107 protein-coding genes, 2 tRNA genes, 1 pseudogene and 1 riboswitch (2 of these 111 only partly in view) are annotated in these 113095 nt (G+C 73.0%); of the genes and pseudogenes, 35 read left to right on the top strand and 75 right to left on the bottom strand.

The window, feature by feature from the left end; all coding sequences use genetic code 11:
• From ACWDRR_RS00755 to ACWDRR_RS00590, 34 genes are all read right to left on the bottom strand, one after another.
• Positions 1 to 136, bottom strand: the beginning of a protein-coding gene (locus ACWDRR_RS00755) for a DNA primase family protein (RefSeq protein WP_449769988.1). It extends 1292 nt beyond the left edge of the window; the window shows 136 of its 1428 coding nt (coding positions 1-136); it begins with the start codon at positions 134 to 136; the stop codon falls past the left edge of the window.
• Positions 133 to 1152, bottom strand: a complete 1020-nt coding sequence (locus ACWDRR_RS00750) for a toprim domain-containing protein (protein WP_449769987.1) — start codon at positions 1150 to 1152, stop codon at positions 133 to 135. Before ACWDRR_RS00750 ends, ACWDRR_RS00755 begins: the two co-directional genes overlap by 4 nt.
• Positions 1153 to 1172: 20 nt before the next feature.
• Entirely contained in the window at positions 1173 to 1508 is a 336-nt protein-coding gene (locus ACWDRR_RS00745; RefSeq protein ID WP_449769986.1) for a hypothetical protein, read from the bottom strand.
• A complete protein-coding gene (locus ACWDRR_RS00740; protein ID WP_449769985.1) occupies positions 1505 to 1672 on the bottom strand; it encodes a hypothetical protein in 168 nt (55 codons plus the stop codon). The genes ACWDRR_RS00745 and ACWDRR_RS00740 overlap by 4 nt, the downstream gene beginning before the upstream one ends.
• A gap of 11 nt (positions 1673 to 1683) precedes the next feature.
• Positions 1684 to 1980, bottom strand: a complete 297-nt coding sequence (locus tag ACWDRR_RS00735; protein ID WP_449769984.1) for a hypothetical protein — start codon at positions 1978 to 1980, stop codon at positions 1684 to 1686.
• Between the two features lie 61 nt (positions 1981 to 2041).
• The gene (locus ACWDRR_RS00730) at positions 2042 to 2323 is read right to left on the bottom strand and encodes a hypothetical protein (protein WP_449769983.1); all 282 of its coding nucleotides are present in this window, start codon (positions 2321 to 2323) and stop codon (positions 2042 to 2044) included.
• A gap of 86 nt (positions 2324 to 2409) precedes the next feature.
• Entirely contained in the window at positions 2410 to 3180 is a 771-nt protein-coding gene (locus ACWDRR_RS00725; protein ID WP_449769982.1) for a recombination directionality factor, read from the bottom strand.
• Between the two features lie 97 nt (positions 3181 to 3277).
• Positions 3278 to 3997 (bottom strand): hypothetical protein, encoded by a 720-nt coding sequence (locus ACWDRR_RS00720; protein WP_449769981.1) that lies wholly within the window; start codon positions 3995 to 3997, stop codon positions 3278 to 3280.
• 455 nt (positions 3998 to 4452) lie between these two features.
• Complete coding sequence (locus ACWDRR_RS00715) at positions 4453 to 6240, bottom strand: hypothetical protein (protein WP_449769980.1); 1788 nt, start codon at positions 6238 to 6240, stop codon at positions 4453 to 4455.
• Positions 6241 to 6377: 137 nt separating this feature from the next.
• Positions 6378 to 6635, bottom strand: coding sequence for a hypothetical protein (locus ACWDRR_RS00710; protein ID WP_449769979.1), 258 nt, complete (start codon positions 6633 to 6635; stop codon positions 6378 to 6380).
• A 7-nt stretch (positions 6636 to 6642) separates the two neighbouring features.
• Positions 6643 to 6885, bottom strand: coding sequence for a hypothetical protein (locus ACWDRR_RS00705; protein WP_449769978.1), 243 nt, complete (start codon positions 6883 to 6885; stop codon positions 6643 to 6645).
• Complete coding sequence (locus ACWDRR_RS00700) at positions 6885 to 8096, bottom strand: LysM peptidoglycan-binding domain-containing protein (RefSeq protein ID WP_449769977.1); 1212 nt, start codon at positions 8094 to 8096, stop codon at positions 6885 to 6887. The genes ACWDRR_RS00705 and ACWDRR_RS00700 overlap by 1 nt, the downstream gene beginning before the upstream one ends.
• 72 nt (positions 8097 to 8168) lie before the next feature.
• Positions 8169 to 8696 carry a hypothetical protein gene (locus ACWDRR_RS00695; protein WP_449769976.1) on the bottom strand — a complete coding sequence of 176 codons (528 nt, stop codon included), beginning with the start codon at positions 8694 to 8696 and terminating at the stop codon, positions 8169 to 8171.
• The gene (locus tag ACWDRR_RS00690; protein WP_449769975.1) at positions 8693 to 9895 is read right to left on the bottom strand and encodes a hypothetical protein; all 1203 of its coding nucleotides are present in this window, start codon (positions 9893 to 9895) and stop codon (positions 8693 to 8695) included. Before ACWDRR_RS00690 ends, ACWDRR_RS00695 begins: the two co-directional genes overlap by 4 nt.
• A 3-nt stretch (positions 9896 to 9898) precedes the next feature.
• Positions 9899 to 11104: a hypothetical protein gene (locus tag ACWDRR_RS00685; RefSeq protein WP_449769974.1), complete on the bottom strand. Its 1206-nt coding sequence runs from the start codon at positions 11102 to 11104 to the stop codon at positions 9899 to 9901.
• A 12-nt stretch (positions 11105 to 11116) separates the two neighbouring features.
• The gene (locus tag ACWDRR_RS00680) at positions 11117 to 12034 is read right to left on the bottom strand and encodes a phage distal tail protein (RefSeq protein ID WP_449769973.1); all 918 of its coding nucleotides are present in this window, start codon (positions 12032 to 12034) and stop codon (positions 11117 to 11119) included.
• A gap of 4 nt (positions 12035 to 12038) precedes the next feature.
• Positions 12039 to 15266 (bottom strand): phage tail tape measure protein, encoded by a 3228-nt coding sequence (locus ACWDRR_RS00675; protein ID WP_449769972.1) that lies wholly within the window; start codon positions 15264 to 15266, stop codon positions 12039 to 12041.
• A gap of 83 nt (positions 15267 to 15349) precedes the next feature.
• Positions 15350 to 15769: a hypothetical protein gene (locus ACWDRR_RS00670; protein ID WP_449769971.1), complete on the bottom strand. Its 420-nt coding sequence runs from the start codon at positions 15767 to 15769 to the stop codon at positions 15350 to 15352.
• Positions 15766 to 16065, bottom strand: a complete 300-nt coding sequence (locus ACWDRR_RS00665; RefSeq protein ID WP_449769970.1) for a hypothetical protein — start codon at positions 16063 to 16065, stop codon at positions 15766 to 15768. Before ACWDRR_RS00665 ends, ACWDRR_RS00670 begins: the two co-directional genes overlap by 4 nt.
• Positions 16066 to 16156: 91 nt before the next feature.
• On the bottom strand, positions 16157 to 16768 hold the full coding sequence (locus ACWDRR_RS00660; RefSeq protein ID WP_449769969.1) for a phage tail tube protein: 612 nt from the start codon (positions 16766 to 16768) through the stop codon (positions 16157 to 16159).
• Positions 16746 to 17147: a hypothetical protein gene (locus tag ACWDRR_RS00655; protein ID WP_449769968.1), complete on the bottom strand. Its 402-nt coding sequence runs from the start codon at positions 17145 to 17147 to the stop codon at positions 16746 to 16748. Before ACWDRR_RS00655 ends, ACWDRR_RS00660 begins: the two co-directional genes overlap by 23 nt.
• A 3-nt stretch (positions 17148 to 17150) precedes the next feature.
• Entirely contained in the window at positions 17151 to 17444 is a 294-nt protein-coding gene (locus tag ACWDRR_RS00650) for a hypothetical protein (protein ID WP_449769967.1), read from the bottom strand.
• A 3-nt stretch (positions 17445 to 17447) separates the two neighbouring features.
• Complete coding sequence (locus ACWDRR_RS00645) at positions 17448 to 17582, bottom strand: hypothetical protein (protein WP_449769966.1); 135 nt, start codon at positions 17580 to 17582, stop codon at positions 17448 to 17450.
• A gap of 206 nt (positions 17583 to 17788) precedes the next feature.
• Positions 17789 to 18196: a Gp19/Gp15/Gp42 family protein gene (locus ACWDRR_RS00640; protein ID WP_449769965.1), complete on the bottom strand. Its 408-nt coding sequence runs from the start codon at positions 18194 to 18196 to the stop codon at positions 17789 to 17791.
• A 14-nt stretch (positions 18197 to 18210) separates the two neighbouring features.
• Positions 18211 to 19224: a P22 phage major capsid protein family protein gene (locus tag ACWDRR_RS00635; protein ID WP_449769964.1), complete on the bottom strand. Its 1014-nt coding sequence runs from the start codon at positions 19222 to 19224 to the stop codon at positions 18211 to 18213.
• A gap of 29 nt (positions 19225 to 19253) precedes the next feature.
• Positions 19254 to 19775 carry a hypothetical protein gene (locus ACWDRR_RS00630; RefSeq protein WP_449769963.1) on the bottom strand — a complete coding sequence of 174 codons (522 nt, stop codon included), beginning with the start codon at positions 19773 to 19775 and terminating at the stop codon, positions 19254 to 19256.
• Positions 19772 to 20458, bottom strand: coding sequence for a VG15 protein (locus tag ACWDRR_RS00625; RefSeq protein WP_449769962.1), 687 nt, complete (start codon positions 20456 to 20458; stop codon positions 19772 to 19774). Before ACWDRR_RS00625 ends, ACWDRR_RS00630 begins: the two co-directional genes overlap by 4 nt.
• Positions 20445 to 21851: a phage portal protein gene (locus ACWDRR_RS00620; RefSeq protein WP_449769961.1), complete on the bottom strand. Its 1407-nt coding sequence runs from the start codon at positions 21849 to 21851 to the stop codon at positions 20445 to 20447. The genes ACWDRR_RS00625 and ACWDRR_RS00620 overlap by 14 nt, the downstream gene beginning before the upstream one ends.
• Before the next feature lie 7 nt (positions 21852 to 21858).
• Positions 21859 to 23415 (bottom strand): terminase, encoded by a 1557-nt coding sequence (locus tag ACWDRR_RS00615; protein ID WP_449769960.1) that lies wholly within the window; start codon positions 23413 to 23415, stop codon positions 21859 to 21861.
• A 79-nt stretch (positions 23416 to 23494) separates the two neighbouring features.
• A complete protein-coding gene (locus ACWDRR_RS00610; RefSeq protein ID WP_449769959.1) occupies positions 23495 to 23935 on the bottom strand; it encodes a phage terminase small subunit in 441 nt (146 codons plus the stop codon).
• 344 nt (positions 23936 to 24279) lie between these two features.
• A complete protein-coding gene (locus ACWDRR_RS00605) occupies positions 24280 to 24609 on the bottom strand; it encodes an HNH endonuclease (RefSeq protein ID WP_449769958.1) in 330 nt (109 codons plus the stop codon).
• Positions 24610 to 24746: 137 nt separating this feature from the next.
• Positions 24747 to 24837: transfer RNA gene (locus ACWDRR_RS00600), tRNA-Trp, on the bottom strand.
• Positions 24838 to 24915: 78 nt separating this feature from the next.
• Positions 24916 to 24988, bottom strand: a tRNA-Pro gene (locus ACWDRR_RS00595).
• A gap of 566 nt (positions 24989 to 25554) precedes the next feature.
• Entirely contained in the window at positions 25555 to 27177 is a 1623-nt protein-coding gene (locus tag ACWDRR_RS00590; protein ID WP_449769957.1) for a recombinase family protein, read from the bottom strand.
• A 47-nt stretch (positions 27178 to 27224) separates the two neighbouring features.
• Here ACWDRR_RS00590 and ACWDRR_RS00585 point away from each other — a divergent pair.
• Positions 27225 to 28211, top strand: a pseudogene (locus ACWDRR_RS00585) (aldehyde dehydrogenase family protein); the annotation flags it as partial.
• A gap of 56 nt (positions 28212 to 28267) precedes the next feature.
• On the opposite strand, the gene ACWDRR_RS00580 reads toward ACWDRR_RS00585, so the two are convergent.
• Together ACWDRR_RS00580 and ku are read right to left on the bottom strand one after the other, a co-directional pair.
• Complete coding sequence (locus ACWDRR_RS00580) at positions 28268 to 28549, bottom strand: hypothetical protein (RefSeq protein ID WP_449769956.1); 282 nt, start codon at positions 28547 to 28549, stop codon at positions 28268 to 28270.
• 41 nt (positions 28550 to 28590) lie between these two features.
• Entirely contained in the window at positions 28591 to 29667 is a 1077-nt protein-coding gene (gene ku / locus ACWDRR_RS00575) for a non-homologous end joining protein Ku (protein ID WP_449769955.1), read from the bottom strand.
• 166 nt (positions 29668 to 29833) lie between these two features.
• Here ku and ACWDRR_RS00570 point away from each other — a divergent pair, with 166 nt between their 5' ends.
• Both ACWDRR_RS00570 and ACWDRR_RS00565 read left to right on the top strand, forming a co-directional pair.
• The gene (locus ACWDRR_RS00570; protein ID WP_449769954.1) at positions 29834 to 30043 is read left to right on the top strand and encodes a hypothetical protein; all 210 of its coding nucleotides are present in this window, start codon (positions 29834 to 29836) and stop codon (positions 30041 to 30043) included.
• A gap of 180 nt (positions 30044 to 30223) precedes the next feature.
• Entirely contained in the window at positions 30224 to 32473 is a 2250-nt protein-coding gene (locus ACWDRR_RS00565) for an MMPL family transporter (protein WP_449769953.1), read from the top strand.
• Between the two features lie 76 nt (positions 32474 to 32549).
• Here the strand turns inward: ACWDRR_RS00565 and ACWDRR_RS00560 are convergent, their stop codons facing one another.
• The gene (locus ACWDRR_RS00560; protein ID WP_449770251.1) at positions 32550 to 33830 is read right to left on the bottom strand and encodes a metallophosphoesterase; all 1281 of its coding nucleotides are present in this window, start codon (positions 33828 to 33830) and stop codon (positions 32550 to 32552) included.
• A gap of 274 nt (positions 33831 to 34104) precedes the next feature.
• Between ACWDRR_RS00560 and ACWDRR_RS00555 the strand changes: the two genes are divergently transcribed.
• From ACWDRR_RS00555 to ACWDRR_RS00545, 3 genes are all read left to right on the top strand, one after another.
• Entirely contained in the window at positions 34105 to 35562 is a 1458-nt protein-coding gene (locus tag ACWDRR_RS00555; RefSeq protein WP_449769952.1) for an amino acid permease, read from the top strand.
• Positions 35563 to 35737: 175 nt separating this feature from the next.
• On the top strand, positions 35738 to 36736 hold the full coding sequence (locus tag ACWDRR_RS00550) for an EI24 domain-containing protein (protein WP_449769951.1): 999 nt from the start codon (positions 35738 to 35740) through the stop codon (positions 36734 to 36736).
• 570 nt (positions 36737 to 37306) lie between these two features.
• On the top strand, positions 37307 to 37975 hold the full coding sequence (locus ACWDRR_RS00545; protein WP_449769950.1) for an aggregation-promoting factor C-terminal-like domain-containing protein: 669 nt from the start codon (positions 37307 to 37309) through the stop codon (positions 37973 to 37975).
• A 70-nt stretch (positions 37976 to 38045) separates the two neighbouring features.
• On the opposite strand, the gene ACWDRR_RS00540 is transcribed toward ACWDRR_RS00545, so the two are convergent.
• Positions 38046 to 38681 carry a TetR/AcrR family transcriptional regulator gene (locus ACWDRR_RS00540; RefSeq protein WP_449770250.1) on the bottom strand — a complete coding sequence of 212 codons (636 nt, stop codon included), beginning with the start codon at positions 38679 to 38681 and terminating at the stop codon, positions 38046 to 38048.
• Between the two features lie 99 nt (positions 38682 to 38780).
• Between ACWDRR_RS00540 and ACWDRR_RS00535 the strand changes: the two genes are divergently transcribed.
• The 3 genes from ACWDRR_RS00535 (at position 38781) to ACWDRR_RS00525 (ending at position 44761) form a co-directional block, all read left to right on the top strand.
• Complete coding sequence (locus tag ACWDRR_RS00535; RefSeq protein WP_449769949.1) at positions 38781 to 40319, top strand: MFS transporter; 1539 nt, start codon at positions 38781 to 38783, stop codon at positions 40317 to 40319.
• A 320-nt stretch (positions 40320 to 40639) separates the two neighbouring features.
• Entirely contained in the window at positions 40640 to 41674 is a 1035-nt protein-coding gene (locus tag ACWDRR_RS00530; protein ID WP_449769948.1) for a glycosyltransferase family 2 protein, read from the top strand.
• 192 nt (positions 41675 to 41866) lie between these two features.
• Positions 41867 to 44761 carry an FAD-binding and (Fe-S)-binding domain-containing protein gene (locus ACWDRR_RS00525; RefSeq protein ID WP_449769947.1) on the top strand — a complete coding sequence of 965 codons (2895 nt, stop codon included), beginning with the start codon at positions 41867 to 41869 and terminating at the stop codon, positions 44759 to 44761.
• 150 nt (positions 44762 to 44911) lie between these two features.
• Here ACWDRR_RS00525 and ACWDRR_RS00520 read toward each other — a convergent pair whose 3' ends face one another.
• Both ACWDRR_RS00520 and ACWDRR_RS00515 read right to left on the bottom strand, forming a co-directional pair.
• On the bottom strand, positions 44912 to 45376 hold the full coding sequence (locus ACWDRR_RS00520) for a CBS domain-containing protein (protein WP_449769946.1): 465 nt from the start codon (positions 45374 to 45376) through the stop codon (positions 44912 to 44914).
• Positions 45373 to 46464 carry an SPFH domain-containing protein gene (locus tag ACWDRR_RS00515; RefSeq protein WP_449769945.1) on the bottom strand — a complete coding sequence of 364 codons (1092 nt, stop codon included), beginning with the start codon at positions 46462 to 46464 and terminating at the stop codon, positions 45373 to 45375. The genes ACWDRR_RS00520 and ACWDRR_RS00515 overlap by 4 nt, the downstream gene beginning before the upstream one ends.
• Positions 46465 to 46613: 149 nt before the next feature.
• Between ACWDRR_RS00515 and ACWDRR_RS00510 the strand changes: the two genes are divergently transcribed.
• Positions 46614 to 47423 carry a uracil-DNA glycosylase gene (locus ACWDRR_RS00510; protein WP_449769944.1) on the top strand — a complete coding sequence of 270 codons (810 nt, stop codon included), beginning with the start codon at positions 46614 to 46616 and terminating at the stop codon, positions 47421 to 47423.
• Between the two features lie 87 nt (positions 47424 to 47510).
• Here the strand turns inward: ACWDRR_RS00510 and ACWDRR_RS00505 are convergent, their stop codons facing one another.
• The 3 genes from ACWDRR_RS00505 to ACWDRR_RS00495 all read right to left on the bottom strand — a co-directional run bounded on the left by ACWDRR_RS00505 (position 47511) and on the right by ACWDRR_RS00495 (position 51546).
• Positions 47511 to 49520, bottom strand: coding sequence for an anthranilate synthase family protein (locus ACWDRR_RS00505; RefSeq protein WP_449769943.1), 2010 nt, complete (start codon positions 49518 to 49520; stop codon positions 47511 to 47513).
• Complete coding sequence (locus ACWDRR_RS00500) at positions 49517 to 50206, bottom strand: isochorismatase family protein (RefSeq protein ID WP_449769942.1); 690 nt, start codon at positions 50204 to 50206, stop codon at positions 49517 to 49519. The genes ACWDRR_RS00505 and ACWDRR_RS00500 overlap by 4 nt, the downstream gene beginning before the upstream one ends.
• A gap of 125 nt (positions 50207 to 50331) precedes the next feature.
• Positions 50332 to 51546: a 3-deoxy-7-phosphoheptulonate synthase gene (locus ACWDRR_RS00495; protein WP_449769941.1), complete on the bottom strand. Its 1215-nt coding sequence runs from the start codon at positions 51544 to 51546 to the stop codon at positions 50332 to 50334.
• A 537-nt stretch (positions 51547 to 52083) separates the two neighbouring features.
• Between ACWDRR_RS00495 and ACWDRR_RS00490 the strand changes: the two genes are divergently transcribed.
• Entirely contained in the window at positions 52084 to 52848 is a 765-nt protein-coding gene (locus tag ACWDRR_RS00490) for an SDR family NAD(P)-dependent oxidoreductase (RefSeq protein WP_449769940.1), read from the top strand.
• 72 nt (positions 52849 to 52920) lie between these two features.
• On the opposite strand, the gene ACWDRR_RS00485 is transcribed toward ACWDRR_RS00490, so the two are convergent.
• Positions 52921 to 53823: a ScbA/BarX family gamma-butyrolactone biosynthesis protein gene (locus ACWDRR_RS00485; protein ID WP_449769939.1), complete on the bottom strand. Its 903-nt coding sequence runs from the start codon at positions 53821 to 53823 to the stop codon at positions 52921 to 52923.
• Between the two features lie 136 nt (positions 53824 to 53959).
• On the opposite strand from ACWDRR_RS00485, the gene ACWDRR_RS00480 reads away from it, so the two are divergent.
• The 3 genes from ACWDRR_RS00480 (at position 53960) to ACWDRR_RS00470 (ending at position 58073) form a co-directional block, all read left to right on the top strand.
• Positions 53960 to 54613: a ScbR family autoregulator-binding transcription factor gene (locus ACWDRR_RS00480; protein ID WP_449769938.1), complete on the top strand. Its 654-nt coding sequence runs from the start codon at positions 53960 to 53962 to the stop codon at positions 54611 to 54613.
• Between the two features lie 253 nt (positions 54614 to 54866).
• Positions 54867 to 56021 (top strand): IS701 family transposase, encoded by a 1155-nt coding sequence (locus ACWDRR_RS00475; protein ID WP_449769937.1) that lies wholly within the window; start codon positions 54867 to 54869, stop codon positions 56019 to 56021.
• A gap of 861 nt (positions 56022 to 56882) precedes the next feature.
• Positions 56883 to 58073: an IS701 family transposase gene (locus tag ACWDRR_RS00470; RefSeq protein WP_449770249.1), complete on the top strand. Its 1191-nt coding sequence runs from the start codon at positions 56883 to 56885 to the stop codon at positions 58071 to 58073.
• A 160-nt stretch (positions 58074 to 58233) separates the two neighbouring features.
• On the opposite strand, the gene ACWDRR_RS00465 is transcribed toward ACWDRR_RS00470, so the two are convergent.
• The 3 genes from ACWDRR_RS00465 to car all read right to left on the bottom strand — a co-directional run bounded on the left by ACWDRR_RS00465 (position 58234) and on the right by car (position 63758).
• Positions 58234 to 58944, bottom strand: coding sequence for a ScbR family autoregulator-binding transcription factor (locus tag ACWDRR_RS00465; RefSeq protein WP_449769936.1), 711 nt, complete (start codon positions 58942 to 58944; stop codon positions 58234 to 58236).
• A 487-nt stretch (positions 58945 to 59431) separates the two neighbouring features.
• The gene (locus ACWDRR_RS00460; RefSeq protein ID WP_449769935.1) at positions 59432 to 60142 is read right to left on the bottom strand and encodes a methyltransferase domain-containing protein; all 711 of its coding nucleotides are present in this window, start codon (positions 60140 to 60142) and stop codon (positions 59432 to 59434) included.
• A gap of 127 nt (positions 60143 to 60269) precedes the next feature.
• Positions 60270 to 63758 carry a carboxylic acid reductase gene (gene car, locus ACWDRR_RS00455; protein ID WP_449769934.1) on the bottom strand — a complete coding sequence of 1163 codons (3489 nt, stop codon included), beginning with the start codon at positions 63756 to 63758 and terminating at the stop codon, positions 60270 to 60272.
• 491 nt (positions 63759 to 64249) lie between these two features.
• On the opposite strand from car, the gene ACWDRR_RS00450 reads away from it, so the two are divergent.
• Positions 64250 to 65653, top strand: coding sequence for an MFS transporter (locus ACWDRR_RS00450; protein ID WP_449769933.1), 1404 nt, complete (start codon positions 64250 to 64252; stop codon positions 65651 to 65653).
• Between the two features lie 129 nt (positions 65654 to 65782).
• Here ACWDRR_RS00450 and ACWDRR_RS00445 read toward each other — a convergent pair whose 3' ends face one another.
• From ACWDRR_RS00445 to ACWDRR_RS00435, 3 genes are all read right to left on the bottom strand, one after another.
• The gene (locus tag ACWDRR_RS00445; protein ID WP_449769932.1) at positions 65783 to 66658 is read right to left on the bottom strand and encodes a CHAD domain-containing protein; all 876 of its coding nucleotides are present in this window, start codon (positions 66656 to 66658) and stop codon (positions 65783 to 65785) included.
• A gap of 112 nt (positions 66659 to 66770) precedes the next feature.
• Positions 66771 to 67157, bottom strand: a complete 387-nt coding sequence (locus tag ACWDRR_RS00440; RefSeq protein WP_449769931.1) for a hypothetical protein — start codon at positions 67155 to 67157, stop codon at positions 66771 to 66773.
• The gene (locus tag ACWDRR_RS00435) at positions 67154 to 67636 is read right to left on the bottom strand and encodes a hypothetical protein (RefSeq protein WP_449769930.1); all 483 of its coding nucleotides are present in this window, start codon (positions 67634 to 67636) and stop codon (positions 67154 to 67156) included. The genes ACWDRR_RS00440 and ACWDRR_RS00435 overlap by 4 nt, the downstream gene beginning before the upstream one ends.
• Positions 67637 to 68063: 427 nt before the next feature.
• Here ACWDRR_RS00435 and ACWDRR_RS00430 point away from each other — a divergent pair, with 427 nt between their 5' ends.
• From ACWDRR_RS00430 to ACWDRR_RS00420, 3 genes are all read left to right on the top strand, one after another.
• On the top strand, positions 68064 to 68741 hold the full coding sequence (locus tag ACWDRR_RS00430) for a hypothetical protein (protein ID WP_449769929.1): 678 nt from the start codon (positions 68064 to 68066) through the stop codon (positions 68739 to 68741).
• Positions 68742 to 68967: 226 nt separating this feature from the next.
• A complete protein-coding gene (locus ACWDRR_RS00425) occupies positions 68968 to 69795 on the top strand; it encodes a DsbA family protein (RefSeq protein ID WP_449769928.1) in 828 nt (275 codons plus the stop codon).
• Positions 69796 to 69859: 64 nt separating this feature from the next.
• A complete protein-coding gene (locus ACWDRR_RS00420) occupies positions 69860 to 70519 on the top strand; it encodes a vitamin K epoxide reductase family protein (RefSeq protein WP_449769927.1) in 660 nt (219 codons plus the stop codon).
• A gap of 38 nt (positions 70520 to 70557) precedes the next feature.
• Here the strand turns inward: ACWDRR_RS00420 and ACWDRR_RS00415 are convergent, their stop codons facing one another.
• The 3 genes from ACWDRR_RS00415 to ACWDRR_RS00405 are packed head-to-tail and all read right to left on the bottom strand — an operon-like array spanning position 70558 to position 72679.
• The gene (locus ACWDRR_RS00415) at positions 70558 to 71640 is read right to left on the bottom strand and encodes a serine hydrolase domain-containing protein (RefSeq protein ID WP_449769926.1); all 1083 of its coding nucleotides are present in this window, start codon (positions 71638 to 71640) and stop codon (positions 70558 to 70560) included.
• Positions 71641 to 71698: 58 nt separating this feature from the next.
• Positions 71699 to 72238 (bottom strand): GNAT family N-acetyltransferase, encoded by a 540-nt coding sequence (locus tag ACWDRR_RS00410; protein ID WP_449769925.1) that lies wholly within the window; start codon positions 72236 to 72238, stop codon positions 71699 to 71701.
• Between the two features lie 24 nt (positions 72239 to 72262).
• Positions 72263 to 72679, bottom strand: a complete 417-nt coding sequence (locus tag ACWDRR_RS00405; protein WP_449769924.1) for an ankyrin repeat domain-containing protein — start codon at positions 72677 to 72679, stop codon at positions 72263 to 72265.
• Between the two features lie 429 nt (positions 72680 to 73108).
• Between ACWDRR_RS00405 and ACWDRR_RS00400 the strand changes: the two genes are divergently transcribed.
• The 3 genes from ACWDRR_RS00400 to ACWDRR_RS00390 all read left to right on the top strand — a co-directional run bounded on the left by ACWDRR_RS00400 (position 73109) and on the right by ACWDRR_RS00390 (position 75697).
• Positions 73109 to 73303 carry a hypothetical protein gene (locus ACWDRR_RS00400; RefSeq protein ID WP_359963678.1) on the top strand — a complete coding sequence of 65 codons (195 nt, stop codon included), beginning with the start codon at positions 73109 to 73111 and terminating at the stop codon, positions 73301 to 73303.
• A gap of 116 nt (positions 73304 to 73419) precedes the next feature.
• Positions 73420 to 75042, top strand: a complete 1623-nt coding sequence (locus ACWDRR_RS00395; protein WP_449769923.1) for a hypothetical protein — start codon at positions 73420 to 73422, stop codon at positions 75040 to 75042.
• Positions 75043 to 75322: 280 nt separating this feature from the next.
• Positions 75323 to 75697 carry an RNA polymerase-binding protein RbpA gene (locus tag ACWDRR_RS00390; protein ID WP_030396357.1) on the top strand — a complete coding sequence of 125 codons (375 nt, stop codon included), beginning with the start codon at positions 75323 to 75325 and terminating at the stop codon, positions 75695 to 75697.
• 157 nt (positions 75698 to 75854) lie between these two features.
• Here ACWDRR_RS00390 and fxsA read toward each other — a convergent pair whose 3' ends face one another.
• From fxsA to ACWDRR_RS00365, 5 genes are all read right to left on the bottom strand, one after another.
• Entirely contained in the window at positions 75855 to 76424 is a 570-nt protein-coding gene (fxsA, locus tag ACWDRR_RS00385) for an FxsA family membrane protein (RefSeq protein WP_449769922.1), read from the bottom strand.
• 202 nt (positions 76425 to 76626) lie between these two features.
• Complete coding sequence (gene lnt / locus ACWDRR_RS00380; protein ID WP_449769921.1) at positions 76627 to 78231, bottom strand: apolipoprotein N-acyltransferase; 1605 nt, start codon at positions 78229 to 78231, stop codon at positions 76627 to 76629.
• 170 nt (positions 78232 to 78401) lie between these two features.
• Positions 78402 to 78857 (bottom strand): N-acetyltransferase, encoded by a 456-nt coding sequence (locus ACWDRR_RS00375; RefSeq protein WP_449769920.1) that lies wholly within the window; start codon positions 78855 to 78857, stop codon positions 78402 to 78404.
• A 78-nt stretch (positions 78858 to 78935) separates the two neighbouring features.
• The gene (locus ACWDRR_RS00370) at positions 78936 to 80597 is read right to left on the bottom strand and encodes an amidohydrolase (protein ID WP_449769919.1); all 1662 of its coding nucleotides are present in this window, start codon (positions 80595 to 80597) and stop codon (positions 78936 to 78938) included.
• A 175-nt stretch (positions 80598 to 80772) separates the two neighbouring features.
• Positions 80773 to 81213 (bottom strand): Lrp/AsnC family transcriptional regulator, encoded by a 441-nt coding sequence (locus ACWDRR_RS00365; protein ID WP_350524989.1) that lies wholly within the window; start codon positions 81211 to 81213, stop codon positions 80773 to 80775.
• 229 nt (positions 81214 to 81442) lie between these two features.
• Between ACWDRR_RS00365 and ACWDRR_RS00360 the strand changes: the two genes are divergently transcribed.
• Positions 81443 to 81895: a hypothetical protein gene (locus ACWDRR_RS00360; protein ID WP_449769918.1), complete on the top strand. Its 453-nt coding sequence runs from the start codon at positions 81443 to 81445 to the stop codon at positions 81893 to 81895.
• A gap of 121 nt (positions 81896 to 82016) precedes the next feature.
• Here the strand turns inward: ACWDRR_RS00360 and ACWDRR_RS00355 are convergent, their stop codons facing one another.
• Entirely contained in the window at positions 82017 to 83180 is a 1164-nt protein-coding gene (locus ACWDRR_RS00355) for an acyl-CoA dehydrogenase family protein (protein ID WP_449769917.1), read from the bottom strand.
• Positions 83181 to 83518: 338 nt separating this feature from the next.
• Between ACWDRR_RS00355 and ACWDRR_RS00350 the strand changes: the two genes are divergently transcribed.
• Positions 83519 to 84118: a uridine kinase family protein gene (locus ACWDRR_RS00350; RefSeq protein WP_449770248.1), complete on the top strand. Its 600-nt coding sequence runs from the start codon at positions 83519 to 83521 to the stop codon at positions 84116 to 84118.
• Between the two features lie 355 nt (positions 84119 to 84473).
• Positions 84474 to 86636 carry an AAA family ATPase gene (locus tag ACWDRR_RS00345; RefSeq protein WP_449769916.1) on the top strand — a complete coding sequence of 721 codons (2163 nt, stop codon included), beginning with the start codon at positions 84474 to 84476 and terminating at the stop codon, positions 86634 to 86636.
• An 87-nt stretch (positions 86637 to 86723) separates the two neighbouring features.
• Here the strand turns inward: ACWDRR_RS00345 and ACWDRR_RS00340 are convergent, their stop codons facing one another.
• The 10 genes from ACWDRR_RS00340 to ACWDRR_RS00295 all read right to left on the bottom strand — a co-directional run bounded on the left by ACWDRR_RS00340 (position 86724) and on the right by ACWDRR_RS00295 (position 95467).
• Complete coding sequence (locus ACWDRR_RS00340) at positions 86724 to 87707, bottom strand: NAD-dependent epimerase/dehydratase family protein (RefSeq protein WP_449769915.1); 984 nt, start codon at positions 87705 to 87707, stop codon at positions 86724 to 86726.
• A 137-nt stretch (positions 87708 to 87844) separates the two neighbouring features.
• Positions 87845 to 88891, bottom strand: a complete 1047-nt coding sequence (locus tag ACWDRR_RS00335; RefSeq protein WP_449769914.1) for a hemolysin family protein — start codon at positions 88889 to 88891, stop codon at positions 87845 to 87847.
• Positions 88888 to 90228 (bottom strand): hemolysin family protein, encoded by a 1341-nt coding sequence (locus ACWDRR_RS00330; RefSeq protein WP_449769913.1) that lies wholly within the window; start codon positions 90226 to 90228, stop codon positions 88888 to 88890. The genes ACWDRR_RS00335 and ACWDRR_RS00330 overlap by 4 nt, the downstream gene beginning before the upstream one ends.
• A gap of 259 nt (positions 90229 to 90487) precedes the next feature.
• Positions 90488 to 90922 (bottom strand): PH domain-containing protein, encoded by a 435-nt coding sequence (locus tag ACWDRR_RS00325; RefSeq protein WP_449769912.1) that lies wholly within the window; start codon positions 90920 to 90922, stop codon positions 90488 to 90490.
• A 139-nt stretch (positions 90923 to 91061) separates the two neighbouring features.
• Positions 91062 to 91910, bottom strand: a complete 849-nt coding sequence (gene hisG / locus ACWDRR_RS00320; protein ID WP_449769911.1) for an ATP phosphoribosyltransferase — start codon at positions 91908 to 91910, stop codon at positions 91062 to 91064.
• Positions 91911 to 91961: 51 nt separating this feature from the next.
• On the bottom strand, positions 91962 to 92234 hold the full coding sequence (locus ACWDRR_RS00315) for a phosphoribosyl-ATP diphosphatase (RefSeq protein ID WP_030306151.1): 273 nt from the start codon (positions 92232 to 92234) through the stop codon (positions 91962 to 91964).
• Positions 92235 to 92393: 159 nt separating this feature from the next.
• Positions 92394 to 92867, bottom strand: a complete 474-nt coding sequence (gene ribH, locus ACWDRR_RS00310) for a 6,7-dimethyl-8-ribityllumazine synthase (protein WP_449769910.1) — start codon at positions 92865 to 92867, stop codon at positions 92394 to 92396.
• 37 nt (positions 92868 to 92904) lie between these two features.
• Positions 92905 to 94164, bottom strand: coding sequence for a bifunctional 3,4-dihydroxy-2-butanone-4-phosphate synthase/GTP cyclohydrolase II (locus ACWDRR_RS00305; protein ID WP_449769909.1), 1260 nt, complete (start codon positions 94162 to 94164; stop codon positions 92905 to 92907).
• The gene (locus ACWDRR_RS00300) at positions 94161 to 94808 is read right to left on the bottom strand and encodes a nicotinamide mononucleotide transporter family protein (protein ID WP_449769908.1); all 648 of its coding nucleotides are present in this window, start codon (positions 94806 to 94808) and stop codon (positions 94161 to 94163) included. Before ACWDRR_RS00300 ends, ACWDRR_RS00305 begins: the two co-directional genes overlap by 4 nt.
• The gene (locus ACWDRR_RS00295) at positions 94805 to 95467 is read right to left on the bottom strand and encodes a riboflavin synthase (RefSeq protein ID WP_449769907.1); all 663 of its coding nucleotides are present in this window, start codon (positions 95465 to 95467) and stop codon (positions 94805 to 94807) included. The genes ACWDRR_RS00300 and ACWDRR_RS00295 overlap by 4 nt, the downstream gene beginning before the upstream one ends.
• Positions 95468 to 95658: 191 nt before the next feature.
• A riboswitch (FMN riboswitch) is annotated at positions 95659 to 95786 on the bottom strand.
• A 247-nt stretch (positions 95787 to 96033) separates the two neighbouring features.
• Between ACWDRR_RS00295 and ACWDRR_RS00290 the strand changes: the two genes are divergently transcribed.
• The gene (locus tag ACWDRR_RS00290; RefSeq protein WP_449769906.1) at positions 96034 to 96282 is read left to right on the top strand and encodes an SCO4226 family nickel-binding protein; all 249 of its coding nucleotides are present in this window, start codon (positions 96034 to 96036) and stop codon (positions 96280 to 96282) included.
• A 58-nt stretch (positions 96283 to 96340) separates the two neighbouring features.
• On the opposite strand, the gene ACWDRR_RS00285 is transcribed toward ACWDRR_RS00290, so the two are convergent.
• Complete coding sequence (locus ACWDRR_RS00285; protein WP_449769905.1) at positions 96341 to 96646, bottom strand: antibiotic biosynthesis monooxygenase family protein; 306 nt, start codon at positions 96644 to 96646, stop codon at positions 96341 to 96343.
• A gap of 128 nt (positions 96647 to 96774) precedes the next feature.
• On the opposite strand from ACWDRR_RS00285, the gene ACWDRR_RS00280 reads away from it, so the two are divergent.
• Positions 96775 to 97470: an MSMEG_1061 family FMN-dependent PPOX-type flavoprotein gene (locus tag ACWDRR_RS00280; RefSeq protein ID WP_449769904.1), complete on the top strand. Its 696-nt coding sequence runs from the start codon at positions 96775 to 96777 to the stop codon at positions 97468 to 97470.
• A 128-nt stretch (positions 97471 to 97598) separates the two neighbouring features.
• On the opposite strand, the gene ACWDRR_RS00275 is transcribed toward ACWDRR_RS00280, so the two are convergent.
• A complete protein-coding gene (locus ACWDRR_RS00275) occupies positions 97599 to 97814 on the bottom strand; it encodes a YegP family protein (RefSeq protein WP_449769903.1) in 216 nt (71 codons plus the stop codon).
• A 130-nt stretch (positions 97815 to 97944) separates the two neighbouring features.
• Between ACWDRR_RS00275 and ACWDRR_RS00270 the strand changes: the two genes are divergently transcribed.
• Positions 97945 to 98361, top strand: coding sequence for an HIT family protein (locus ACWDRR_RS00270; protein ID WP_449769902.1), 417 nt, complete (start codon positions 97945 to 97947; stop codon positions 98359 to 98361).
• A gap of 157 nt (positions 98362 to 98518) precedes the next feature.
• Here the strand turns inward: ACWDRR_RS00270 and ACWDRR_RS00265 are convergent, their stop codons facing one another.
• Positions 98519 to 99292: a GntR family transcriptional regulator gene (locus tag ACWDRR_RS00265; protein WP_449769901.1), complete on the bottom strand. Its 774-nt coding sequence runs from the start codon at positions 99290 to 99292 to the stop codon at positions 98519 to 98521.
• Between the two features lie 299 nt (positions 99293 to 99591).
• Between ACWDRR_RS00265 and ACWDRR_RS00260 the strand changes: the two genes are divergently transcribed.
• The 5 genes from ACWDRR_RS00260 (at position 99592) to ACWDRR_RS00240 (ending at position 107803) form a co-directional block, all read left to right on the top strand.
• The gene (locus tag ACWDRR_RS00260; protein WP_449769900.1) at positions 99592 to 100671 is read left to right on the top strand and encodes a glycoside hydrolase family 19 protein; all 1080 of its coding nucleotides are present in this window, start codon (positions 99592 to 99594) and stop codon (positions 100669 to 100671) included.
• 156 nt (positions 100672 to 100827) lie between these two features.
• Positions 100828 to 101952, top strand: a complete 1125-nt coding sequence (locus ACWDRR_RS00255; protein ID WP_449769899.1) for a serine hydrolase domain-containing protein — start codon at positions 100828 to 100830, stop codon at positions 101950 to 101952.
• A 135-nt stretch (positions 101953 to 102087) separates the two neighbouring features.
• On the top strand, positions 102088 to 103272 hold the full coding sequence (locus tag ACWDRR_RS00250; RefSeq protein WP_449769898.1) for a thiolase family protein: 1185 nt from the start codon (positions 102088 to 102090) through the stop codon (positions 103270 to 103272).
• Between the two features lie 291 nt (positions 103273 to 103563).
• On the top strand, positions 103564 to 107190 hold the full coding sequence (locus tag ACWDRR_RS00245) for a SpoIIE family protein phosphatase (RefSeq protein WP_449769897.1): 3627 nt from the start codon (positions 103564 to 103566) through the stop codon (positions 107188 to 107190).
• A gap of 196 nt (positions 107191 to 107386) precedes the next feature.
• Positions 107387 to 107803 carry a nuclear transport factor 2 family protein gene (locus ACWDRR_RS00240; protein ID WP_449769896.1) on the top strand — a complete coding sequence of 139 codons (417 nt, stop codon included), beginning with the start codon at positions 107387 to 107389 and terminating at the stop codon, positions 107801 to 107803.
• 45 nt (positions 107804 to 107848) lie between these two features.
• Here the strand turns inward: ACWDRR_RS00240 and ACWDRR_RS00235 are convergent, their stop codons facing one another.
• The 3 genes from ACWDRR_RS00235 to ACWDRR_RS00225 all read right to left on the bottom strand — a co-directional run bounded on the left by ACWDRR_RS00235 (position 107849) and on the right by ACWDRR_RS00225 (position 110759).
• Complete coding sequence (locus ACWDRR_RS00235; RefSeq protein WP_449769895.1) at positions 107849 to 108916, bottom strand: S-adenosylmethionine:tRNA ribosyltransferase-isomerase; 1068 nt, start codon at positions 108914 to 108916, stop codon at positions 107849 to 107851.
• Positions 108913 to 109665 (bottom strand): SDR family NAD(P)-dependent oxidoreductase, encoded by a 753-nt coding sequence (locus ACWDRR_RS00230; protein WP_449769894.1) that lies wholly within the window; start codon positions 109663 to 109665, stop codon positions 108913 to 108915. Before ACWDRR_RS00230 ends, ACWDRR_RS00235 begins: the two co-directional genes overlap by 4 nt.
• 83 nt (positions 109666 to 109748) lie before the next feature.
• Complete coding sequence (locus ACWDRR_RS00225) at positions 109749 to 110759, bottom strand: pseudouridine synthase (RefSeq protein WP_449769893.1); 1011 nt, start codon at positions 110757 to 110759, stop codon at positions 109749 to 109751.
• Between the two features lie 126 nt (positions 110760 to 110885).
• On the opposite strand from ACWDRR_RS00225, the gene ACWDRR_RS00220 reads away from it, so the two are divergent.
• The 3 genes from ACWDRR_RS00220 to ACWDRR_RS00210 form a co-directional block, all read left to right on the top strand.
• The gene (locus ACWDRR_RS00220; protein WP_449769892.1) at positions 110886 to 111977 is read left to right on the top strand and encodes a PP2C family protein-serine/threonine phosphatase; all 1092 of its coding nucleotides are present in this window, start codon (positions 110886 to 110888) and stop codon (positions 111975 to 111977) included.
• A gap of 106 nt (positions 111978 to 112083) precedes the next feature.
• Positions 112084 to 112479, top strand: a complete 396-nt coding sequence (locus ACWDRR_RS00215) for a DUF3224 domain-containing protein (RefSeq protein WP_449769891.1) — start codon at positions 112084 to 112086, stop codon at positions 112477 to 112479.
• Between the two features lie 107 nt (positions 112480 to 112586).
• Positions 112587 to 113095, top strand: the 5' portion of a protein-coding gene (locus ACWDRR_RS00210; RefSeq protein WP_449769890.1) for a DUF5995 family protein. 373 nt of this gene lie beyond the right edge of the window; only the first 509 of its 882 coding nucleotides appear in the window; it begins with the start codon at positions 112587 to 112589; its stop codon lies beyond the right edge, outside the window.

The following is a 113095-nucleotide window of genomic DNA, read 5'->3' as shown; positions in this document are numbered from 1 at the left end:
TCCAGCGGTACCACCCGAGGCCACGCACGTGCCGCAGGTCGGCGCCCTGGTCCCACGCGACGAACTGAGCGAAGCTCACATGCCGGATGTCTTTGGTGCTCTCCAGCCGGGCACGCCATATGTTCCAGTCGGTCACAGGATCAGTCCTCCTACGCCAGCGCGGCGGAACCGCTCTAGCTCGATCTCTCTCCGCTCCGCGACCGTGAACGGCGCGGGCTTTGCTCTCTCCAACTCGCGGGCGAGGCGGGCCCGGAAGCGCTCCGGGTTCTCCGCCCGAAGGTCTGTCAGGTCCCGGCCCGCCACCCGCCGCAGCACGCGGCACTCGATACCCTCTCGGGCCAGCGCCACGGCAAGCGACTTGACGAACAGTCGGCCGGCTGCGTCTCCGTCTCCCGCGAGCACCACATCCCGGCCTCGGAGGCCGTCAATCAGTTCCCCCAGCAGTTCCAGCGAAGTGCCGAGGGAGGCGCCACGGACTGCCACGGCGTCAACTCCCGCACCGCACACCGACAGCGCATCTCCCGGCCCCTCGGTCACGACCACCAATCCCTCACGTGAGGGATTGGCCGGGAAGTGTCCGAGCTTGCTCCAGACCGCGCCGTCCGGGTTACTGAGGGACAGCCAGCGCCCCGGACACCTGCCGGACAGGTCTCGCCCCTGTGCACCCCGGGTGACTCCGTCGAACCCCGCGAGGGGGACGACCAGTCGGGGGAACCGGGCGAACCGGGTCCCAATCCAATCGGGGTGCTCCGGGATCGGGTCCCACCGGCGCAGGTCCAGCGCCTCGGCCTGCGCGTCGGACAGCCCGAACCGCTCGACGGCGTACGGGAGTCCTGCCGCCGAGGGAAGGCGGTCCAGCCACACCCGGAGTCCGGCCACGTACCGCACACCCACCCGTTCGGGCCGGGCTGCGGGGGCGACCGCCAGGCCGCCAGCGTCGACCCCTCGGAGGTCGGCGAAACGCAGGCCGACGCACGCCAACACGTCAGAAGTAGCGCACCCGGCGCGGCACTTGACGCCCAACATGCCGCCGCCGTGCAGGTTGAACCAGAGCGAGGGCGAGCGGTCCCCGTGCCCCGGGCACAGTGCCAGATACTCCCCCGGCCGCCCGGCGTCCTCGACGCCCGTGAATCGGGCCAGGATCTCAGTCATCCGCACGGGGACCGCCCCTCTCATCTCGACTTGTCTGCAAGGGCCTTCATGACCCGCGCCAGCGTCTCCAGCGTCATCACGGCGTACGCCTTACCGGCCCCGTGCTGACGGCGCTTCACGACCGCTACGCCGAACGGACAGTCGGCGTGCCGGGCCTCCCGCTCGGCCTGGTCCACGAAGCTCGAAAGCTCGATCTTGGCAACGTTCTTGGCCTCGATCACCCACGGCGGGGCGTGGATGTCGCCGACGTCCAGGCGGCCCGTCTGGGCAACGCGCTTGGCGTCCAGGCCGGAGCCGCGCAGGAACCGGACAATGTCCGACTCCCACGCGGTCCCCTTGCGCTTCTCGCGGCTCACTCAGCAGCCCGGAGGATGGTCGCACCCCGGGTGAACGCGACTCCGGCGGCGTCCCAAATCCGGGGCCAGTCCATGCGATCGGTGGCGCCGGGGTGGAGCACCAGGACGTCACCGGAGCGCATGAGACGAATGTCCCCGAGGGCCGGGGTCTGATCCTCAGTCACGATGCGAAGGTTCATCGACCCGCCCGGCGCAGAACCTCGGCGAGCGGGTCACTGCGGAACGGGTCCTCCCACGACGACCGTTCGCCGCCCGGCAGGGTGACGGAACCGACCGCCCCCGCGCCCCAACCCGGACGCTCGATGCCCGCATGCCGGAGGGCGCCAGCGAGGGCCCGCACGTGTCGACGGGGTCCGCCGGTCATGCCGCCCACGTGGTGGAGCACGACGGCCAGGGCCTCGGCTTCCTCGGCGGACAGGGTGAGGGTCACGCCGGTGATGACAGTCTCGGTCTTCTTGACGGCGATAGCCATGTGAATTTCCTTGCTTCGAGGGCGAGTTCGGGGGTGGGGACGGGCGCCGGCCGAGGGGCCGTCAGCTCTCGTCTTCGTAGGCCGGAACCACGACACGGGCGTGTTCGGCGCTGATGGTCACGACGCGCGGGGAACGGCGCTTGACGAACCCTGACTCCACGCCTGTTGGGCGGACCTTGAGCAGCGGGACGACGCGCCCACCGACCACGGCGGACGTCAGCTTGACCACCACGGCGTCAGACATGCGGACCCGGTTGCCAGTTCGGACGGCGTAGGCCACCAGGTCGCCGGGGAGGATTTCCTCGCCCGCATAGTCACAGATACGGCCTCGGGCCTTGCTCATGCTCTCTCCAGGGGGAATCCCTCACGTGAGGGATTGGGGATGGGGGCCGGATCATCGATGTCCGGCCCCGCGGAAGTGAGGGCCCGTCAGAACGGAACGTCAGCGTCGTAGGTCGTCGCGCCCACCGCCGGGGTGTCGAGCTTCGGAGGCTCCGTGATGGCGGTCTCCCACGCCTTGTGCACGGTCACCTTCGGCGCGGTGTAACTGACCTGCTTGCCCGCCATGGGGCCGCGCTTCGGAACGAACTCGATCAGCTCCAGTTCCAGGGTCGCCAGCGCCGGACCGCCCACCTTGTCCAGAGAGTTGGCGAGGGCGAACAGCTCGCCGAGCAGCGCCCACGACGAACTGACGTACCGGAAGACCCCGAGGTCGGGATCGTCGGCCAGCCTGAACTTGATCGAGATGTTCGGCTTGGGCCCCCGGTTGCGCTTGGCCTGATCCTTGCGCTCGGCCAGCAGGGCCGGACAGCCGCACGGCTCGCCCTTGCGGTCGTCGTCAAGGAACGTCGTGCCGGTGCAGTGGTGGAACAGACCGCCAGGGCCGTACAGGCGCATGTCGGCGTACAGGGCGTCAGGGCCGTCGATGACGACGGACACGCGCTTGGCGGCCGTCAGAACCTCGATGCCGTCCTCGCCCTTGGTCTCCCACTCGGCCGGGGCCTCGCCGCCGAACAGCTCGTGAACTGCCTTGCCCACGCTGGGATCCCCGGTCGTGATGCGCCACTCGGCCAGCGACACGGGGGTGTCCTCGATCTGCTTACCCGCCCGGAACCGGCCCACGTAGTCGTCCGCGAACGTCTTCCGCTCCTTCGGGCGGGCATCCGGGTCGGTGTCGAACACGTTCATGTTGCCGAGCAATGTGTCTCCTGCGTGAGTGCATGCTGAGGGCCGGGGCGGCGGTGTGCCGCCCCGGTCACTGGGGTTGAAGTGCGGCGGTTAACGCCCGCCGGGGCGCCTAGTTGGCGCGGCGCTGAGTGCCCGTCACCAGGGCCTCGGGGCCGCCGCTCAGCACCGGCTTGCCAAGGACTCCCTTGGACACGTCACGGTCCCAGCGGTGCATGTGCAGCAGGGCCCGGAAGTGCGTGAACACGCGCTCGGAGACCTCGACGGGCTTGAGCGCCCACTGATCCCCCGTCACATGCAGGACCGCGCCGGCATCCACCTTCGGCATGGCGTACGGGTCGCCCTCGGCAGGGATCACGCGGTCAGCGAAGGCATAGGCGGAGAGCTGCAAACTGACCTCGGGATACGTCGACTTGGACGTCTTGAAGTCCACCATCACCAGCTCGCCGGAGATCCGCATCAGGGCGTCGAAGCTTCCCGCGTAGCCGAACCGGTCGGACCACGCGACCTCTTCCATGGCGATGACCTCGGGCTGTGCCCGGTCCAGGAACTCAGCGAAGTGCCGGTGGTACGGGACCAGGTCCGGGTGCACCCTGCCTACCACCTGCCCACGCGCCATACGCTCGAACAGGTCGTGCGCCGAACTGCCCAGCTCTGCGCGGGCCTTGGTGTACCTCGACGCCGCCCCCTTGAGATACTGGACGGCCCCCTCACGGTCACGCTCGGCCATCTGCGCGATGAACTCCAGCGAGTCGACGCAGAGTTCGGCCGTCATCTTCGCCGACCAGTGCTGTAGGAACGGCTTGGCTTGCATGTTGATGACGCTGGTCACGCCGGGAAGCTTGATCTCCGCGTTCCCGGGATCGATGTAGAACCGCGATCCGCCTCGGTGGATGGTCCGCACTGCGCCCATGGGGGCCCCTCTCGCTGGTGTCGTCCCTTGCGATCGGGTTGAAGTGCGACGGTTAACGGGCCCCGGGCCGGAGGGCCAACGGCAGAAAAGTTGCCGTCCCCGTAGACCTCCTACACGTGTCAGGGGGTTTAGGCGGACGGCAGAATTTCTGCCGTTCCTCCCCGGGCGCTGAGCGCGAGGCGGAGCCGAGCGAGGGCGAGCGCCGGGACCACGGGGGCACGGGCCGGAGGGCCCGGCCACTCAGACAGGCGGGGCCTGACACCCCCGTGAGAACGGCCCGAGGGGCCGCCAAGGGCCCGGAAACGCAAAAAGGGGCCCGCCCTACCCTGGTGGGTAGAGCGGGCCCCTGGGGTGCCGTTGTGGGCGTTCAGGTGCTACTCGGCGGCGCCCTCGGCGGCGGCGCCCTGGCCGTCGGCCTTGGCGTCGTCGCCCTGGCCGTCCGGCTCGTCGGCAGGCAGCGCGGCCTCCAGGCGCTCCAGCTCCTCCCGGAGCGCCTGAATCTGCGCCCGGATGGCTGCACGCGACTTCTCCGTGTGCAGGCGGGGAGCAAGCTCCGCCAGGGGGGCCACCGCCTTGGCGGCCTCCTTGACCACGTCCACCGTCGCCGCGTCGCGCGCGTCCGGCGACTTGCGGATGTCCGCAGCCAGGGTGAGAGCGTTGTCCGCAGCCTTGGCGGACGACCGCGCGCCGGTCAGCGTCTTGGCGTCCGCCTTGGACAGCTTCTCTTCCCGGCGGGTCCGACGGCCCTGCTCGGCCCGGGTCTCATTCGTGATGCCCAGGTGCGCGGCCAGTTCATTGGCGGCCTTCATCACAGCGGCGTCCCGGTCCTCGGGCGCCATGTCCTCGGCCAGCTCCAGAGGGTGAATACCCACCTTTGCCGCGAGGGCGGGGTTCAGGACGGCCGTGCGGACAAGGCGGGCCTTGGCGTCCGGGAACGCGTTGCTCACTGCCTTCTTGATCTTCCGGGAAGTCTCCCCGATGATCCGCTGTTCCACGGTGGGGTTCTCCACCGCATCGGCCTTGTCGTCCAGACCGGCCGCCGCGTACATGTCCGCCGCCATGGCCTTGGCGCCCGGCGAGTCGCCATTGCCGTCGATCGCACCCCGGAACTTGCAGTCAAGACGCCCCACCAGGATGGAGTAGGCCATCTCCTCCTCCAGGCGGGCGCCCTCGGCTTCGTGCTTGAGCAGCCTCTTAGCCAGCTTGGTGCCCTGCGCGACCAGGGCGACAAGCTCGGGGTTGTCCTTGTAGGTCTGCGTCTCAATGGCAGCCTGGGCCCGCGCCGCCAGCTCCTTGCGCTCAGCCTTGATGGCCTCCCGGCGCGCCTTGGCGGCAGCCCGGAGCATGGTGGACAGGTCGGCTCCCGAGTTGCCGGGAAGCTCCAGCAGCAGCGCTCCCCCCTCGATCTCGACGGCGTCAGGGTCGGCAGCGTGCTCCAGCTCTGCGACCAGGGCGAGAACCTGCGCCTTGACAGACTCGGCCTTAGCGGCCTTCTCGTCATCTGACGTACCGTCATCCGGCAGGGCGAAGGGGTCGACGAGGGGAGCCGGGGCGGGCGGGGCCTCACCCTCGCCACCCTCGGCGTCAGCCGACGTCTCGCCCTCGGGGGACGCCTCGGCGGGCTTCTCGACCTCGGAGCTGGCGGGCGCCGCCGGGGGCGTCCACTTCTTCGCACAGTTCGTGCAGATGTTGTGGTGCTCGCTGTACCCCTCGTCCTCGGCACTGGCAACGATCCGCACCAGCGGCTTGCCATGGCAGACGGCCGCCGGGGCGTCCGCCTCGCGGTCCGCCACGATGTGCCCGATGGCACTTCGGCCCACGTGCCCGATGGCCCCGCCAGCCTCGATGACGGTTCCCTCGTTCAGCTTGTCAGCCACAGCATTCTCCTTCTCTGATTCCAGCGACGCGGCAGTCAGGATGTCCCGCCCGAGCCGGAGGGCTTCACGAAGACACGGCTTGCACTCATCACCGTGAGTACCCCAGTTCCCGGGGTCAATAACCCCGGCACTGGTCCACTCCCGCGAGCACAGCGTCTCGTCGTTGCCGAACCTCCGGGTCTGGGCATAGTGCTCGGTGCGACCCTTGCCGACACGGACCCGCTCCCCGTTGCGGCTGTCATGCCACGCCCAGAAAGCATCCGAGTCGGTGTAGGTCTGCGCCACTGCCTTGCCTTCCCTGCGTCGGCCCCCCGGTGCTTCCGGGTGACTCGCCGCAGACGGTACACCCTCGCTCCGTAAACGATCAAGCCAATCCCTCACGTGAGGGATTGGCTGGCCGCCGGGCCACCCGTACGAGTGACTTACTCGGGCTGCTCCGCGTGCACACAGTCGCAGCACGACTGCGCCGCTTCCATCTGCCGCATCTCGGCGGCCTCGGTGAGCACGACGCGCTTACCGGCGGACTGCCCTGCCCAAAGGGCCACAGCGGCCACCAGGGGGCCCGCGATCAGCTCAACGTCCACACCGGCCAGTGCGGGCACGACGGAGGCCAGAAGCCCCACCAGGGCCACGACGGCCGCCCGGACCCGGACGGGGTTCTGTCGGATGAGTTCCTTCACGATGGCATCAGCCCTTAACGAGAGAGACGAGTTGAGAGATGAGGGCACTTGCCCCCGCAGCGCCGGAGGCCACGACGCCGTACCGCCAGCGCTCCAGACCGCGCACGCGGTCCTCGTGGTCCTCTAGCGTCCGGTCGACGCTGGCGCTGTTCTGTGCGAGTGCCCGCACGTCCTCGCGGACGCCGAGCAGCTGATCGTAGATCTCGCGGGCGCCGATGTGAACGCCGTTGAGCTGATCCTGATCAGACATCAATTCCCCTTTCCGGCACTGGAGTTGGCGGCATCGGAGGGCGAGGCCGCGGAGCCCACCGGGGAAGCCGCGGCGGCATCAACTGGCATTGCGGGAGCGGGAGTTGGGGCCGGAGCAGGGGTCGGCCGGCTGGCACCCTCGGGGCACCGGCACGGGCAATTCCCGTGGAAGTGCTTGCGCGGGCCCTCGGGCTTGGCCGCCGGGCGGGCGGGCTTGGGCTTGGCCGGGGTCGGCTTGGTGGCAGGCTTGGCCACCACCGGCTTGACGGGCTTGGCCGGGGCCGCTGGGGTCGGCTTCGCCTTAACCGGGGCGACGGCCTGGCGGGGCGGCGCGGGGGTGGACGCCTTGGCCGCAACGCCCGCCGGGAGCTTCACCACCTGACCCGGAGTGATGGCGTTCGGGTTGGAGAACGCGTTTGCGGCGAGCAGCTGCGGGAGCGTGACGCCGTGCGCGGTGGCGATCCCCCACAGAGTGTCACCGCGCTTGACGGTGTACTCGGCCAGCTTCGGGGGCGTGGTCGGGGCGGTCGGCTTCTCGGCCTCGCCCGGCTTGGCCGGGACGGCGATCACCTGACCCTCGCGAATGCTGTCCGGGTTGGTGATGTCGGGGTTCAGCGCGACGATCGCCCCCACCGAGGTACCCAGCAGCGCGGCGATCCCGCCGAGGGTCATGCCCTTGCGGACGGTGAACTTGCCGCCCCCGACGGTCGGTTCGGTCGAGCCGCCACCTGCCGGGGCCTCGGCGTAGGCCGGGCGGACGTAGCCGTACACGTTCGGGTTCGTACGACTCACCCACTTCTCGGCCACGGAGCCGCCCGCGTAGGACGTGCCCTCGCCCGAGGTGTTGCCGCCCACGGTGCGGACCCGGCCCGGCTCGACGGCGGCCACCAGCTCGACGTGCGAACCGCCCCCGGCGCCGTACATGATCATGTCGCCGACGCGCGGGGTGGAGCTGAAACGGCCCCGGGCCTTGGCCCACGACACCGCAACGGCACACCCGGCGGTCCACGGGTAGTCCTTGTCAGGACGGCCCCCGGCGGCCTTGTGGATGATGCTCTGGAATGCCTGACACCAGGGGTAGCCGTACCCGCCGTCCCCGTAGCCCGGAATCGAGCCGAACGCCTCGGCGTACTTGGTGCGGGTGCCCTTGTTGCGGTGGTAGCCAACCTCCGCGCGGGCCAGGCGGATTGCAGTCTCGGCGGTGTACGCCATGGGGGTTCTCCTCGTGCAAGAGGCCCGCCGGGCAGACAGCCGGCGGGCCCGTGAAAGGTCGTCAAGGACGGGTCAGTGGAAGCCCAACGGCTTCTCGATCATCTCCCAGTGACCGGCCCCGAGGGCGGGGTGATCACCAGCGGCGTACAGCGGCAGCGAGATGGCCACGCCCGGGTCCACCGTGGCGGACATCTCCCCGTCGTTCGCCCGGATCTGCATAGCCATCCGGTGCCACCGGCGAGAGCTGGTCCCCGTCAGGCCGTGGCGCCAAGTGAGCTGCAACCACTGGTTCTGCGCCGGGACGCCGAGGCCCCGGATCAGGGCCTCGGCGCTGGTGCGGCCGGTGTCGCTGTCGACCAGGCGGAAGGTGACGGATTCGCCCTGCCGGATCGCACAGCGGAGATCGAGCCGGAGGACCGGCTGTGTCAGTGAGATGGTCGAGATGAACCCGCAGGCGTACCACTGGCCTTGGGTCGAGCCGTACGGGTACGGCATGAACGTCAGCACCTCGCCCCGGGTGGAGCTGTTCTGCTCCAGGGCACCGAGGCGGGAGCCGATGGTGTTGAACTCATCGGCCAGGCTTGGCCGTCCGAGGATCATCCTTCTTCCTTCCCTTCCTCCAGGCCGTCGACCAGACGGAACGCGGACACGGGGACCAGGGCGAGCTTGGTACTTTCCCCGGAGCCATCCACGGTGGTGTCCAGCTCGGTGACGACGTACTCGGCGTCCACGCCGGGCCAGTTCTCCAGACGGGCGCGGACGCGGACCTTGTGGCCCACCCGAAGCTCCGCCACGGAGACCTCCCCGCCGGGGCGGAGCTGGACGTCCGGCACCACCAGGGGGAAGGCTCCGACCGCCTGAATCCGCCACGCCTGCGCCGCCAGCGTCTCCGGTCGGGACACGGAGTTGTGCGTCTCGACGGTGGCCAACCGCGGAATGCGTCGGCCGTCGGCAGTCTCCAACTCGCCGTTGTTCCACCAGGACTTGACCTGTCCCCAGCCCTCGCCGGACCCGTTCACGGCGGACTCGGTGCACATCGCTGCGCCGTCCGAGGTGATGCGAGAGACGTTGCAGTTGGCCCCGTGCTCCAGGACGAACGTGGTGTCCGTGCCGCCCTGGGGGAGGAACGTGAACAGGTTCCGGACCCGGCCATCTGCCATGCGGTCGTGGTCTATTCGGAAGTCGAACCCGTCGATCACGGCGGCCAGCTGCTCGACCGCCTCACCCACGGACTTCCACTCGTACCACATGTACGACCGGTCACGGCGCTTGTCGTCCCAGTCCATCGGAGGCGCGGTGAAACTCAGCGCACCCGGCCCGTTCGACGCCCAGTAGTCGCCGCCGGAACCGTCCCGAGGACGGGGGGCGTCGGCGTAGTACTGGATCAACTCCCGTGCAATCACGGTCTGAGGGACGCCGTACGCCTGGTAGCCGCCATCGTCGCGGCCCTGGCCCCCGCCCGGGAACCCCCGGTTGATGATGTTGCGCCGGTAGTACTCCCACAGCCCAACCAGGTCGAGCGTCATGGTCTCTGAGTCCATGTCGACGTCCCACGTCAGCAGCGGGCCGCCCCACAGGATGCGCTCCCCGCGCTGTATGTGAACCAGGGCCCGCCAGGGGGCGACGAGAGACCAGTCAAGGCCCTCCAGGGGCCGGGCCGACAGAGGCACCTTGACCTTTGCCGAGCCCGGCCGGGAGAGGATCGAGTGGAACGACACCGATTCCGCGGGGATCTCGGCGATCAGTTCGCCGGTCTTGAACTCACTTAGCAGTACGCGGTATTCGGTGATCCCGCCCACCTCCTATCCGCTGTAGATCACGGCCATGCCGAACCGGGATTCGTTCAGGCCGGTGTAATTGCAGTTGCCCTTGTCGCCCCCGGATTCGCCGGTGCCGTAAAAGCCGCGCATGATGCCCGCATCCGCGTTGAACGGCACGCCGGCCGGGATCTCAACCACGCAGTAGCCCGCGTGAGTTTGGGTGTGAGTCAGCTCGGCGGCAGCGCCGTACCAGCGGTGCGCGTTGTCGAATGGGGTACGGCCGTTGTTGAACAGCAGGGCCGCGCGCATCCAGAAGTTGTCACCGTAGTTGTAGACCGCCGTCGCCCCGAACGAGACGGCGGCGTAACGGCGGTAGGGGGCGGCGCCCACCCGCCACTCCATCACGGAGTCATCGCACCAGCCGCCGTCACTCCCTTTTGGGGTGCCCATCACCACCTGAGCCGGAGCGCTCACGGGAACGGCCTTGCCGGGGGCCGTGACGACGTACATACGCTGTTCCTGGCCGTAGTAGACCATGGAGCCCTCGGGCAGTCCGTTGATCGCCTCGTTGAGCCCCTGCTGAGGGGCCGTCCGGATGTGCGCCAACGCGCTGGTGTCCTTCTGCGGAACGATGCCCCCGCCCGGCGAGTTGAAGCGGACATCCTCGATGCCGGTAATGCCGGTGGTCCCAATGCGCACCCTGGCGAGACGTACCGCGTTGTGCGGCACCTTCCAGTCCCCCGCGCCCGGCGTGGTCTCGGCGAGCACCGCCAGAGACCAGCCGTTGGCGCCCTCCTGGCTCACCCCACCCACGGCAGCGTCAGCCGCCGCGTACCGGGTACCGTCCTCGGCGTACCAACTGGGCTGTAGGAAACGGGCCTCGGTGCTGCGCACGTCCACGATGCGCGAACCGAGCGCCTGCGCGTCCGGGTCGGCGAACGCCACCACCAGGTCCACGCGCTCGCCCTCACCGGGCTTGGGAGTTGAGCACTGGAGCTGGATGCTGGCGTCCAGGTGGGCGAAGAACACCGCACCGCTGTGCGACGCCTCGGTGTCGTCCGGCAGCCAGATGGAACCCGAGGCGACGGAGACGCGAGGGGTCGGGTTGTCGATCTTCTCGACCCGCAGCGCGTCCGGCCCGGCGACCCCGACATGGGAGCCCCTGGTCCTACCGATCATGTTCCGGAAGTCGAGCGCGTCATATCGCCCCTGCTGCAGGAACAGCGGGGCCCGCATCTCAGCAGGCAAGTTGATCCCTCCTCACATCCACGCCGAGCGCCATTCCACACTCGCCGTCAGCCCCTCGGGGCCCTCGTTTACGTCTAGAAGCACCTGGCTTGTCCCGGGCTCCAGGGCGAACCAATCGCTCCCCGGCAGCACCTTGCCGAAGCGCGAGGCGCCGTTCAGGGTCAGCCGGCGGGCGGCCATGTCGATGACCAGGACGTCACCCTGACCGACCCTCAGGCCAGCAGTGGAGAACTCCCGCCGCTTGCCCTCGTGAATCAGCGTCAGCCTCGGGTCCACCACGACGCCGCCGCGCGGCACCATGCGGATGACCGGATAGACCGGCACCGAGCCGGAGTTGGTCATGTCGTTGCTCGCGCGGGACACGGCACCCTGGCCCAGCTCGAACGGGAAGAGCAGCGGGAACACAGGAACACCCGTTCGGGGCACGCGAACCGTGATCTCCCGCGTGTGCGCCGGGCCACCGGAGTACAACCGGGGGTCCGCAGCGAACAGCTCGACATCAACTCGCGTTCCACCAGCGACAGTTACGGCATCCACCTTGGCTGAGCGCTTCCGCACCCGGGCCATGATCTGCCCGTCTCCCCCGGCCACACCGGGGAAGGCAAAGCGGAACGGCTTGTCCGCCCCCGGGGCGAACGCCCGCAGCACCTCGGCCAGATCCTCGGGGCCGTTCTCCGCAGCAACCATCAGGGTGAGCTGCACAGTTCGGCCGCCCATGTAGTCCTGACCGACCGAGACGCCATCACGCTGCAACAGCGCGGCGTCAGCCGTCCGAACCTCCGGCGCGTCGAGCAGGCCGGAGACCTCTTCCAGGTAGGCCGAGGACGACCCACCGAGAAGGGCCCCGCTGAACTCTGCGGTCCAGGGGGCCCCTTCGTATGCGTTCTTGACGGAGAAGCGGGAGGGCGGCGCGCCCTCAAGTGCTGTCACGTCGTCACCTCCCACTCGTGCGAAGCTGCCAAGCGATCTCGCCTGCAATGTCGTTGGCGCTCGCGTTCGTCGTCGCGTTGACGGTGATGGACGGCCGCAGCCTCTCGGCGCGGGCGCTGCCCAATCCCTCACGTGAGGGATTGCCCCACAGGCCGTCAAACGACTTGGCATTGAAGCTCTGCGCGCCGCCGAGGATGGCCGTGCGGACCGCACTGCCCGCCTCTGCGATCGGCGACGCGAAGGCAGCGAATGACGCCGGAGCCGCAAACGCCATGGGGGCCGCCATCGGCGCGGCGTCCGCCATCCTCGGGGCCGGAGCCGGAGCCGGGGGGTTCGGCATAGGCGCGGACTTGAACGGGTTGAGCTTGCTCACAACCCCGCCGACGGCACTGGTCAGGCTGCCTGCCATGTCCTTGATCCCGTTGATCAAGCCCTGAACAAGTGACTTGCCCTTCTCGTACAGCAGCGAGCCGAGGTCGCCGATCCCGGACAGCACCTTGCCCGGAAGCTCGGTCACGGTGGACACGGCCTTGGAGACCATGTCTCGGACGGCCTGAACCAGCTTCTCGGGGCTCTGTGCGGCAGTGTGGATGGCGTTCACGAAATTGGTCATGGTCGAACGGACCACGCCAAGCACGGTGTTGAACGCGCCGGTCACGGCGTCCCAGGCCGCCGACACGGCAGACGAGATCGCACCCATCACGGTGGAGACCACCGACTTGGAAGCGTTGAACGTGCTCGTGGTCGCCGAGGAAACCGCACTGGTCACGGTCGTCCAGACGGACTGTATGACCGACCAGGCGGCAGAGATGGCCGCCTGACAGGCGCTCATGACGGTACTGATCACCGAGGACACGACGTTGAACGCCGCCGAGACCACCGGTGCCAGGACGGCCACGGCAGCAGACCAGACAGCCTGAATCACGGCCCAGGCCCCCGAGATGGTGCCCTGCACAGCCGCCATCGTGGTCTCGACCACCCACCGGACCACGGCAAATCCTGCGTCGACCACGGTCGACACGACCGCCACGGCAGCGGACCAGATGGCCTGAATCACGGCCCAGGCAACCGAGATGGTTCCCTGCACGGCGGCCATCGTGGTCTCGACCACCCACCGGACCACAGCGAACGCGGCCTCGACCACGGTCGACACAACCGCGACGGCGGCAGACCAGACAGCCTGAATCACCGACCAGGACACCGAGATGACGGCCTGAATCACCGTCATGACCGCCGAGATGTACGCCTGTATCAGACCCCAGTACACCTGAATGGCAGTCCAGATGAACTGAACCACCGTCATGACCTTCGGGCCGATCGCGTCCCAGACGCCCAGGACGACGCCCTTGACGATCGCCCAAGCCACGATCGAGGCGTCCTTGATGAGCGACCAGGCGGCGTCTACGAAGTCACGGAACCAACCAACCTTGTTGTAGGCCAGCACCAGACCGGCGACCAGGGCCGCGACCCCGAGCACAATCCAGACGAACGGGTTCACGGCCATGACCGCGTTGAACGCCGCCTGAGCGATCGTCCAGACACGCGTAGCGGCGGCCACCAGGCGGGCCCTTGTGAGGTAAGACGCCATGCTCGACGCCGCCGAGGCGATGGCACTACCGGTTGCGCTCAGCGCGCGACCCGTGGCGGAGGCCGCCGTGGACAGACCAGCACCAAGCGCAGTTGTCGCCGTGCGGGCGGCAGTTGCCAGAGTGGATCCTAGCCACGACGCCGCCGAGGCAGCGCCGGAACCGGCGGCGCTCAGCCCCCGCCCGGTGGCGCTCGCTGCCGTCGACAGTCCGGCACCCAGTGCAGTCGTCGCCGTTCGGGCGGCCGTTGCCAGGTTGGAGCCCAGCCAGGTGGCCGCCGAGGCAGCGCCGGAACCGATAGCCGACATGGTCGTTCGGACCCGCCCGCCGAGCGTCCCCATGGGGCCCGAGAACGACGACGCCGCAGCGCCCGCGCTGGAGAACCCCGAGGCGAACATGCCCAGTTGGCGAGCGCCCGCCATGGCGACGGAGCCGACCCGGGCGCCGGCCGACACGAAGACGCCGAGGCCCTGCGCAACCTTGCCGAGGCCGATGCCGACAGGTCCCAGCGCGACGCCCACGAGGGCGATCTGAGTACCCATCCGGAGCATCGAACTGTCTGTAGAGGACAGCTTGCCGACGAACTCGCCGAGGACGTTTACGACCTTGGTGAAGTCGGCCAGCAGGCCAGAGTCACCGATGGCGATTGCCAGGCCCTCGACAGCAGACGAGAAGTTCGACATACCGTTCGTCGCGGTGTCGGACATGATGGCCGCGAACGCGTCGGTACTGCCCGCGGACTTCTCCAGATCCGCCGTCAACTTCCGCATGGCGTCTCCGCCTTGGGACTGGAGAACGCCCATGGCGCGGCCACCCTCGACACCAAAAAGGGTGATGAACTGCTCGTTCGTCAGACCGGCCTTGCCGACCTCGTCAATGATCTGAGCAAGCGGCTTCATCTTGCCGCCCGCGTCGGCGAACGAGAGGCCGGTCTTTTTCATGACCTTCTCGGCGTCGCCGGTCGGCTTCATCATCTGGACCAGGGCGGCCGACAGAGCCGTACCACCCATCGATCCCTGAACGCCCGCGTTGCCGAGCATCGTGAAGGCGGCCGTGGCCTCCTCGATGGTCATCGATGCCATCTTGGCGGTCGTGGCACCGTACTTGAACGACTCGCCGAGCATGTCAACATCCACGTTGCCCGCATTGGCGGCGGCCACAAGGATGTCCGTCGCACGCGCCGCCTCGGTGGCCTGTAGGCCGTAGCCGGTCATGATGTTGCTGACGATGTCGGCCGTACGCCCCAGCTCCAGGCCGGACGCGGCAGCGCCGTTGAGGATGGCCGGGACGGCCGCCATGATCTCGGTCGTCTTGAAACCGGCCTGTGCCAGGAAGCCCATCGCGTCGGCGGCATCCGTGGCGCTGAACTTGGTAGTCGAGCCCAGTTCCTTGGCCTGGTCACGGAGTTGGGTGAACTCCTCCCCGGTGGCGCCTGAGAGCGCCTTGACCCGGGTCATGCCGTACTCAAAGTCCGCAGACGTCTTGACGACAGCCGTGCCGGCTGCCACCAGAGGCAGCGTCAGATTCCGGCTCAGCGTGGTGCCCACGCTGGTGAGCGAGGAACCCGCCCGGGACAGCCCCGATGAAAGCGTCTGGGCCATCGTGGCCGAGGCGGCCTCACCGGCCCGTCGCGCCTGCTCGGTCACGTCGCTGAGGAGGCGATCCCCACGGGCCGTCAGCTCGATGTATGCGGACCCTGCGCGTATGCCCGCAGCCATGTCTCACCGCCCTATGTCAGGCGCGGAGTTGGCCGCGCGCCCATCTTCTCGGCGAGGGCCTTGAAGCCCTTGCCCTTCCGCTCACCAGCGGGCATCTCGACGCCGGGCCGCTTGATCGGCTCCGGCGGAGGCACCGGGTTGCGCTTCGCCCCGTTCGCGACCAGCAGGCCGCCGAGCAGGTAGTTCGTTCCCCGGAGGTGATCCACGACGGAGGCGAGTAGATGCCTGTCCGTCGTCCATTCGGCCTCTTCCGCCCCGACCACCGCGCGGGCGTAACAGCCCTCGCGCGGAAGCCGGTTGACCAGGGCACCGAGCCGACGCCACGTCAGCCCGGGGGTGCCCACATCGGCCACGTCCAGGCCGTAGTACCTGCGGAAGTCGGCGTCAATGTCGTCCCCGTGCTGGTCGATCAACCCAGCAAGGGCGATCATTCCCCCAGGGTGACGCCCTGATCCTCGGCGTACTGACGGATGATCAGCATCAGGTCGGTGGACCGGCCGCCCGCCTCGATGAACGGCGCATAGCGGTCACCGAGCAGAGCCCGACCGGCACCCGGCAGATCCTCGGCGCGAAGCGCCTCGTGCACGGCGTCAGTCCAGAACGCCGGAGTCGGCACCTCGTAGACCTCGCCGTCCAGGTGCTCAAAGTCGATCACGGCAGTCTCGTTGGCGGTGGCCTTGGTGCGGATGGTCTCCAGCTTGAAACGGGCCTTGCCGGGCTTGCTCATGTGACGCTCTCTCAATCTCTCGCAAAGTCAGAAAGGGGGCCGGGCAATCCCTCACGTGAGGGATTGCCCGGAGGGGTTGGGCGCTAGCGGCTCACTGGCCGGAGGGCGGGGTGCCGCCGGAGGCCAGGGCCGCGATGTCGGCATCGTGGATCTCCCACGTGCCGAGCGGGGTGTTCGCGTCCACGCCGAGGGCCTTGGCGGTCATGCCCCACGAAATCGCCTCGGAGTTGGTGAACTTGGGGCTCTCGACCTCGGACACCTGCGCCTTGTCCATGTGGAGTGCCCACATGGACTCACCGTCGTGCAGCACGAACAGCGCGGCGAACGGCTTGCGCTTCTCGGCCGCCTTGATCTCGAATCGGACGGACTTGCCGTCAGCGCTCTTGATGCTGCCGGGCGCCAGGCCGTAGAACGACTCAAGGACGGCGGGTCGGGACTCCAGGGCGGAGAACTTGAGCGTGAGATCGCGGCCGGTCACCAGCGTGCGAACGACGCCAGCCTGCCAAGACTTGATGTCCTCGGTGTCCTCGGAGAACGAGTGCTCCACGCCATCTTCGGAGAACAGGCCCAGCGTGGTCCAGCCCGCCGGATCGGCGAACTGAGCGCCAGTCAGGTTCGGCATGGGGGTCATAGGCGGAGCGATGTACAGGGTGCCGGTCGTGGCTACCCGCAGGGTGTCCTTAGTCAGGTCGGGGGTCGGCACTGCCGGTCTCCTCGCGTATGGGGCGGAGGCTGACGCCATAGGTCGCCGTCCACCGGTGAAGGGATGTGTCCGCCTCGTCCCGGGCGTGGTGAGCCCCCATCACGACGTAGACCCGGGTTGCCCCGAGGTTCTGCGGCGGGAGGCTCATCAACACGCCCTCGGCGGTTCTGAGTGCGTCGTGCGCGGCGGCACGATCGGGGCCCAGCGCCCGGATGCCCAACAGGGCTGTCTCAAGGGCGGGCCACTTCATGTACCCGCCGACGCGCTCAACGGCGACGAACGGGCGGGCGATCTTCTCTGGGAAGTCCACCCCGCAGTCCAGTCCGGCCGCGCGTAGGTGGGTGAGGATGAACGCCTCGGCGTCAGGGAACTTGACCAAACGTCAGCCCCCGTCGCCGAAGGCGGACACGGCCCGGCGGAGCGGGTGCTGTGCAACGTCCTTGTACGTTCCCAGCTCAACGAAGGTCGAGTGGCGGGCAGTTGCCACCACCCAGACCGCCCGCCGGCCGACCCGGACGCTCACGGAGCCCGAGAGGGCGCCGGATCGACGGGGCATCAGGGACCGCGCTGCGGCTGCGGCATGCTCGCCGCGCTGACGCAACATCTCCTTGACATCGGCGGATTCGCTGAGCTGTCGGATCGCATCGGGGGAGATTTCCACCATGAGATCAGCCACGGGTCACCCCTCCGTTCTGGCAAGGCGGGCGGTGTTCGCCCAGCGCTTGCCGTACATGCCTGTTCGGGGCAGGCTCGGCCCCTTGACGTCGAACTCCACCCCGTTGACCCAGACTCGCTCACGGCCCGTCAGAGTCACGTCCGGAGTCAGCACCAGCTGAAACCCAGCGCTCTGTACGTCCCTGCCGGACTCCTCGGTCTCGCGGCCCGAGGGGTGAATCAGGCGGCAGGAAATGGGAGTTGGGTCCGGACGCCACGAAGGGACCGGCTTGCCGTATCGGTCAAGCTCGGCCCCCTCGGTCCGGCGGAGAATCACGCCGGAGTCGGACAGGAGGTGTCGGCCTATCAGGTCGCCTCGCCCCCCTCGTCGGTGGGCACCACCCATGCCACGTCTTCGGGCCTCGGCCCGGCGTAGATGCTGGTACTGGCGTAGAGGGCGGCGCCGAGCGCCTGGCGGAGGAACTTGACCTCCTCGGGCGTCAGCGACATGCCCGCTTGTGCCTCACGCGTCCGTCGGTAGGAGTAGTCCCCCACCGACTCGGACGCGATGCCCGAGGGGTTGTCGAGCGACCGGAGGACCAGCCGACACACCATCATCTTGACGGCGTGCGGAGCCGGGTCGGGAATCGTTCGTCCGGCCGCTAGCCGAACGACCGCCTCGGCGTCCTCCAGGAGGACCGAGGCCCGGTCGATCTCATCCCCCGTCAGACCTCCGGGGCGTCGGGCCGACAGATCGTCAATCGTGGCGAACAACGGCCCTCCTCGGGTCAGCCACCAGCCTTGGTGGTCTCCTTGGTCACGGTGGCCTTGACCGAGCGGCACATCACGGCCTTTGCCTTGAGGGCATCCAGGGTCTCGGCGCCGGTCAGCTTGGCGTACTCCGCAGCCGGAATGTCCGTCACCATGCCCAGACCGGCGTAGGTGTTGACGATCGAGCGCTCGCGCCGGGCGTTCGCGTCGTAGTCCTTCTGAACGGTCAGCGCAACGCCCCCGTAGGACTTGGACGAGCCGACCGGGCCGCCGGACGGAATCGCCGGGGCGCGCGAGATCAGAATGAACGCGGACGGGTGGAACGCGATCATCTCGGACTCGGGAAGGTGCTGCACGGTGACGATCCGGAAGCCGTACAGGGCGCCCAGGATGGCGCTTCGCAGGGCCTCACCGGTGCCGGACTCGTCAAGCTTGGTCAGGTGGTCGTCACCGAGTAGCGCGGCCTCAACGGCCGTACCGATGGCCAGGATTCGGCCGGCTGCCGGAACACCCTCGGAGTTGAGGGCCTTCCGAAGCTGGACGATCGCAGCGCGGATGGCCGTGCCGTCGCTGGTGACGGCGCCCTCGGCGTCCGTGGTCAGCTTGGCGGTCTTGACAGCCGGAGACTGGTTGGAGACGTACTTGGCGAGAGCAAGTTCGATGTGGTCGGCGACAGCCACGGTCTGAGGGTCAATCACCTGAGCGCCGTAGCTCGCAACGTCGAGATCCAGTTCCGCGGGGGTCAGTCCAACGGCGTGGTACACCTCGCGGTCGAGCGTGACATCGATCGAGTACTCATTGAGCTTGTCGAGAGTGATCGACGCATCGGCCCGGTGGGCCTTGAGCGACAGCTCGCGGGCCTTGAGCTTGGACGGGCGCTTGAAGTTCACGCGGTCACCCTCAGCGCCAGTGAAGTTGGCGCCGCCGTCCCGAGTCACCAGGCCGGTAAGGACGATCTCCTCGTTCAGGAGACCGAGGGCCTGAGACGCCCACGCCTCGGGCTTGAGAGTGCCGCTCTTGGTCTGCTCCATAGTGCTCCCCTATCGGAGTTGAGTGGGTATCAGTACTTGCGGAGCCTGCGGATTGCGGCCGCCAGCTTCCGGGGGTCTACGGACGCGCCGTCATCCGGCACGCCACCACCGCCACCGGCCACCGGGGCCGGTCGGGTCTTGAGCTTGGGGCGGGCACCGAGCAGCGCAGCGAGGGCCGTAGCGTCGGCTCGCATCTCATCCTCGGTCGCGCCCTGAATGCGCGTCATCGCCTCGACGGGCAGGCCCGTCTCATCGGCGAGGGTTCGCAGCAGCGCGGAGCGTGCCAGCTCGGCCGCCTTGCGCTCGGCAGCGTCGGCCCGGTCGGTCGCGCGCTGTAGGTCCGTCTTGGCCGCCTCCTCGGCGTCCGCGTGGGCCTTGAGAATCGGCTCGGCCTCTGCCAGACGCGCGGTCAGCTCCGCCACCTGCGCGGCGAGCTGATCGGGGTTCGACAATCCCTCACGTGAGGGATTGCCCGGGGCCTCCTCGGGCGTCTCCTCGGTCGGCGCGCTCTCCTCGCGCTCCCCCTCGGGAGTCTCCGGATTCTCGGTCATTCGCTCTCCTTGAAGTAGAGTTCCGGGCGCTCATAGGCCCGGCGGAAGTCGTAGCGGCCAACGTCGCCGTAGAGGTCGGACCACTCGCGCGCCTGGCCCACAGAGCGGGAGCCGGGGAATGCCGGTTCGGTCGTGCACTTGCAATGACCGTGGAACCAATTGCCCGCCCGGCGCTCGGTCTTGTACTTGATCCCGCGCCCCGCCTGCATGGCACACCACGAGCACGGGCGCCCCCGAGTCTTGACCTGGTAGCCCTGACACCGCTTGTCTCTCCATACGGCGTCAAGGACGGTGCCCCGGCCGCCCCACAGGGCTTCCTTGACGGCCTGTCCGGCCGCCATGGTGATGCCGGTCTCCGGAGTGGTGGCCACGGCGAAGGCTTGCAGCGTCGGGGTTGCCCCGGGCGAGGACCACCGGAGCACATCCGGGATCACTAGCTCGGCGTCGATGCCCTCGGCCATCGTGAACCGCCCGTAGTACCGGGCGCCGAGGTCGGCGGACTTGTCGAACGCCTTGCCCGTCAATTCGTCGACGATGTCTCCGAATTGGACCAGGGCGCGAGGGTCTTCAAGGTCGAGCTTGAAGCCCTCGCGGACCACGGCCTGAGCGAGCGAGGCGCCGATCCGGGCCTGTGCCTCGTACTGAGCGCTGGTCAGAACGGCTCCGGTGTCAGTGATCGCCAACCGGGGCCCCCTCGCTCATGACCGGCGCGGCGGCCGGGCCGGGGCCTTGGAACATCAGGTCCGCAACCGTGTCAAGGGCGGCCTGTTCGTCTCGCATTCGGACCCACCGCTCCACGTCGGCGGCGGTCGCGCCCGGCCACATCTCCCATGCGGCGCGCTGGGGAATGCCGAGCATCGTGACGCCCTTGCCCAGCGCATCCACCGTCTGAGCGAGGGAACGCGCTTCGGTGTCGCGCCAGAGGATCACAGCGTCCGTGGCCTCGGCTGACACCTTGTCACCAGACAGGCCGGCGGCCAGGCGGAGAACCTTCCCCCACGCCTCACCGAACAGCGCCTGTCGCTCTGCCACGCGGGCCCGCAGCCCGTTCTCACTGGCAGCCAGGGCCTCGGCCGAGATGTTGACCATTCCCCCGAGCAGCATCGCCGGGGGCACCTGCGAGACGGCCGAAAGGTGCTGGATGTGCATCTCGACGGACTTGAGATAGCCCGTCAGATCGGTGGCGCCGAACTCTCCGAAGCGAACCGATTCGTCAGCCGCTACCCACAGTTCACCGGGGTGCGACTTGAACGGGTTGATCGGGTTGCCGTCGATGTCCTCCGGCAGCGTCATCCCCGCCGCCCACTTCTGACGGTGGGCGGCGGCAGTCTGCGCGACCGCAAGTGACACCTTCGTGTCGTTGAGCGCATCCTGAGTACTGATCAGGGGCCATACCTCGCCCTGTTCGACCACGGAGGCGAACGGCGAGTCTGCCCACTGATTCCGGAACGGGACCACCGGGACAACGCCAAGGTTGTGCGTGACGGTGGACAGCTCGGCTATCTCAGGCGCGGAGTCCTCGCCCCCGTCGTCCCCGGCGTCGGCCACCCACACATCCCGGATGGCGGTCTCGTCGTAGACCCGCCAGACCTTGCCCAGGATGCCATTGTGGCTGTCCGCGCGCAGGTAGCGGCCCGCGCCTGACAGCCACTCAGCATCCGGTTCCTCGGCCACTCCGGTCATGACCAGCGGGGAGTACGGGCGGATGGACGGCCCGGCGTCGCCAGGCTCCACGGCGACATACGAGACGCCGTAGGTCAGCGAGGCCCGGTGAGCAAGGCTCTGACGGCTCGCCATGTCGTTGCGCGACCAGTGCGGCCAGGCCGGAGACGACTCCTGCCCCTCGGCGTCGCGGTAGCCCTCGACATAGAGCCGCTGACCGACGGTGCCAACGACCAGCGGCAGCCAGTTGGTTACCGCGCGCTGCACCAGCTCGGCGTACTCCCGCTGGCTCTTCTTCGGCATGTAGGAGGGGGCGTGCTGCCCCCGCATGTAGCGGTCGACCCTGCGAAGGTCGTTCCACTCGGAATCGCGCTGTGCCATGACGGCGGACAGCACCGATTGGCTGTCAGCCATTGGCACCTCAAAAGACGTAGACCTTGCCCGATCGGGCCTTGCGCTTCTCCAGGACTCCGGCGTCAACTGCCTTGCGCGCCATGGCGCGAGACAGCAGCAGTGCATGCGCGGCGTCGACCTTGCGCGCGGAGTCCTTGTTCTCCTTCACCGGGAAGGCGCCCCAACTGTTCGGCCGGCGCTTGGCGTTCTTGAGATGCCGGATCAGCGCGGCCTCGGGGCCAATGGTCAACTTCCGCTCAGCAAAGGCCGATGCGGTCGATTCCGCGGTGTAGGTCAGATCCTTCATTTGCGCCGCCATGTCCCAAGCGGTCACGTGCCGCCCGGCCTTGACGTGCAGTGAAGTCCGGTGCCGCTGCGCCCAGATGTCGAGCCAGCCATCCCAGAGGAATCGGTCACCGGCGAACCCGCACACGTCGAACCGCTCGAACGCGGAGGCCACGGCGGCGTCCACCTCGGCGGCGGGAACCTCCCACCCCTTGGCTTCCGGCCCGTCCGGGCACTCCCACAGGTTGAGAAGCTGAGAGTGCATCGTGCGAACGTCCGTGGCCACGATGGCCGTTGCGTCGCGCTTGCGGGACCCGTCGAACCCGAGGACGACCAGGGCGCCCGGGGGTATCTCGTCAGGCCTGACGGCGGCGTCTACGTCCACGTGGGACAGCCAGCCGTCCGAGGCCGAGACGATCTGATTCAGGTAGAACCGGCGCATCTGCCCGGCGTCGCTACCCGGGTCGTAGATCTCATCCACGATGCGGTCCAGGCCCTCCCAGTTGGGAGCGCCACCCGCCCAATGCGAGTCTCCGTAAGCCTGACGGAGCGCCAGCCTGACTGACTCCTCGTCTGCCAAGTCGACGTCCGGGAACGCCTCCAGGCAGTCATAGAGCAACCCGGCATGCCCGCCAGCCTTTTGGGCCTCTAGGAACGCCTCGTGCGTCCGCTCCGCAACGGAGCCGTAGCCCGGCGAGAACGCGTTGGTGGACTCCACCGAACGCCCACCGACCTTGCCCAGGTTGCGTGAGATCACTTCCCAGAGGCGGTGGCCGCCCGTGGATTCCTGCCAATGATGGGTTTCGTCCATCACGCAAAACGATGGGCGCCCCCCTTCCAATGAAGAGCTGGACGCCGTAACTGGCTCGATCCGGCCGGGCCGCCCGTCGCGAAACTGGATGGACAACTTGCCGATATCCAGGGCCTTGGCCTCGGGGTGCTGACTCTCAATCAGCATGCCCCGGATCATGTCCAGGGTGTTGGCCGTCTGCGCGTACGTCGTGGCAGCGAGCTGCACATGCGGCGCCTTGACGGCCTTGCCTATCGGGAGCCCGAAGGCATCCCAACCGGCGAAGCGCACGGGGCCGATGAACTCTGCCACAGCCAAGGCGGCGAGCAACGGCGTCTTGCCGTGCCCCTTCGCCCGGCGGAGGCAAGCGCGGCGGTAGGTGAACCGACCTCGGTCGTCAATGGCGTAGAGCCAGACTATGAACCGGAGTTGTTCACGGCTGAACCGGAACGGCTCCCCCGCGCGCTCGCCGTCCGGCTGAACCGCGACCTCTTGCAGGAAGCGGATCACGCCGTATCCGAGCGAGCGGTTCGGCGGTGGGACGCCCTCCGGGATGTTGCCCGTCTGAGGGTTCCAATCCGACACGGCGTCAGCCCCCGCTCAGGAGGCGGTACAGCTCGGCGTCCATGTCGGCGCCTCGGGGCGCCTCGGTCGGCACCTCGGGGCGAGGGCCCGCAGAGGCCCCTACGCGGCCTTTCAGGCGGTCGACGTGGGTGAAGCTCAACCGGGACTCGTAACGCTCCATACGGGCGTCCAGCTTGACCCAGAGGGCCGCGTCAGCCTTGGCACGCTCCCGCATGTCGTGACAGACCAGGGCGGCCTTGGCCACTTCCCAGTCAGTCGACGCGTAGGTGTGCGCAGCCGGGCCAGCACGGAGTGCCGCCCACCAGTCGCGAGAGGCTGGCCGAAGGCGCGTCAGTTGATCGCCCGTCAGCTCCGGCGCCGGCTGTCCGACCACCGGAGGGGCTTCGAAGGTGTCCGCGTTGCGTCGCCGGGCGTTCTCGCTCGGCACGGGGCCAGTGATGGCCACAGGGGCACCTCCGATCTCAGGGGAACCGCAGTGCGCGCGAAGCGCGGGGCGGCGAGTTGATCAAGGGCTGACCGCGCGCCCGGCCGTGCGCCCGCGCGTAGGGGCCGGATCGGCCCTGGTCAGCGGGTTGGCCGGTCGGCTCGAACCCGTACAGATGATTTTTCGCTTTGACATGGTGCTGCGGGAAGGAAGCGAAGGGGGGTCACCCCCCACCCCTCGGAGTGGCAGCCATGGTCAGGGAGACAGGGCAAGCAAGCCCCCAGCGAGCGGCCAGTTCGGGCCAGCGCATGGCGGGCCAAGGTGGCGGCTCAGCGCTCGCTCTTGCGGCGCGCAAGGCTCGCAGCTCAGCGCTCGCTCAAGCGGCGCGCAAGGCGCTGCGCGTAAGCGCTCGGCTCGGCGTCGCGTTGCTTCACGGCGAAGGTGCGAGCGCTCATGCTCTGAGCGTGCGTCAGCTTGGCGTGGTGATAGCGGCACAATGTGCGCAGGTTGGCTAGCGCATGGTCGTCGCGGTCGCCCGCATGGTCGACCTCAAGGCGCTTGCGCTCAGAGCATCGCTGCTCGGTGTCCTGACGCAGCCAGGTGCAGCGGAAGTCATCGCGCCTCAGCGCGGCGAGACGGAGGCGCTTCCAGTCCGGAGGCAGGGGCGACACGCGCCACCCGGTAGAACCACCCATGACTACCACCCCCCAGAGTCGAGGACTACCCCCGACTGACCACCCCTCAGGTGAGCCCCCCTCAGAACAGGACCCCCCGCATCGGGCACCCCCCTTTGCGAGAGGGCCCCGGTCAATCCCTCACGTGAGGGATTGCGTGGTCCCCCGGGCCGGATTCGAACCGACGCGTCACCGTCACGAGCCCCATGCCTAGGTGGGCCCGCCGCTCTACCACTGAGCTACCGGGGGTTGTTCGGGCGGACGGGAGTTGAACCCGCGTCTCCCCCGGGCAGGGGGCGCACTATGCCGCTTGTGCTACCGCCGTAGCTGTGCCGGAGGGATTCGAACCCCCATCACCCCGCGAGCCCGCAGGGAGGCTTTCCAGTTAGCCAACAGCACATCAATCCGGCCTCGGGCCTTGCGAGGGCCCTAGCCGGTCCGTGTGGCCGGTCTTCCACCGACTCTTCCCGCCGTTTCAGTGTCGTGCCCCGCCGGGCGCACCTACTCGGGCCGGAGTGCGCGCTACACCGCACACGGAAGTATGAGAGCCCGTCAGGGACTCAACCGGGGAGAGAGGGCCGGGAGTCCACCTGACGGGCGAGGGCGCCGGACATGCCGTCAGCTACGCGCATGCGCGCGAACCGCCCTCATATTGATTAAAGAGCGGTGGTTAACGTCCCGTCAGCAGCCGCGCGCCGCAGGCGAGTTGAACACTCTCCGTGCACGGTAGAAAAGTTGCCGTCCACCCAAACCCCTATACACATGTAGGGAGTTAGGCTGAACGGCAACTTTTCTACCGTGCCTCTGACCTGGGTGTTTATGGCGGCTCCGCCCGAGGCGCCGCCCCACGGGCAATCCTTTACCACGTACGGTGTTCGCACACAAACACAGAGTGCAAACGAAAGGCGCGCGCCCGGCGGACCGTAGTCCGTCGAACGCGCGCCCGTTGCGCTAGGTGACGCTCCGTCAGGCCGCCTTGGGGGCCTCTACCGGGTCCGTGTGCCACAGCTCCCGCACCCGGGCCTGGCCGTTGAACGCCGCGCCGGTGTTGCTGCCCTCGGGCGCCTTGCTGACATAGATGCGCCGGAACACCAGGGGGACCAGTTCCCGCCGCGCGGCCCGGTCGGCAGCGTTCCACGCCTCCTGTGCGGCCTCGGGCTGGTGGGCGAACGGGGGAATCTCCAGCGTGCCGCCCCCGACCGCCCGGAGGGCCGCCTGCGCCACCTTCAACGCCTCCTCGGCCTCTTCCACCATCGTTGAGAAGAACCGACCCATGGCGCCGTTGTACAGGCCGTCCTTGCGGTCCCGTGCAAGCTGGCCCAAGGCCCCCTCGGCGCGCTTGACGGCCGCCAGGGCGTCAGCCGACTGCGCGGCGCTCTGCGGGTCCTTCAACGCCTCCCAGCGCATGGCCAGCTCATGCATCAGGGGGTCTTCCGGCGTGAGCCCCGATACCGCGCTCACCCACAGGTGGCCCACGTAGCGCTCCACGGCCGTCCGCTTCACGCTGGCACGCGCCGGGCACGTCTTCTTTCGGTCCCGGTGGCAGACGTAGCTGAGCCCCACGGACTGCATGCGGCCCCGGCACCCTTCGCAGTACAGGGATCCCGTCAGCTCGTGCACGGCCACACCGGGCGGAGTCTCCACCTGGTGGAGCTGGGGAATCCGATGCCCGGCCCTGCTGCTGCGGGCCCGCTCAAACAGGGAGTCGGCTATCAGTGCCCGGCCGAGCAGTCTCACCGGCTTGCCCGTGCGGGGGTTGAGGTACTTGGCATGCCGACCGCCCCGCCCGGTGCTCCGGAGCGTCTGCCAGCCTGCATATACCGGCGAGTTGAGGATGCCGGATATGGTCCCGTCCGACCAATGCGCTCCGCCCTTCGGAGCGAGGATGCCCCGGGCGTACAGGAGGGCCTGCATGCGGCTGATGGTCCGACCCCGGGCGCTCAGGTGGAACAGGGCCCCTGCGACGTCTGCGCGGGTCATAGAACGGCCCTCGACGGCCGGTGCGTCGTCGGGGACCAGGCCGCCGGTCTCGGGGTCCTTGGCGAGCCCGTAGGGGACGTTCCCGTTCGCCCACTCCCCCCGCGACCGGATGTCCTCCCGCGCGTCCGAGACGCGCTCTCCGAGCTGCCGGGAGTACTCCCGCGCCTCCTCGGCCCGGTTGATGATCTCCCGCCGATGCCCGGCCACGGAGGAGTCCAACCGGTCCATGTGGAAGATGACCCGGGCCCCCGCGTTCAGGATCGCCAACATGTCCTCGGCGCCCTTGCGGCTGAATCGGTCGAGCTTGTACACCCACCCGGCCGGAACCTCTTGCTTGACGAGTGCGGCCATTACGTGCTTGAACCCGGGCCGCTCGATGTCCTTGAATGCCGACAGGATGTCCCGCCAGACGAAGCGAACCCGGAAACCGTTCTCATGGGCCCAGTCGTGGCCGATCTCCCGCTGTACGTCCGTGGACGTCTCCCGGCGACGTCCCGAGACGCTGGCGGACTTCCGGCAGTAGAGGTCAACCTCGGGGGACCCGGGCGGCGGGCAGTCGGCACAGGGGCCGGATTTCGGGTCAAGCGCAAGGGTGAGCTTCGGGTCCATATCGGACATTCTCCCAGATCGTTGCAGGTCAGTGACTGTGCATACGTCCGCGTCACTTCCCGTTCTGGCAGGTGGTCCGGTTCGCGGCCCCCGCCCTGATGGCGGGCAACGTCGGCCTGCTGAAGCACGCCTCCAACGTGCCGCGCACGGCGGTGGCGCTGGAGGAGCTGTTCCGCCGGGCCGGCTTCCCGGAGGGCTGCTTCCAGACCCTGCTGATCGGCTCGGGCGCGGTGGAGGGCGTCGTCCGCGACCGCCGGGTGGCCGCGGTGACGCTCACCGGCAGCGAGCCCGCCGGGCGGGCGGTGGCGGCCGCGGCCGCGGACGAGGTGAAGAAGGCCGTGCTGGAGCTGGGCGGCAGCGACCCGTTCGTGGTCCTGCCGAGCGCCGACCTGGACGCCGCCGTGGCCACCGCCGTCCGGGCCCGGGTGCAGAACAACGGGCAGTCCTGCATCGCCGCCAAGCGCTTCATCGTGCACACGGACGTCTACCGGCCGTTCACCGAGGCGTTCACCGCGGCGATGCGGGCGCTGACGGTCGGCGATCCGCTGGACGAGGCGACCGAGGTCGGCCCGCTGGCCAGCAGCCAGGGGCGGGACGACATCGAGGAGCTGGTCGAGGACGCCCGGGCGCACGGGGCCCGGGTGGAGTGCGGCGGTCGGCGGCCCGAGGGCCGGGACGGCGGCTGGTTCTACGAGCCGACGGTGCTGACCGGCATCACCCCAGCGATGCGGATCCACCTGGAGGAGACCTTCGGCCCGGTCGCCACCGTCTACGAGGTCGCCGACCTGGACGAGGCGGTGGCCGCGGCCAATGACACCCCGTTCGGGCTCAGCTCCAACGTCTGGACCACCGACCCGGCCGAGCAGGAGCGCTTCGTCCGGGACATCCAGGCGGGCGGGGTGTTCTTCAACGGGATGACGGCCTCGCACCCGGCGCTGCCGTTCGGCGGCGTCAAGCGCTCGGGCTTCGGGCGGGAGCTGTCGGACCACGGGATCCGCGAGTTCTGCAACATCACCACCGTCTGGGTGGCCTGAGCGCCTCCGGACCCCGGCCTGCTCCGGCCGGGGTCCGGCAGCCCCGCCCGGCCGGATCAGGCGGCCATCCGGTGCTTGCCCTGGCCGGGCGTCATCCAGCGCGCGACCATCCCGCAGAGCGCGATCAGGGTGATGCCCCACACGATGCTGAAGACGATCAGCCACGGCAGCGAGGTCACCTGGGCCCCGACGGCGCCGAGGCCGAGCGAGAACGCGAGCATCAGGAGCACGGCCGTCGGGCCGAGGCTGAGCAGGCCGTGCCAGGCGCGGTGCGCGAGGCTCGGGTGCTTCGGCGCGTCGGGGCCGGTGTCGAGCGCCTTGTAGGTCAGTAGGTCCATCTGGGATCGCCTCCGGAGGTCGGGGACTGCCGGTGATCAGCTCACGAGGCCTTGCGGGGAGCTGCGGACTTCCTGCTGGTGGTCTTTCTTGCGGTGGTCTTCGCGGCGGTGGTCCTCCCGGCGGCGGTCTTCACGGCAGCGGTCTTCGCGGCAGCGGTCCTCCCGGCAGCGCCGGACGGCTTCGCCTTGTCTCCGGCGGCCTTGCCCGCCGCGGTCCTGCCCGCCGCGGTCTTCCCGGCGGCGGGCGCGCGCTTGCGGGGCGCCGGCTCCTCCTCGGCGGCCGGCTCGTGCTCCGCCGCCGCCCGCTCCCCGGGCGCCGGCCCGGCCCGGCGGCCGCGGTGCCCGCCCTTGGCCTCCTTGAGGCTGCTGCGCAGCGCCGCCATCAGGTCGATCACATTGTCCGGCGCCTCGCCGGGCTCCTCCTCGTGGGGCATCTCGACGCCCTGGATCCGGGCCTCGATGACCTGTTGCAGCGCCTGCTGGTAGTCGTCGTGGAGCTGGGAGAGGTCGAAGTCCTCGGAGAGCGTGTCCATCAGCGAGCGCGCCATCTTCAGCTCCTGCGGCCGCACGGTCACCTGCTCCTCGGGCGCGATCCCGGCCGCCGACCGGACCTCGTCGGGCCAGATGCAGGTCTGCAGCACCAGCGTCCCGTCGTGCACCCGCAGCACCGCCGGGGACTCCCTGGTCCGCAGCGCGATCTTGGTGACCGCGATCCGGCCGGACTCGGTGAGCGCGTCGCGCAGCAGCGCGTACGGCTTGGCGGCGGCCTTGTCGGCGACGCCGACGTAGTAGGCCTTGGAGTACATCAGCGGGTCGATCTCGGCGGCGTCCACGAACGCCAGCACGTCGATGACCTTCTTGCTGGGCAGCGGCAGGTCGGCGAGGTCCTCGTCGGTGAGGGTGACAGTGCGTCCGTCCGGTGACTCGTAGCCCTTGGCGATCTCCGCGTACGGGACCTCCTTCTCCTCCTGCTCGCAGTACCGCTTCATCCGCACCCGGCCGCCGTCCTTCGCGTGCACCTGGTGCAGCGGGACGTCGTGCTCCTGGGTCGCGGAGTACAGGTGGACGGGGATGCTGACCAGCCCGAAGCTGATCGTCCCCTTCCAGGTGGTCTGCATGGGGTCGCCCCTTCCCGGACGCTCCCCCTACCGGAGATTTCCCACTCTGCCCGGATTCACCCCGATCGGCCACACGGTCCCGCCCGGGCCGCCGCCCGGGCCGCCACGCCGGGCCGGAGCGGGCCGGACCGGCGGACAATGGGCGACGGAGCGAGGAGGTGGCGCCATGCCGGGGACGGACGTGCCCCCGCCGCCGGAGCGGACCACGTACCGCGTGGCGTACGCCGTGGCCGGGGAGCCCGGGGTGCGGCGGGCGGAGGTGACGGTGGTGCCCGGGTACTCGCAGGAGAGCGACATCCCGCGGATCCTGGCCGCCCGTCTGACCGGGCGGCCGGACGGCGGGCGGGTCGTCGTGCTGGAGCTGCGCCCGGCCTGAGGGCCGGCGGGCCGGCGGAGGGCGGCGGCGCGCCCGGGCCCGACCCGCCGAACGGAGGCACCGGGGCGTGTCACCCGGGGATCGGCCCGGATCACCCGGCTCCGCTCCCTAGCATCGGGACTCCGCGGTTTCGCCCGCCCCGAGCGTGACAGAGCGTCACCTCCGGCCCCAGGAGCGTCCATGCCCACGTCCCCGGGCGGCCCCGCCCGCATCCCCGGCCCGGCCCGCCCCGCGCAACCGCCCCGGCCCGGCGCCCTGCGCAGGCTCGGCGAGTGGTGTGCGCGCCACTCCGTCCTGGTGATCGTGCTCTGGCTGGTCGCGCTGGCCGGCGTCCAGGTGATCGACCGCGCGGTCGGCGGGACGTTCTCGGACGACTTCTCGCTCTCGGACACCCAGGCGCAGGAGGGCCGCAACGTCCTCCAGACGCACGAGCCCTCGGCCGGCGGCACCAGCGCCCAGGTGGTGCTCCACGACGCCCAGCCGCTGACCGGCTTCCAGAGCCAGGTCGACCAGGTGGTCGGCTCGCTGCGCGAGCTGCCGCACGTGCAGTCCGCGCAGAGCCCGCTGCCGGCCGCCGGCCAGCCCTCCCCGCCCGGCGGCCCGCTCGCCGCGGACGGCCTCACCGGCTACATCACCGTCCGTTTCGACGTGAACCCCACGACCCTCGGCGACGACTACCTCGACGGCGTGGACGCGGCCGTCGCCCCGCTGCGGGCGGCCGGGGTGGAGGTCGAGTACGGCGGACCGCTCGGCGAACTGGCGCGTCCGGCGCCCGACGACCGGCTCAGCGAGCTGATCGGCTTCGGGGTCGCGATCGTGGTGCTGCTGATCGGCTTCGGCAGCGTGATCGCGGCCGGCCTGCCACTGGTCACCGCCCTGATCGGCGCCGTCGTCGGCCTCGGACTGCTCGGCCTGCTGGCCGCGGCCACCACCTTCGCCACCGTGGCCCCGACCCTGGCGACCATGATCGGCATCGGCGTCGGCATCGACTACGCGCTCTTCCTGCTCACCCGGCACCGGCAGAGCCTGATGGACGGCAAGGATCCGGTGGCCGCCGCCGGGCACGCCGTGGCGACCAGCGGCCGGGCGGTGCTGGTCTCCGGCTGCACCGTGGTGATCGCCCTGGCCGGCCTGGTCGTCTCGCGGGTCAACTTCATCGCCAAGCTCGGCGCCGCCGCCGGGGTGACCGTGATCTCCGCCGTCCTCGCCGCGCTCACCCTGCTCCCCGCGCTGCTGGGCCTGATCGGCCGCCGGATGGACCGCTGGACGGTCCACCGGCCGGTCGCCGAGACCGGGGCCGCGCCCGGGGAGGAGATCACCGGGACGTGGCACCGCTACGCCCAGCGGGTGGAGCGCCGCCCGTGGTGGTTCCTGACCGCCGGCGTGATCGTGGTCGGCATCCTCGCCGTCCCGCTCTTCTCCATCCAGCTCGGCCACATCGACGACGGGGCCGACCCGACCAGCTTCACCGACCGGCGCGCCTTCGACCTGATGTCCGACGCCTTCGGCCCGGGCTCGAACGGCCCGATCACCGTGGTCGTCGACCAGAGCGCCGTCCCGGCCGACGCCCGGCCCGCGCTGCAGACCTCCGTGCAGCAGGCGCTGGCCACCACGCCCGACACCGCCGGCGTCACCCCGCTCCAGACCAGCTCCGACGGCGCCGTGCTGTTCAACACCGTCACACCCGCCCAGCGGCCGCAGGACGAGCAGACCACCCAGCTGGTCGGCCGGCTCGCCGACACCGTCCTGCCGCAGGCCGTGGCGGGGACGGGCGCCACGACCTACGTGACCGGCACGACGGCCGCCCAGGTCGAGTTCGGCGACATCGTCGCCGCCCGCCTGCTGCCGATCATCGCCGTGGTGGTCGGCCTGGCCTTCCTGATCATCCTGCTCGTCTTCCGGGGCCTGCTGATCGCGGTGAAGGCCGCCGTGCTCAACCTGATCTCCATCGCCGCCTCGTACGGCGTCCTGGTCGCGGTCTTCCAGTGGGGCTGGGGCGGGCCCGCCCTGGGGGTCTCCGGCACCGTGCCGATCGAGAGCTACGTCCCGATGATGATGTTCGCCATCGTCTTCGGCCTCAGCATGGACTACGAGATCTTCCTGCTCTCCCGGGTGCACGAGGCCTGGCTGCGCACCGGCGACAGCCGGGGCAGCGTGGCCCACGCCCTGGAGATCACCGCCCGGGTGATCACCTGCGCGGCGCTCATCATGGTCAGCGTGTTCGCCGCCTTCATCGTGAGCGACAACATCGTGATCAAGATGATGGGCCTCGGGCTGGCCGTCAGCGTGCTGATCGACGCCACCGTGGTCCGGCTGCTCCTGGTACCGGCCGTGATGACCCTGCTCGGGCCGGCCGCCTGGTGGACGCCCCGCTTCCTGGACCGGGTGCTGCCGCACATCGACACCGAGGGCGAGGGCGAGCAGGCCTGAGGCGCGCAGGCCCGAGGGCAAGCAGGCCCGAGGGCAAGCAGGCCTGAGGCGCGCAGGCCCCAGGCGCCTGCGGTCCTCAGGCCCGGAGCGAGGCCAGCGTGACGATGGTGATGTCGGACGGCGCGCCGACCCGCACCGGCGGGCCCCAGGCGCCCGCGCCCCGGGTGACGTAGAGCTGGGTGTCGCCGTAGCGCTCCAGCCCGGCGACGGTCGGGTTGGCCAGTTCGGCCAGGTAGTTGCCGGGCCAGAGCTGGCCGCCGTGGGTGTGGCCGGAGAGCTGCAGGTCGACGCCGTGCCGGACCGCGTCGTGAATGGTGACCGGCTGGTGCGAGAGCAGCACCGAGGTGCGGGCCCGGTCGCGGTCGCCGAGCGCCTTGTCGAAGTCCGGCCCGTCGCCCTCGGTGCTCCCGGCGATGTCGTTGACCCCGGCCAGGTCGAACCCCGCGAGCTCCACCCGGGCGTTCTGCAGCGGGTGGACGCCCAGCTCGCGGACGAAGTCCACCCAGGGCGCGGCACCGGAGAAGTACTCGTGGTTGCCGGTGACGAAGTACGCGCCGTCGCGCGCCCGCAGCTGTGCCAAGGGCTCGGCGGCGCTGCCGAGTTCGGGCACCGTGCCGTCCACCAGGTCGCCGACGATCGCGATCAGGTCGGGCTGCGCGCCGTTGATCGTGTCGACGATCCGTCGGGTGTGCCCGCGGCCGAGGATCGGCCCCAGGTGGATGTCGCTGACCACGGCGATCCGGTAGCCGTGCGCCCGCGCGGGCAGCTTCGCCAGCGGCACGGTGACCTGCTTCAGACGCGGCCCGCGCAGCACCCCGTAGGCGCCGGTGCCGACCACGGCGGCCGCCGCCCCGGAGGCGCCGATCGCGAGCGTCCGGGCGACGAAGAGGCGCCGCCCGGGCGACGGCGCGGCGGAGGACGGCTCGGCGAGCGACGGCTCGGCAGGCGACGGCACGACAGGCGACGGCACGGCGTCGGCCAGCGGCCCGGAGTCGGCCACCGGCGCGGGGTCGGCCACCGGCTCCGACGGGGTCGCGGCCCTCGGCCTCGGCAGCCTGAGCAGCAGCGGCCGGACGGCCTCGCCGACCGCCAGCGCCATCAGCAGGTACAGCAGCACCGCCAGCCAGAGGTAGCCCGGCCAGGCCAGCCAGCGCTCGACCGCGAGCGGGAACGCCCGCCCGCCGACCAGCGCGCCCACCGAGAGCAGCGGCAGGACGACGGCCAGCCCGGTGCCCGTCCGGCGCCACCACCCGCCGGGGGCGGAGACGTCGCGCACCAGGCGCCGCCAGAGGTACCAGTGCGCGAGGGCCAGGACGGCGAGGACGGCGAGCAGGCCGAGCACCACGAGGACGATCATCACGCCGCCAGTATGAACGGCCGCCCGACCCGCCCCGACGATGGCCCCCGCAACCGCCCCAGCGGCTGGTGATGTGTCAGATTTGAGCTTTCCGCCCACCTTCTTCACCTGCTCTGACCTGGCACTTTGTGTCCGCTGAGCGGACATTTGCCGAGGCCTTGTTCCGATACTCGTAGGTAGAAGTTAAGTTGCACCGCAATGCGCGGGTCCGTCCCCCACCCTCCGGCGAACGAGCCGAGGGGCAGCCGCGCTGGAAAGGCAAAGGGCACCCTCGATGAGTGCGGAAACCACCACCTCGGCCGGCTCGCCGCCGGCCGATGCCGCTCCGCAGCAGCAGAAGCAGCTCCACCCCGGTCACGGCGGCGACGGCCATCTGAAGGCCGGGCTCAAGAACCGCCACCTGTCGATGATCGCGATCGGCGGTGTGATCGGCGCCGGCCTGTTCGTCGGCTCCGGCGCGGGCATCGCGTCCACCGGCCCCGGCATCCTGCTCTCCTACACCCTGGCCGGCGTGCTGGTCGTCCTGGTGATGCGGATGCTCGGCGAGATGGCGGCGGCCGACCCGCAGAGCGGTTCGTTCTCGGCCTACGCCGACCGGGCGCTCGGCCGCTGGGCCGGCTTCTCCATCGGCTGGCTGTACTGGTTCTTCTGGGTCGTGGTGCTGGCCGTCGAGGCCACCGCCGGCGCGAAGATCCTCAACAACTGGGTGCCCGGGGTGCCGCAGTGGGGGTGGGCGCTGATCGTGATGGCGGTGCTGACCGCCACCAACCTCTTCTCGGTGGCCTCCTACGGCGAGTTCGAGTTCTGGTTCGCCGGCATCAAGGTGGTGGCGATCGCCGCCTTCCTGGTGATCGGCATCCTGGCCGCGTTCGGGCTGCTGCCCGGCACCCACGCGGTCGGCACGGAGAACCTGACCGGCCACGGCGGCTTCCTGCCGCACGGTGTGGGCGCGGTCTTCACCGGCATGCTCACCGTCGTCTTCGCCTTCATGGGCAGCGAGATCGTCACCCTGGCCGCCGGCGAGTCGGAGGACCCGGAGAAGGCGGTCAGCAAGGCCACCAACAGCGTGATCTGGCGCATCGGGATCTTCTACCTGGGCTCGATCCTGCTGGTCGTGACCCTGCTGCCGTGGGACTCCGCGGCCGTCAAGGGCAGCCCCTACGTGGCCGTGCTGGAGCACGTCGGCATCCCGGGCGCCGGCCAGGTGATGGACGTGATCGTGCTGACCGCCGTGCTCTCCTGCCTCAACTCGGGGATGTACACCGCCTCCCGGATGGCCTTCTCGCTCGGGCAGCGCGGCGATGCCCCCAAGGCGTTCGCCTCCGTGACCGGCCGCGGCGTGCCGCGCGTCGCGATCCTCTCCTCGGTGGTCTTCGGCTTCGTGGCGGTGTTCTTCAACTACACCTCCCCCGACACCGTCTTCTCCTTCCTGCTCAACTCCTCGGGCGCGGTGGCGCTCTTCGTCTGGGTCGTGATCTGCTTCTCCCAGCTGAAGATGCGCAAGATCATCGAGCGCGAGTCGCCCGAGCGCCTGACCGTCCGGATGTGGCTGTACCCCTACCTCACCTGGGCCGCGATCGGCATGATCGGCTTCGTGATGGCGTACATGTTCACGGACGCCGACGGGCGCAAGCAGATGTACCTGTCGCTGGTCGCCGCAGCCATCGTGCTGACGGCATCGGCCGTGGTGGGCCGCCGGCGACGGGCTGCGGCGGTGGCACCGGCCGCCTGATCCGGGCACGCCGCCCCACGCCGGGCCCGGGAGCCGTTGCGGAGGCTCCCGGGCCCGGTGGCGTGTCCGGGCCCGGCCGGGCACCGCGGACCGGCGGCGGCCGGGCCCGCCACCGGTACCGGACCATGACGGGACGGAGATGACCCGCCGACGGCCAGCCCCTAACCTTCCCCCTATGCGAGATCTTGCAGCGGGGTTGGGGTACCTGGCCAAGGGCCAGAAGTGGGTGGGCCGGCACGGCCGCTGGTGGGCGTTCGGGATGCTGCCCGCACTGATCACCCTGGTCGGGTACGTGGTGGCGCTGGTGTTCCTCGGCGGCTGGTCGGAGGACCTCGCCGAGTGGGCCACGCCGTTCGCCGACGGCTGGGGCTCGCCCTGGCAGGGCCTGCTGCGCACCGCGCTCGCCGCGATCGTCTTCGGCGGCGGGCTGCTGATCTCCGTGATCACCTTCACCGCGGTCACCCTGCTGGTCGGCCAGCCGTTCTACGAGTCCCTCTGCGAGAAGGTCGACGAGACCGAGGGCGGCGCGCCCACCCCGCCGGAGACCCCGCTCTGGCGCGAGCTGCTGGTCTCGGCGCGGGACAGCCTCTACGTCCTGGTCCGGGTGGCCGGGTTCGGCGTCCTGCTGTTCGCCTGCGGGTTCATCCCGGTGGTCGGGCAGACGCTGGTGCCGGTGGCCGGCTTCCTGGTGTCCGGCTTCTTCCTCACGGTCGAGCTGACGGCGGTGGCCCTCCAGCGGCGCGGGGTGCCGCAGCGCGAGCGGATCCGGCTGCTGCGCGGCCGGCTCGGGCTCGCCTTCGGCTTCGGTGTGCCGCTGATCCTGGCCTTCCTCGTCCCGCTGGTGACCGTCCTCGCGATGCCCGGTGCGGTGGCCGGCGCCACCCTGCTGGCCCGCGACCTGGTGCCGGTGGAGGAGGCCGGGGGCGACGAGCAGGACGGACCGGACGACTCGGGCGACTCGGCCGAGCTGCCCGGCGGGGCCGGCGCCCCCGGGGCGCCCGGCGCGTCCGGGGCGCCCGGGTACGGCGAGCAGCGGCCGGTGCCGGGGAACCCGTACGCGACCGGCCAGGACGGCGCCCACCCGTACGCGACGAACCCCTACGCGGGGGCCCCGGACGCGGGACGGCCGTACGGCGGGGCGGCCGCCGGACAGCACCCGTACTCCTCCCGCTGAGGGCCGGACCACCGCGGCGGTGACCCTCCGGTCACCGCCCGTCGCCCTCGGGCGGCCGCGCTGTGAGGCCGCCCACACGGCTCCGCGCTGCTACTGCCCTCGATAGTCGTCGGCGGACCGCCGCCGGCCGACCGGCCCGCGCAGCGGCACCGGCAGGCCCGGCCGGCCAGGAGGGCACCGCCGGCCGGCACCCCGAAGAACGCAGGCCACCGGGCCGATTCGCCCCCTCCTCCGACGGTCGGGCGGGCGATCGGCCCTCGGTCGACCGGATCGGCCACCTCACCTCGAAGCGCCCGGCTGCGGCCGGGCGCTTCGCCGTTTCCGCCGCCCCACCCACTACCCGCCGTAGTAGTGGTCGGCTTTGCCGCCCGTGCCGGGCTCTGCCAAGAATGGCCAGTCGCCAGGCAGCGCGGACCGGTCCGTCCGTCGCGCGTCCCGCCCGCCCCGCCGTCACGGCCGGGGTGCCACGGCCGTCCCGGACGGCATCGCGGGCCCTGTCCGCCCGTGCCCTCGTGCCGGAGGCCCCCGTGCTTCCGGCACGGCCCCCGACGGAAAAGGATTGTCCGCTCCATGCAGCTCAGCCATGCCCGCCGCAACTCGCTGATCACCGGTATCACCACCCTCGTGGTGGCGGGTGCGGCCACCGCCGCCCTCGCCGTCCCGCAGAGCGGCGGCAACGTCGCCGAGGCGGCCGCTCCGGTGGCCGGTGTCTCCGTGGACGGGCAGCCGGTGGCCGCCCAGGCCGACCCGGCCGCGGCCGACGCCGCCGCTGCTGCCGCCGCCGCCCAGGCGCAGGCCGCGGCGGACGCCGCCGCGCAGGCCCAGGCCGCCGCCCAGGCGCAGGCCGAGGCCGAGGCGAAGGCCCAGGCGGACGCCAAGGCCAAGGCCGACGCGGAGGCCGCCGCCTCCCGCTCCCAGGAGCGTCCCGCGCTCAACGCGAAGCCCGCCTACTCCGGCAGCCCCCGCGAGATCGCCGCCCAGATCGTGCCGGCCGGCCAGCTGCAGTGCTTCAGCAACATCGTGTCCCGCGAGAGCAGCTGGAACCACCTCGCCGTGAACGCCTCCTCCGGCGCCTACGGCCTGGTCCAGGCCCTCCCCGGCTCCAAGATGGCCTCCGCCGGCTCCGACTGGCGCACCAACCCGGCCACCCAGATCAAGTGGGGCCTGGACTACATGAACTCCCGGTACGGCAGCCCCTGCGGTGCCTGGTCCTTCTGGCAGACCCACCACTGGTACTGAGCCGACCCCGGCACCGGAGTGCGAGGACCCCGCGCGGCAGAGCCCGCGCGGGGTCCTCGCGCTTCGCGCCTCACGAGGTCTCCGGCCGGCCCGCGCCCCGGGCCGCGCGCGGCGCGGGGCGCGGACGCAGGGCGTGGCGCAGGGCCGGGAGGTAGCTCCGGGCGATTTCATCGGCCGGGAGCGAAGCGACCGGTTCCAGGCGCAGCACGTACCGGGCCATGATCAGGCCGCCCAGGTGGGAGGCGAACTCGCAGGCCCGCCGGCGCGCGTCCGGACCGCCGATCCGGGCGGCGATCCGGTCGATCATCTCGCGCTGGACCACCTCGCTGACCAGCACCCCGGCGGCCCGGTCCTGCGCGGCGCCGCCCAGCATGGCGCGCAGCGGAGCGGCGTTCTCCGGTTCGTCCCAGACCAGCAGCAGCTGGGTCAGCACGCGCTCCGGCAGGGTCTCCACCTCGCCGTCGAGGACGAGGGCGAGGCTCTCGGCGGGGTTGGTGGCCAGCGCCAGCGCGGCGCCGAACAGGCCCTTCTTGGAGCCGAAGTAGTAGCTGACCAGGGCGAGGTCGACGCCCGCCTCGGCGGCGACCGAGCGCAGGGTGACCGCCTGGTACCCCTCGGCCAGGAAGCGCCGGCGGGCGACGTCGAGGATCTGGGTGCGGGTGTCCGGGCTGCCGGTCCGCCGGCCGCGGCGCGACGGGTTATTCATCACGGTTGAAATCCTACGGGCGGCGCGCCCACGCTGGCCCCATCGAGCCGGCCCCACCCCGATCCTGCGGGCCGGCGCCCGGACGCCAGGGAGACCACCATGACCGCCACCGAGCCCCGGGCCGCCGCCGCCCGGCCCCCGGACGCCGCCGCCCCCGGCGGGCCGGCCGTCCGCCACAACCTGGTCCTGCTGGTGACCTGCCTCGCGCTGGCCACCGTGGTCGCCGCGATGGCCTCGCTCAACGTGGCGCTGCCCGACATCGCCCGGGCGACGCACGGCAGCCAGACGCAGCTCTCCTGGATCATCGACGCCTACAGCCTGGTGTTCGCCGCGCTGCTGCTGCCCGCCGGGGCGCTCGGCGACCGGTTCGGCCGCCGCCGCGCGCTGCTCGTCGGCCTCACGCTGTTCGGCGGCGGGTCCGGGCTGGCCGCGCTGACCACCGACCCGACCGCGCTGATCGCGCTGCGCGGCCTGCTGGGCGTGGGGGCGGCGCTGGTCATGCCGGCCACCCTCTCCACCATCACCGGCACCTTCCCCCGCGCCCAGCGCGCCCGGGCCGTCAGCGTCTGGGCGGCCGTGGCGGGCGCCGCCGCGGTGGTCGGGCTGCTCGCCTCGGGGACGCTGCTGGAGCTCTGGTCCTGGCGCTCGGTGTTCCTGCTGAACGTCCTGCTCGCGCTGGTGGCACTGGCCGGGACGCTGCTCTTCGTGCCCGAGTCGGCCGACCCGGACGCCCCGCGGCTGGACGTCGTCGGCGCCCTGCTGGCCATGGTCGGCCTCGGCGTGCTGGTCTACTCCGTCATCGAGGCGCCGACCCGGGGCTGGGGCTCGCCGGTGACCCTCGGCGGCACCGCGGCCGGGCTGGCCGTGCTGGCCGGCTTCGTCGGCTGGGAGCTGCGACGCCGCCACCCGCTGCTGGACCCCCGGCTGTTCCGCAACCGGCGGTTCGCGGCCGGCTCGCTGTCGATCACGTGCCAGTTCTTCGCCTTCTTCGGCTACATCTTCGTGATCATGCAGTACCTCCAGCTGGTCCGGGGCGACACCGCCCTGGTGGCGGCGGTCTGCGTGCTGCCGATGGCTGTCACGATGGTGCCGCTCTCCCGCCTCAGCCCGCGGCTGACCGCCCGCTTCGGCGACCGCGGCCCGTGGGTCACCGGACTGGTGCTGATCGCCGGCGCGATGGCCGCGATCGGCGGGCTCGGCGCGGACAGCCCGTACGGGCTGCTCGCGGCCGCCCTGCTGCTGCTCGGCGCCGGGTCGGGACTCGCGATGACGCCCGCGACCACCGCCATCACGGACGCGCTGCCCGGCTCGCTCCAGAACGTCGCCTCGGCGGTGAACGACCTCTCCCGCGAACTCGGCGGCGCCCTCGGCATCGCCGTCCTCGGCAGCGTGCTCGGCGCCGGCTACCGCAGCAGTCTCGACGTCACCGGCCTGCCTCCGCAGCTGGCCGACGCGGCCCGCTCCTCGCTGGCCGCCGCCGCCCAGATCGGCGGCCCGGTGGCCGAGCACGCCCGCGCCGCGTTCGTCGACGGCATGCACCTCACGCTGTTCACCGGGGCGGGCGCGGCGGCGCTGGCCGCCGTCGCGGTGGCCCTCCTGCTCCGCCGGCCGGACCGGCCGGCGGACACCGGCCGCTGAGACGCCGTGCCACGAGCCGGCCGCGGTGGGCACCGCGGCCGGCTCGTGCGCGCCGCCGCTCCGGGTGCGGCGCCGGCCGGGGGACGGCACCGGCCCGGGGACGGTCCGGCTCGGGTGCGGCGCCGCTTCGTGCGCGCAGCCGCTTCGGGTGCGATGCAGGCCCGCGAGTGCCGCCGGTCCGGGTGCGGTGCCGACGTGTACACGTCCGGCATGACGGGTGAAGATATGGCGCACGCTCGTACGATTTGACGCGGATTGATCAGAATTACAGGCCGTCAGGGCTTTGCCACCGTTCGCGGGCGCTCCTACGCTCCGGCCTCATGCCCTCACCCCTGATCAGCGTCGTGCTCCCCGCCTACGACCAGCAGAAACAGCTGACGGAATGCCTGGACTCGCTCCTCGCGCAGTCCTTCCGCGACTTCGAGGTCATCCTGGTCGCGGACCGCTCCCCCGACACCCCGGCCGAGCTCGCCGACGCCTACGCGGCGCGGCATCCGCGCGTCTCGGTGCTGCACCTCAACGCCGCCGTCGGCGTGGGCGTCAGCCGCGACGCGGGCGCCGCCCGGGCGGGCGGCGAGTACCTGCTCTTCCTGGACGCCGACCACCTGCTGCCCCGGGACGGGCTGCAGGCGCTCGCCGACCGGCTGGAGCAGACCGGGCCGGTGGACGTGCTGCTGTTCGGGCACACCCGGCGGCACGGCGGGCGCGACTGGCCGGGCGGCGCGGAGGCGCTGCTCGCCGAGGCCGGACCGGAGGTGACCGGGCCGGCCGGCCGCCCCGCACTGCTCGGCGCGCCCGCACTGATCTGGGACCGGCTGCTGCGGCGGGAGTTCTGGCAGGGCCGCGGGCTGGCCTTCCCCGACGGCCGCTACGAGGAGGTCCCCGTCGTCCACCGGGCGATGCTCACCGCCGGGCGGATCGCCGTGCTGCCGCGCGCCTGCGTCCAGCTGCGGCGGCGGGAGACCGTCCACCCGGCGGCCTCGCCCGGCAGCAGCCAGTTCGACCTCTTCGACCAGTACGAGCGGAGCTTCGCCCTGCTCGACGAGGTGGCGGCCTGGCAGTCGGAGACGGAGGCCGTCCGCGACGCCCTGTTCACCCGGATGATCCGGCACTACCTGTTCGTCTTCGACCTGGCCGGGTGCGTGACGCGGGCCGAGCGGCCGCAGTTCTTCCACCGCGCCGCCGAGCACCACCGCCGCTTCCAGCCGGCCGGGCACCGGCGGCCCGGCGGCCGCGAGGGCGTGAAGTTCTCCCTGCTGGCCGGCGGCGCCTACCCGGCCTTCGAGATGGCCAAGCTGTCGCACATCGCCAAGGGCACCCTCACCGGCTCGGCCCGGCGGCGGGCCTCGGCCTGACCCCGGGCTCCGAAGGCCACCGGGACCACCGGGGCCACCGGGACCGCCGGGGCCACGGGGACCACAGGGCCACACCACCCCGGCGGGTGGCCGGCAGATCGTCGGCCGCCCGCCGGGGTGGCCCGTACCGGGCGCGGCGTCCGGCTGGGATGATCGGCGGCGGTACGCCAGCCCGCCCCCGGGAGGACCCTCGTGAGCCGACCGTCCGCCGCCCCCGGCGCCGACCTCGCCCGGGAGCTCGCCGCCACGCTGCGCGGCGAGGTCCGCTTCGACGCCGCCGAACGCACCGTCTACAGCCACGACGCGTCCAACTACCGCCACCTGCCGCTCGGCGTGGTCAAACCGGCCGACCTGGACGACGTGCGGACGGCCGTCGCGCTCTGCCGCCAGTACGGGGTACCGGTGGTGCCGCGCGGGGCCGGTACCAGCATCGGCGGGCAGGCGATCGGCCCGGGCGCGGTCGTCCTGGACTTCCGGCGCCACCTGGGCGCGGTGCTCGGCGTGGACCAGGAGCGCCGCACCGCCCGGGTCGAGCCGGGCGCCGTGCTGGACCACCTCCAGCGGGCCGCCCGCCCGTACGGGCTGCGGTTCGGGCCGGACCCGTCCACGCACAGCCGGTGCACCCTCGGCGGCATGATCGGCAACGACTCCTGCGGCGCCCACTCGGTGGTCTGGGGGCGCACCTCCGACAACGTGGAGTCCCTCGATCTGCTGCTCGCCGACGGCACCGAGCTCACCGTCGGCGGCCCGCTCGGGCCCGCCGAACGCGCGGCGCTGCGCGCACTGCCCGGGCGCACCGGCCGACTCCACCGCGAACTGCAGGAGTTCACCGAGCGCAACCTCGCGATGATCCGCCAGGGCATGCCGGACCTGCCGCGCCGCACCTCCGGCTACCCGCTGGACGCCCTGCTGCCCGAGCGCGGCCACCACCTCGCCCGGGCGCTCACCGGCACCGAGGGCACCTGCGCCCTGCTGCTCGGCGCGACCGTCCGGCTGGTCGAGGACCCGCCCGCCCGCGCCCTGGTGGTGGCCGGCTACCCGGACGAGACGGCCGCCGCCGACGCCGTGCCCGCGCTGCTGCCGCTGCACCCGCTGACCGTCGAGGGCATGGCCGCGGACCTGATCGCCGCACTGGTCGCCGCCGGGCCGCGCCCGCCCGCACTGGACCGGCTGCCCGAGGGCGCGTGCTGGCTCTTCCTGGAGGCCGGCGGCGCGACGCCCGCCGAGGCGCTCGACGCGGCCCGGCGACTCGCCGACGCCGTCCGGCGGGAGCGCTCCGCCACCGCCACCGTCGTCACCGACCCGGGCGAGCAGCGCCAGCTCTGGGGCGTGCGCGAGGCCGGCGCCGGGATCGTCACCCGGCTGCCCGGGGGCGGCGAGGCCTGGCCGGGCTGGGAGGACTCGGCCGTCCCGCCCGAGCGGCTCGGCGACTACCTGCGCGACCTGCGGGCCCTGCTGCGCCGCCACCACCTGCGCGGCGTCCCGTACGGGCACTTCGGCGAGGGCTGCGTCCACCTGCGGATCGACTTCCCGCTCACCGCGCCGCACGGACCGGCGGTGTTCCGGGAGTTCCTGGAGCAGGCCGCCGATCTGGCGGTCTCGTACGGGGGTTCGCTCTCCGGCGAGCACGGCGACGGGCAGGCCCGCGCCGAGCTGCTGCCCCGGATGTACCGGCCCGAGATCATCGCGCTGTTCGGCGAATTCAAGCGGATCTGGGACGGCGAGAACCTGCTCAACCCGGGCGCCCTGGTGGACCCGCGCCCGCTCGACGCCGACCTGCGCCTGAGCGGACCGGTGCGCCTGCTCCCGCTCGCCCTCCCGTACGAGCAGGACGACGGCAGCCTGGCCAAGGCCGTGCACCGCTGCGTCGGGGTGGCCAAGTGCGTGGACCCCGACACCGGGGTGATGTGCCCGAGCTACATGGCCACCGGCGAGGAGCGCCACTCCACCCGGGGCCGGGCCCGGCTGCTCGCCGAGATGCTGCGCGGCGGGGAGGGGGCGATCCCGGACGGCTGGCGCTCGCCGGAGGTCCGCGAGGCGCTGGACCTCTGCCTCGGCTGCAAGGGCTGCGCCGGCGACTGCCCGGTCCACGTCGACATGGCGAGCTACAAGACCGAGTTCCTGTACCAGCACTACCGGCACCGGCCCCGGCCCCTCCCGCACTACTCGATGGGGTGGCTGCCGCTCTGGCTCCGGGCCGTCGCGCTCGCCCCCGGCGCGGCCAACCTGATCGCCCGCTCGGCCGCCGCCGGCCCGCTGAAGCGGCTCGGCGGGGTGGACCGGCGGCGGGTGATCCCGGTCTTCCCGCCCGAGACCTTCACCCGCTGGTACCGCCGCCACCGCGCCGCGCACCCGGCCCCGGCGGACGCCCGGCCGGTCCTGCTCTGGCCGGACACCTTCTCCGACCACCTCCAGCCGAACGTGCTGCGCGCCGCCGTCGAGGTGCTGACGCACCTGGGCTTCGACGTCCGGCTGCCCGCCGGCCCGGTCTGCTGCGGGCTCACCTGGTATTCCACCGGCCAACTCGGCACCGCCCGGCGGGTGATGCGGCGCAGCCTGCGGGCGCTCGCCGCCACCGGGCTGCCTGCCGACACCCCCGTGGTCGGCATGGACCCGAGCTGCACCGCCACCCTGCGCGAGGACCTGCCCCGGCTGCTCGGCGCCGACGGCCGCCCGCTCGCCGAACGGACGCGCACCTTCGCCGAGTTCATCGACCGGTACGCGCCGGACACTCCGCTGCCCCGGCTCCCGTTCGACGCCGTCACCCAGACCCACTGCCACCAGCACGCCGTCCTCGGGACCGCCGCGGACCGGCGGGTGGAGGCCCGGACGGGTCTGCGCAACCGCGTGCTCGACTCCGGCTGCTGCGGCCTGGCCGGCAACTTCGGCTTCGAGCAGGGCCACTTCGAGGTGTCCGAGGCGATCGCCGAACGCGTCCTGCTGCCCGAGGTGCGCGCGGCGGCGCCGGACACCGTGATCCTGGCCGACGGGTTCAGCTGCCGCACCCAGATCGCCCACCTCGCCGAGGGCCGCCGGGCCCTGCACCTGGCCGAACTGATGCAGCGGGCCCTGCGGGAGGCGCCCTGACGGCCGGCGGCACGCGCGCCGCGCGGCTCGGCGTACCGGTCGGGCGGGCCGGCGGCCGGCGTACCGGTCGGGCGGGCCGGCGGCCGGCGTACCGGTCGGGTGGCCGAGGTCACCGACCCCGACCACCCGATCCGAATCCCGGGCAGTTCCTCACACGCCCTGCGGCTCCTGCACCTCCGTCGACCGCGGCGGCTCCTCCGCACAGACCGCCGAGACGAACTCCGCCAGCCGGGCCTGCGGCAGCCCGCGCGCGATGTCCGCCTCGCTGATCATTCCGACGATCTGGTGCTCCGGGTGGTTGATCACCGGCAGCCGGCGCACCCGGTACTGCTCCATCATCCGCAGCACCTGTTCGGCGTCCTCGTCCGCCTCGACCGTCATCGGCCGGCCCTGGGCGAGTTCGCCCGCCGTCACCTGCGCGGGATCGCGGCCCTCGGCCACGCACTTCAGCACGATGTCGCGGTCGGTCACGATGCCGAGCAGTTTCTGTCTCTCACCGCAGATGGGCAGCGCGCCGACGTCGCGTTCCCGCATGATCCGGGCGGCGGCGGCGAGGGTCTCGTGCTCACCGACGCACTCCGCCCCCGGGTGCATGATGTCGCTGGCTCTGGTCATGATCGGCCTCCTGACGTGCCTGCCACTCCCGTTACTCCATCGTGGTCCGCGCCCGGGGGCGCCGCCACCGGGCCCGGCCCGGCGTGCTCGGCCCCGTTCGTCGCGCGGTCCGACCCCGCGTCCGCCCCGGCATCTGCCTCCCCGTCCGGCGCCCGGTCGGACAGCGGGTCGGACAGCGGGCCGGCGCCGTCCGTCCCGGCCAGTGGCGAGTGACCCAGCAGCTCCTCCAGCGGCGGCAGTTCGAGCTGCTCCACCTCCGGCAGTCGCGGCGGCTCGCTCTGCGGCGGTTCCACCGCGGCCTCCTCGCCGCCCTGGCCCACCGTCTTCCGGTTGACCTCCACCGCGCTGTCCAGGAAGCGCAGCAGCTCCACCGGGAACGGCAGCACCAGGGTCGAGTTCTTCTCCGCGGCCACCTCCACCACGGTCTGCAACAGGCGCAGTTGGAGCGCCGCCGGGGTCGCGCTCATCACGGCCGCGGCCTCCGACAGCCGGGCCGAGGCCTGGTACTCACCGTCCGCGGTGATGATCCTCGCCCGGCGCTCCCGCTCGGCCTCCGCCTGCCGGGACATCGAGCGCTTCATCGACTCCGGCAGGGCGACGTCCTTGATCTCGACCCGGTCGATCTCGATGCCCCAGCCCAGCGCCGGGCTGTCGATCATCAGCTCCAGGCCCTGGTTGATCGGCTCGCGGTTGGCCAGCAGGTCGTCCAGCTCGCTCTTGCCGATGATCGACCGCAGCGAGGTCTGGGCCACCTGCGAGATGGCGAAGTTGTAGTCCTGCACGTTGACGGTCGCCTTCACCGGGTCCTCCACCCGGTAGTACACGACCGCGTCCACCCGGACGGTCACGTTGTCGCGGGTGATGCCCTCCTGGGCGGGGATCGGCATCGTCACGATCTGGACGTTCACCCTGCGCAGCCGGTCGGCGACCGGCATCAGCCGCACCAGCCCCGGTGCCCGGACCTCCTCGCGGACCCGGCCGAAGCGGAACACCACTCCCCGCTGGAACTGCTGCACCACCCGGACGCTCAGCCCGGCCCAGAGCGCCACCAGCCCGATGGCCACCAACACCGCATCCAAGATCAGCATCGCGGCCTCCTCGCGCGCGCACCACCGCCCCGGCGGTCGCCGCCCCGGCCCGGCCGGGGGCCGCCGGAGCAGCCGATTCCACGCTACGCCTGCGGAGGCGCCGCCGGAACGGCCGCCCGCCACCGGCCTCCGACCCTAAGATCGTCCTCATGCCCCAGCCCGCCGACCAAGGCCCGGCCACCGACCCCGCGGACCCGCACCACCCGGCCGAGGCCGCCGCCCGCGCGGACGGACTCGCCGCGCTGGACGGCGTCGTCACCGGTTGCCGTGCCTGCCCCCGCCTGGTCGAGTGGCGCGAGGAGACCGCCCGCACCAAGCGCCGCGCCTACCTGGACTGGGACTACTGGGGCCGCCCGATCCCCGGCTTCGGCCCGCCCGACGCGCCGCTCGTCCTGGTCGGCCTCGCCCCCGCCGCGCACGGCGGCAACCGGACCGGCCGGATCTTCACCGGCGACCCGTCCGGCGATCTGCTCTACGCCGCGCTGTACGAGCTCGGCCTGGCCAACCGCGCGGAGTCCGTCCGGCACGGGGACGGCCTGCGCCTGCACGGCGTCCGGATCACCGACCCGGTGCGCTGCGCGCCGCCCGACAACAAGCCGACCACCGCCGAACGGGACACCTGCCGCCCGTGGATCACCCGTGAGCTGGAGCTGCTGCGACCGACCGTGCGGACCGTCGTCGCGCTCGGCGGGTTCGCCTGGCAGGCGCTGCTCCCGGCGGTCGCCGCCGCCGGCTGGCAGGTGCCCCGGCCCCGGCCGGCCTTCGGCCACGGCGCCCACGTCACCCTGCCGGCCACCGACGGCGGCCCGCCGCTGGAGCTGTACGGGTGCTACCACGTCAGCCCGCGCAACACGAACACCGGCCGGCTGAGCACCGTCATGCTGCGCGGGCTGCTCCGCACGGCCGCCCGCTCGGCCGGCCTGGACCCGCGCCCGGAGCGGCCGTCCCCCGCCGGCTGACCACCGGCCGGGGGCCCGGTCGGGCGCCCGGCGTGGAGAGGGGCCGTACCCCTCGGCCACTGCCGGGCGTCGCCGGCCGGCGCGGACTCACCCGGCCAGCACCTCGGTCAGCAGCCCGCCGACCAGCCGCACGCCGTCCTCGGTGAGGATCGACTCGGCGTGGAACTGCAGCGAGGCGAAGTGCGGCCCGCGCAGCGCGTGCACCTCGCCGCTCTCCGCGTCCCGGCTCACCTCCACCAGGCCCACCCCCTCGCACTCCACCTTGGCCTCGACGCTGCGGGCGGCGAAGGTGTTGTAGAAGCCCACCCGCTCCCGGGCGCCGAAGAGGTCGATCTCCCGTTGCACGCCCTGGTTCGGGACCTCCCGGCGGACCAGCGGGAGACCGAGCCGCAGGGCGAGCACCTGGTGACTGAGACAGACCGCGAAGAACGGGCGCCGCTCCTGGAGCAGCCCGTCGATCGTGGACCGCAGCCGGGCGATCTTGGGGTGCGCCGTCCCGCGCGGGTCGCCCGGGCCGGGGCCCATGACGACGAGGTCGTACCCGTCCGGGGTGTACGGCTCGTCGAACCTACGGACCGTCACCGCCAGCCCCAGTGAGCGGAGTTGGTGGTCGATCATGGCGGTGAAGGTGTCCTCCGCGTCCACCACCAGCACCCGGCGGCCGGTCAGGACGGGCTCGGGCCGGGCGCGCGCCGTCACCGGCGCCAGCCAGAAGCCGGCGACCGTCGCGTTGCGCCGCTCCAGCGCGGCCCGGACGTCCGGGTGCTCGGCGAGCCGGACCGAGCCGTTCGCGGGCGGGGCAGCGGGCACGGCGGCACGGGCACCGGGCACGGCCGCACCGGCAGCGGGCAGGGCGGCAGCGGCAGCGGGTACGGCGGCCCGGGCCGCCGGAGCGTCCGCCTGCAGGGCCGCGAGCAGCCCGGCCGCCTTCGCCCTGGTCTCGGCCACCTCCTGGTCGGGGTCGGAGTGGCGCACCAGCGTGGCACCCACCCCGATCCGCACCCGCCCGGCGTCGTCGATCTCGGCGGTCCGGATCAGGATGGCGGAGTCCAGGGCCGCGCCGCCGTGCTCGTCGCGCCCGATCAGGGCGACCACCCCGCTGTAGTAGCCGCGGCCCTGGGGCTCGTACCGGCGGATCACCCGGCAGGCGCTCTCCAGCGGGCTCCCGGTGACGGTCGGCGCGAACAGCGTCTCGTGCAGGATCTCGCGCGGATCGCGGGTGCTGCGCCCCTCGATGAAGTACTCGGTGTGCGCGAGCCGGGCCATCTCCTTGAGGTACGGGCCGGTGACCCGGCCGCCCTCCTCGCAGATCCGGGCCATCATCTTCAGTTCCTCGTCGACCACCATGTACAGCTCGTCGGCCTCCTTGCGGTCGGCGAGGAAGTCCATCACCTGCGGCAGCGTGGGGCCCGCGGGCGGGTACCGGTAGGTGCCGCTGATCGGGTTCATCACGGCCTCGCCGCCGGAGAGGCTGAGGTGCCGCTCGGGGGTGGCGCCGACGAAGGTCCGGGCCCCGGTGTGGACGATGAAGGTCCAGTAGGCGCCCGACTCCCCCCGCACGAGCCGCCGGAAGAACGACAGCGCGCTGTGCGTCGTGTAGCCGGTGATGTCGGCGAGGAACGAACGCTTGATGACGAAGTTCGCGCCCTCGCCCTGGCCGATCTCGTCGGCGACGACCCTGCGCACCGTGTCCGCGTAGGCCTCGTCGGCCACGTCGAAGTGGCCGTCGGCCAACGTGATCGGCACGTCCGGGAGCCGTCGCAGCACCTCGGCCAGCGGCAGGACGCCCTGGTCGGTGACGGTCATCGCGATCAGCGGCTCGCCGTCGTCGGCGCAGGCGAAGCCGCGCTCGGTGATCTGCCGGTAGGGGACGACCGCCAGCACCTCGTGGCGCGCACCGCCGGCGGGCAACGGCCCGTCGGGAACGGGGAGATCGGCCAGCGTCCCCGGCGTCGACACCGTACCGATCAGGACGTCCAGCATGTCCGGTCCGGTCGACTCCGGGCGGTGCACCAGGGCGAAGGCGGGCGGCAGCGGCGCCAGGACGCGGTCCAGCAGGTCCACGGCGAGCGGCGGCGCCGCCCCGGCCCCGGTCATGCGCCGGCCCCCTGGACGCCGGCCTCGCGGACGCCGCCGGCCGCGACGGCGCCCGGCTGCAGCCGGGCGAGGACGTCGTCGGCGGTGACGACCACGGCGCAGCGCTGCGCCGCGTAGTCGAGGGCCAGCCGGTGGTACGCCTCGGAGAAGTCGGCGGTCGCGTCGGCCACCAGGAACGGCTGGATGTCGTTGGTGAACGCCTCGACCGCGCTCATCAGCACCCCGACGTGGGCGTAGACGCCGCAGATGACCAGCTGGTCGCGGCCGCGCTCGCGCATCCGCTCCAGCAGGTCGGAGCGGAAGAAGGCGCTGTAGCGCCACTTGGTGAACACCCAGTCGTCCGGCGCCGGTTCGAGCGGCTCGACGACCTGCCGGTCCACCGGGTCCACCCGCATGCCCGGGCCCCAGAAGTCCTTGAGCAGGCCGCGCTCCTCCTCGGTCATGCCGCCGGGCTGCGCCGTGTAGGCGACCGGGATGCCCAGCGCGGCGCTGCGCTCGCGCAACCGGGCGGCGTTGCCGACGAGTTGGTCGCGGACGGCCTCGGGGAACGGCCGCAGGAAGTAGCGCTGCATGTCGTGCACGAGCAGCACCGCGCGGGCCGGGTCCACCGTCCACCGGGCGGTGTTGCCGGGCAGGTCGGCCGCGGTCGGCATCGGGTACGGCGCGATGGGGGGTATGCCCGCCATGGCCTTCCTCTCCTGGATCGAATCGCTGATGTGGCCGGCTGGTTGCTCCGGGGTGTTCGCGTGCGCCGGTGCGGCGGGCGGGCCGGCACCGCACCGCACCGCTGGTGGTCGGCGCCGCCGAGGGGTCAGCCGTGGGCCCCGGCCGCGGCCACCGGGGTCGACCGGCCGGCCGACCACCAGGCCGACACCACGGACAGGGCCTGGCCCGGGTTGAGCCGCGGGTCGCAGAAGCTCGTGTACTTCGCTCCGACCTCGTCGATCCGGGACTCGCTCTGGACGCATTCGGTCACGTCGTCGGGGGTGGTCTCCAGGTGGAGCCCGCCCGGCGTGCCGCCCGCGTTGCCGACCGCGTGCCGGAACTCCCTGACCTCGCGCGAAATCGCCTGTACGTAGCGGGTCTTGAGCCCCTCCGGCGTGCTGACCGTGTTGCCGTGCATCGGGTCGGTGAGCCAGATCACCGGGTGCCCCGCGCCGCGGACGGCCGCGACGAGCGCGGGCAGCCGCTCGGCCACCGCCGCGACGCCCATCCGGGCGATGAGGGTGAGCCGGCCGGGCTCGCGCCGGGGGTCGAGCCGTTCGCACAGGGCCAGCAGCTCGTCGACCGCCATCGTCGGGCCGACCTTGCAGGCCACCGGGTTGACGACCTCGGCGAGCAGCGCGACATGGGCTCCGTCCACCTGCCTGGTCCGCTCCCCGATCCAGGGCCAGTGGGTGGAGGCGAGCAGCAGCCGCCCCTCGTCGTCCCGGCGCAGCATCGGGACTTCGTAGTCGAGCAGCAGCGCCTCGTGGCTCGTCCAGACCGGTGTGCCGATGGCGAGCGGCCCGCCGCGGCTGCGCCACCCCAGGTGTCCCATGACGTCATAGGCGGTCTGATAGCCCGTCAGCAGTCTCAACGGGTCCGGGCGCCTCAGCTCGGGGTCGGGCTCCGGGCTGTTGACCATGTGCCCGCGATAGACCGGGAGTTCGATGTTCCCGACCCGCTCGGTGGGGTTGGAGCGGGGCTTGGCGAACTGTCCGGCCATCCGGCCGGCGCGCACCACCGGCTTGCAGGTGTCCAGTTGGAGCGCGCCCGCGAGCATGTCGAGCACGCCGACCTTGCGCGCCACGTAGCCGGGGGTGCACTCGGCCGGGTCCTCCGCGCAGTCGCCCGCCTGCACCACATGGGCCTCGCCCGCGGCGACCCGGGCCAGCAGCGCGCGCAGCGTGCGGACGTCCTCGGCGTCGACGAGTGCGGGGCGGGTCGCCAGCTCCTTCCGCACCTGCCGGACCAGCGCGGCGTCCTCCCACGGCGGCTGCTGCAACGCGCTTTCAAGTCGGATATCGAGCAGAGTACTTTCCACCGATTTCTCCAAATCGCGAACGGGCGATGGGCGCAGCCGCCCCACGGCCGAGCAGGCGAGCATTTCGCGCAACTGTCAACGGAGCCGGAAATCGAATCCACACAGGCCCGGGCCGGCGGCCGCCGCGGTTTCGGCGCAGCCGTGGATCTCCTCGTTCACCCTGCGTGGACATCGACGGGACACGAGAGCCGCGGGCGGGGAGGACGGGCCCGACCCCGCCGCACCGGATCGATCGGCGCCGAACCGTCGGCAGCCCCCCGCAACCCCCTGAATCATGGAGCAGAACGGAGATGCCGCCAACGTTCGTCACCGCACTTCGTCAGGTGACCGGCAGTTCGTCAGGTGACCAGTACTCCGTCAGGTGACGAATAGTCCATCAAGTTGTTGCGGGCACGTAGCACCGCCGTCCGATCGCGGCCCGGCCGGAGCCGTCGACGACCCTCTCGCAAGGGGCTGACGAGCAGTCATATCCCTTTGGGTGCAGGGAGTCAGGCGAACCCGGTGACCTCCTCGGCGGGGGCCTGCGAGACTTCGGCCATGGATAACGATCTCCTTTCCGGTAAAGTCGTCCTCATCACCGGCGCGAGCAGCGGCATCGGCGCCGCGGCGGCCCGGGTGTTCGCCCGAGAGGGCGCCGCCGTGGTCCTCACCGCCCGCCGGGAGGAGCGCCTGACCGCCCTGACCGCCGAGCTGCGCGACAAGGGCGCGCGCGCCGCGTACGTGGTGGGCGACGTCTCCGTCGCCCGGGACGCCGCCCGGGCGGTGGACTTCGCCGTGGCCGAGCACGGGCGGCTCGACGCGGCCTTCAACAACGCGGGGATCGGCGGCGACCGCACCCCGCTGCACCTGATGGCGGACGACGTCTACGACACCGTCATGGACACCAATGTGCGCGGGGTCTTCAACTGCCTGCGGTACGAGATAGCGGCGATGCTGGAGCACGGCGGGGGCAGCATCGTCAACAACAGCAGCGTGGCCGGCCTGGTGGCGATCCCCGCCGCCGCTCCCTACATCGCCTCCAAGCACGCCGTGATCGGTTTCACCAGGGCCGCCGCCGACGAGTACGCCAAGCAGGGCATCCGCGTGAACGCGGTCGCCCCCGGAACCACCCGCAGCGAGATCACGGCCGACTGGTTCGGCCGCAATCCGGGCCTGGAGGATCTGGCCAACTCGCTGACGCCGCAGGGGCGTACGGCGGCTCCGGAGGAGATCGCGGAGGCGGCGGCCTGGCTGCTGAGCGACCGCTGCCCGTTCCTGACCGGTACGGTCCTGCCGGTGGACGGCGGCTTCGTCAACCAGTGATCACCCAGCGATCACCCCCGTGGTCACCCGGTGATCAGCCCCTGAGCCCGCGTCGGACCGTCGGTGGCCCCGTCACCGCCGCCCGCCGTTGAAGTCGACCTGGAAGACCGGCTCCCCGCCCTGCGTGCCCGTGACCCGGACGGCACGCGGGCCGGGGCCGCCGGTCGGTGCGAACTCGGCCTCGATCCAGCACGGCCGGTCGAACTCGACGTAGCGCCGGTAGCCGGTGGCGACACTGGTGGGAAGGAAGGGCGACCGGCCGTGCAGCGCCTGCGCGGCCTGGGCGGCGGCCTCCAGCAGCGCCAACCCCGGTACGTGGTCGACGGGGTGGTCGAAGAGGAGGTGGTTGGCCGGGTCGTTGCGCAGCAGCCAGCGGTGCGGCCGGTCGCCCGGCGCGAGGGCCACGTCGACGGCGCGGAGCCGGCCCACGAGGCCGGCGGGTATCGGCTCCGGTAACGGCCAGGCGCCCCAGCCGACCCCGGGGCCGTCACCTCGCACCCGCCGGTAGGCCGCGGGCGAGATCCAGCCGAACTCGGAGTCCGCCCGGGCCACCGGCGCGCCGTCGCACCGGACCAGGATGCCCATCCGCAGCGAGCTGACGGCCCGCCGGCTCCGGTCGGCGGCCGACACCGTGACCCGCACCTCCAGCGCCGCGCTCCGGCCGCGCGGCACCCGGAAGTCCGGATCGATCGTGAAGTTCAGGGTGCTCAGCACGGTTTGATGGGTCAGTGGGACGCCGTATTCGGCGTGTGCGACGACCAGGCCGCTCTGCCGGATGGTCTGGGCGAGTATGCGCGGGTCGTACGGCAGGTCCACCTGCACGGCCGGCCATCTGACGTCCAGCCCGAACTCGTCGGCCGCCAGCCGCTCCCAGCCGGTGACCAGGATGGAGGTTTCGCGTCGAAGGTGTGCGTAGGCGCCGACGAGAGTCGGCGAAGGAGTGGATGAACGTGGCGCGAGAGTGACGTCTTGCAAGGCCCCCCCTTGGTCTGACGGGTCGGCACAGCTCAGCGGACTGTGCTATTCAAGTACCGGCTCTCCGGTCGGTTTCGAGCCATGACGAGCAAGTCTAGTTCAAGCAATGGTAAAGAGAATGCAGTGGAGGCATAAAGTGTCAAGGCAGGAGCGCGCGATCCACACCCGCCGAGTGATCCTCGAGGCGGCGGCCGAGATGTTCAACGAGCTCGGGTACGACGCGACCACCATCGGCGGCCTCATCGAACGCATCCAACTCACCCGTGGCGGACTGTACTTCCACTTCACCACGAAGGAGCAGCTGGCCCGCGGCGTACTGGCCGAGGCGGTGACCATGGAGGGGCTGACCCCGCAGACCTTCAAGCTGCAGGAATGGGTGGACCTCGCCCTGCTCCTCGCCCACCGGCTGCCCCGGGAGCCGATGCTGAGCGCCGCGATCCGGCTGTCCGTCGACGTCAAGTCCCGCGGCCTGTTCGGCACCCGGTGGCCCGACTGGATCGAGGTGGGGCAGGAGCTGCTGACCGAGGCGAAGGAGCGCGGCGAGCTGCTCACGCACGTCGACCCGGCGGAGACCGCGCGGCTGTTCGTCGGAGCGTGGACCGGGGTGCAGCTGATCACCGAGACCCTGCCGGAGCGCACCCTGTCCGAGGAGATCTCGAACCTGTTCGCACTCGTCCTCCCCAATATCGCCAGCGCCGGCGTGCTGGCGAGGCTGGACTCCTCCCCCTACCGCGCGAAGCGCCTGCTGGAGGAGGCAGGCCGACCCGAGGTGCCGTCACAACTCGACTGAGGAGCCGGGAGGAGATCACCCCCGGGGCGCTGCGACGGCCGGCGCCCGGGCCACCGTGCCGGCCGGCCGGCACGGATTCGCGGGCACGAGTACGGCATCTCCGCGGGCGCAACGGGGCAGCCACCGCCCGCGCCGGCCTGTATAAAATAGAACAGGACAGCAGTCCTCTTTTGGGAGTTCGAGCCGGACGACACCGAAGCGGGGCGGTGGTCCGTCCGGTCGGCTGGGGTGGCGGACCACAGGGGGATCAACCATGCGACACCTGCACCAATCCGTTCGCGCAACCGACGAGCCGGCCCCCGCGACGGCCCTGGACCGCGAGCTCAGCGCCGAGCTGTTCGGCTCGCTGCGGCGCAGCGGCCAGCGGCTCAAGGCGGAGCAGTACGTCCGCGGCCTGCTGGCGCTGGAGGGGCGCAAGACCTTACGCGGCATCGCCGCACAGTTCGAGGGCGCCGCGGCGCAGCAGAGCGTGCACCACTTCATCAGCGCGTCCCCCTGGGAGTGGATGCCGGTGCGGCACGCCCTCGCCCGCCGGGTGCAGCGGACGCTGGCCCCGCAGGCCTGGGTGATCAGACCGATCCTGATACCCAAGGCCGGCTCCCACTCGGTCGGCATCGACCAGCAACTGCTGCCCCTGGGGCGGATCGTCAACGGCCAGCACGCGGTGGGGGCCTGGCTGGCCTCCGGGCACTGCGCCGTCCCCGTCGACTGGCAGCTGCGGCTGTCCGCCCGCTGGCTGACCGATCCGCTGCGGCAGCGGGCGAGCGTTCCCGCCGACGCCGCGGTCGCCACCGTCGAGGACTGCGTCCGGGCCGCGGTGGCCGACGTCCAGGAGATCGACGGCGTGCTGCGCGGCCCGGTCGTCGTGGACGTCGCGGAGGTGGACGCCGTGGCGGTCGCCCGCTTCCTCGCCTCGATCGGGGTCGCCTTCGTGGTGCGGGTCGGCCCGCAGGCGCAGCTGTGGCTGGACCGGACCGAACTGCCCGGCTACAGCGGCCGGGAGCGCACCGCGGGCGAGCTCGCCGAGTCCCTCCCGCGGCTGCGCCGGCAGGTCAACCCGGGCGACGGCCCGACGACGGCGGTGGCGATCCCGGTGGTGACCTCGCCGTCGCGCGGCGACCGCATGCTGCTGCTGGGCGAGTGGCGTCCGGTCGGCCGCCCGCGCCGGCGGCTGTGGCTCACCAACGCCGACGCGCCCTCCGTCCTCACCGCACTGCGGCTCACCCGCCTGCCGGGGGTCGTGGTGCGGGACTTCACCGCGATCTCCGAGGCCGTGGGGGTGCGGGATTTCGGCGGACGGTCGTTCCCGGGCTGGCACCGCCACATCACGCTGGCCTCGGTCGCCCACCTGATCGCCACCCTGGAGTCGCGGGGGCACGTGGTGCGCGGCCACCGGAGCGGCGGCTGAACCGGCCGCTCCGGCTTCACAGGACTACTGTCCGGTAATGTGACACTCTCGCTCTCCGTTCCATGCCGTCGGGCTCGTTCGCTCCTTACTGTCTGGGGCAGCGCGCAAGGACGTTCGCGATCGTCGCCGGCATCGGAACAGGAGTGTGTTGCCGTGGAGTTCAGCCCTTCCGGACCTCCCGGGCCGCACCCCGGCGGCGGTCTGCGGCACGCCCCGGAGTCGTCACGGGACGGGCGTCCGCTCAGCAGCCCGCCCCCCGCACGCCCTGATCGACAGAAGTTCGGCCCGCCGGGCGCTCCGCCGCCGAGGAGGAGGTCGGTGCCCGCGCCCTCCGGCGGCTGACCCGACGCATGCGGTGCGTGCCCCCGGCGACGGCCGGCCGGGCTTCGGCCGCGTGCCGGGCCGGCCCGGCGGCGCTCCCGGTCCGGACCGACCGGCGACCACCCGTGCCGCACCGAAGGTGGCGGAGCCGGTCCGGCCCCCGTGCCCGCGCGCCCCGGCCCGACCACCGCCACCCCGCCGCGTCCGGGCCCCGCCACCACCGTCCGGCGCGTTCCCCCCGAACACCACGACAACGGAGACGACTTGACCACTCAGACGTTGACACAGCGGCGGCGCGTCAAGGCTCCGGTCGGCGACAACGACCGGTCGAAGCCCTCCGCCCGTTCCACGAACCCCGCCGGATTCCCGCCGCCCGCCCCGACCACCGCCACCCCGCCGCGTCCGGTGCCCCCGGGCAGCCACGGCGACGGATCGCCGCCCCGGCCCGCGCCCGGAGAAGCGGCGCCCGGAGAAGCGGCGCCCGGAGAAGCGGCGGCCGAAGAGCCGGCCGTGGCAACCGGGTCGTCCGGCCCGGGCGCGGTGCAGCACGCCCGCACGCCGTTCCCGCCCGGCTCCCACGACGCCCTGCTGACCGAGCTCTGCTCGATCCTGTTCACCTCGCTGTCCCGCAGTGACCAGTGCAGAAAGGGGATGCAGTACCTGCGCGGCCTGCTGGAGACCGAGGGGCGCAAGTCGATCCGCAACATCGCGGCGCTGCTCGGCAAGCCGGCGTCGGAGCAGAACCTCCACCACTTCATCTGCAGTTCCACCTGGGACTGGGTGCCCATCCGCCGGGCCCTGGCCCACTACCTGGCCGGCGCGGCGGCCCCGCAGGCCTGGGTGGTGCAGCCGATGATCATCCCCAAGACCGGCCGCCACTCGGTCGGCGTGGAGCGGCACTTCTTCCCCACCCTGGGGCAGGTGCTGAACGCCCAGCACGCCATCGGCGTCTGGGCGACCTCGGAGGAGCTGAGCACCCCGGTCAACTGGCGCCTCCACCTGCCCGAGGTCTGGCTCAACGACGACCTGCGGCGCAGCCAGGTGTCCATTCCGGACGGGGTCGGTGTGGAGACCCTCGGCGAGTGCATGATCGAGGCCTGCCTGGAGACCACGACGGGCTGGGGGCTGCCGGTTCGGCCCGTGGTGCTCGACATCGGCGAGCCGCAGGCCATGACGATCTTCGGAAAGCTCGGCGCCCACGGCGTACCGCTGCTCGCCCGGGTCGGCGGCGACCTCCGGCTGGCCGTCCTGGACTCCGTCCTGCCCGGCTCCGGGAGCAGGCCGCTGCCGGCCCACCGCATCATGAACCTGGCCAAGGACATGCGCCGGCCCGTCCCGGGCAGGGAGCACGGCCCGCAGGGGGCGTCACGGGCCGCGCTGGCCGCCACCATCCGCGTCGGCCTGCCGGCGCCGACCTCGGCTGCGGCCGCCGCGGGCGGCGGGCACCCGGGAGCGGGCGGGGAGCTCCTGCTGCTGGGCATCGGCCAGGAGGGCGGGCACTGGCCGGCGGAACTGTGGCTGACCAACCTGACCGCCGTGTCGCCGGCCACCCTGGTGCGGCTCAGCCGGCTCACCGAGAAGGTCGACCGGGACTTCGCCGAGATCGCGGACCAGGTGGGCATCCGTGACTTCACGGGGCGGTCCTTCAACGGCTGGCACCGTCACGTCACGCTGGCCTCGGCCGCCCATGCGGTCGTCGCGCTCGCCAACCGGCGCGAGCGGCCGGCCTGACCGGACGTCCGGTACCGCGGGACGGCCGACGGCGGCCGGGACGGGCCCGTCCCGGCCGAGGTCAGCACCACCCCGCCGGCAGCACCTCACCGCCGGCTGCACCACCCCGCCGGCTGCACTCCACCGTCAGCAGCACCTCACCGCCGACTGCACTCCGCCGTCAGCAGCACGACAGCGCGTCGCAGGGCTGCGAGGCGCTCCGGCCGCCGTCGGCCTCGGCCCAGTCCGCGGCCGGCGGCCGGCCCGTCGGCGGCTCCGGACAGCTGCCCTCCGGGGCGATCCCGGCCCGCACCTCGGCCGCCGCGAGCTGAGGCAGCATCAGCCGCCAGAACGGCGTGACCGCCCGGCGCGAGTGCCAGTGCGGGTCACGCCGCCCCAGCACCTCCAGCCCCGCGATGACGGCCGTGATCGCGGCCACCGCGTCGTCGAGCACGATGTCGGCGGCCAGACTGCCCTGGGCCCTGGCGACGGTCAGCATCAACTGGACCCAGTCCTGCCACTGCTGCCACAGGTTCGCGCCGCCCGGCCAGGTCGCGTCACTGCCGAGGCAGAACCCCGCCCGCAGCACCGCGTCGCAGGACAGCCGCTGGGCGAGCGTGTGCGAGGTGTCGACGAGGAGCTGGAGCGGTGCGGGGTGTCGCAGCGGAATGTTGCCGGTGATCCGCAGCAGGGTTTCCGCGGCGGCGGATTCGACCGCCTCGCCGAGTGCTCGCTTGTTCCCGAAGTGGAAGTGCAGCGCACCGTGGCTGAGACCGGCCCGGACACAGATCTGCGTAATGGAGGATTCCGCGAATCCGGACCGGGCGAAGGTCTCCGCGGCAGAACGGATCAGTTCCTGCCGGGTGCGGACGGCACGATTCTGCTTGGCCATGGGAGCGCTCCGGAAATGTGGTGAGCGACGGGTGAAACGCACGGAACATGCCGCAGGGCGACAAGGGAGGCGCTGATTCCGGTGGCCGTCACGCGGCCCGGCCGAATCACGCCCGACAGCACTCGCGCCGGGGTGGATCGTGCCCGGTCCGGACCGGCCCGGATCGGCACCCGGAGAAAGCCGCCGGGGCCGCCGCCCCCGGCCTGAACGACATGCGCGCATTCACGTGCACCGGGTCGGATTCTATCACGCGTGCAACTCTCCATGTACAGAACGTAATGACCCGGAGTGCGATCGGGCTCGAATTGCTCGCCCTTCAGTTCGAGCACTCCGCCGGTCCGCCGGAATACCCGTGCCGGTGGCACATTCCGTTGTCCGGCCCGCCGCCGCACCGCAAGCGAAGTCGCCCGGAGGACCGGCCCGACGGTGCGGGCCGGTCCTCCGGGCGACCGGGTGTGCGGGTGCTGGTGCCTCGGGCGGCGCGCGGTCAGCGCCCGAGCGGGCGGATCTCGAAGAGCTTGTAGGTGACGTCCACGCCCGCCAGCTGCCGGTCGGCGCTGCCCAGCATGGTCAGCGAGCTGCCGGCCTCGGCGGCCAGTTGGGCGATCCGGCCGGCGTCGCCGAAGCTGTTGAAGGTGACCAGCGCCCGGCCGCCGGGCAGCAGCCGGTCGTGCACCTGGGCGAGGTAGCGGCCGAGGGCGCTGTAGCCGCGGTCGAAGATCGCCCACTCGACGTCCTGGGTGAACTCGAAGTCCTTCGGCGCCTCGAAGACGCTGCAGTTCCAGAAGACGGTGTCGAAGCGGTCCTCGGGGTCGAGCGCGTCGAACACGTCGCTGCGCAACACCCGTACCCGGTCGGCGACCCCGTGCCGCTCCGCGTTGCGGGCGGCGCTGTCGACCGCGGTGTCGGTGATGTCGGTGGCCGTCACCTGCGCGCAGCCGCGCAGGGCCGCCCAGACCGCGGTGACGCCGGCCCCGCAGCCGATCTCCAGGAAGCGGCCGCCCTCGGGGTAGGGGATGGCGCCGGTGTACCACTCGGTGCCGGTGCCCTGCCGGGGCTCGTACGTCCCCGGGATCAAGTCCCATTCCAGGCCGAGGAGTTCGAAGGTGGTCGGGTCGGTCTCCGCCGTGCCCAGCTGCTCGACGAGGCGGCGTCCGAGGTCGTAGCGCTCCTCGAACTTCTCGGATGTCTGCTCCATGGTTCTCTTCTCCAGGTGTCGATGTCCGATGGGCGTGGTTCGTTCCTGTGCCCGGGTCCGTCCGGCTCCCGTCCCGGGCTGCGGCGGCCGCGCGGCGACGGCTCCCGCCCCGCCCGCCGCCGCGGCCTCACCAGCCGAGGCGCTCCCCGAGCAGCGCCAGGTCGGCGGCGTACTTGGCGATGAACTCCGGTGACAGCTGCGGGATGTCGCGCGCCGGACCGATCCCGGCGGACCGCACGGCGGACCGGAACCGCTCGGAGGGGATGACCGATCCGGGCACCGCCTCCTCCGGCTGCTCGAACCCGTGGACCAGCGGCAGCGCCGAGTGCTGCCGCTGCCCCTCGGGCAGGGCGCGCATCGCGGCCTCGAACCGGACGAACCAGTCGTCGTAGTCCGCCACCCGCTCGATGCGGTGCCCGGCCTCGGCCAGCCAGTCCACGAAGCTGTCGAGCGAGACCCCGTCGTCGTTCGGGTTGACCAGGCTGAAGGTCCGGTAGCCCTCGGTGCCCTGCCCGCCCAGGGTCACGACGGCGGCGGCGGTGAAGTCCACCGGCAGGCCGTCGTAGTGCGCCCGCCGGCGGCCGCCCCCGTCGTCGGTGCGGTAGAACGAGTGCGGCGCGATACCGGTGGCGATGACGCTGAGCAGCAGCCGGGTGAACTGGTCGGGCACGTTCAGCTGCCCGGCGTAGCGGCTGTGCGCGAGGATCATGTTCGACCGGAACGTGGTGACCGGGAGCCCGCACTGGTCGTGCGCCTCGCGGAGCAGGACCTCGCCGGCCCACTTGCTGGTCGCGTAGCCGCCGGCGTAGCCCTCGTCGGTCTGCTGGACGGGAAGGGCGACCCGGACGTCCGAGTCCTCGTCCAGGGCCTGCCCGGCCCGGGAGGTGGCGACGGCCACGCTGGAGATGTAGGTGAAGGGCTTGATCCGGCCGGTCAGCGCCAGGCGGATCAGTTCGGCCGTCCCGACGACGTTGGCCTCGAACAGGTGGTTGTACGGGAGGACGTGGTTGACCAGGGCGCCGGCGTGGACGATCACGTCCACCTCGTCGGCGAGCCGCTTCCAGGTCGGGTCGTCCAGGCCCAGCTGCGGCTCGGCGATGTCGCCCGCCAGGACCTCCAGCCGACCCTCGGCCAGCTCACGGTACCGGCGGACCAGTTCGTCGTCCCCGGTGGCGAAGGCCTCGTCGAGGCGCTTGCGGGCCGCGTCCGCGTCCCGTCCGCGCACGACGCAGATCACCCGCCCGCCCACCGGGGCGAGCCGCTCCAGCCACTCCAGGCAGAGGAAGTGGCCGAGGTAGCCGCTCGCGCCGGTCAGCAGCACCGTCCGGGGCTCGCCGCCCGGCCGGGGGAGGGTGCGGGCGTCGGCGATCGTCCGGGTGTCGAGGAACTTGTCCAGGGTGAGGTCCTTGGCGTGGACCTCGGTGCTGTCCTCGCCGTGCACCGAGGCGAAGGTCACCCCGTTCAGTCCCGTCGCGCGCTTGGTCTCGATGTAGCCGGCCAGCTGCTGGAGGTCGTAGGCCGGGCTGATCACGGTGTCGACGGGGACGCGGACGCCGAAGATGTCGTGGAGCAGGTTGGAGAACGAGACGGCGGTCAGGGAGTCACCGCCGACGTCCCGGAAGTGCGCGGTGGGGCCGACCTCGACGGTGGAGCCGGCGAGCAGCGCCCGGGTGGCGCGCTGGACGGTCTCCAGCACCGGCCGGTCGGCCCCCGTGCGGCGCAGTTCCAGCAGCTCCCGGCTCTCCCGGGCGGCTATGTCGGCGTACAGCTCCTCGAGTTGCCGGCCGTAGCGCTCCTGGAGCCGGGGCCGCAGCAGCTTGCGGTGGTCCGAGAGCAGGCCGTTCGCCTGGTTGAACGGCTCGGTCTCGATCAGGACGTCGCGCGGGATCTCGTAGGAGTTCAGCCCGGCTTCCCCGGCGATCTGCTGAAACGATTCGCTCAGGAGCTGGCGGAGGTTCGCCGGCTCGCCGCCGAACTGTTCGAGCGCGGCGGGCGTGGGCACCACCACGGCCAGCAGATAGGAGCGCTCGCTGTTGCCGTACACGAAGATCTGCCGGACCAGCGGGCTGGCCGCGAACTCGGACTCCAGCCGCGCGGTGGCCACGAACTCGCCCTGGGACAGCTTCAGTACGCTCTTGCGGCGGTCCAGGATGGTGAACCGGTCCGGTCCGAGCTCCGCGACGATGTCGCCCGTCCGGTAAAAGCCCTCCTCGTCGATGATCTCCGCCGACAGCTCGGGCTGCTTGTAGTACCCGGGGACGACGGCCTCGGACTTCAGCAGCAACTCCCCCCGCGGGTAAGGGGAGTCGGTGCGGTAGTAGCCGAGTTCGGGCACGTCGGCCAGCTTGTAGTCGATCACCGGCGGGCGGAGCAGCTTGTCGTCGACCGAGACGGCGGCGGCCTCGGTGGAGCCGTAGATGATGGTCAACTCGAAGCCCAGCAGCGCCTCGACGAAGACCCGCAGCTCGGCGGAGAGCGGCGCGGAGCCGCAACTGGCCCAGGCGAGCCGGCCGCCCAGGAGGTTCTCCCGCAGGTCGGCCAGGACGTCCGCCTCGACCGCCTGCCGGTCGGCGCCGGCGAGCACCCGCCGGTCGAGCTCGCTCTGGTACTTCTGGTAGAGCATTTCGCAGACCCGTGGCACCAGCGAGAGTTCGGTGGGCCGGACCATCGCGATGTCCTCGAAGAAGGTCGACATGTCGCTGCTCGCCGTGAAGTAGCTGATCCCGCTGCGGGCGAGGGTGTTCTTCAGCGACGAGTGCCCGGCGACATGGCTCATCGGCATGTAGTTGATATTGATCGCGAGAATGTCGGAGAACAGCTTCGACCAGGCGCCGCCCCACATCGCGCTCAACAGCCGGTCGGTGTACATCGCGCCCTTGGGCGTTCCGGTGCTTCCCGAGGTGTAGATGAGCATGGCCAGCGGGTCGTCGTCGTCCTCGGGTACGAACAACGGCGCTTCGGGCAGCGCGGATCCGCGGTCGACGACCTCCGCCAGGGTGTCCACGACCACGTCGCGGCCGGCCCCTTCGAGACGCTCCCGGGCCGCGGTGAACTTCTCGAACTGGTCGCTGACCTCCGGGTGGTAGTCGAAGACCACCAGCCGGCGGGCCGAGGAGTTCGCCAGCAGGAGGTCGACGGCGACGTGCAGCCGCTCGATGCTCGCCGCGACCACGAAGGGCTCGGTCTCCTCGACGATCGAGGCGAGTTGCGCGAGCGGGGCGCTGGTCTGCAACGGAACGCTGACCACACCGAGGTAGTTGCAGGCCAGGTCGACGACCGCGTAGTCGCCGCTGGCGAAGCCGAGCAGCGCGATCCGTTCGCCCGGTGTCAGCGGGTGGACCGGGTGGCGGTGCCATTCCGCCGCCACCGCGCGGACCCGCCCCCAGAGTTCGCTGTAACTGGTCGTCTCGTAGTGGGCCTTGAGGCGGAGCGAAACGCGGCCGGTGTCGGCATCCCGCACGAACTCCTTCGCGCGTTCACCGATTGCGGGCCGATCCGTGTGGCGCTGCATGACTTTTGCTAACGTTTGCGCAAGCCGCATTCTGGGTCTCCGCATCGCATCGCTGGCAGACTGTTGTGGCTGGAATTCGAAGGACCGGTGCTCGTCGGCCTGCACGCCGACGACGGCACGCTCTTCTCCCGGACCGTCCGTCCGTTGCCCCGAGTTCGTGCCCCGATGCTAACCAGAGCCGAACCGGGTTCCTGAACAAACGAACGACGATCTGTCAGGTCGGCGGTATGCCGGCCACCGCACCGCGAGTTCTCCCGGGCGCGCGCAAAGTCCTTCGCCTGCGGTCTTGTTGCCGACCGGTCGGCGGCGGCCGGGTGGCATCGCGGGGCACGAGACCCCGGACCCGGCGCATGCGACGCGGCCGAACGACGCCGCCCGTGACCGTCCGCCGGGAGTCCGAAGGCCGGTAGTTGACACGCTTGCCGTGTTCGCCTTGCGAAGGTCTGGTTACTTAGGGCAGCATCAAGCTTATGCAATATAGCGCGCACACAATTATCGCGGACGCGGATTGAGCGCGCTCAAGATCATTCTAGTGGGAGGACGTGCCCATGTCAGGCAGCTCGGCTCCGAGTGAACACCGGACGGGAGGCGACGCCTTGGCGACATCCGAGGCAGCGCCCGAGACGGCAGCACCCGAGGTCCAGCAGGACTCCCTGCGCTGGTCGGCACGGTTATGGGTCTCGCTGCTGATCTTCAGCGGCGTGATCCTGCTCGACGGGCTCGACGTCTCGATGATCGTGGTGACGATCCCCGAGATCCAGAACGAGCTCGGGATGACCGCGGCCACCGCGCAGTGGCTGGTCGGCGCCTACATCCTGGCCTTCGGCAGCTTCCTGCTGCTGGGCGGGCGCGTGGCCGACCTGTTCGGCCGACGGCGGGTGCTGATCATCGCCATGGCCGCGTTCGCGGTGGTCTCCCTGTTCGGCGCACTCGCCGACAGCTCGGTCCTGCTGATCGTCTCCCGCTTCGTCAAGGGCATGGCCGCGGGCTTCGCGGCCCCGGCCGCGATGTCGCTGCTGACCACGACCTTCCCCGAAGGCCCGCAGCGCAACAAGGCGTTCGGCATCTTCAACGTCTTCGAGGCCTCCGGCTACTCCTCCGGCCTGCTGGTCGGCGGCATGCTCGCCGCCCTGAACTGGCGGTCCATCTTCATCCTGCCGATCCCGCTCTCCATCCTGCTGCTCATCGGCGCACTGCGCTTCCTGCCGCCGGACCCGCCGCGCACCGAGCGGCCGCGCCTGGACATCGGGGGCGCCGCGACCCTGCTCACCGGCACGCTGCTGCTGGTCTTCACCGTGGTCTCCGCCGCCGAGGCCGGCTGGAGCTCGCTGCGGACGATCGGCGGATTCGCCCTCTCCGCAGCCCTGCTGGCCGCCTTCCTGATCATCGAGCGCAGCGTGAAGGAGCCGCTGATCCGGCTCGACATCTTCCGCAACCGCAGCCTGGTGAGCGCCAACATCAGCATCGCCCTGCTGTACGGCGGCGCGATGGGCTTCCAGTTCCTGCTCGCGCTCTACCTGCAGGACCTCCAGGGCTGGAAGCCGTGGCAGATGGCACTGGTCCTGCTGCCGGCCGGCCTCATGGTGGTCATCATCGGCCCCAAGCTCGGCGCCCTGATGGAGCGGTTCGGCGTGACCAAGGTGCTGATGGTCGGGCTGGTCGCGTTCCTCCCCTGCTACCTGCTGATGCTCTTCATCGGCCCCGAGCCGGACCTCTGGCGGATCCTGCTGCCCGCGTCGGTGCTGTGGGGCGTGGGATTCGCGCTCAGCATCGCGACGCTGATGGTCGCCGGCACCAACGGGATCGCGGACGAGGAGCAGGGGCTCGCCGCCGGTCTGCTCAACAGTTCGCTGCAGGTCGGTGGCGCCTTCGGCCTCGCCGTCGTCACCGCGGTCATCATGCCCGGCACCGAGCTGTCGATGTTCTACCCCGGACTGGCGGTCATCCTCGGATTCGCCGTCCTCACCCTGATGGCACAGTTGACGCACCGTCAGAAATGATCCACCGGCGCGGCGGGCCCGGGACTCCGGCGGCCGCCGCGCCGGCCCCTACCGGACGACCGGCCGGTTTCCGTGCGCGGCACCGGCCCCACCGCCACCCGCCCCGGGCCCACCGCCGCCCGCCAGGGGTCAGGCGAACCGGGCCAGCTTCCGGCCCGCCGCCCGCGCCCACACCGCCGGGAGCTCCGCCCGCGCCGCACCGGCAGCCGCCAACTCCAGCCCGTACAGCACGCCGTACCCGAACACCTCGCCGGAACCGGGCGCCCGCTCCCGCAGCGCGGCCGCCGCCACCACCGCGTCCTGGTGCTCCCCGAGCACCTCCTGGACGGCCTTCATCCGCGCGACGTACCGCCGGGCGGCGCGGCCGGCCACCGGCTCCGCCGTCTCCCCGGCGTAGCGGGCCCGCTTGGCCGCCTTCCGTGCCTCGTGCAGCGCCGCGTCCCGCCCCGGGCCGCCGGCGGCCGCCAGCCGGATCCGCTCCGCCGTCCGCCGCTGCTCCCGGGCGGCCACCCGGGCCAGCTCCGGCAGGGCCGAGCGCCTCGCCCGCCCGCGCAACGGCGGAGCGGAGAGCAGCGCGGCCAGGCCGTCCGCCAGGGCGCGCCGCCGCGCGCTGTCCAGCGCCGCCACCACCTCCGGCCGGACCTTGCGGTACTCGGCCCGCCGCCACCGCTCCAGCCGCCCGACGAGCCGCTCCGGCCCGCACGGCGCCGGCAGCTCCCGGGCCCGCGCCACCAGTCGCTCGCCAAGCACCTCGCCGTCCCGGGCCCGGCCGAGGGCCGCCCCGAGCCAGCGCAGCTCGGCCACCAGCTCGTCGGTCGCGCCGGGCGCGAACAGCCGCCGGTACGTCCGCAGCGCGCTGCGCAGCCGCCGGCAGGCGACCCGCATCCGGTGCACCGCGTCCGGCTCGTCCGCCCGCACCGCGTCGTCCAGCCCGGCGAGCAGCCCGGCCTGCACCCCGATCCGGTCGAGCACCACCGCGCCCACGGTGCCGTCGGTCTCGGCCATGCGCGTTCACCCCTCCCGTCGGGGCCTGCGAAACGCCTTCCAGGCTAGCCCGCCGCCCCCGGACGGGCGCGGGGCCGAGCCGCCCGGGGGACGGAATCCGGCCGTCCCCGGATCAGGGCCTCAGCTGGAGCGCCAGCGACATCGTGTAGCCGACGAGGGCGGCGAAGAAGCAGACGGCGGTGGCGTGGCGCACGGTGAAGGGCAGACCGGAGAGCGAGGGGAAGAGGAGGACTGCGGTGCCGGCGGCCAGGTCGGCGATGTAGAGGCCGCCGGGCGGGACCACGCCGGTGGTGCGGGCCGCCCAGCCGGTGGCCACCAGGAAGCCGGTGAGCAGCACGAATCCGGAGAGCAGCCCGGAGCCGATGCTGGCGAGCGCGGGGTGCGGCTCGGGCGGCTCCTCCCCCTCGGGGAGGGCGGGGCGCAGCCGGTGGGCGACGGCGAGGGCCGTGACGGCGAGCGTCACGGCCGCGGCGGCACTGAGCAGGGGGCCAGGGTTCACCTGCGGCTCCTGGAGGTCGGGTGGTGGCCGAGGGCCGCGGCCAGCGCGGCCGGGACGAGGACGGTGAGGATCACGACGGTGGCCCAGACGGACGGCTCCAGTGCGGGCGGCGGCCCGCCGACCGGGGGCGGCGGGGGTGCGCCGACGATCGCGACCGTCGCGCTCGGAGCGGGGGGCGGCGGGCGGGTCGGCGTGGGGGTCCGCAAAGGGGTCGGCGGCGGGGCGGCGGTCGTGGTGATCGTGGTGGCGGTCGGAGCCGGGGCCGAGGTCCGGGCCGGAGCCGGTGCCGTACCGAGGTGCGGGGTGGACGACGGCGGTCCGGCCGGGGGCGGGTGCTGCGGCACGGCGGGGGCGGCGGACGCGGGTCCGGCCGGGGCGGGCACCGGGGGCGTCGGCGCGGCAGGCGACGGCGAGGACGTGTGCACCGGGACCGGGCAGTGCGTCGGCGGCGGGTGGACGGACGGCGGCTCGGGCGGCACGGGAGGCAAGGGCAGGTGCGGGAAGGGCGGAAAGGGAGGCAAGGGAGGCACGGGCAGGTGCGGGAAGGGCGGAAAGGGAGGCGTGGGCGGCATCGGCGGCATGGGCGGCACGGGAGGCAGCGGAACCGGCGGCGAAGGCGGCAGCGGCCCGTGCACCGGGGTGAGCGCGGCGGAGGCTGCGGGAGGACGCGGGTGCGCCCAGCCGGTGGCGTGGTCCATCGGCCGATTGTCGGATCGCCTCAGCCTCCGGCGGCAGTCCCTGACGCCCGCTCACCCCGCCTCCCCCGCCCAAACCCATCCCGCCGGTGAACTCCCCGCCCCCGTCGCGCAAACGAACGACCGATGACGGGCCATCTGTTCGGCGGCGACCGCTCACCGCCCGACGCACCCTCGTGCGGCGTGTAAGCGTCGTGGCATACTCCGGGTCATGACGACTTCCACCCCTGCGACCAGGGCCCTGCGGGCCGCGGTGTTCACCGCGCTCGCCGTGCCGCTGTCCGCGCTGGGCCAGGTCGTCATCACCGGTCGCCCGCTGCCGCTCGGCCTGGTGGCCGCCGCGACCGCGGTCGTCTTCCTGGTCGCGAGCGCACTGGCCGGCCGTGAGCGGCGGCTGCTGCACATCTCGGCCGTGCTGGTCCCGGTCGAGCTGCTGCTCAACACCACCTTCAACCTGGGCCAGGCCGGCTGCGGCCCGGTCCTGGGGGCGGAGCACGCCCCCGCACGCGGCATGAACCTGCTGGTCTGCGGCGGCGGTTCGGTGGACGGGTCGCTGTTCTCGGGGCCGTTGGGCCACGCCGGGCCGGTCGCACCCGCCGCCACCCAGCTGCTGGTCCTGCTGGTCCACCTGCTGATCGCGCTGGCCGCCGCCACCTGGCTCCGGCTGGGCGACGCCGCCCTCTCCGGCCTGGCCCGGGCCCTGCGCGCGCTGCGCCAGTCGGTCGCGGCCCCGCTGCGGGCGCTGGTCCTGCTGCTGGCGCCGGTGCCGGTCCGCCCGGTGCGGCGGGTGCCGCTGCCGGTCTCGGACCGGCCCCGGCCGCTCCGTGAGGCCGTGGTGCTCAGCCCCGCGCCGCGGCGCGGTCCGCCGGCCCTCGCGCCTGCCTGCTGACTCTCCCGGTCTCCGGCACCGCGCCCGGCCGTGCGGGGCTCCACGCCCTGACACCCGGCGCCCGGACACCCCGGACCGGCCCCGGGCCACCGCCCGGTCCCCGCAGGCAGCGCGCCGACTCCCGCGTTCACCGACCCGAGCCCCCTCGTGCCCCGCGGCGCCCCGCGCCGCGCCGGGGCGGGCACCCCGCGCGCAGACGCGCGCCGCGTCCAGGAGTTGACCCACCATGGCCCAGCCCACCGAACAGCAGCCCGGCCGCAAGCAGTCCCAGCGCGTCAGCGCCCGCGAGCGGATCCAGGAGGCGCAGCAGCGCGAGCGGCTCGCCGCCAAGCGCCGGCGGCGGATCGTCGTCGGCGTCTCGATCGTCGCGGTCCTCGCGCTGGCCGGCGGTACCACGCTGGCGATCAACGCGGCGGGCGGCGACAGCTCGTCCGCGTCCGCCGCCGCCGAGCCGACCGCCCTGGTCGTCCCGGCCAACACCACCGGCCCCGACGGCACCGTGATCGTCTACGGCAAGGCGGACGCCGCCCACACCCTGCAGGTGTTCGAGGACTTCCGCTGCCCGGTCTGCCAGAGCTTCGAGACGACCAACGGCGAGACCGTCAAGAAGCTGGCGGACGACGGCACGGTCAAGGTGGAGTACCACCTGGCCGCGTTCCTCGACAAGAACCTCGGCGGCAAGGGCTCGCGCACCGCGCTCGCCGCGGTCGGCGCGGCGCTCAACGAGGGCGTCGACAAGTTCAAGCAGTTCCACGACGTGCTGTACGCCAACCAGCCGGACGAGCGCGAGGACGGCTTCGGCGACGTCAACCACCTGCTGGACCTCGCCGGCCAGGTGCCGGGCCTGAAGTCGGACGCCTTCGTCAAGGCGGTCACCGAGCGCACCTACGCCCCGTGGGCGAAGAAGGTCGCGGACGCCTTCAACGACAGCGGGGTCACGGGGACGCCGACCGTGAAGCTGGACGGCAAGCCGATCACCCTGTTCAGCGGGAAGAACGCGGTGACGCCCGAGCAGTTCACCGCCCAGGTGAAGCAGGCCGCGGGCTTGCAGTGAGCACCACCGGCCCGGCCGATCACCCGGCCGGGCCGGCCCTTCACACCCACCGGAGTGCTCTGCCATGACCGCCCCGACCGCCGTGAACCGGCCCCGCCCCGTCTCCACCGCCACCGCCCCGCCGGGCCGTACGCCGATCGGCGCGGGCCGGGCGTTCGCCCTGCTGCTGTTCCTCGGCGGGCTCCTCGGACTGGCCGCCTCGGCCGTCCTGACCTTCGACAAGCTCCGCATCCTGGAGAACCCCTCCTACGTCCCCAGTTGCAACATCAACCCGGTGATCAGCTGCGGTTCGGTGATGCGCACCGAGCAGGCGGAGGTCTTCGGCTTCCCCAACCCGCTGCTCGGCCTGGCCGCCTTCGGCGCGCTGGCGGCGGTCGGCGCGGGGCTGCTGGCCGGCGCCGCCTACCGCCGCTGGTTCTGGCTGGGCCTGCAGGCGGGCACCCTGGCCGGCGTCGTGTTCGTGCACTGGCTGATCGGCCAGGCGCTGTACGACATCGGCGCGCTCTGCCCGTACTGCATGGTGGTCTGGGCGACGGTGGTGCCGCTGTGCTGGTACACCACGCTGCACAACCTGCGCTCCGGGGTGATCCCGGTGGGCCTCCGGCTGCGACCGGTGGTCCGGGAGGCCGCCCGCTACCACTGGGCGCTGCCGGCGCTGTGGGCCGCCGTGATCGCGCTGCTGATCCTGAACCGGTTCTGGTACTACTGGAGCACCCTGCTCTGAGCCCGCGCCCGCCGCGCCGTCGCCCCGCCGGACGGCGACTACCCGAAGACCGCCCGGCGGAAGGCGTTGCGCAGGTCGGTCAGCGGCTGGATCTCGCGGCCGTAGTGCACCTTGTTGGTCAGCAGCAGCGCCCAGCGGCCGAGCCGGCGGGAGACCCAGATCCCGGTGCCGGTGAAGCCGTAGTGGACGAAGGTGCCCTCGGCGGGGTCGGTGCCGGGGGCGCAGAGCCAGGACAGCCCGCGGGCGGGAGCGAGCCCGCCGGTCTGTTCGCGCAGCGACTCGGCGGTCCAGGGACCGGCCCAGGGCAGTGCGGCCGGCGGGTCGAGCAGCGCGGTGAGGAAGCGTTCGAGGTCGCGGGCGGTGGAGAAGGCGCCCGCGTTGCCGGAGACGCCACCGAGCAGCCGGGCCGACGGGTCGTGCACCACCCCGCGCAGATGGGCTCCGGTGGCCCCGTCGTACTCGGTGGGCGCGGTGCGGACCGTTTCCGCCGGGCCGAGCGGGCCGAACCGGGTGTCGGTCATGCCGAGCGGCCCCCAGACCTGCCGCTCGGCGAGCACGTCGAGCGGGGCACCGGCCAGGTCCTCGACGAGGTGGCTCAGCAGGACGGCGGCGCGGTCGGTGTACTCGACGGCCGTCCCGGGCGGGCGGTACAGCGGGGCGGCGAGGATGCCGGCCAGGATCGCCTCCCGGTCCCGGCCGTAACGCTGCTCGAACTCGGTGCGCAGCGGCATCCCCGCCGTGTGCGTGAGGAGTTGACGGACCGTCACCGATCCGGTCGGCCGCCCGTCGGCCGGTGGCCAGTACGTGCCGAGCGGGCGGTCGAGCGGGAGGCGGCCCGCCTGCCACAGGGCGCCGGCGCAGGGCCAGAGCGCGACGATCTTGGTGAGGCTGGCGAGGTCGAAGAGCGTGTCGGGCCCCATCTCCAGCCGCCCGTACGGGCCTTGGCCGAGCACGCCGGCGCCTCCGCGCCCGCGCACACCGCCCGCGTCGCCGACCGCCCAGACGCCGCCCGCCCCGACTCCGCCCAGCCCGGCCGTCACCAGCCGCTCCAACTCCCCGCCGGGGGCGGCGAGCACGGCCGGCGGGTCGGGGGCGGCGGCGCGTCGCGGCTGCTCGTCCATGCCTGCCCCCGCCCGCTCGGCCACCGGTCCGCCGGGAGCCTACCCAGCGGGCGGGCGGTCAGACGGCGGGCGCGCCGCCGAACTCCTTGCCGAGGCAGATGCTCTGCGGGTGGTCGCGGTAGATGCCGAACTTCTGGATCGGGTCGTACCCCTCGGAGCCGTAGAGGGCGACCGCCTCGGGCTGCTCGGTGCCGGTCTCCAGGACGAACCTGGTCCGCCCGGCCTCGGCGGCGGTCTGCTCCAGCCGGCGCAGCACCGTCCGCGCGAGGCCGCGCCCGCGGGCGGCGGGGACGACGAACATCCGCTTCAGCTCGGCGTCGCCGTCCCGCAGCCCGTGCGGGCCGGCCTGCTTGGCGCGCCAGCCGCCGCAGGCCACCGGTGCGCCGTCGAGGTAGGCGATCAGGAACAGGCCGGCCGGCGGCTCGAAGTCGTCGGGGTGCAGCGCCGTGAGGTCGCCCTCGCCGTAGCGGCGCACGTACTCCTCCTGCACCTCCGCCGAGAGTCGCTGGGCGTCCGGGTGGCCGTAGCCGGTGACCCGGATCTCGATGCTGTCGCCCTTGCTGTCCCGCGCGCCGGCGGTCCCGGTGATGCTCTCCATGGTTGAAAAGCCTACGACCTCGCGTCAGCGGCCCTCGAACCGGGCGACCAGCTCGTCCTTGCCGAACATCCGGGCGGTGTCGACGGCGGACGGGGTGCCGGCGGACGGGTCGGCGCCGCCGGCCAGCAGGGCGGTGAGGACGTCCTCGGCGCCCTTGAAGACGGCGCCGGCCAGCGGGGTCTGACCCCGGTCGTTGGCCCGGTTCGGGTCGGCACCGCGGGCCACCAGGGCGGTGACGGTGGCGGCGTGGCCGTGGTACGCGGCGAGCATCAGCAGGGTGTCGCCGCGGTCGTTGGTGAGGTTGGCGGGCGCACCGGCGTCGACGTAGGCGGCGAGGGCGTCGGTGTCACCGGCCCGGGCCGCGTCGAAGAGCTTCCCGGCCAGCGCGATCACCTCGGCGTCCGGGGCGTCGGCGGGCTGCTGGTTGGCGGCGTCGGTCATGGCGGGCCTCTCCTGGGCGTTCTCGGGCGCCCCGGGCTCTCCCGGGGGGCTTCTCGGTCTGTCGGTCGCGCGTACCGCACCGTAGCGGCCCGGTACGCGGACGATCCAGCACGCGTCCGGTACGCGGACGGCGGCGGATTGCGGCATTCCCCCGCACGACACGCGAGCGGGAAGGTTTCGCAGCCATTCGAGCGAACTTCCCGGTGCCCCCGGAAGCTTCCCGGCCACCCGCCGGGAATGCCTCGCCGCACCGGTACGCGGGGCCACCCGGCCCCCGTTCCGGGCGGTTCGCATACCCCCACCCGGCCCGCAGGCCGGTATTGGCCGAGAAAACCACCCATTTGCACCGTTCCATCATCTATTACTTTTTGTCACGATTAGGGCACTTTCCGTGACACTGTCCCTGTCCCCCTCCCCGAGGAGCAGACTGTGATCCTCTCGATTTCCGGCATCGTCCTGTTCGGCACCATCGCCTTTCTCTTCTTCCGCAGGGACGGACTAAAGGTCTCCCACGCCATCGTCTGCGCCCTGTTCGGCTTCTACGTCGCCGGTTCCTCGATCGCTCCGAGCATCACCGCGGGCGGCGCCAGCCTGGCCAGCCTGCTCGGCGGCCTCAAGTTCTAGCGCGGCCACTCCCCCGTACGGGCCCGGGCGCGGATCCCACCGCCCCGGGCCCCGTCGTACACCCGCAGCCGACCCCCCTGAACCCGACCCGTCCCACTCGCCCGGGGAGCCAAGGAATGCCGCTCAACCGCCACCTCACCAAGGGCCGCGACCTCGCCCGCACGGCCGGCGACCACGCCTCCGACATGTTCGCCCCGCTGACCGTCCTCGGGCGCGGGATGCGCCACCACGTCGCCTGGGCCAAGAGCCGCTGGCAGGCCACCCCGAAGGAGCGGCGCGGGCCGACGATCTTCCTGACCGCCGCCATGCTGCTCGGCATCTACCTGCTGCCGCACGGGCTGCTGTTCGCCCTGATCGCCCTGATGGCCAGCGCCGCCTGGAACGGGCGCTCCCCCAAGGCCCCGCCGGCCCCGCCCGAGCCGGACGTCGCCGACGTCAAGCTCACCGCCCTGTACGCCGCGCTGACCCCGTACCTGTCCGGGCCCGACGACCTCGCCCCGCTCTACCACCACGAGGGCGCCTACAAGGACGTCTTCGGCTCCTGGGAGTTCGACGGCGAGGGGCGGCTCTCCCGGCTGGAGCTGGTCTACCCGGCCTACTTCACCGACACCGAGCCCGCCGCCCGGGCCCGGATCGAGCAGGTCGTCCAGGGCAAGGCGGGCCGCGCGCGGGAGTACCGCTTCGACTGGGACGAGGAGTCCAACCGGCTGCGGATCGCCGCGCTGGCCCCGCTGCCCACCGACATCGCGGCCCAGCGCTTCGTCACCACGCCCGGCGAGATCGTGCTGGGCTTCACCGACGAGGACGGCAGCGCCCGGACCATCCCGGTGGGCCAGGGCGGCACGATCGCCCAGCAGCCGCCGGTGGTCTGGCGCACCGGCCCCCGCTCGGGCGAGCCGCACCTGCTGGCGCTCGGCGTGACCGGCTACGGCACCTCCAGCCTGATCCGCTCGATCGCGCTCCAGGCACTGCCCTTCGGCGACCTGGTGGTGATCGACGGCGCCGGCACCGGCGAGCACGCCTGCCTGGTCAACCGGCCCGGCGTGCACACCGTGGAGACCAGCCTGCACGGCGCGCTGGCCGCACTGGAGTGGGCCGCCCAGGAGACCGAGCGCCGGCTGACCGCGCTCAACGCCGCCCGGCACGAGGGGACGGCGCCGCCCGAGGACGTCACCCGGCCGCTCTGGCTGCTGCTCGACCACCCGACCGAGCTGAGCGAGCTGGCCCACGCCGAGGGCCGGCCGGACCCGCAGGACCTGCTGGAGCTCCCGCTGCGGCACGGCCGGGCCGCCCGGGTCACCGTGGTGATCGCCGACGACATCGAGGCCCGGGACCGGATCACCCCGACCGTCCGGGTCACCACCCGGGCCCGCGTCCTGCTCGGCCCGACCGGTCCCGAGGAGGGCTACGCCGCACTCGGCGCGCCGCTGGACATCGTGCCCGCCGCGCACGCCCCGGCCGGCCGCGGCTACGCCCGGATCGGCACCGGCACACCCGTCCGCCTCCAGGTGCCGGCCACCGTCGACCCGCTGGACGAGGAGGCCCCGGCCCAGCTGCGCGAGGCGGTGATCGCCCTGCTCCCGCACCGCGACACCCGGACGGAGGCGGCCGCACCGGCCGACGTCCCGCCGCGCCCGGCCGGCCCGCCGGCCGTGCCGCCGGCCGAGCCGGTCCAGCAGCCGCGGCCGGTCGAGCTCGGCAAGGAGCACACCCCCCTGCGGTTCCGTCCACTGGCCTGAACGGGTCGGCCCGGGGCGGGGCGGCGTACGCCGACGGAACCCGCCCCGGTACGCTCGTGGTGGAAAGGCCGACCGATCACCAGATGTGAAATAGGTGACACCTGGGGTGATATCCACGGCCAGATGTGACAAATCGGGCGCCGATGGGTACAAACAGGGGCGGCACGACAGACGACGCATGTCCCGGGACGGGAATCTTCGTCGGAAGCCGAGCGTTGACCGAACGACGAAGAACAGCGACCACTAGTCCTGTGGGCCATAAGCCCGGGAGGCACGATTCATGAGCGAGCGAGCTCTCCGCGGCACGCGACTCGGGGCCACTAGCTACGAGACCGACCGTGGTATCGATCTGGCTCCCCGCCAGACCGTCGAGTACGCATGTCAGAACGGACACCGATTCGAGGTTCCTTTCTCGGTCGAGGCGGAGATCCCCTCGGCCTGGGAATGCCGCTTCTGCGGCCAGGAGGCAGTACTTCTCGACGGTGACGAACCTGAGGAGAAGAAGACCAAGCCCACGCGTACCCATTGGGACATGCTGATGGAGCGCCGCACGCGCGAGGAGCTGGAGGAGGTGCTGGCCGAGCGGCTGGCCGTTCTCCGCTCCGGAGGGATGAACCTCGCGGTACACCCGCGGGACACCCGTAAGAGCGCCTGACACCCCGCTCCCGCCCCGGCGGGAGCACGCGAAAAGGGACCCTGGCCCCCAGGGTCCCTTTCGCGTGTTCGCAGGTGGGGCGGTGCGGCACCGGCGAAACACGCGGCCGCCCGGGGCATCGTGCCCCGGGCGGCCGCGGATCTCCGCAGCTTCTCGGTCAGCCCTTCAGCGGCGGCCGGTAGGCGGTGTCCGGGCCCTGCGGGCCGACGCCCGGCTCGACCACCTCGCCCTGGATCACCTTGCCGTCCGGGCGGTGGATGCGCAGCTGCTCCTGCAGCCGCACCGCGTCCGCGAGCGGGTCGGCGCCGACGCCCGCGGTGCTGCGCAGCGCCTTGTCCGCGAACCGGCGCCCGGCGGCCCGCCAGAGCGCCCGGGTCGGCGGGAAGAGCAGGGTCAGCGCCAGCGCGTCCGAGAGGAAGCCCGGCAGCATCAGCAGCAGGCCCGCCAGGACGGTCATGCTGGTGCCGGTCTGCGGCTGCTGCGACTTCGGGTCCCGGCTCTGGTCGATCGCGGCCGAGAAGGCCTTCAGCCCCGCGCGCTTGATCAGCGAACCGCCGATCACCGCGCCGGCGATCAGCAGCAGGACGACGGTCAGGCCGCCCAGCCACGAGCCCACCTGGACCAGCAGCCAGATCTCCAGCACCAGCCAGGCGGTGACCACCAGCGGGAGCACCCGGCGGAGCTTTCCGCGCCGGGCCTGAGGGGCAGGGGTAGCTTGCTGGGTCACGGTACGAATCCACTCCATAGCGGTGCTCTGCGCGCCGCACGGGAGGTCCGGGCCGGCTACGGCACCACCTGGTCCAACGATCCGCCGGCGGCCCGTGTTCCGAGCCCCGAACGGAGACCGGCGGGCGAGTGCCCCGGCCCGGAGCCGCAGCGCCGCCGACCGTCGCCGCCGGGCCGGGAGGGCCCGGCGGCGAGCGGGCGAGTCAGCTTCCCGCAACCCGGCGGCGGCCGATCAGCACGGCCGCGCCGCAGGCCAGCAGGCCCGCCACGGCCAGCGTCCACTCGGGCACGGCACCCACCCGGTCGGCCACCGTGGTGCCGTCGCGCAGCGGCACGACGGCGGACAGCTCGGCGGCGGTCAGCTCCTCGGTCCGCTGGACCACCGAGCCGTCGGGGGCGATCACCGCGCTGATCCCGCTGGTGGCGGCGATCAGCACGGCCCGGCCGTGCTCGACGGCGCGCAGCCGGGACATCGCGAGCTGCTGCTCGGGCTGGCCGGTCTTGGCGTAGGTCGCGTTGTTGGTCTGGACGACGAGCACCCGGGCGCCCTTGTCGACGGTGTCGCGGACGATCTCGTCGTACGCCACCTCGAAGCAGATGACGTCGCCGATCCTGGCCGGGCCCAGCTGCATGACGCCGTTGTGGTCGCCGGGGTAGAAGTCGCGGGCGACCCGCTGGAGGCGGGTGATCACCTTGGAGAGCTGGTCGCGGAACGGCACGTACTCGCCGAACGGGACGGGGTGCTGCTTGGTGTAGGAGGCGCCGGGGCCGGTCTTCGGGTCCCAGACGATGCCCTCGTTCTGGACGTGCTGCTCGTCCGGGCCGTCGACCAGGGTGCCGACCAGGGTGGGCACGCCGACCGCCTTCACGGCGTCGTCGATGCGCCGGTAGGCCAGCGGGTCGCTGAACGGGTCGAGGTCGGAGGAGTTCTCCGGCCAGATCACGATGTCCGGCTTCTCGACCTTGCCGGCCTTGATGTCGGCGGCGAGCTTCTCGGTGGCGGCGGCGTGGTTGTTGAGGACCATCATCGGGCGGCCGAGGAAGTCCATGCCCGGGTTGGGCACGTTGCCCTGGATCAGGGCGACCTTGACGGTGTCGGCGGGCGCGGTGGGCACCGGGACGGCGTAGCCGGCCAGCAGGGCCGCGACGGCGCCGAGCGCGGCCAGCGCGGCGGCCCGGGGCGCCCGGCGGGGCCCGCGCAGCCGCAGGGCCGCCCAGGCCAGCAGGGCGCCGGACAGCGCGACCGCGAAGGTCACCAGCGGGGCGCCGCCGATCGCGGCGAGCGGGGTGAACGGGGTGGCGGTGTTGGCGAAGGCGAGCCGGCCCCAGGGGAAGCCGCCGAGCGGCAGCCGGTCGCGGGCCCACTCCTGGGTGACCCAGAGGCAGGCCGCCCAGAGCGGCCACCCGGGCAGCCGGGAGGTGAGCGCGAGGCCGGAGCCGAGGGCCGCCAGGAAGAGCGCCTCGATCACCGAGAGGCCGACGGTGGCGTCCCAGCCGACCACCCGCAGCCAGCTGAGCAGCAGCAGGAAGAACGGCAGGCCGAAGGCGAAACCCGTCCAGGCGGCCTGCCGGGCGGTGCGGCCCAGGGTGAGCAGCGAGAGCGCGGCGACGCCGACCAGCGAGAGCGGCCAGAGGTCGAACGGCGGGAAGGAGAGGGCGAGCAGCAGCCCGGCGAGCACGGCCAGGCCGGTGCGGGGCAGCCCGGCCCGGACCTTGGCGAGGGCGCGGGCGGCCCGGCCGGGGGCGGCGGGCGTCACCGACGCCTCGGGGAGGGCATCCGGCCGCTCCTGTGTGACGGGCAGTGCCACCGGCGCACCATTCTTCCTGGTCGGGCTGTCCGCGCTTGTCGGTCCGTTCGCGCGTTCTTCACCGTCCGTTGAGTTCGGACGCTGTGCGAAGACGGTACCCCGGAACCGGCGGTACGCGTGAGGCCGGGTGGACCGCCGGACAGCGGGCTCCCCGGCCCCGGGGCGCGGCCTCAGCGGGGGCTGTAGCGCACCGCGCGCAGCGGCCAGTCGGCGGCGAGCCAGGCCGACACGGCGCGGTACAGCGGGGCGTCCAGCTCGGCGCGGTCGGCGCGGACCCAGGAGCTGACCCGCGTGGTGGCCGGGTCCTCGCGGTCCGGGTGGATGTAGATGCAGCCGACGACGGCGTCCCCGGGGCTCTCCAGCACGGTGTAGGTGAAGGCGCGACGGTGCTCGAAGTCGGCGGCGTGCCGGCGCAGGTCGGCGAGGTTCCGCTCCGGCGTCATGCCCTCGGCGGGCGGCCAGCCGCCGGTCCAGCCCGCGGTGGCGTGGATGTGGTCGATGCTCGACGTCCAGGCGGCGAGGTCGGAGTCGTTGTGCTGTTCGCCGAGGGGCTCCAGGCGGAACCCCTCGGCGGCGAGGGTGCGGGGGACGACGAAGTCGGCGGGTACCAGCGGATGATCACTCATGCCGGTCAACCTGGGCCTTGCGGGCCGGCCGGCTCACCCGGATGTGCCGCGCGACCCCGTCCACCGCGCACGCGTGGCTCAGCGCGCGGCCCGGTGGTCCGCTGCCTCGTGGACGGTCCGGCCGCGGACCACCGTGCGCAGGCAGACCGGGAGCGGGCGGCCGGGGGTGAGGTCGGGCAGGCCGGGGGTACCGGAGCGCGGGTCGGTCGACCAGCCGGCCACCCGGGAGTCGGGGGCCTGCACGACGAGCTCGTCGGCGGCCCAGACCGCGTAGCTGGCGATCGCGCCGGGGACGAGGACGCCGTCCTGGTCGCGGCCGATCGCCCGCCAGCCGCCCCGGGTGTGGGCGGTGAAGGCGGCGCGGGCCGAGATCCGGTGGTCGAGGGTCCGGTGGAAGGCCGCCGCCCGGACGGTGCCCCAGGGGTCGAGCGGGGTGACCGGGGCGTCCGAGCCGAAGGCCAGCGGGACGCCGGCCCGCAGCAGCGCGGCGAACGGGTTGAGCGCCGCGGCGCGCTCGGCACCGAGCCGCTGGACGTACATGCCGTCCGGGCCGCCCCAGGCGGCGTCGAAGGCGGGCTGCACGGAGGCGGTGAGACCGAGCTCGGCGAAGGCCGCGACGGACGCCTCGTCCAGCGCCTCGGCGTGCTCCACGCGGTGGCGCTGCGCCTTGACGCGGTTGGCGCCGACCCGCTCGCCGGCCGCCCGGACGCCCGCGATGACGGCGCCGACGGCGGCGTCGCCGATGGCGTGGAAGCCGGCCTGCAGCCCGGCCTCGGTGCAGGCGGCGACGTGGTCGGCGACCTGCTCGGCACTCAGGTAGGAGGTGCCGGTGTGGTCGGCGTCGGCGTACGGGCTGTGCAGGCAGGCGGTGTGCGAGCCGATCGCGCCGTCGACGAAGAGGTCTCCGCCGGCGCCCACCGCGCCGAGCCGGCGGGCGGTCTCGACACCCCCCAACTCACCCCAGTAGCCGAAGACTTCGGGCCCCTCGCCGTCGGCGGCGAGGGCCAGCAGGGCGGCCAGGTCCTGCTCCGAGGAGATCTCCGGGCCGGCGCACTCGTGCAGCGCGCCGATGCCGAGCTCGGCGGCCCGGGCCAGGGTCGCCCGCTGGGCGCGCCGGCGCTGCTCGGGGGTGAGCCGGGAGAGCGCGGTGCGCCGCACGGCGTGGTGGGCGTCGCGGGTGAGCGGGCCCTCGGCGGCGAAGCCGGGCCGGTCGGCCAGGCCGTCAGTGAGCGTGCGCAGCGCGGTGGTGGCCAGCGCGGAGTGCACATCGGTGCGGGAGAGGTAGACGGCGGCGCCCCCGGCGGCCGCGTCCAGCTCGGCGAGCGTCGGCGGGCGGCCCTCCGGCCAGCCGGTCTCGTCCCAGCCGTGGCCGATGAGCACGCCGCCCGGCTCGGGCCGGGCCGCCACGAAGGCGGCGACGGCGTCCAGGGCGGCGGCGAGCGAGGGCAGACCGGTGAGGTCGAGGCCGGTGAGCGCCAGTCCGGTGGCGGTGGCGTGCACATGGGCGTCGACGAAGGCGGGGGTGACCAGGGCGCCGTCGAGTTCGACGATCTCGTCGGCCGAGTCCGCGTACGCCTCGGCGGCGCCGTCGCTGCCGACCCAGGCGACGTGCTCGCCCTCGACGAGCATCGCGGTGGCGAAGGGGTCGGCGGGGCTGTAGACGGCGCCGCCGCGCAGCAGCACGGTCCGTGGGCCCCTCCTGCCCGAGGGCGGGCAAGGAGGGAGGGTGCGTTCGGTCATGGCGCTGAGAGCCTCCGGCAGACGGGGGTGGGTGATGGGGCGGGAGCCGGGCCGGGCAGGGCGGGGGACGGCCCGGCGGCGGAGCACGACGACGCGGTCCGGGCGGGGGCCGTCGGCCGGCGACGCCGCTCCCCGTGCGCCGGAGGCTCCGGCCCCGCGGCTCCCGGGGGTCCGGTCAGAGCTTGGGAGGCCTCGCCTCGTAGGGCGTGGAGAGCACCACGGTGGTGCGGGTGGAGACGCCGGCCGCGCTGCGGATCCGGGCCAGCAGGTCCTCCAGGTCGCCGGGGGCGCCGACGCGGACCTTGAGGATGTAGTTCTCGTCCCCGGCGACGCTGTGGCAGGCCTCGATCTCGGGCAGCCCGGCGAGGCGTTCGGGGGTGTCGTCGGGCGCGCTGGGGTCGAACGGCTTGACCGAGATGAACGCGGTCAGCGCCAGATCGACCGCGTCCGGGTCGACGATCGCGGTGTAGCCGCGGATCACGCCGCGCTGCTCCAGCCGGCGCACCCGCTGGTGCACCGCCGAAGTGGACAGGCCGGTCGCCTTGCCCAGGTCCGTGTAGCTCATCCGGCCGTCCTCGAGGAGCAGCTGAACGATGCGTTGGTCGAGATCCTCCACAAGGCGCAAACCTACCCGGTCGGGGGCGCGCGCGACGCCACCGCGGGCGCGCACGGTGTCACTCGCGGTCGTACGGGGTGCCGGGCGGGCACATGCCGGGCGAATGTGGCGAAGGACACACCCGGTGCATCACAGTGCACCGGCCTGCAGGGTTATGAGTCCGTATCGGCGGGAAGTGCTGGTTGTGGCCCCGGGCGACCACGCCGGGCCCGATCCGAGGGGGATCACCATGCGTGCAACTGACCAGCATTCGCTGAGCGCCGACGACACCCACGATCTGACCGGCCGCGAGGATCTCGCGGTCCCCCACGACCTCGCACCGGGGGTGGATCCGGGCGAGGGCGAGACCTGGGAGATCTTCCGGGTGCACTGCCCCGAGTGCCGCCGCCCGATCGCCCTGGTGGGCGACGAGGAGAGACTGCCGCAGCACGCCGTGCTGCCGACGGCCTGGCACCCCTTCTCGCCCGCGCTCTGCCCGGGTTCGGGCGCGCCGGCGGACGACCTCGCGGAGGTGGAGTCGGCGGAGGACGCCGAGGCCGCGGGCCTGGAGGCGCTGCTGGCCCTCCCGTCCGAACTCGACTGGCGCACCCAGCCGTTCTCCCACGCGGTGGCGCACCGCCCGGTGCAGACGGCGCCCGCGCCGGCCATCCCGCAGCAGCGCAGCCGTCTCGTCCGGCGCTGACGGCCGTTCCCGCCCCGGGGGTTGACCGGCCGTCAGTTCTCGGTCGATCCCCGGCGGGAAGATGCCTCCGGGCGCCACTCCGCACCCTGGAGTGACGCCCGGAGGCCGTTTTCGGGGGCCGTCAGCCCGCCGTGAGGTGGCGGCCGATCACCAGGCGCTGGATCTGGTTGGTGCCCTCGACGATCTGCAGCACCTTGGCCTCGCGCATGTAGCGCTCGGCGGGGAAGTCCTGGGTGTAGCCGTAGCCGCCGAGCACCTGGACGGCGTCGGTGGTGACCCGCATCGCCGCGTCGGTGCAGAACAGCTTGGCCATCGCCGCCTGCTTGGAGAACGGCCGGCCGGCGTCGCGCAGGCGGGCGGCGGCCAGGTAGAGCGAGCGCCCGGCCTCGATCTGGGTGGCCATGTCGGCGAGCATGAAGGACAGGCCCTGGAACTCGGCGATCGGCCGGCCGAACTGGCGGCGGGTGCCCGCGTACTCGACCGCGAGGTCGAGCGCGGCCTGGGCGACGCCGATCGCGCAGGCCGCGATGCCCAGCCGGCCGGAGTCCAGGGCGGCGAGCGCGATCTGGAAGCCCTGGCCCTCGGTGCCGATCAGCCGCTCGCGGTCGACCCGGGCGCCGTCGAAGTGCAGCTGCGCCGTCGGCGAGGAGCGCATGCCCATCTTGTGCTCCGGCGGCGCGGCCGAGAGGCCGGCCACCCCGGCGGGCACCAGCAGGCAGCTGATGCCGCGCGCGCCCGGCTCGCCGGTGCGCACCAGGGCGCTGTAGAAGTCGGCCTCCCCGCCGTGGGTGATCCACGCCTTGGTGCCGCTGACGACGTACTCCTCGCCGTCCAGGTCGGCGCGGGTGCGCAGCGCGGCGGCGTCCGAGCCGGACTGCGGCTCGGAGAGGCAGTAGGCGCCGAGCTGCTCGCCGGAGAGCATGCCGGGCAGCCAGGCGGCGCGCTGCTCGTCGTTGCCGAAGCCGGCCAGCGCGTGGCAGGAGAGGGTGTGCACGCTGACCCCGAGGCCGACCGCCAGCCAGCCGCCCGCGAGCTCCTCCAGGACCTGGAGGTAGACCTCGTACGGCTGGTCGCCGCCGCCGTACTTCTCCTCGTACGGGAGGGAGAGCAGACCGGCCTCGCCGAGGGTGCGGAAGAGCTCGCGCGGGAAGCGGCCGGCGGCCTCGTCCTCCGCGGCGCGCGGCTGGATCTCGCGCTGGACCAGGTCCCGGGTGAGGCTCAGCAGTTCACGGGCCTCGTCGGTCGGCAGCTGGCGTTCCACGGCGTTCGCAGGGGACGGGGTCATGGCGGCTGGTCGCCTCCTCGTTCGGGCACCGGGCCCTGGTGTGGCGGGCCCGACGCGGGTGTGGCACGTCGGCCCGACCGGCACCGGGTTACGGTGAACGGCCGTTCACATGCGTGGCGAAGTGAGTATGCCCGATCCCGGCGCTGCCGTCACGACCTGCGGAGAATCACTGTCCGTCCTGGCGTGCGGGCCACCGTAGGGTTGCCGATGTGGCGTCTTCCGAAACCTCCAGAACCCCTCCGGGCGAACCGCCGGTCCCCGCGGCCGACGACGCGTCCGGCCCGCGCGGCGCGGCAGCCGGCCCGCGCGACGCCCACGACCCGCTCGGCCGCCACGACCTGCTCGACCCGCTCGACCCGCTCGCCGCACTCGCCGCCGAGTTGCGCGCGCTGGCGCCGTCCTGCGGCCCGGTCCGGCTGGTCGCGGTGGACGGGCACGCGGGCTCCGGCAAGACCACCTTCACCGCCCGACTGGCCGCCGCGCTCGGGGGTGCGCCGGTGGTGCACCTGGACGACCTGGCGACGCACGCCGAGCCGTTTGGCTGGACGGAGCGGCTGCGCGCGCAGGTGCTGGACCCGCTGGCGGTCGGCCGGGGCGCCACGCACCAGGTGTACGACTGGACGCTGGGCCGCTTCGCGGGCACGGCGGCGGTGCCGCTCGCCCCGGTGGTACTGATCGAGGGGGTCGGCGCCGGACGGCGGGCGATGCGGCCGCGGCTGGCCCGGCTGATCTGGATGGAGCTGGCGGCCGAGGACGCCCGGCGGCGCGGCGAGGAGCGGGACGGACCGGCGCTGGCGGAGTTCTGGGCGGGCTGGGCGCGGGCCGAATCGGCACATTTCGCAGCCGACCCCAGCCGCCCGTACGCCGCCACGACCGTGGACGGAGTGACCGGACGGATCTCGCCGGGCACCCTCGGTGAACCTTCAACAAGCCCTTGACCTGCGATATCGCCAGGACTTAGGTTCTCCCCAGTTGCCGAAGTTGTTGATCGCGCACCATCGGACTCGGCATCCCCGGCTTGTTCCCCCGTGAGCCGGGGGTGCCGTCCCCCTCCCGCCGTCCGGCCCCCGCTCGCACCGGGCCGAAGCCCGGCCGGAGCCGCACCGGCACCCAACCGCCGCGCGCCCGATCGTATTTGACTCCGTGCGGCACTCTTCCGGATCAGCGCCGCGCCGGTACGATTCCTGGAGGCGCATATGCGCCCCGGGGGCTATCGACGACCGGCCGGCTTCTCCGCACTTCGAATCGCCGACCGAGCCCCGAGGCACACCGCGGGGGGCGTGAGTGACGACGGTGGACAGTTCCGACGGCAACAACACGGGCGGCCCGGCTCCGAACCGGCTCGCCGACCGCGCCTGGCTGCGTGCCATGGACGCCTACACGGCGGGTGCGTACGCCCGCGCCGAGGAGGAGTTCCGCGCGGCCGTGCGGCTGGATCCGGGGATGGCCGACGCCTGGCTGGGCCTGCACGCCCTGCGCAGCGACACCTCCGGCGCGCTGCTCGCGATGTACCGCCACCGGAAACGTTTCGGCGAGCAGCGCCGGCTCCACCGGCGCCCGCTCAGCTCCTGGTACTGGCTGGGCTGGTGGGTGCAGCCCGTCCTGGAGGACGGCCGCGACCTGGCGCTGGCGCATGCCTCGCACTGGCTGGACGGCCGCCATCTCGCCGAGCTGGACAAGGCGTTGGAGCAGTGTCCGCTCCCCGAGGAGGACCCTTCGGCGCGCTTCCTGCACGCGTGCCGCTCCTACCTGCTCAAGGACTGGGAACAGCTGATCCGGGACACCGACCGGCTGCTGGACGACCCGCTGCTCGGTATCGAGGCCGGGCTCTTCGCCGGCATGGCGCGCGTGCGGCTGGACATGTGCGCCCAGGCGCAGGCACCGCTCGCCGCCTCGCTCGCCCGCTGCCGCTCCGAGCAGCCCCAGCGCAAGGAGCTCCGGTACTGGCTGGCGCGGGCCTACGAGGGGGCCGGGCGCAGCGCCGCCGCGCTGCCGCTCTACCGGGCGGTGCACCGGGCCGATCCGGCCTTCATGGACACCGCCGCGCGGCTCGCCGCGATCTCGGCCGAGGACGGGGTGGTCGACGCCCTGCTGGACGCGGTCGGCGGCCTCGGCCGCGAGGCCGGGAAGCCGGCGGGCGGCGAAGACGGCTTCGACGCCCTGTCGTTGGGCCTGGACACGGTGGGCGTCGAGGAGTCGGAGCTGGACCCGGCGGCGCTGGAGGCCTCGGGGTGCGAGGCGTCCGGGCTCGACACCGCCGGGCTCGACACCGCCGGGTTCGAGCCGTTCCAGGCCGAGGCGTTCCCGGCCGAGCCCTACCCCGGCGAGCCCTACCCCGGCGAGCCGTTCCCCGGTGAGCCGTTCCCCGCCCAGGCCTTCCCGGCCGGGGCCGGTGGGCCGGCCGTGCCGGAGCCGCCGGCCGAGGGGGTGACACCCGACCGGGAGGCCCTGCCGCCGCTGCCCGCCGGCGAGCGGTCCGGCTCGCCGCTGCCCCCGCCGTACCCCGCAGCCGCCTCGGCCGGCCCCGCCGTACCCGTCCGGGGCGAGGCGCTGAGCAGACCCGCGGGCGGCGGCCCAGCACCCGCCGAACGGGGCGGCGACGAGCGCGAGTTGGACGCGGCGCTGGCCGAACTCTCCCGGATGGTCGGCCTGGAGCCGGTCAAGCGGCAGGTCAGGGCGCTCTCCGCACAGCTGCGGATGTCGCGGCTGCGGGCGGCGCAGGGGCTGCCGGTGCAGCCGCCCAAGCGCCACTTCGTCTTCTCCGGCCCCTCCGGCACCGGCAAGACCACCGTGGCACGCATCCTCGGGCGGGTCTTCCACGCCCTCGGACTGCTCTCGGGGGACCACCTGGTCGAGGCCCAGCGGGCCGACCTGGTGGGCGAGTTCCTCGGCCAGACGGCCGTCAAGGCGAACGAGCTGATCGACTCCGCGCTGGACGGCGTGCTCTTCATCGACGAGGCGTACAGCCTCTCCAACTCCGGCTACAGCAAGGGCGACGCCTACGGCGACGAGGCACTGCAGGTGCTGCTGAAGCGGGCCGAGGACAACCGCGACCGGCTGGTGGTGATCCTGGCCGGCTACCCGGAGGGCATGAACCGGCTGCTCGCCACCAACCCCGGCCTCAACTCCCGCTTCACCACCCGGGTCGACTTCCCCAGCTACCGCCCCGGCGAGCTCACCGCGATCGGCGCCGCGCTGGCCGACCGGGACGGCGACGGCTGGGACGAGGACGCCGCCGAGGAGCTGGCCAGCATCTGCACCCACGTGGTCCGCGAGGGCTGGATCGACGACCTGGGCAACGGGCGGTTCATCCGCACCCTGTACGAGAAGTCCTGCGCCTACCGGGACCTCCGGCTCTCGCTGCTGCGCGAGCCGCCGGGCCGCGAGGACCTGGCGACCCTGCGGCTGCCGGACCTCGTCCAGGCGTACGGCGAGCTGATCGACGGCCGGGGCTGAGCCTCCCGGCCCCGACCGTCGCCCGGGCGTTCCGGCGCTTGCGAGGGTCCGGGCCCCGACCTCAGGCCCCGACCTCAGGCCCGGTTCTCAGGCCCCGAGCACCTTGGCCTCCCGCTCCGCGTCCAGGCCGACCACCGGCCGGTCCGGGCGCTGGGGGGCCGCACCGCCGATGGACCGCAGCCAGGCCCAGGTGTCCGCGACCGTCTCGGCGACCGGCCGGCAGCGCAGCCCGGCGGCGACCGCCTTGGCCACGTCGGAGCCGTGCAGGGTGTCGTGCAGCTCGCCCCGCGGGACCCAGACCGGCAGGTCGCTCCACGGTTGGATGCCGGCCGCCAGGATCGGGCCGGCCTCCGTCCAGCGCAGCTCCGCGTCCGAGCCGGTGGCCCGGACGCAGGCCGCCAGCAGCTCGCCCATGGTCGCGTGCCCCGGCGGGCTGACCAGGTCGTACGCACCGCCGAGGCCGGCCGCCAGGGCGTCCAGCGTCCAGCCGGCGAGGTCCCGGGCGTCGATGAACTGCACCGGCAGGTCGCGCGGGCCGGGGGCGAGCACCGGGCCGCCGCGGGCGATCCGGCCCAGCCACCAGGGCAGCCGGCCGATGTTCTCGTACGGGCCGAGGATCAGTCCGGCGCGGGCCAGCAGCGCCCGGTCGCCGAAGGCGTCCAGCAGCGCCAGCTCGCCACCGCGCTTGGCCTGCGGGTAGGCGACGTCGCCGGCGTCCGGCGAGCCCTCGACGACCGGCGCGCTCTCGTCCGCGCCGGCCGGGGTCGGGTACGCGTACACCGACCGGCTCGACACGTAGGCGTAGCGGCCGACCCGGTCGGCCAGCAGGCGGGCGCTGTCGCGCACCGCCGAGGGCGCGCCGGACCAGGTGTCCACGACGGCGTCCCACTCCCCCTCGGCGAGCGCGGCCAGACCGCCCTCGGCCGTCCGGTCACCGTGCAGGGCCCGCACGCCCGCCGGCGGCTGGTGCGTCCCCCGGTGGAAGACCGTCACCTCCCAGCCCCGCGCCAGCGCCTCCTCGGTCACGGCCCGACCGACGAACTCCGTCCCACCCAGCAGTAGCAGTCTCATGCCGACCACCCTGCCCAGTCGACGGCGCTCTGGGAACGGCCGCATGCTGAGAGCAGAATCGCCCAGGGCGGAACGGCCCGGAGTGGAACGGCGCAGAGCGGAACCGAGCGGCGCGGAACCGAGGCGCGGAACGGCCGTCAGGCGGCGGAGCGGTGGTCCGGGTCGTGCACCTCGCCGACCAGCTCCTCCACCACGTCCTCCAGCGTCACCACGCCCAGCGTGCGCCCGTCCTGGTCGAGCACGGCGGCCAGGTGGCAGGCGGCCCGGCGCATCGCGGCGAGCGCGTCGTCCAGCGGGAGCGTGCCGCGCAGCACGGTGATCGGGCGCCAGAGGCGGGCGGGCACCGGCGCCGACTGGTCGTCGACGTCCAGGATGTCCTTGAGGTGCAGGTAGCCCAGGTAGCCGTGGCCGGCCGGGTCTCCGTCGGTGACCGGGAAGCGCGAGAAGCCGGTGCGCAGCGCCAGCTCCTCGACCTGGGCGGCGGTCACCTTGGTGTCCACGGTGACCAGCTGCTCGGGCTTGAGCAGCACCTCGGTGACCGGCCGGCGGCCCAGCTCCAGGGCGTCCTCCAGGCGCTCCTGGCGGCCCTCGTCGAGCAGACCGGCGTCCCGCGAGTCGACCAGCAGGTACATCAGCTGCTCGGTGGTGAAGACCGACTCCACCTCGTCCTTGGACTCGACCTTGAACAGCCTCAGCACGCCGTTGGCGAAGGCGTTCAGGAAGACGATCACCGGCGTGAGCCAGCGGGCGAGCCGGTCCAGCGGCGGGCCGAGCCAGAGCGCGGCCTTCTCCGGCCCGGCCAGCGCCATGTTCTTCGGCACCATCTCGCCCATCACCATGTGCAGGAAGACCACCACGGCCAGCGAGATCCCGTACGAGAGCGGGTGCATCAGCGCGGCGGGCACACCGAGCGCGTGGAACGGGCCCTCCAGCAGGTGGGCGATGGTCGGCTCGGCGAGCGCGCCCAGGCCCAGCGAGCAGACGGTGATGCCGAGCTGGGCGGCGGCGAGCATCGCGGAGACGTTGGAGAGCGCGTGCATCACGGTGCGGGCGCGCTTGTTGCCGGCCTCGGCGAGCGGTTCGATCTGGCTGCGCCGGACGGAGACGACGGCGAACTCGGCGCCCACGAAGAACGCGTTGCCGAGCAGGAGCAGGAGGGCGACGGCCAGTTGGAGCGCGGTCATCGGGTCCCGTCCTCGTCACCGGAGCGCGGGCGCCCGGTCGTGCGTTCCACCCGCACCCGGCTGGTGCGGTGGCGGTCCACGGCCTCGACGGTGAACCGCCAGCCGGGCAGCTCGGCCTGCTCGCCCGGGACGGGCAGCCGGCCGAGCAGGTCCGAGACCAGACCGGCCAGCGTCTCGTACGGTCCGTCGGGGGCGTGCAGGCCGATGGACTCCAGCTGGTCGAGCCGGGCCCGGCCGTCGGCCGCCCAGACGGGCAGCCCGTGGACCGGCGGCAGCGGGAGCAGCTCGGGGGTGTCGGCGGGGTCGTGCTCGTCCTGCACCTCGCCGACGAGTTCCTCGACGATGTCCTCGACGGTGACGACGCCGGCGGTGCCGCCGTACTCGTCGACCACGATGGCCATCGGCTGGAGCCGGCGCAGCTGGTCGAGCAGGCGCTCGGCGGGGAGCGTCTCGGGCACCAGCAGCGGCGGCACGGCGAGGTCGCCGACCCTGACCAGACCGCGCCGGGCGGGCGGCACCGCGAGGGCGTCCTTGAGCGTGACGGTGCCGGTGACCTCGTCCAGGCTGTCGGTGTAGACCGGGAAGCGGGAGAGGCCGGTGGCCCGGGTGAGGTTGAGCACGTCGGCGGCGCTGGCGTCGCGCTGGAGGGCGGCGACGTCTATCCGCGGGGTCATCACGGACTCGGCGGTGAGGTCGCCGAGGCCGAGGGTGCGCACGAACAGGGTGGCCGACTCCTCGTCGATCGCCCCCGCCCGGGCGGAGTGCCGGGCGAGCGAGCCCAGCTCGGCGGGGGTGCGGGCGTGGCCCAGCTCCTCCTGCGGCTCGATGCCGAAGGCGCGGACGGTGCGGTCCGCCGAACCGTTCAGGAAGCTGATCAGCGGGCGGCAGGCGTGCGAGAACGCCGTGTGCGGGGCGACCACCGCGCGGGCGACCTGGAGCGGCCGGGAGATCGCCCAGTTCTTGGGGACGAGCTCGCCGATCACCATCTGCACCACGGTGGCCAGCAGCAGGCCGACGATCACCGCGATGCCCCGGGCGGCCCCGTCGGGCACGCCGACGGCGGTGAACACCGGCTTCAGCAGGACGGAGAGCGCCGGTTCGGCGAGCATGCCGACGACCAGCGAGGTGACGGTGATGCCGAGCTGGGCGCCGGAGAGTTCGAAAGAGAGGTGCCGCAGGGCCCGGGAGACCCGGCCGGACTTGGCGTCGCCGGCGGCGGCGGAGCGTTCCACCGCGCCGCGCTCGACGGTCACGAAGGCGAACTCGGCGGCCACGAACAGGCCGTTGGCGAGGATGAGCAGGAACGCCGCGAACAGCAGCAGCCAGGCGGTGATCACAGTGCCGCCTGCCTTCCGATGCGTGGAAGTCGGGCGGCGCAGGTACTACCGGACGGATCGTCCATGGACGGGGGGAGTCACTCCTCAAGTCGTTTCCGGCAGGGCCCGCTGTCAAATGGCATGGCTTTGCCCTGCTTTTTACCAGCGTAGACGATACCTGTGCGACTGTCGGCCCCCCGTTCGGACCCGCCAGGAGGGCGTGGCCGCGTGGCGGTTCGGCCGCTCCGGGGCGGCTCGGCGGGCGGGCCGCCCGACCGGCTCAGTGACCGCGGCGCTCGACCAGGTCGCGCAGCGCCCGGGCGTCCGCGATCGCCTGGGCCTTGCCGAGCCCGGACTGGATGCCGACCGCGGCCAGCGAGGTGCCGTCGGCCAGGTCGAGGGTCGCCCACGGGTCGCCCTGGCGGAAGTTGACCCGGACGATCTCGGCCCAGACCAGCCGGCGGCGGCGGACGAAGTTCACCACGGTGATGCCCTCGGCGTCGGCGCTCACCCGGGGCCGGGCCAGCATCAGGCCGACGCCGGCGAAGAGCAGGCCGCTGAGCACCATCATCAGCCGGTCGTTGAACTGCCAGCTCGCCGGGAGCGCGACGGCGATCGCGACGAACATCACGACCAGCAGCACGCAGACCGGCACCAGCACGGCCCGGGTGCGGCGCGGGGCCCAGGTGACGGGGAACTCGGCGGGGGTGGTCACGTGGGGTCTCCGGGGGTTTCCAGTCGGGGTGGCCGCCGGCGGGCCGGCCGCCGGCTGTCAGCGAAAGGGCGGGGGCGCCGACCGGCGCCCCCGCCCCCATTGAACCGCTGCTTAACTCCGCGCCTTCACGCGCGGTGGCTCAGAGACGGCAGGCGTGGATGTTGGTGACCAGGATGGCCCGGGCGCCGATGCCCCAGAGGTCGTCCATGATCCGCTGGGCCTCCTTGCGGAGCACCATCGAGCGGACGGCCACCCAGCCCTCGGTGTGCAGCGGGGAGACGGTCGGCGACTCCAGGCCGGGGGTCAGCGCGACGGCGGCGCCCACGTTCTCGGCGCGGATGTCGTAGTCCATCAGCACGTAGCGGCGGGCCACCAGCACGCCCTGGAGGCGGCGCAGGAACTGCTCGACGCCCGCGTCGTCCCCCGCGCCCTTCGGGCGGATCACCACGGCGTCCGAGATCAGGATCGGCTCGCCGAAGACCTCCAGCCCGGCGTTGCGCAGGCTGGTGCCGGTCTCCACCACGTCGGCGATCACATCGGCCACGCCCAGCTGCACCGCGGTCTCCACCGCGCCGTCCAGCTTGGTGACCGTGGCCTTGATCCCGTGGTCGGCCAGGTGCTGCTCCACCAGGCCGGTGTACGAGGTGGCGATCCGCAGCCCCTCCAGACCCTGCACGTCCTTCACGTCCACGCCCTCCGGGCGGGCGAAGCGGAAGGTGGAGCCGCCGAACCCGAGGGCCAGCACCTCCTCCGCGTTGGAGTGCGAGTCCAGCAGCAGGTCGCGGCCGGTGATGCCGACGTCCAGCCGGCCGGAGCCGACGTAGACCGCGATGTCGCGCGGGCGCAGGAAGAAGAACTCGACCTCGTTGTTCGGGTCGACGAGCACGAGCTCCTTGGGGTCCTTGCGCTGGCGGTAGCCGGCCTCATGGAGCATCTCCGCCGCGGGACCCGAGAGCGAACCCTTGTTGGGGACGGCGATGCGCAGCATGGAGGTCGGTTCCTTACCTGTTCGGGGTGGGGGTGTGCTTTTCGGGCCGGTTCAGAGGTACTTGTAGACGTCGTCGAGCGTCAGCCCGCGGGCGACCATCATCACCTGAAGGTGGTAGAGGAGCTGGGAGATCTCCTCGGCGGTCTGCTCGTCCGACTGGAACTCGGCGGCCATCCAGACCTCGGCGGCCTCCTCGACGACCTTCTTGCCGATCGCATGGACGCCCTGCTGGACGAGCTGCGCGGTACGGGAGGACGAGGGGTCGCCGGTGGCGGCCTTCTGCTGGAGCTCGGTGAAGAGCTCCTCGAATGTCTTCGAAGCCATGATGGACTCACCTTACGGCGTGCGGGCTTACAGGCGGTAAACGGTCCCGGACCGTGGACAGTCCTTTGGACGTCCACGGTCCGGGACCGTGCCGATGATCGGGCCGGTGCTCCGGCCAGTGGTCCGGCCGGAGCACCGGCCGGTGATCGGGTGCTGCGATCAGGCGAGCGACTTGAGGACGGCCGCGGTGGCGACGGCCGCCGTGACGGCCTCGTGGCCCTTGTCCTCGGCGGAGCCCGGCAGGCCCGCGCGGTCCAGCGCCTGCTGCTCGTTGTCGCAGGTCAGGACGCCGAAGCCGACCGGGACGCCGGTGTCGACGCTGACCTGGGTGAGGCCGACGGTGGCGGCCTGGCAGACGTAGTCGAAGTGGGGGGTGCCGCCGCGGATGACCACGCCGAGCGCGATCACCGCGTCGTAGCCGCGGTCGGCGAGACGCTTGGCGGCGACCGGCAGTTCGAAGGTGCCGGGCACCCGCAGCACGGTCGGCTCGTCGATGCCGAGCTCCTTGAGGGCGCGGTGGGCGCCGTCCAGCAGGCCGTTCATCACCTGGTCGTGCCACTGGGCGGCGATCACGGCGACCTTGAGGCCGGCGGCGTTGTCGATGGTCAGCTCGGGGGCTCCGTGGCCGCTCATGTGCTGTTCCTCTTTCGGGGGTCGTGACGGAGGTGGTTCAGGAGCCGAGGCCGGGCAGGTCGTGACCCATCCGGTCGCGCTTGGTCCGCAGGTAGCGCAGGTTGTGCTCGCCCGCCGGGGTCTCGACCGGCTCGCGGCCCTTGACCTTGAGACCGTGCTCGGTGAGCGCGGCGAGCTTCTCCGGGTTGTTGGTGAGCAGCGTGAGCGAGCGCACCCCGAGGTCGCCGAGCATCTGGGCGCCGATGCTGTAGTCGCGGGCGTCGGCGGGCAGCCCGAGGTCGAGGTTGGCGTCCACGGTGTCCCGGCCCTGCTCCTGGAGCTCGTAGGCGCGCAGCTTGTGGGCCAGGCCGATGCCCCGGCCCTCGTGGCCGCGCAGGTAGAGGACGACGCCCCGGCCGGCCTCGGTCACCTTGCGCAGCGAGGCCTCCAGCTGCGGGCCGCAGTCGCAGCGCAGCGAGCCGAACACGTCACCGGTGAGGCACTCGGAGTGGACCCGCACCAGCACGTCCTCGCCGTCGGGGAGGCGGCCGTCGGCGTCCAGGCCGCCGGCGACCAGGGCGAGGTGCTCGACGCCGTCGATGGTGCCGCGGTAGCCGACCGCGGTGAACTCCCCGTACGCGGTGGGCAGCGCGGTGACGGCGGCCCGGTCCACGTGGAGCTCGGTGCGGCGGCGGTAGGCGATCAGGTCCTCGATGGAGATGATCGCCAGGCCGTGCTCGCGGGCGAACGCGACCAGCTCGGGCAGCCGGGCCATGGTGCCGTCGTCGTTGACCACCTCGGCGATGGCGCCGGCCGGTGCCAGCCCGGCCAGCCGGGCCAGGTCGACGGCGGCCTCGGTGTGGCCGGGGCGCACCAGCACGCCGCCCTCGACGGCCCGCAGCGGGAAGACGTGCCCGGGGCGGGTGAGGTCGCCGGGCCCGGTGCCGGCGGAGGCGAGCAGCCGGACGGTCCGGGCGCGGTCGGCGGCCGAGATGCCGGTGTCGACCCCGTCGCGGGCGTCGACCGAGACGGCGTAGGCGGTGCCCTTGCGGTCCTCGTTGACCTGGGTCATCGGGGGCAGCTGGAGCCGGTCCAGCTCCGCGCCGGTCATCGGGGCGCAGATCACGCCGGAGCTGTAGCGGATGGTGAAGGCCATCAGCTCGGGGGTGGCCGCGGAGGCGGCGAAGACGATGTCGCCCTCGTTCTCGCGGTCCTCGTCGTCGACCACGATCACGGCGCGGCCGAGTGCGATGTCGGCGACGGCCCGCTCGACGGGGTCGAGCACGAGGTCGAGGTCGTCGGTCTGGTTGGCGGTCATGCCGTGGCTCCCTGCGGGACGGTGGCGGACGAGGTGCGCGGCTCACGGGTGCTCAGCCACCAGGAACGCAGGCCGAGCAGTACCAGGACGAAGTAGATCGAGTAGGTGAGGCCGGAGAAGGAGTAGCCGCTGTTGAAGGCGAGCGGGACGCCGACCACGTCGACGGCGATCCAGGCGAACCAGAACTCCACCCAGCCGCGGGCCTGGGCGACCATCGCCGCCAGCGTGCCGACGAAGATGTAGGCGTCCGACCAGGGGCTCCAGGACAGGCTGGGGTTGGCCAGGAAGAGCCAGGCCAGCGCGCCGGTGCCGAGCGCGGTGCCGACCACCAGGGCGGCCCGCTCGGGCCAGCTCGCGAAGCGGACGGCGATCCCGTCCGCCCCGCGCCGGCCGCGCCGCCACTGCGACCAGCCCCAGGCGGCCGTGGCGACCACGATCAGCTGCTTGCCGATCAGACCGGGCACGTGGCCGTTCAGGTAGGCCGTGATGAGCACGGCGCCGGAGAGCAGCTGCACCGGCCAGCTCCACACCGAGCGGCGCCAGCCGAGTGCGAGGCCGGACAGGCCGAGCAGGTTGCCGATCATGTCGGCCCACTTCACGTGCTCACCGAAGACGGTGAACGCTTCCCCACTGAGCCAGTTCACCGGGCTTCTCCGGCGATCGTCGAGGGCAGGGCGCGGGAGTCGAGCAGCCGCTCCACGTACTTGGCGAGGACGTCGACCTCCAGGTTGACGCTCTCGCCGACGGCCTTGGTGCCGAGCGTGGTCAGCGCGAGGGTGGCCGGGATGAGGCTGACGGTGAAGCTGTCGCGGGCGGCGTCGACCACGGTCAGGCTGACGCCGTCCACGGTGATCGAGCCCTTCTCCACCAGGTAGCGGGAGATGGTGGCGGGCAGCGAGAAGCGCAGCACCTCCCAGCGGAGGCTGCCGTCGGCGTCGCGCTCGCCGGGCTCGCGGGCCACCAGGGTGCCGGTGGCGTCGACATGGCCCTGGACGAGGTGTCCGCCGAGCCGCGCGCCGAGTGCCATCGCGCGTTCCAGGTTGACCCGGGAGCCCGCGGCGAGCTCGCCCAGGCTGGAGCGGTGCAGCGTCTCGGCCATCACGTCGGCACTGAACTCACCGGTGCCGGCGGCCAGTTGGTCGGGGGTGTCGACAACGGTCAGGCAGACGCCGTTGACCGCGATGGAGTCGCCGTGGTGCGCGTCCTGACAGACCACCGGCCCGCGCAGGCGGATTCGTGAGGAGTCGCCGATCTCCTCGATCGACACGACCTCGCCGAGCTCTTCGATGATGCCGGTGAACACCCGGGTTCTCCTCGCGCTTAGGGGCGCGGACTCCGGGGGGTGGCACGGGAGAGGACACGGACGGGCACGGGTGCGCGGGCCGACGGGCAGGACCCGTCGCCGGGCTGCCGCACAACCGCCGGGAGAGAGCTCTCCCGTCGCACACCTCCCCGAGGTCCACCGGGGGACCACGGGCACTGCTCTTCGTCCGCCGCGCACGCCTCCCATCCGGACTTTAACCGTCGGTCCAGGAATTTCACCTGGTCAACCGGCCGCTGGCTGCGGACGGGTCGCGGACTGTAACCGCCGGTTCGGATTTTCACCGACCCCGGAGTGCGCTGAACGTCACTGCTACTACTGACGTCATTGTGCCACGGTCCGCACGGGCCGAGGGAGAGGCTTCGGCTGTGGTCTGTTTCACGCGGAGGGCGGGAATGCGCGGGGGTGCGCGGGCGGTCCGCGCGGTGGCCCGCGCCGGGCGCCGGGCCGCCCCGTGGCCGCCCGGTGGCGGGCCGGGGTGCGGCGGGCGCAGGCTGGTGGTACACGGCCGGCACCGGCCGACCGGGACTCCTGGAGGTGCGAGGGCGATGGCCAAGTTCATGGACGTCCACCACGGCATGGCCGGAATCACCGGCGAGCAGCTGCGGATGGCCCACCAGGCCGATCTGGCGATCGAGGGCGACGAGGCCGTGCACTTCGAGCAGGCCTGGGCCGACCCCGAGTCGGGCACCGTCTACTGCCTCTCCGAGGCGCCGTCGAAGGAGGCCGTGCAGCGCATCCACGAGCGCACCGGTCACCCGGCGGACGAGATCCACCCCGTGCCGATCCAGGTCTGACACCGTCCGCCCCGGTCGACACCGTCCGCCCCGGCGGGCCCGGCGTTCCGGTACCGGCTCAGCCGGCCGGTACCAGGGTGAAGTGGCTGACCTCGGGCGGGTGCGCGAGGTAGCGCAGCTCGCCCTCCGACCAGACCGGCCTGATCCGCCACATCGGCCCCGCGTACCCGCGCAGGGCGTCCTCGTCGCGCCACCGGCTCAGCACCAGCACCCGGTGGCCGTCCTCTTCCACCGAGCGCAGCAGCTCGCCGCCCAGGCAGCCGTCCGCCCGCCCGAGCTGCGGGATCACCTGCGTGGTCAGCACCGCGCAGAACTCCTCGACGCACCCGGCCGTGACCTGTCCGGCCCAGATCCTGACGATCACGTCCACCACCTCCCGCGAAAGGCCCTGGCCCCATTATCTGCGCAGAACCGCTGGTGGGGAGGGGTCGGGCGGGGTCGCGATGAGAGCCGCGGTCCGGTGCCGGCGGCGCCTTCGCTAGATTTCGCGGTATGACCACCACACCGGAGACTGTCGTTCCGTCAAGCACCGGGCCCGCGGCGCCGGCCGGCCTGTTCGAGGCACTCAGCGCGAACGCGGTGCGCGCCGCGGCGGAGCTGCGGGAGATCTACGAGCAGCCCGGCGACCACGCGCGGCGCAAGCAGGTGGACCACATCCACGAGGTGGCCCGGAAGCTGATCGCCTGCTCCTCGCTGGTCTTCGTGGCGAGTGCGGACGCGGCCGGGCGGTGCGACGTGTCGCCGCGCGGCGGCCCGGCCGGGCTGGTGTCGGTCCTGGACGAGCGCACGCTGGCACTTCCGGACGCCACCGGGAACAAGCGGCTGGACACCCTGCACAACATCGTCGAGACCGGCCAGGTCGGGCTGATCTTCGTGGTGCCGGGCCGGGACACCACGCTCCGGGTCAACGGGCGGGCCTGCGTGTCCACCGACCCGCGACTGCTGGAGCAGCTGACGGCGGTCGGCAAGCCGCCGCGCAGCGCGATCGTGGTGGCGGTCGAGGAGGTGTACGCGCACTGCCCGAAGGCCTTCCTGCGCAGCTCGTCGTGGAAGCCGGAGAACTGGCTCGGCAAGGACGAGCAGCCCAGCTCGGCCGAGATCACCCTCTCCCACCTGCGGGATCCCGACCTGACCATCGAGATGATCGAACAGACCGAGCGGGAGTCGCTGCTCTACCGGTACGAGTAGGCGGGCCCGAGGGTTCCACCGCTGCGAGCGGGCGGGCCCGACGGTGCGGCGACGGGTCCCGGGGCCGCAGGGCCGCAGGGCCGCGCCGCGCGGCGGACCGGACGGGCCGCCGCCGACGCGGACCCGGCTCAGGCCGCGGCCTTGACGTCCACCACGCTCGCGTCGGCGGCCGCCCGCCGGACGGCGTCGACGCCCTTGTGGGCCGCCTCCTTGCTCGCATAGCCCTGGCCGGTGGCGACGATCTCGCCGTTGCCCGCCTTGAGCCGGAACCGGTACTTGCCCCCGGCGTCCTCGTAGACCTCGAACTTGCCCGCCATCCGGGCCACCTCCTCGACGGGGCGCACGGCGCGCCCCTCCAGCACCGTGCGCCCGCGCGTCCGGCCGCCGCACCCGGTCGACGGCCGGACGGGTGAAGCGGCGCAGCACCCGGCCCGCGGGGGTGCCGGGCGGGCGGCCGGTGGTTTGAATGGACGGATGGACTGCGTCTTCTGTGCGGTGGTGGCGGGCGAGGAGCCGGCCCACCGGGTCCTGGACGACGAGGCGGCGGTGGCCTTCCTGGACCGCCGGCCGCTCTTCCCCGGCCACGTGCTGGTCGTGCCGCGCGCCCACCACCGCACGCTGGCGGACCTCCCGGCGGCGGAGGTGGGCCCCTTCTTCCTGCGGGTGCAGCGGGTGGCCGCCGCCGTGGAGCTCGGGCTCGGGGCGGCCGGCAGCTTCGTCGCGGCGAACAACCGGATCAGCCAGTCGGTGCCGCACCTGCACGTGCACGTCGTGCCGCGCAACCCGAAGGACGGGTTGCGCGGCTTCTTCTGGCCGCGCCGGACGTACCCGGACGAGGCGGTCGCGGCGGCGGTCGCCGACCGGCTGCGGGCCGCGCTCGCCGCGTCCTGACGGTCCCGGCCGACCCGGTCCCCGGCCGACCCGGACGTCGGCCGCCCCGGACCTCGTCCCGCACCCGGTCGGTGGTCGCCGCCGGTGCGGCGCGGCCGCGGCGCGAGCCGGGCCGCCGGGGCGGGCCCGGCTCCGGGCCGGGGGGCGGCCGGAGCCGTCAGTCGGCCTCCAGCCGGGTGGTGAAGCTGAACCGGTCGCCCCGGTAGAGCGAGCGCACCCGCTCCAGCGGGGCGCCGGCCGTGTCCCTGGTCAGCCGGTGGAGCAGCAGCATCGGCAGCGCGGGCGGGGTGCCGATCAGCAGCGCCTCGCGCGGGGAGGCGAGCACCGTCTCGATCCGTTCGTCGGCCGCGCCGAACTCGATGCCGGCCTTCTCCCGGAGGAAGGCGTAGAAGGACGCCCCGGGGTCGAACTCGCGGTCCAGCGCGGGCACCCGGGCCACCGCCAGACAGGTGCTCTCCAGGCCGACCCGCTCGCCGTCGGCGAGCAGCACCCGCTCCAGGTGCCAGACCCGCTCCCCCACCGCGATGGCCAGCTGCCCGGCGAGCAGCGGATCGGCGGCGAACTGCTCCAGGCCGATCAGGTTGCGGCCGGGGATCCTGCCCTGGCGGCGGACGCCCTCGGTGTAGCTGGCCAGCGAGAGCGGCTGCTCCAGCTTGGGCCCGGCGACCACGGTGCTGCGCCCGCGCCGGCGGACCCGGCCCTGGATCAGCAGGTCGCGCAGGGCCTGCCGGAGGGTCTCCCGGGCCACCCCGAAGCGGGCCGCGAGGTCACGCTCGGTCGGCAGCACGCCGTCCTCGCCGAGCTCGTCGAGGAGCTCCTCCAACTGGCCCTTGACGGCGTAGTACTTGGGCACCCGGCCGTGTTCGGGGATGCCCGATCTGATCGGCGCGCCGGGGCCGGGCGGGGTGGCCGGCCCGGAGGTCTCTTCCATTCCGCCATCCTCGCAGACTCCGCGGCGCCGTCCGATTCCGGCCGAATTCGCCCCGAAGCACCGTCACCCCCTTGACAGGTATAGACCATTCCGCTTGAGTCTGGGGTCAACCCCGCACGGCCCGCACCGGCCCGTACCCCGGTCGGACCGCACGACCCCGGTCCGCCGGCACCCCGGCCGGACCGCGCCCGTCGGCCCGTCCCCCCACGACGCGCCGCCGCACCGCGGGGCCGAGGCTCCCTGCCACGACCCACCTGCATCCACGACCGTGCGGCCCCCACCGCACAAGGGGTGATCAAGTGTCAACGAAACGCCTGCTCGCACTGCTCTCCGCGATGGTGACGGCGCTGGCCGTCGTCCTGCTGCTGCCCGCCGCGGCGGCCAACGCGGCGGCCTGCGCCACGCCCTGGAACGCGTCCACCGCGTACACCGGCGGCGCGTCCGTCTCCTACAACGGGCACAACTGGTCCGCCAAGTGGTGGACCCAGAACGAGACCCCGAGCACCGCCGGCACCGGCGTCTGGGCCGACCAGGGCACCTGCGGCGGCTCGACCGACCCGACGCCGACCCCCGGCGGCTGCGCCTACCCGGACTGGGTCGCCGGACGCGCGTACACCACCGGCGCGATCGTCCGCTACACCAACGGCGGGTACTACCGGGCCACCCACGACAACCCGGGCTACGACCCGGTGATCAGCACCTGGTACTGGGAGCCGTACAGCTGCGGCCCGACCACGCCGACCACGACCCCCAACCCCGGCGGATTCCCGGTCAGCCAGGCGCAGTTCAACCAGATGTTCCCGAACCGGAACTCCTTCTACACCTACCAGGGCCTGCTGGACGCGCTCGGCGCCTACCCCGGGTTCGCCAACACCGGGAGCGACACCGTCCGCAAGCAGGAGGCCGCGGCCTTCCTCGCCAACGTGAACCACGAGACCGGCGGCCTGGTGTACGTGGTCGAGCAGAACACCGCCAACTACCCGCACTACTGCGACGGCTCGCAGCCCTACGGGTGCCCGGCCGGGCAGGCCGCGTACTACGGGCGCGGCCCGATCCAGCTGAGCTGGAACTTCAACTACAAGGCCGCCGGCGACGCCCTGGGCATCGACCTGCTGCACAACCCCAACCTGGTGCAGACCGACCCGGCGGTGGCCTGGAAGACCGCGCTCTGGTACTGGAACACCCAGACCGGCCCGGGCACCATGACGCCGCACAACGCCATCGTCAACGGGTACGGATTCGGCGAGACGATCCGCAGCATCAACGGCTCGCTGGAGTGCAACGGCGGCAACCCCGCGCAGGTGCAGAGCCGGATCAACGCCTACCAGTCCTTCACCCAGATCCTCGGGACCGTCCCGGGCTCCAACCTGGGCTGCTGACGCGGCACCAGGGGTGCTACCACCCCGGTACGCCCCGCCGCTCCCCCGGCACACCACGGGGAGCAGCGGGGCGTACACCTGTCGGAGGACCGGCGGGGGCCCGAATCATCGTCACGGCGGACGACCGGCACCGGACGGGCCCCTAGGCTCGAAGCCATGAACGACCTTGGCAGCCTTGTCCAGCAGACCGCCGACCGGCTCGCGACCCAGCAGGTCGGCGTGGTGGTCGCCGGACTGGCCGGTGGCGCGGTGGAGATCCGCGGCGCCGGGAGCACCACCGCCGGCCCGGCCGGCGACAGACCCGGCCCGCGGACGCTGTTCGAAATCGGTTCGGTGACCAAGGTGTTCACCTCGCTCGCGCTGGCGCGCCTGGTGCTGGCCGGCTCGGCCGAGCTCGACGAGCCGCTGGCCGACGTCCTGGCGGACGTGCTGCCGCCCGGCGCGAGCGTCCCCGCCAGGCGCGGTACGCCGATCGCGCTGCGGCACCTCGCCACCCACACCTCCGGCCTGCCCCGGCTGCCCGCCGGGATGCTGCTGCCGGCCCTGCTCCACCCGAACAAGCCGGACCCGTACCGCCACTGCACGCGCGAGATGCTGCTCGCCGGTCTCGGCCGGACCAGGCTGCGGGCCGTGCCCGGGCGCGGCTTCCGCTACTCCAACCTGGGCGCCGGGCTGCTCGGCCTGGCGCTGGCCCACCGGGCCGGCACCGGGTACGAGGAGCTGGTGACCAGGGAGATCTGCGAGCCGCTCGGGCTCGCCGACACGGTGATCGGCGCCGACGGGGAGCGGGCCGCCCGGCTCGCCCGGGGGCACACGCCCGGGCGCCGGCCGGTGCCCGGGTGGCAGCTGGCCGACCTCGCCGGTGCCGGCGGGCTCCGCTCGACCGCCGCCGACCTGGCGGTGCTGTTGCAGGCCCAACTGGCCTCCTCCACGGGCGGCGACTCACCCCTGGCACCCGCGATCGCCCTCACCCGGCAGGTGAAGCACAAGGTCAACCCCTTCGCCTGGGTGCACCTGGGCTGGCTGGGCCACCGGCTGCACCCGCGCCAGGGCGGCCACCTGCAGATCTGGCACAACGGCGAGACCGGGGGCTTCCGCTCGCTCGTCGCCTTCGACCCCGAGAAGCAGGTGGGCGTCATAGTCCTGGCCAACACCCGCCGATCGGTCGACCCCGGGGGCATCGCACTGCTGCGCACCCTGCAGAACAGCTACCCGGCACCGGCGGCCGGGCAGCAGGACGCCGACACCGACGCGGGCACGGGCGCCGACGGGAGGGAGTGACCGCGGGCACAGGCCCGCCCGGGGCCCTGATAGTTGGATTTCCAAACCCACGGCTCTATAGTGGGTTTGCCTTTCCAACTATCCTCCTGCCCCGGGCCGACCGCCCGGAGCCCCTCGCAGAGGAAGGCGGCCGTCATGCGTGACGCCGTAATCGTCGAAGCCGTCCGCACCCCCATCGGCAAGGGCAAACCGGGGGGCGCGCTCTCGGGCGTCCACCCGGTGGAGCTGCTCGCGCACACCCTCCGCACCCTGGTCGGACGCAGCGGGATCGATCCGGCCCTGGTCGACGACGTGATCGGCGGCTGCGTCGACCAGGTCGGCGAGCAGGCCATGAACACCACGCGCAACGCCTGGCTGGCGGCCGGCCTGCCGGAGTCCGTCCCGGCGACCACCGTGGACCGGCAGTGCGGGTCCTCCCAGCAGGCCGTCCACTTCGCCGCGCAGGGCGTGATCGCGGGCGCGTACGACCTGGTAGTGGCGTGCGGCATCGAGTCGATGAGCCGGGTGCCGATGTGGTCCAACGTGCCGCCCGGGGCGGACCCGTTCGGCGCCGCGATCGCCGCCCGCTACCCCGGCGGGCTGATCCCGCAGGGCGTCAGCGCCGAGCTGATCGCGGCCAAGTGGTCCGTCTCGCGCGAGGCGATGGACGCCTTCGCGCTGGACTCGCACGCCAAGGCCGCGCACGCCCACGCCGCGGGCTGGTTCGAGGCGGAGCTGGCCCCGGTCCCGACCGCGGCCGGGACCGTCACGACGGACGAGTCGGTGCGTCCGGGCAGCACGCCCGAGGCGCTGGCCGGGCTCCGGCCCGCCTTCGTCGACCCGGCCATGGCCGAGCGGTTCCCGCAGATCGACTGGTCGGTCACGGCGGGCAACAGCAGCCCGATCAACGACGGCGCCTCGGCGGTGCTGATCACCAGCGGTGAGACGGCCGCCCGGCTGGGCCTGCGCCCGCTGGCCCGGCTGCACTCCTTCGCGGTGACCGGCTCGGACCCGCTGCTGATGCTCACCGGGGTGCTCCCCGCCACCGAGAAGGTGCTCCAGCGGTCCGGGCTCTCCCTGGCGGACATCGACCTGTTCGAGGTGAACGAGGCGTTCGCCTCCGTGGTGCTGGCCTGGCTGCAGGAGACCGGCGCCGACCCGGCGAAGGTGAACGTCAACGGCGGCGCGATCGCGCTCGGCCACCCGCTCGGCGCGAGCGGCACCCGGCTGATGACCACGCTGGTGCACGCGATGCGCCGGCGCGGCGCGCGCTACGCGCTCCAGACCATGTGCGAGGCGGGCGGCCTGGCCAACGCGACCGTCCTGGAGGCGCTGGACTGACCGACGCCCCGCCCCGTCCCCCGAGCGGCCGGGCCGCCGGGGGACGGGGCGGGGGTGGCCGGGCGACCGGGCTGGGCGCGCTGGGCGCCCCGCCCGGCGGGCGCGGGCGGAACGCGCGGGGCGAACGCGCGGGGCGGTGGCGCGGGCCGCGTGGGAAGATGGCAGGGCTGGCAGAAACGATCTCCGGGCGGTTCTCTGGCCATGGTGAACGAGCAGCGGGATACCGGCGGGTCCGCGGAGCCGCGCCCGGGGCAACCGGGTACCGGGGGGTCGCGTCAGGACGCCCTGCTGATGGTCCCGATCGCGACCGCCCTGATCGAGGCGGACGGCCGGATCCTGCACTGGAGCAGCGACGCCGAGGCACTGCTCGGCTACAGCGCCGAGCAGGCGATCGGCTCCCTCGCCGCGCAGTTGCTGGCCACCGACGACCAGCGGCCCGAGGTCCTGGAGCTCTTCCAGGAGATCGTGGACGGCCGCGGCTGGTCGGGCGTCTTCCCGGTGCGGCACCGGGACGGCCACTACGTCAACCTGGAGTTCCGCACCCACCCGATCTCCGGCCCCGGCGGCAGTCCCCTGGTCCTGGCCGTCGCGTCCGACGTGACGACGCTGCGCCGGATCCAGGCGGACCTCGCCGTGCTGGACGGCTTCTTCACGCAGGCCCCCGTCGGCATGGCCGTGTACGACACCCGACTGGCCTTCGTCCGCCTGAACAACGCACTGGCCCGGGTCAACGGCCTGTCCGCCGAGGCGCACCTGGGCCACCGCCTCACCGAGGTGCTGCCCGGCATCAACGGCGCCGAGAGCGAGGAGGTGATGCGGCAGGTGCTGGAGACCGGCGAGCCCGTCGTGGACGCCCGCTCCCACGGCCGCACCCCCGGCGACCCGTCGCACGACCACGCCTGGTCGGCCTCCTACTTCCGGCTGGAGGACCAGGGCGGCGAGGTCCTCGGCGTCAGCTCCACGGTCATCGACATCACCGAACGGTTCCGCGCGGACGCCCGGGCCGCCCGCGCGCAGGAGCGGCTCTCCCTGCTCGTCGACGCCACCGCGTCCATCGGCACCACCCTGGACCTGCGGCAGACCGCCCGGGAGCTGGCCGACGCGATGGTGCCCAGGGTGGCGGACATCAGCGGGGTGTTCGCGCTGGAGGAACTGGCCGCGGGGCGCACCGTGGAGCCGCTCGACCCGGCCGTCCCGCACCTGGTGCGCCGGCTGGCGCTCGCCACCACCGACCCGCTCTACCCCGCCGAGGCGCTGCCGGTGGACTCGGTCTACGAGCTCTCGCCGGACTCGCCGTACGGGCGGGCCCTGGCCACCGGGCGGACGGTCGTGGTGCCGTCCTGGGAGCTGCCGCCGCTGAGCTCGGCGATCACCGAGAGCCGCCGCCAGGCGTACCTCGGCGACCGGCCGCGCTCGGTGCGGATCACCCCCCTGGTGGCGCGCGGCACCACGCTCGGCATGGTGGTGTACTCGCGGCGCGGCGAGCGGGAGTCCTTCGCCGAGGCGGACATCACGCTCGGTGACGAGCTCGCCTCGCGGGCCGCCGTCGCGATCGACAACGCCCGGCTCTACCTGCGCCAGCACCAGACGGTGCTGGCCCGCCAGCAGGCGCTGCGCGAGGCGAAGGCCGCGCAGGAGCGCCTCGCGCTGGTCAACGTCGCCTCGGCGCGGATCGGCACCACCCTCGACCTCGCCCAGACCGCGCAGGAGCTGGCCGAGGTCGCGGCACCCCGGCTGGCCGACACCGTGGTGGTGGAGGTGCTGGACGACCTGGTGCGCGGCGAGCGCGAGGCCCGCACCCACGCGGACGGCTCCGCCGTGCTGCGCCGGATGGCGTTCCACTCGGCGCACGGCTCGACGCTGGAGCCCATCGACCGCACCGGCGGGGTGCAGCGGTTCCGGCCCGGCTCGCCGTACGCGTGGAGCCTCGCCCACCGCAAGCCGGTGCTGGTGCCGCGGATGGACGAGGAGGGGATGGCCTGGTTCGCCGACGACCCCGTCCGCACCGCGGCCGCGAAGGAGCAGAACGTCCTGTCGTTCATGGTGGTGCCGCTGATCGCCCGCGGCTCGCCGGTCGGCGTCGCCGCGTTCTACCGGACGGTGGTCGAGCGCCCGTACGAGGAGGACGACCTGACGCTGGCCGGGGAGCTGGCGGTCCGCGCGGCCGTCTCGATCGACAACGCGCTGCTGTTCACCCGGGAGCGCGACGCGGCCGCCGCCCGCCAGCGCGCCCTGGACGAGGCGTGGGCGGCCCAGCAGCGGCTCTCACTGCTCAACGAGGCGAGCACCCGGATCGGCACCACGCTCGATCTGCACCGCACCGCCGAGGAGTTGGTGGAGGTGGTGATCCCGCGGTTCGCCGACTTCGTCACCGTCGACCTGCGCGACGCGGTGCTCGGCGGCGAGGACCCGAGCCCGGTGCCGGCCGACGGCTCGGTCCTGATGCGGGCGGTCGCCGTCGGCGAGGCGGGCGCGGACGGCACCATGGCGGCCGCCGCCGACCAGGTGGGCGCCACCTCGCAGTCCGCGCAGGTGTACGCCGAGAGCCTGCGCACCGGCCGCTCGATCCTGGTCTCCGAGGTGGACGAGGCGGCGCTGCGCCGGATCGTGGCCTCGCCGGACCGGGTGCAGCCGGGCCTGGACGCCGGGGTGCACTCGTACCTGATGGTGCCGCTGCTGGCCCGCGGCATGGTGCTGGGCGGCGCGGAGTTCCTGCGGACCCGCAACCCGGTGCCGTACGGGCCGGCGGACCGGGCGCTCGCCGAGGAGCTGGCCGCGCGGACGGCCCTCGCGATGGACAACGCCCGGCTCTACCGCCGCGAGCGGGACACCGCGCTCACCCTGCAGCGCAGCCTGCTGCCGCAGGAGATCCACCGGACGATCGGCCTGGAGATCGCCTACCGCTACCTGCCCAGCAGCGTGGTGAGCGAGGTCGGCGGCGACTGGTTCGACATCGTCCCGCTCTCCTCCGGCCGGGTCGCGCTGGTCGTCGGCGACGTGATGGGCCACGGCATCCGCGCCGCCGCCACCATGGGCCAGCTGCGCACCGTGGCCCGGACGTTGATCACGCTCGACCTCGACCCGGAACGGGTGATGCACCGGCTCGACGAGGCCACCGCGGAGATCGGCGAGGGCCAGTTCGCCACCTGCGTCTGCGTGGTCTACGACCCGGTGGACCGGCGCTGCACCGCCGCCTGCGCGGGCCACCTGCCGCCGGTGGTGGCCGACGCCGAGGGCCGGGCCCGGCTGGTCGAGCTGCCCCCGGGGGCGCCGCTCGGCGTCGGCGGAGTCCCCTTCGAGAGCGTCGAGTTCACCCTCCCGGAGGACGGCATCCTGGCGCTCTACACGGACGGCCTGGTCGAGCGCCGGGGCCGGGACATCGACGAGGGCCTGGAGCTGCTCTGCCGGACCGTCGCCGACCGGCACCGCTCCCTGGAGCAGACCTGCGACGCCGTGCTCGCCGAACTCACCGGCCGCACCAGCGAGGACGACATCGCGATCATCCTGGCGCAGGCCCTGCCGACCGGCACCGACCGGATCGCCACCCTCTCGCTCAGCGACGACCACGCGATGGTCGCGCACTCGCGCCGCTTCACCCGGGAGACGCTGACCGGCTGGGGCCTCGGCGCGCTCGCCGACTGGGCCGAGCTGCTCACCAGCGAGCTGATCACCAACGCACTGGTGCACGCCGGCTCCCCCGTCCAGCTGCGGCTGTTCCACAACCGGCTGCTCACCGTGGAGGTCGCCGACCGGGACAGCGAGTCGCCCCGGATCCGGCGCGCCCGGGAGGAGGACGAGGGCGGGCGCGGCATGCACCTGGTCAACGAGCTCGCGCACCGCTGGGGCAGCCGCCGCACCCGGGACGGCAAGGTGGTCTGGTTCGAGCTGGAGCTCCCACCGGGCGCCGCGCCGCGGTAGAGCCCGTCCCCGAGCGCCCGCACCGACGGGGGAACCCGCCCCGACCTGGTACGACAACCGGTGCTTGTCGCCGCTCCCGCGCGGTTGTTGGCCCACCCGGGCGGCCGGTTGCTTGGCTTGGTCCCGCAGGACGCCGGACGGCGCACCCGGGCAGCCGGCCCGGGTGGCCGCGCCGGACCGGACCCGAGGAGCCCCCGTGAACCAGCTCGCCCCCCGCGCCGTCGTGGAGCGCTACGTCACCGCCATCGCCACCGGCGATCTGCCCACCGCGGCGGCCTCGTTCGCCGAGGACGCCACCTGGTCGTACCCGGGCGACCTGCCGCTGTCCCGGGTCTGGCGCGGCCGGACCGCCATCGTCGAGGACTTCCTGGGCTCGGTGGGCACGCTGTTCGCGCCCGGCAGCGCGCTGGACGTGACCCTGACCGGTCTGCTCGCCGACGGCCCGCAGGTGGTCGCCGAGTGGACCGCGCGGGGCACGGCGGCGAACGGCGCCGCGTACGACAACCAGTGCCTGGGCATCTTCACCGTCGAGAACGGCCTGATCACCGCCGTCCGCGAGTACCTCGACACCGAGCACGCGGCGCGCACGCTGTTCGCTCCGGCGGCCGGCTGACGACCGGTCGGCGACCTTGCCGGCGACGGTGCCGGGGTGGCCGGCCTAGTCGGGCAGCAGCAGGTTGACGTCACCGAACTCGTGCCACAGGTAGCGTTCGCGGACCGCCGCCGCGTAGCAGCGTTCGAGCAGCGGCCGGCCGGCGACGGCGGCGAGCATCAGCAGGTGGGAGGCCCGGGGTTCGTGCCAGCCGGTGAGCAGGCCGTCCACCGCGCGCACCCCGCGCTCGGGGGTGACCACCAGCTCGGTCCAGCCCTCGGCCGCCCGGACGGTCCCGTCCGGGCCGACCGCCGACTCCAGGGCCCGGACGGCGGTGGTGCCGACCGCGATCACCCGCCCGCCGCCGGCCCGGACCTGGCCGACCAGCCGGGCGGTGGCGGCCGGCACCCGGAACCACTCGGCGTACGGCGCCTCGTGCGCCTCCGGCGAGGCGACACCGGTGTGCAGCGTGATCGGCGTGACCAGCACGCCGCGCCCGGCCAGCCGGGCCACCACCTCGGCGGTGAACGGCCGTGCCGCGCTGGGCATCTCGCTGCTGCCGGGGGCGGTGGCGAAGACCGTCTGATAGGCCTCGATCGGCCAGTCGCGGTCCACGTACCCGTACCGGATCGCCTTGCCGTGGCGGGCCAGGTAGTCCGGCAGCGGCTCGGACAGGGCGAGTCGGGCGTGCCAGAGCCGGGGCGTGAACGCCTCGACCAGTTCGGCCTCGGCGCCGGCCGGCAGCTCCACCCGCAGCCCCGGGCGGGCCGGGGACTCCTCCGGCGGCCAGTAGGCGGCGGCCGCGCCGGGGGCGGTGCGGCGCAGCTCGACCAGGAACGCGCCGCGCCGGTCCGGCCGGGCCGGGGAGAGGTGCAGCGCGACGGGGGTGCCGTCGGGCAGCCGGCCCGGCAGCGCGGCGGGCAGGGTGGCCGAGTTGTTCACCACCAGGACGTCCCCGGGGCGCAGCACCTCGGGCAGGTCGGCGAAGCGGCGGTGTTCGACGGTCGCCCCGCTCCGGCGGCCGACCAGCATCCGCACGCCGTCCCGGGTGCTGCCGCGCGCCTCCGCCGGGGCGCGGGCGGAGAGTTCGGGCGGGACGGTGACGTCGATCCCCGGGTCCGTGGCTGCCGTCATCGCCCGGCCCGGGCGACGGCCGGCAGGTGGGAGGCGCGGTAGCGGCCCGAGGCCCGGCTGCCGGCCAGCAGGCCGAGCAGGGCGGGCACCACCGTCTCGGGGAGCGGCTCGTCGGAGATGTCCTCGCCCGGGCAGGCGTCCTGGTACATCCGGGTGCGCATGGTGCCCGGGTCGACCGCCCAGACCCGCACCGCCTCCTCCTCGCGGGCCAGCACGGCGGAGGCCTGGTCCAGCGCCGCCTTGCTGGCCCCGTAGCCGCCCCAGCCCGGGTAGGCCTCGACGGCCGCGTCCGAGCTGATGTTCAGCACGGCCCCGGCGTGCGCGCGCAGTTGGGGCAGCACGAGCTGGGTGAGCGCGATCGGCGCCAGGGCGTTGACCTCGAAGGTCTCCAGCAGGTCGGGCAGCGGGACGTCGGCGAGACGGGGCAGCGGGACGTCCGTCGTGTCGGAGCCGTTGAGCGTGCCGGCGTTGTTGACCAGGAGGTGTGCTCCGCCGAGCCCGGCGGCGGCCTCGACGAGGCGGGCGCGGTGGGCGTCGTCGACGACCGAACCGGCCGGCGCGACCACCGTGGTGACGGCGGCCAGTTCGGCCTCGACGGCGGAGAGTTCGGCCGCGTCGCGGGCGGTGATCACCAGGTGCCAGCCGTCCGCGGCGAGCGCCCGGGCCAGTGCCCGGCCGAGCCCGCGCGAGGCGCCGGTGACCAGGGCGACGGGGGCGGCGGATCCTGCGGTGTTCTGCGGTGCGTTCATGCCACCACGATCGCTCCGGCCCGGTCCGGTCCGGATCGGCCCGCAGGCCGGGGGGCCGATCGTCCGTTCGGCCTAGGGCAGGCCTAGGCCGCCGGACCGAGGCCCGGGCCGGGCCCCGGCCCCTGGTCGGAGGCGGGCCGGCCGGAGGGCGCGGGCTCCGCCCAGGACTGCGGCTCGGCCCAGGCGGCCAGCGTGCGGCGGGTCTCGAAGCGCCGCGGCAGACCGGTCAGCGGGTCGGTGAACTCGACCACGGAGGCGAGCAGTTGCAGCGGCCGGCGGAAGTCGTCCGGCGCCGGCTCGGGCAGCACCACCGGGTACACCGGATCCCCCAGGATCGGCACCCCGAGGCCGCTCATGTGCAGCCGCAGCTGATGGGTGCGCCCGCTGAGCGGCCGCAGCCGGTAGCGGCCCAGCCCGTCGCGGTGCTCGACCAGGTCGATCCGGCTCTCGCTGTTCGGCGGGGCGTCCAGCTCCTGCGCCGCGATCACGCCGCGCTCCTTGACGATGTGGCTGCGCACCGTGCGGGGCAGTGCGAGCGCCGGGTCGTAGGCCGCCACGGCCTGGTACTCCTTGCGCACCAGCCGGTCGCGGAACAGCGTCTGGTAGGCGCCCCGGTCCTCGGGGCGCACCACGAACATCGCCAGGCCCGCCGTCAGCCGGTCCAGCCGGTGCGCCGGGCTGAGCGCGGGCAGGTCGAGCCCGTGCCGCAGCCGGGAGAGCGCCGTCTCGACGACGTGCCGGCCGCGCGGGGTGGTGGCCAGGAAGTGCGGCTTGTCGACGACCACCAGGTGGTCGTCCCGGTGCAGCACCGCCAGCTCGAACGGGACGGGGACCTCGGCGGGCAGGTCGCGGTAGAGCCAGAGGTGCCCGGCGGGGCGGAACGGCTCGTCCGGCCCGATCGGGCCGTCCACGCCGACGATCTCGCGCCCGCGCAGCAGCGCGTCGATCCGCTCCGGGTCGACGGTCGGCAGCCGCTCGGCCAGGTAGGCGCGCACCGTCGGCCACGGCCCCTCGGCCGGCAGCCGCAGGTGCACCGGATCCACCCCCCGGCGCTGCGGGAGGGGTGCGGTCGGTGCCTTGCGCTTGCGTCTCATCTCGCGGCCAGCCTAACCGGGCCGCCGCGGCGGCCGGAGCCGCCGGACGCCCGAGGTGCCGGGGGCCGCCGGGCCGGTGGAGAGTGGACATGGAGGCCCCGCCGCCCGCCCACCGGAGGTGTCCGTGTGACCACAGACGGCCCGCACGACGCGCTGCCGCCGTTGCGCCTGCCCCGGCGGACCAGGAGGCTGCTCAGCTGCGCGTTCCTGCTGCTGGTCGCCGCCGTGGTGGCCGATCTGCTCTCCGGGCCGGGGACGACGCTCTCCCCCGTGCTCGCGGTGGCGCCGATGCTGGCGGGGGCGACCAGCCGCTCGGCCCGGGTGCCCCTGTTCGCCGGGGCGGTCGCCACCGCCGCCGTGGCGCTGCTGGAACTCAGCAACAGCGGCCTGCCCACCTCCGTCCACCTCGCCGCGCTCATCACCGTCCTCGCCGCCACCCTGGCCAGCGCCGCCAACGTCGTCCTGGTGTCGGCCCGGGAGCGCGAGCTGACCCAGGTCAGGACGGTCGCCGAGGCGGCGCAGCGGGCGCTGCTGCGCCCGCCGCCGGAGCGGCTCGGGCCGCTGCGGGTGGCCGTGCGGTACGCCGCGGCGGCGGCCGAGGCCCGGATCGGCGGGGACCTCTACGAGGTGGTGGACACCCCGCACGGGATCCGGATCCTGCTGGGGGACGTCCAGGGGCACGGCCTCCCGGCGGTGGAGACGGCCGCGGACGTGCTGGGGGTGTTCCGGGAGGCGGCCCGGACCGAGCCGGACCTCGCCCGGGTCGCCGAGCGGCTGGACGCCGCGCTGGCGGGCCGCCGGGTCAACGAGCGCTTCGCGACCGCGTTCCTGCTCGACGTGGAGCGCTCCGGCGGGCGGGCCGGCTTCGTCAACTGCGGGCATCCGCACCCGCTGCTGCGCCGCGCGGGGCGGGTGACCGAGCTGGAGCCGCCGCAGCACGCTCCCCCGCTGGGCCTGCTCGGGCTGATCGGCGGGCACTACCGGGCGGGCGGCTTCGACCCGCTCCCGGGTGACCTGCTGCTGCTCTACACCGACGGCGTCTCGGAGGCGCGCGACGCCGCGGACCGGTTCTACCCGCTGGCGCAGCGGCTCGCCGCGCTGCCCGCGGCGAGCCCCGAGGCGGTGCTGGACGCGCTGCTCGCCGATGTCGGCGACTGGCTCGGGGACGCCGGGCCGACCGACGACGCGGCGCTCCTCGCGCTGCGCTGGGAGACCTGACCCGCCGCGGCGCCCGCCGCCGGGGGCGACTGTCGGTGGCCCGTGCCAGGCTGTGAACGCGACCGGCGGGGCGCCGGCCGAGCAGCTGCGTCGAGGGGACACGACCATGGGCCGGAGCACGGGCGGATCGTTCGAGCTGACGAGTTTCGAACCGGAGGAGACGGACGAGCAGCCGGGCGCGACGCTGGGCCGGGTCCGGATCACCAAGACCTTCACCGGCGGTCTGACCGGCACCAGCGTGGTGCGGATGCTCTCCGTGCTGGACGGCACGGGCAGCCCGGCCGCGTACGTCGCGGTGGAGCACTTCACCGGCGAGCTGGACGGGCGGAAGGGCTCCTTCGTGCTCCAGCACGCGGCGCCGGACGGCCGGGGCGAGCGGCTCGCCATCGGGGTGGTGGCGGGCACCGGGGCCGGGGAGCTGACGGGCATCACCGGCACGTTCGAGCTGTCGATCGACGACGAGGGCGGGCACACCTACGTGCTGGAGTACGAGCTGGGCTGACCGTACCGGGGGCGCACCCGGCCGGCGTCCGCGCGGCGCCCGGCCGTTCACCCGGGCCGCTGTCACGATGATGCGATCAGTGCACGATCGACATCGGAGGGTGACGCATGCCCGGTACTGCCGCGACCTCGACACCGGCCGGCGGCGCGGTCACCGTCGACGGGGTGATCGCCCGGCTGCGCGAGATCGGAGCCGGGCTGCCGCCGGACGACGGCGTGGCGGTGTTCAACCGGATGTACCTCACCGTGACGGACGCCGTGCGGCGCCGGCTCGGCCGGCCGCGCGCGGAGCCGCCCCGCCGCACGCCACCCGACCGCGCCCCGCTCCGCCCCGGCCGCCCGTACTTCGCCGACCCGGCCGCGATGGCCGAGCTGGACGTGGTGTTCGCCGGGCGCTACCTGCTGGCCGTGGACGCCGTCACGGCCGGGCGGCCGGCACCGGCCTGCTGGCGGCCGCTCTTCGAGCTGCGCGCGCACCCGGGGGTGCACCCGCTGCAGTTCGCGCTGGCCGGGATGAACGCCCACATCCAGCACGACCTGCCGCTCGCCGTGGTCGACACCTGCCACCGGCTCGGCTGCGGGCCGGAGCGGCTCGCCGAGGACTACCACCGGATCAA

The sequence above is a fragment of the Kitasatospora sp. NPDC003701 genome, from assembly GCF_053587085.1.
The sequence above is the reverse complement of the archived record's forward strand: the minus strand, read 5'-3'. Positions and strand labels throughout refer to the sequence as shown.

Coding starts and splice junctions, on each gene's coding strand:
- ACWDRR_RS00750 (WP_449769987.1), bottom strand. CDS start 1,152: ATGACTGAGATCCTGGCCCGATTCACGGGCGTCGAGGACGCCGGGCGG.
- ACWDRR_RS00735 (WP_449769984.1), bottom strand. CDS start 1,980: ATGGCTATCGCCGTCAAGAAGACCGAGACTGTCATCACCGGCGTGACC.
- ACWDRR_RS00730 (WP_449769983.1), bottom strand. CDS start 2,323: ATGAGCAAGGCCCGAGGCCGTATCTGTGACTATGCGGGCGAGGAAATC.
- ACWDRR_RS00705 (WP_449769978.1), bottom strand. CDS start 6,885: ATGTCTGATCAGGATCAGCTCAACGGCGTTCACATCGGCGCCCGCGAG.
- ACWDRR_RS00700 (WP_449769977.1), bottom strand. CDS start 8,096: ATGGCGTACACCGCCGAGACTGCAATCCGCCTGGCCCGCGCGGAGGTT.
- ACWDRR_RS00695 (WP_449769976.1), bottom strand. CDS start 8,696: ATGATCCTCGGACGGCCAAGCCTGGCCGATGAGTTCAACACCATCGGC.
- ACWDRR_RS00670 (WP_449769971.1), bottom strand. CDS start 15,769: ATGATCGCCCTTGCTGGGTTGATCGACCAGCACGGGGACGACATTGAC.
- ACWDRR_RS00665 (WP_449769970.1), bottom strand. CDS start 16,065: ATGAGCAAGCCCGGCAAGGCCCGTTTCAAGCTGGAGACCATCCGCACC.
- ACWDRR_RS00635 (WP_449769964.1), bottom strand. CDS start 19,224: ATGGAGCAGACCAAGAGCGGCACTCTCAAGCCCGAGGCGTGGGCGTCT.
- ACWDRR_RS00630 (WP_449769963.1), bottom strand. CDS start 19,775: ATGACCGAGAATCCGGAGACTCCCGAGGGGGAGCGCGAGGAGAGCGCG.
- ACWDRR_RS00620 (WP_449769961.1), bottom strand. CDS start 21,851: ATGGCTGACAGCCAATCGGTGCTGTCCGCCGTCATGGCACAGCGCGAT.
- ACWDRR_RS00605 (WP_449769958.1), bottom strand. CDS start 24,609: ATGGGTGGTTCTACCGGGTGGCGCGTGTCGCCCCTGCCTCCGGACTGG.
- ACWDRR_RS00590 (WP_449769957.1), bottom strand. CDS start 27,177: ATGGACCCGAAGCTCACCCTTGCGCTTGACCCGAAATCCGGCCCCTGT.
- ACWDRR_RS00580 (WP_449769956.1), bottom strand. CDS start 28,549: ATGGACCTACTGACCTACAAGGCGCTCGACACCGGCCCCGACGCGCCG.
- ku (WP_449769955.1), bottom strand. CDS start 29,667: ATGCAGACCACCTGGAAGGGGACGATCAGCTTCGGGCTGGTCAGCATC.
- ACWDRR_RS00570 (WP_449769954.1), top strand. CDS start 29,834: ATGCCGGGGACGGACGTGCCCCCGCCGCCGGAGCGGACCACGTACCGC.
- ACWDRR_RS00565 (WP_449769953.1), top strand. CDS start 30,224: ATGCCCACGTCCCCGGGCGGCCCCGCCCGCATCCCCGGCCCGGCCCGC.
- ACWDRR_RS00560 (WP_449770251.1), bottom strand. CDS start 33,830: ATGATCGTCCTCGTGGTGCTCGGCCTGCTCGCCGTCCTCGCCGTCCTG.
- ACWDRR_RS00555 (WP_449769952.1), top strand. CDS start 34,105: ATGAGTGCGGAAACCACCACCTCGGCCGGCTCGCCGCCGGCCGATGCC.
- ACWDRR_RS00550 (WP_449769951.1), top strand. CDS start 35,738: ATGCGAGATCTTGCAGCGGGGTTGGGGTACCTGGCCAAGGGCCAGAAG.
- ACWDRR_RS00545 (WP_449769950.1), top strand. CDS start 37,307: ATGCAGCTCAGCCATGCCCGCCGCAACTCGCTGATCACCGGTATCACC.
- ACWDRR_RS00540 (WP_449770250.1), bottom strand. CDS start 38,681: ATGAATAACCCGTCGCGCCGCGGCCGGCGGACCGGCAGCCCGGACACC.
- ACWDRR_RS00535 (WP_449769949.1), top strand. CDS start 38,781: ATGACCGCCACCGAGCCCCGGGCCGCCGCCGCCCGGCCCCCGGACGCC.
- ACWDRR_RS00530 (WP_449769948.1), top strand. CDS start 40,640: ATGCCCTCACCCCTGATCAGCGTCGTGCTCCCCGCCTACGACCAGCAG.
- ACWDRR_RS00520 (WP_449769946.1), bottom strand. CDS start 45,376: ATGACCAGAGCCAGCGACATCATGCACCCGGGGGCGGAGTGCGTCGGT.
- ACWDRR_RS00515 (WP_449769945.1), bottom strand. CDS start 46,464: ATGCTGATCTTGGATGCGGTGTTGGTGGCCATCGGGCTGGTGGCGCTC.
- ACWDRR_RS00510 (WP_449769944.1), top strand. CDS start 46,614: ATGCCCCAGCCCGCCGACCAAGGCCCGGCCACCGACCCCGCGGACCCG.
- ACWDRR_RS00505 (WP_449769943.1), bottom strand. CDS start 49,520: ATGACCGGGGCCGGGGCGGCGCCGCCGCTCGCCGTGGACCTGCTGGAC.
- ACWDRR_RS00500 (WP_449769942.1), bottom strand. CDS start 50,206: ATGGCGGGCATACCCCCCATCGCGCCGTACCCGATGCCGACCGCGGCC.
- ACWDRR_RS00490 (WP_449769940.1), top strand. CDS start 52,084: ATGGATAACGATCTCCTTTCCGGTAAAGTCGTCCTCATCACCGGCGCG.
- ACWDRR_RS00475 (WP_449769937.1), top strand. CDS start 54,867: ATGCGACACCTGCACCAATCCGTTCGCGCAACCGACGAGCCGGCCCCC.
- ACWDRR_RS00465 (WP_449769936.1), bottom strand. CDS start 58,944: ATGGCCAAGCAGAATCGTGCCGTCCGCACCCGGCAGGAACTGATCCGT.
- ACWDRR_RS00460 (WP_449769935.1), bottom strand. CDS start 60,142: ATGGAGCAGACATCCGAGAAGTTCGAGGAGCGCTACGACCTCGGACGC.
- ACWDRR_RS00445 (WP_449769932.1), bottom strand. CDS start 66,658: ATGGCCGAGACCGACGGCACCGTGGGCGCGGTGGTGCTCGACCGGATC.
- ACWDRR_RS00430 (WP_449769929.1), top strand. CDS start 68,064: ATGACGACTTCCACCCCTGCGACCAGGGCCCTGCGGGCCGCGGTGTTC.
- ACWDRR_RS00425 (WP_449769928.1), top strand. CDS start 68,968: ATGGCCCAGCCCACCGAACAGCAGCCCGGCCGCAAGCAGTCCCAGCGC.
- ACWDRR_RS00420 (WP_449769927.1), top strand. CDS start 69,860: ATGACCGCCCCGACCGCCGTGAACCGGCCCCGCCCCGTCTCCACCGCC.
- ACWDRR_RS00415 (WP_449769926.1), bottom strand. CDS start 71,640: ATGGACGAGCAGCCGCGACGCGCCGCCGCCCCCGACCCGCCGGCCGTG.
- ACWDRR_RS00410 (WP_449769925.1), bottom strand. CDS start 72,238: ATGGAGAGCATCACCGGGACCGCCGGCGCGCGGGACAGCAAGGGCGAC.
- ACWDRR_RS00405 (WP_449769924.1), bottom strand. CDS start 72,679: ATGACCGACGCCGCCAACCAGCAGCCCGCCGACGCCCCGGACGCCGAG.
- ACWDRR_RS00395 (WP_449769923.1), top strand. CDS start 73,420: ATGCCGCTCAACCGCCACCTCACCAAGGGCCGCGACCTCGCCCGCACG.
- ACWDRR_RS00390 (WP_030396357.1), top strand. CDS start 75,323: ATGAGCGAGCGAGCTCTCCGCGGCACGCGACTCGGGGCCACTAGCTAC.
- ACWDRR_RS00375 (WP_449769920.1), bottom strand. CDS start 78,857: ATGAGTGATCATCCGCTGGTACCCGCCGACTTCGTCGTCCCCCGCACC.
- ACWDRR_RS00370 (WP_449769919.1), bottom strand. CDS start 80,597: ATGACCGAACGCACCCTCCCTCCTTGCCCGCCCTCGGGCAGGAGGGGC.
- ACWDRR_RS00360 (WP_449769918.1), top strand. CDS start 81,443: ATGCGTGCAACTGACCAGCATTCGCTGAGCGCCGACGACACCCACGAT.
- ACWDRR_RS00355 (WP_449769917.1), bottom strand. CDS start 83,180: ATGACCCCGTCCCCTGCGAACGCCGTGGAACGCCAGCTGCCGACCGAC.
- ACWDRR_RS00340 (WP_449769915.1), bottom strand. CDS start 87,707: ATGAGACTGCTACTGCTGGGTGGGACGGAGTTCGTCGGTCGGGCCGTG.
- ACWDRR_RS00335 (WP_449769914.1), bottom strand. CDS start 88,891: ATGACCGCGCTCCAACTGGCCGTCGCCCTCCTGCTCCTGCTCGGCAAC.
- hisG (WP_449769911.1), bottom strand. CDS start 91,910: ATGCTGCGCATCGCCGTCCCCAACAAGGGTTCGCTCTCGGGTCCCGCG.
- ACWDRR_RS00315 (WP_030306151.1), bottom strand. CDS start 92,234: ATGGCTTCGAAGACATTCGAGGAGCTCTTCACCGAGCTCCAGCAGAAG.
- ribH (WP_449769910.1), bottom strand. CDS start 92,867: ATGAGCGGCCACGGAGCCCCCGAGCTGACCATCGACAACGCCGCCGGC.
- ACWDRR_RS00305 (WP_449769909.1), bottom strand. CDS start 94,164: ATGACCGCCAACCAGACCGACGACCTCGACCTCGTGCTCGACCCCGTC.
- ACWDRR_RS00290 (WP_449769906.1), top strand. CDS start 96,034: ATGGCCAAGTTCATGGACGTCCACCACGGCATGGCCGGAATCACCGGC.
- ACWDRR_RS00280 (WP_449769904.1), top strand. CDS start 96,775: ATGACCACCACACCGGAGACTGTCGTTCCGTCAAGCACCGGGCCCGCG.
- ACWDRR_RS00270 (WP_449769902.1), top strand. CDS start 97,945: ATGGACTGCGTCTTCTGTGCGGTGGTGGCGGGCGAGGAGCCGGCCCAC.
- ACWDRR_RS00265 (WP_449769901.1), bottom strand. CDS start 99,292: ATGGAAGAGACCTCCGGGCCGGCCACCCCGCCCGGCCCCGGCGCGCCG.
- ACWDRR_RS00255 (WP_449769899.1), top strand. CDS start 100,828: ATGAACGACCTTGGCAGCCTTGTCCAGCAGACCGCCGACCGGCTCGCG.
- ACWDRR_RS00250 (WP_449769898.1), top strand. CDS start 102,088: ATGCGTGACGCCGTAATCGTCGAAGCCGTCCGCACCCCCATCGGCAAG.
- ACWDRR_RS00245 (WP_449769897.1), top strand. CDS start 103,564: ATGGTCCCGATCGCGACCGCCCTGATCGAGGCGGACGGCCGGATCCTG.
- ACWDRR_RS00235 (WP_449769895.1), bottom strand. CDS start 108,916: ATGACGGCAGCCACGGACCCGGGGATCGACGTCACCGTCCCGCCCGAA.
- ACWDRR_RS00230 (WP_449769894.1), bottom strand. CDS start 109,665: ATGAACGCACCGCAGAACACCGCAGGATCCGCCGCCCCCGTCGCCCTG.
- ACWDRR_RS00225 (WP_449769893.1), bottom strand. CDS start 110,759: ATGAGACGCAAGCGCAAGGCACCGACCGCACCCCTCCCGCAGCGCCGG.
- ACWDRR_RS00215 (WP_449769891.1), top strand. CDS start 112,084: ATGGGCCGGAGCACGGGCGGATCGTTCGAGCTGACGAGTTTCGAACCG.